This is a genomic window from Comamonas testosteroni (genome assembly GCF_014076415.1).
Classification (GTDB): Bacteria; Pseudomonadota; Gammaproteobacteria; order Burkholderiales; family Burkholderiaceae_C; genus Comamonas; species Comamonas testosteroni_F.
The window spans coordinates 507,360-621,584 of the sequence record NZ_CP043568.1; the positions used below are offsets into that span (position 1 = coordinate 507,360).

Below are 114,225 nucleotides of genomic sequence, written 5' to 3' on the forward strand. Positions count from 1 at the left end.
CGGCGGGAGCGCAGACTCTGAGTCCCGTGCTCTACAAGACCGGCTACGAGGCGCTGGCCAGCTTCGAGCCCATCAGTCATCTATGCGATGTGGGCTTTGTGGTGATTGCGCGCAAGGACCTGCCCGTCAACAGCATGCAGGAGCTGATCGCCATGGCCAAGCAAGGCCGGCCGCTGAGCGCCTCCTCGGGCAGCAGCATGATTTCGCTGATCACCGAGCAGTTCAAGAAAGTGCTCGAGGTGCCCGGCATCGTCAATGCCCAGTACAAGGGCACGGGCCCGCAGATGCAGGCCGTGGTGGCGGGCGAGGTGGACTTCTCGTTCGACTCCTTCACCTCGGTGGAAATGATTCGCGCGGGCAAGGTCAAGGCCCTGGCCGTGCTGCTGCCCCAGCGGGCCCCGACCTTTTCCCAGGTACCCACGCTGCGCGAGCTGGGCGTCAGTGGCATGGATTTCAGTTCCTGGTCGGGCCTGCTGGCGCCCAAGGGAACGCCTCAGGACATCGTGGGCTATCTGGCCCAGCAGATGGACAGGATCATGCAGATGCCCGATGTGCTGGCCAGGCTCGCCGGCTACAACTACCTGCCGCGGCGCAGCACGCCCCAGGAGTTCGGGCGGCTCATCGCCGCCGACCACGAGCGCTGGACGCGCGTCGTCAAGGAAACGGGCATCACCCTGGGTTAGCGTCGCGCGGTGGCTGCCCCGCATCCGCGGCCAGGGTGGCCACGGTACTGGGCGGCTGACCGCCCACCTCGGCAGGGATGGCGATGCGCTCGCAGGGGGCGGCCCGGTCTATCAGCGCATCGCCATCCACTGGGGCCTGTGCTTCGAGTTCCTCTGCCGCCCGTGCCGGCGCCTCTTTCTCTGCGGGCTGTGCCGGGGCCTGGGCTGCAGCCGGCAGCATGTGCGCCTTGCGCCAGCGGCCCCAGCGGTAATAGGCCAGCATCATCAGCATGGAGCAGACGGAGCTGATGGGAAAGCTCCACCAGATGGCATCCACGCCCATCACGGGTTGAAGCCAGCGCGCCACGGGAACGCGTATGCCCCACATGGCAATTGCCAGAATGAGCACCGGCGCCATGACCGCCCCTGTGGAACGCACCACGCCGGCCAGCACAAAGGTCACGCCGAAGAAGAGAAAGGATCCTATGGCAATGTGGTTGAGGTGGCGGGCCACCTCCAGCGAAGGACTGCCGCCGGGCAGAAACCAGCCCAGCACATGACGGTCCAGCAGCACGATGAGGACAATCAGACTGCCCGTCAGCACAAGATTGCCCAGCATGCCGGCATTGGCCGTGGCGCTGACACGCTTCCAGAGCCCTGCCCCCACGTTCTGCGCAGCCATGGACGAACAGGCCGCGCCTATGGCCATGGCCGGCATCTGCACATAGGTCCACAGTTGCAGCGCGGCGCCATAGGCGGATGCGGTCTGCACGCCATGCTCGTTGACCATGGAGATCATGGCGATCATGGCCAGCGAGATCATCACGATCTGCACGCCCATGGGCAGGCCCTTGACCACCAGAGTGCGCACAATCGTCAGATCGGGCTTGAACAGACCGAGCTGCCTGCGACCTATCCATAGCGGATGGCGGCGCAGGCGCAGCCAACCCAGCAGGGCAAAAAAGCTCACGGCATTGGCAATCAGCGTGGCGACCGCCGAGCCCCGGATGCCCATGCGCGGCACAGGCCCCCAGCCAAAGATCAGCAGAGGGTTGAGCGCCATGTCCAGTGCCACGACGACGAGCAGGAACCAGAACGGCGTTCGGGTGTCTCCCGCGCCGCGCAGGGCCGCCGTCACAAAGCTGAACATGAACAGCAGCGGAATGGCCAGAAAGATGACCTTGAGATATGCCTCGGCCAGCGGCAGCGCTGCCTCGGGTGTGCTCATCCACTGCATGAGATGGCGCGACAGTGGCCAGCCCAGCAAGGCAATCAGCAGTGAAACAATACCAAAAAACGTAGCGCTGGTGCCCAGTACACGCTTGGCTTGCGCGATGTTTTTTGCGCCAATGCTCTGGGCAATCAGGATATTGGTTGCCATGCTGATGCCGAACACCGCACCGATCAGCGCAAACATCACATTGTTGGCATTGGCGGTGGCCGTGAGCGCGGCCTCGCCCAGGTGACCGCCGACCCAGATGGCATTGACCGAGCCGTTGAGCGACTGCAGCACATTGCCGGCCAGAATCGGCAGGGCAAAGACCAGCAAGGTGCTGGCAATCGGGCCCTGGGTCAGGTCGCGGGTCTGGGGCTTGGAGGTGGCGGTGCGCGCACTCTGGCGCGGGGCGCTTGCGGAGGCTTCGGGCATCGGGCCATTGTGGGGCAAGTCGTCCGGTTGCGGATGACGGGAGGCCGGACCGAAGTCGGGAGCGAGACGTGGTTTTGTGGAGCCGGCGCAGCTACGATGATGGTCATGAGCAATACCCCGACCACTCCCGCAAGCGCGCTTCCCCGCTGGCCGTCACGCTTCTGGGCCCAGGCCTCGGCCCATGACTTTGCCCTGGCCCAGCGCAATGGTCTGGCCGCCGATACCGTGGCCGTGCTGCCCGTGGCTGCGGTGGAGCAGCATGGGCCGCACCTGCCGCTGTCTGTGGATGTCAGCCTGATAGAGGGCGTCATCGATGCCGCTCTGGCGCAGCTGCCCGCCGAGCTGCCGGTGCTGTTTCTGCCGCCGCAGAACATCGGCTTTTCGGTCGAGCATACGCACTATGCGGGCACTTTGAGCCTGCAGCCCGCGACGCTGATTGCGCTGTGGACGGAGCTGGGCGCCTGCGTGGCGCGCGCCGGCATCAGGAAGCTGCTGCTGCTCAACGGTCATGGCGGCCAGGTCAGCGTGATGGACATCGTTGCGCGCGAGCTGCGCATCCGGCATGGCCTGCTGGTCTACAGCGCCAGCTGGTTCGGGTTGGTGGACGACGCGGCCAACCAGCAGTTCTGCGCGCATGAGCACCGCTTCGGCATTCATGGCGGCGAAGTGGAGACATCGATGATGCTGCACCTGGCGCCCGAGACCGTGCATATGGAGCGTGCGCAGAACTTCGCTTCCAGCTCGGAGCAGCGGGCCGGCAAATACCACTTCATCGGCAATGGCCGCAGCGCCAAGCTGGGTTGGGCCATCGAGGACTACAACCCGGCCGGTGCCGTGGGCAACTCCGCCGCCGCGACGGCCGAGCGCGGTGCGGCCATGGTGCATTCATCGGCGCAGGGCCTGGTCAGGTTGCTGGGCGAGATTCATGATCTGCCCCTGAGCACGGTGGGAAACCAGCCGCAGCCGCTTTGAATTCAGGAGCTTCTTACACAATAACAGCCTGCATTTGAAGGCTGTTTTGTTTTGAAAATAAATGCTATCAAGCGCTAGAAGCTACTGAAAGCATAGTCCTCGCTGTCATTGCTTCGGTATTTTTGCCTGAGCAATCACATCGCCCCAGCGCCTGATTTCCGATTGCAGCAGCTTGGCGGTCTGCTCTGGCGTGCTGGCCTGGGCCTGCACATTCAGTTCGCGCAGCTTCTTGGCGACCTCGGGGTTGTTGACGGCGGCGTTGATTTCCTTGTTCAGACGCGCGATCACGGGGGCGGGCGTTTTGGAGGGCGCAGCCAGGGCATTCCACGACGAAGCCACAAAGCCCTTGACGCCGGATTCCTGGGCCGTGGGCACATTGGGCAGCAGCGGCGAGCGCTTCTCTCCCGTCACCGCGAGCAGGTTCACGGCCTTGGAATTGATCTGGCCCATGATGGGCGTGAGAATTTCCACGGCTGCATCGATCTGCTTGCCGCGCAGCGCGGTCACCACGGCGGGTGTGCCGTTGAAGGGCACGATCTGCGCATCGATGCCGGCCGTGGTCTTGAACAGCTCGGCCGCCAGATGCTGGGTGCTGCCCACGTTGATGCTGCCCAGATTCAGCTTGCCGGGATTGGCCTTGGCATAGCTCACCAGCTCGCCCAGGTTCTTGAAGGGCGACTTGGCATCGGTGATGACGCCAATGTCAAAGTAGCCCAGCGTGGAGATGGGCGTCAGGTCCTTGACCATGTCGAAGGGCAGGTTGTTGAACAGATTCACCGTGACGGCACTGCCGTTGGACATGAGAAACAAGGTATGTCCGTCGGGCGCAGCCTTGGCCACGGTCTCGGCCGCCACAATACCGCCCGCGCTGGGTTTGTTGTCTATGACCACGGGCTGGCCGAGCTGGGTGGACAACTGCTGGGCCACCACACGGGCCGTCACATCGGCCACGCCGCCGGCCCCGAAGGGCACGACGATGCGGATGGGGCGGTTGGACAGGCCCTCGGCCAGGGCGGTGGCGGCAAATCCGCTCAGCAGGGCAGCCCCCGCTGCGGCGCTGACCAGGGATTGGGTAAAACTGCGGCGTTTCATGCTTGTCCTTCTGTCTGAAACTTTTATTCAGAGAGTGTGCCGCCGAAAAATGCCCAGAGGCAGCAGCAAAGCGTTCTGTCTGCTATGCCGCACAGGTATGGCTAGTTACCGCTTGCTTGCAGGGCAGCCATTCCCCAGTGATGCATGGCCTCGCGCAATATCAGCAGGGCGGCCGCATGTTCAGCGGTCTGCGGCAGCTGCGGGTCGGCATGGCCGGGCTGTTGAGCTTGGCGTGCCAGCAACTCGAACAGATTCTCGATCGCATCGCGCGAGGCCTGTGTGGCTTGCGGGTCTGCCGTGGAACTGTGGATCAACTGCCTCAGCAGCGGGTCTGCCGTTTGCAGCATGCTGGCACCTGCAGGCAGCCAGCGCCCGGCCGGCATGATGGCATCCTCCACATCGGCAATCGCGTTTTCCAGCGTCAGCGCATCGGGCATGTGTTGGCCAAATGCATTGACCAGGGTGGCAAGGCCTATGGGGATCCGGTGCTGCTGAGGGCCGATGTCGAGCGTCAGTGCCGTATCGCCAAGGCTGAGAAAGATGGAGTCCATGCCGGCTTTGTAGCACTTTGCGTTGGCCGGCTCCGGGTCTGAGGGGTGATCAGGCGGCGGTGACCCAGTCTCTGTACTCGAGCCCATCCAGATGATTGAGCGTGTTGAAGCTTTGCAGCATCAGGCGCTTGGGACTGATGCTGAACTCGGTCACGGCAATATTGCGCAGCCGCATATTGAGGGCGATGGTCACCTCGGGGGCGGTGCCAAGCACCTGGCCCACGGCAGTGGAGATGGGGCCGCCGCTGCTGACCAGCAGCACGTTGCGGCCGCTGTGCTGGTGACGTATCTCCTCGAGCACCTGGTGTACTCCATCCGCAAAACCGTTCCAGTCAGGCATGCCGACCGGGCTGATGGTACCTCCCATCCATTGCGCCAGCGCGTCGCACAGCAGGCGGAAATGATGGCGGTACAGCTCGGGTGTATCGGGCCTGGGCAGAGGAGCCGGGTGGATGGCGCGCAGCAGGGCTTCGCTGTCGTACTCGTTGAGTCCGGGCCGGCTTTGTGCCTCGGTGCTGGAAGCGCTTCCCAGGCCCTGGACGATGCCGGCCAGCGTCTGCTGATGGCGCTTGAGCGTGCCTGCATAGACGGCATCGAACTTCATACCTCGCTCACGCCAGTACTCGCCAAGACGCACGGCCTGATCCTGGCCGCGTGGGCTGAGCTGGTCGTAATCATCCGCGCCAAACGAGGCCTGGCCATGGCGCACAAGGTAGAGGTTTCCCATGGCGCCGATGTTGGGCCTTGGCCGCTTGCTGCGCTGTCATGCCTGCGACCAGGTGGCGCTTGGGTGACAGCGGACTGGTTCGCATTTCCGCATCCCGCATCGGGATTGAGGTGCGGGCATGGCATGGCGCTCGGTTAAGATAGTTGAGAGCGATTCTCAAAAACATAAAAATACGCTCCGCTTTTGGTACTGGTTCACGGGTCTCCTGCGCTTGGCTGGAAGGAGGCTTGTCGGTTTCGAGGCGGAGCGTGTTTTTTTATGCCTGTTCACCTTCTGGAGCCCTCCATGTTTCGACGACCCCTGTTTGCACTGGCCGCCGTTGCCAGCCTGTGCGCCCCTGTGCTGTCCGCCCACGCCGAGGACATCACGCTCTACACCACCCGTGAACCTGCTCTGATCCAGCCCTTGCTGGCTGCCTTCACGGCGCAGACCAAGATCGGCGTGAAGACGGTGTTCGTCAAGGACGGCCTGCTGGAGCGCGTCAAAGCCGAAGGCCAGCGCTCGCCTGCCGATGTGCTGATGACGGTGGATATCGGCAATCTGCTGGATCTGGTGGACGGTGGCGTGACTCAGCCCGTCAAGTCCAGCGCGCTGGAGGCTGCCATCCCGGCCCAGTTGCGTGCCGCCGACAACCAGTGGTTCGCGCTGTCCATGCGGGCTCGCGTGCTGTATGCCGAAAAGGACATGAAGATCGGCGCCTTCCGCTATGAAGACCTGGCTAAGCCTCAGTTCAAGGGCAAGGTCTGCAGCCGTGCCGGCCAGCACCCCTACAACACGGCGCTGATTGCCGCCATGATTGCCCATGACGGCGAAGCCAAGACCGAGCAGTGGCTCAAGGGCGTCAAGGCCAATCTGGCGCGCAAGGCTACGGGCGGCGACCGCGATGTGGCACGCGACATTCTGGGTGGCATCTGCGATGTGGGTCTGGCCAACACCTATTACGTGGGCCATATGAAGGCCGCCAAGGAAGGCACGGATGCACGCAAGTGGGGCGATGCCATCAAGGTCGTCAAGCCCAGTTTCAACGATCCCAAGAGCGGCACGCATATCAATATCAGCGGCGCTTCGGTGGCCAAGCACGCTCCCAACCGCGATCAGGCCGTGAAACTGCTGGAGTTCCTGGTCTCCGAACCGGCCCAGAATATGTACGCCCAGGCCAACTACGAACACCCTGTGCGCAAGGGCGTGGCGCTGGACCCCGTGGTGGCCCAGAGCATTGGCGAGATCAAGATCGATCCGCTGCCGCTGACCGAGATCGCCAAGCACCGCAAGGCTGCCAGCGTGCTGGTCGACAAGGTGGGATTCGACAAGTAAACACCCCTGAGCGGCTTTGCCTAGGCGGCCCCGCCGCTTCCCCTCTCTCTAGGCGCTGCGTGCTAGGGGAGGGGACGACAGCATCGCAGCGGGGCCGCCGAGGCCCTTGCTCGCTGTCCCTTGCTTCGGAGCATGCCTGTTTTAGCATTGCGCTCCTGTATGAGCCCCTTCGCCGGGGCATATCTGTTTCTGGGGCGTTGGTCCTGCCGTGATCGTTTTGTCTTGATGTTTTCTTATCTTCGTTCAGGGCTGAGGCCCGTCGGGCCGGTGTGGCAGGGCGCAAGCTGGTTGATTGCGCTGGGGGTGTTTGCGCCCATTGCCTCGCTGGCCTGGCTGGCGCTGGGGGCGGACTGGGCGCACTGGCAGGATCTGCTGCGCTATGTGCTGCCCGATGCCGCAGCCAACACGGCCAGGCTGCTGGGTGGGGTGGGCCTGGTGGTGCTGGTGGTGGGCACGGGCTGCGCCTGGCTGGTGACGGCCTGTGATTTTCCGGGGCGGCGCTGGCTGCACTGGGCGCTGCTGCTGCCGCTGGCCATGCCGGCCTATATCGTGGCCTTTGCCTATCTGGATCTGCTTCACCCCATAGGCCCGGTGCAGGGCGCGCTGCGCTGGTTGCTGGGTTACGACAGCCCGCGCCAGTGGCGCCTGCCCGATCTTCGTTCCATGGGCGGTGCGATCTTTGTGCTGGGGTTCACGCTCTACCCCTATGTGTATATGACGGCGCGGGCCATGTTCATGACCCAGCCCGCGCATCTGATGGAGGCCGCTCGCTCGCTGGGTGAGACCCGCTGGGGGGCTTTTTGGCGCGTGGCCCTGCCCATGGCGCGACCGGCGCTTGTCGTGGGGCTGAGCCTGGCCCTGCTGGAGACACTCAACGATATCGGTGCGTCCGAGTTTCTGGGTGTGCACACGCTCACGGTGTCGATCTACACCACCTGGGTCACGCGCTCGGATCTGGCCGGTGCCGCGCAGATTGCCTGCTCCATGCTGCTGGTCGTGGTGGCCCTGGTCTGGCTGGAGCGTCAGGGCCGCAGTCGTCAGCGCTTTGGCTCTGCCCAGCGCATGCGGGCCATAGCGCCGCACCGCCTGCCCCCGGGCAGGGGCTGGCTGGCAACACTGGCCTGCAGTCTGCCGGTGCTGATCGGCTTTGCTGCGCCGGCGGCTTATCTGGCTTGGGAAAGCGGCAAGCGTTTGGTACAGGGCTCGGGCGTCTCCGAGGGACTGGTATCCAGTCTGCTCAACACGTTGGGGCTGGCGCTGGGCGTGACCGTGATCGCGGTGGCAGCGGGTCTTGTCGTGGCCTGGGCCACGCGCACCGGCATCAGCACGCGAGCGCCTTCGCGCTGGCCAGCGCAGTTGGCGGCGCTGGGCTACGCCGTGCCGGGCACGGTGCTGGCCATCGGCCTGTTGACGCCGGCGCTGGCGTTCGACGCCGGGCTGGCCCAGTTGTTCGGCATGGACGGCCTGCCGCTGATGGGGCAGGGCATTGTGCTGGTGGCTGCCTGCGTGATTCGCTTTCTGGTCATGCCCGTGGGCGGTATCGAGGCCGGGCTGGCGCGTATCCCGCCGACGCTGGAGCAGGCCTCACGACTGCTGGGCGAAAGCCGCCTGGGCACCCTGCGCCGCGTACACCTGCCTCTGCTGCGGCCTGCCATGGCCACCAGTGCCATGCTGGTATTTGTCGACGCCATGAAGGAGCTGCCTGCCACCTTGCTGCTGCGCCCGGCCGATTTCGACACCCTGGCCACCTGGCTCTATGCCGAAGCCGCGCGCGGCACCTATGAGGAGGGCGCGATCGCCGCGCTGTGCATTGTGGTCGCGGGGCTGGTTCCCGTCATGCTGTTGGCGCGCACGCAGCTGTCGGGTGGCCAGCGATGAATATGCATGAAAATCGGCTCAAGCGTTTATGGGTATTGCGCAGGCAGCTATTGAATATGAATAGAACTTACGCAAGCAAGAAGGCAACAACGGCCTGCCTCCCGGGGCAGTCGTCTTGCCTGAACCGGCTTTGCGTAGGTCGTGATGAAGTGATTGCATGACCGCCTCTCTACAAATTGCGCAGCTGCAACTGGGCTATGACACGCCCAAGGGCTTGCACACCGTGCTGCAGGGCTTTGATCTGCAGGTGCCTGCAGGTCACATCGCCAGCCTGCTGGGCCCTTCGGGCTGCGGCAAGACCTCCGTGCTGCGAGCGATTGCGGGCTTCGAGCCGGTGCGCGCGGGCAGTATTCATCTGGGCGAGGTATTGCTCTCCGGCCCCGGCACGCATTTGCCTCCCGAGCAGCGCCATGTGGGCATGATGTTTCAGGAGTACGGGCTGTTCCCGCATTTGACGGCAGTGCAGAACGTGGGCTTCGGCCTGCGCCGCATGGGCAAGCCAGAGCGCGACAAACGTGTGCAGGAGCTGCTTGCCGTGGTGGGACTGGCGAATTCAGGTAGCAAGTTCCCGCACGAGTTGTCCGGCGGTCAGCAGCAGCGTGTGGCGCTGGCGCGAGCCCTGGCGCCGTCCCCGGCCTTGCTGTTGCTCGACGAGCCATTTTCCAATCTCGATGCCGCCACGCGCGAGCGGCTGACGCTGGAGGTGCGCGACATTCTGCGGGCCACCGGGCAGACGGCGATTCTGGTCACGCACAACGCGCAGGAGGCCGAAACCATGGCCGACCAGATCTGCAGGATGACGCCGGTTCAGCTCTGAGCCGGCCCTGAGGTCTAGAGCAGGACGCGGCCTGATGTGACGGTCACGGTGTGGCCGCCCACCCAGAGCTTGCCATTGGCTGCGGTCTGGACGTGAACCTGTCCATCACGTCCCACGCAAACGCCTTGCGCGGCGATATAGGGCGTCTGCAGCAGACCCTCGCCGGTCAGCCATTGGGCCAGCGCAGCATTCAGGCTGCCGGTGACAGGGTCTTCGCTCGCGGTCTCGCCGATCAGGGCGCGCACTTCGAGGCGTGGCTGGGCTGGGATCACTTTTTCTTGAACGGCTTCTTCAGCCTGCTTCGCAAAAGCGCGGGCCTCGCGGCTGGAGCGGCCAATCAGCGGGGCATCCTCTTCCTCCTCATAAATGGCCGCCAGACCGGCTTTGGCATCGAGCTTTCTGAGCGCAGCAAAATCGGGCTCCACGCCCAGCACGGTGTCCGGATGGTCAAGCAGCAGGCCTAGCCAGGGAGATCCATTGTGGAGGCTGCGCGCCATCAGCACCTGCTCTCGCGCAAGGCCCAGCGCCTGCAGCACGGGTGCCAGCTCCTCTTCGGAAATTTCCTGGGAGTCGAGCGAAGGTGCTTCGAAAAACAGAGCGCCTTGCGCATTGCAGCCAATAGCGATCAGGCCTTTTTTGCATTCCTGCAGCACCTGCTCGGGATTGCGCGGCTGCCCGCCCTGGGCCAGCCAGGCATGGCAGCTGCCCAGTGTGGGGTGGCCGGCAAAGGCCAGCTCGCCCGCAGGCGTGAAGATACGCAGCTGGTAGTCGGCTCCAGCGGCCAGCGCTTGTGCGCTGGGCTGAAGCACAAAGGTGGTTTCCGACAGATTGGTCCAGCGCGCGAAGGCCTGCATCTGGGCCTCGCTCAAGCCATCGGCCCCCAGCACCACGGCCACGGGGTTGCCGAGCAGCGCGGTGTGCGTGAACACGTCCACGGTCATATAGGGACGGGATAGAGCGGCATGGGGGGCTGGAGCAGACATGGGCAGCGATTGTCGGCAAAAAGAAAAACCGGCGCTGCACGGAGGTTCGTGTCAGGCCGGTTGATGAGGCGCAACATATGTCAAGCGGTGTCAGGGACACCGAGGAAGCGCCGCCGCGCACCGAGGGTGTCGTCCCCCTCCCGCGAAGCGAGAGAGGGGGAAGGCGGGTAGCGCCTCAGGGGGAGCTTTCAGGTCAGAGGCTGGCCTTGATGGCCTCGGCCAGGGACTTGATGCCGACGTTGATCTGCTCGGCAGACACCGTCACATACGACAGGCGCAGCGTGTTGTTCTGTGCATCGCCGGCGTAGAAGGGCGCGCCGGGCACAAAAGCCATATTGCGCTCCACGGCCTTGGCCAGCAGGGCCTGGGCATCCATGCCTGCGGGCAGCCTGACCCAGAGGAACATGCCGCCCACGGGACGTGTCCACTTCACGTCGAGGCCGGCCATCTCGCGCTCCAGAGCCATCAGCATCACATCGCGCTGGGCCTTGTACATGGCGCGGATGGTGGGCACATGGCGGTCCAGGAAGCCGTCCTTGATGACTTCGGCCACCACGCGCTGGTTGAAGCTGGGGGTGTGCAGGTCGGCAGCCTGCTTGGCCTGGGTCAGCTTGCCGTACACGGACTTGGGCGCGACGATGAAGCCGATGCGCAGACCGGGGGCCAGCACCTTGGAGAACGAGCCCATGTAGATCACGCCCTCGGGGTTGCGTGCAGCCAGGGGCAGGGGAGGCTCCTGCTCGTACCAGAGGTCACCGTAGGGGTTGTCCTCGATCAGGGGAATGTCCAGTTCCCTGGCCTTGTCGACCAGAGCCTGGCGGCGCGCATCGCTCATGGTGCGGCCGGTGGGGTTCTGGAAGTTGGGCAGCACATAGGCCAGTCGGGCCTTGTCGGCGCCGCTGCCGATCTGCTTGGCAAAGTCCTCGATCAGCATGCCTTCGTCGTCACTGTCCACGCCCACGGCCACGGGCTCCATGGGGGTGAAGGCCTGCAGGGCGCCCAGGTAGGTGGGCTTTTCGACCAGCAGACGGCTTCCCTTGTCCAGGAATACCTTGCCGATCAGGTCCAGCGCCTGCTGGCTGCCGGTGGTGATCAGGATCTGCTCGGGATCGACGTTCCAGGGCAGGAAGTCGGCAATCGCCTGGCGCAGCGGAGCAAAGCCCTCGGTGGTCGAGTACTGCAGGGCTGCGGCACCGTCACGCTGCATCACGGTCTGGCAGGCTTCGGTGAACGCGTCCAGGGGGAAGGCCTTGGGTGAAGGCAGGCCGCCAGCCATGCTGATGATGCCGGGGCGGTCGGTCAGCTTGAGGATCTCGCGGATGGCGGAGGAATTCATCTTGGCAGCACGTTCTGCCAGCGTCCAGGTTGTCATAAAACAGTACTCGATCTCTACGTTTCCAGCCCGGGCAGGGCTGGCCGGTGTGCATTCTCACGCCGTTGTCGGGCATGTGCCGGCCTGAGCTTGGGGCTCGGGATGCAATCGCTGCGGCGCGCAAAGCGCTACAGCCATGCACCAGCAGGTGGGGCTTATTGTGTCGCGACCGGTTTGCCTGTGTGGGCTCGCGGGCAATTGCGACGGTGTGGCCTGCAGCCGGTGAGGCCGCTGACCGTGGCCATAGCCCTGTGTGGAGGGCGGCCAAGAGAGGTTGATGGACTCAATATACGCTTGAGACCATTACAGTACCTATACAGACAGTCTCACAATCATGGCTTCTGTATCGGTATCTGCTTCAATACAGTTCGCAGTCCATCACCATGTCCATCTCCCTGTCCCGCCAGGCGGCCCTGACCCTGACCCAGCAACTGGCCGAGCGTCTGGCCGAGCGCATACGCACGCGGCTGCTGCCCGCTGGCGCGCGCCTGCCCTCGGTGCGTGAATGCGCGCGCCAGCAAGGCGTGAGCCCCTACACGGTGGTGGCCGCCTACGACCTGCTGCAGGCCCAGGGGCTGGTCGAGGCCAGGCCTCAGCGCGGCTTTTATGTGCGCGACATTGTGCAAAATCCGCTGAAAAATCAGGATGGTCAAGCGCAGGCAGCTATCAATGAGGGAGCGGTCAATACCCCGGTCGGCATTCCGCCTGGCACGCGCATCAACGCCACCATGCTAATTCGCGGCATGTTTGTGGAGAGCGTGGCCGGCAAGCCCCAGCCCGGTGCCGGCGTGCTGCCTGCCGAATGGCTGGATGCCGGCTTTCTGGTGGCCGCCATGCGCAAGGTCACCAGCGGGCAGGCGCTGCGCGAATCGCTGGTGCGCTATGGCGAGCCCATGGGCGACAGCCGGTTGCGCGAGGCGCTGGCGCGGCGCCTGCAGCGCATAGGCATTGCGACGGGGACTGGCCAGATCATCACCACCCTGGGCGCGACCCAGGCGCTGGACATCGTGAGCCGGGCCCTGCTGCAGCCCGGCGATCCGGTGATGGTGGAAGAGCCGGGCTGGGCCGTGGAATATGCACGCCTGGCCGCCATGGGCATGCGCGTGCTGCCCGTGCCGCGCGGGCCCGAGGGGCCGGACATGGCGGTGATGCAGCGCTATTGCGAGACCATGGCCCCCAAGCTCTATGTGAGTGTCAGCGTGCTGCACAACCCCACGGGCTACAGCCTGAGCGCGGCCAGCGCCCATGAGGTGCTGCAGATGGCGCAGCGATACGGCTTCTATGTGGTGGAGGACGATAGCTACTGCCATATTGCGCCCGATCACGCACCACGCGTGTCGGTGCTGGACCGGCTGCAGCGCAGCATCTACATCAGCGGCTTTGCCAAGGTGCTGGTGCCCAACTGGCGCCTGGGCTATCTGGCAGCGCCGCCCGAGCTGGTCGAGAGACTGCTGGACACCAAGCTGCTGTCCACCCTGTCCACGCCGACTCCCATGGAGCAGGCCCTGGCCCTGTGCATGGAGCAAGGCCAGCTGCGCCGCCATGCCGAGCGGCTGCGCCAGCATCTGGCCCAGGCGCGCACGCGCAGCGTGGCTCTGGCCCAGGCGGCCGGCTGTCGGTTTGTGGCCGAGCCTGCGGGCATGTTCGGCTGGGTGGATACCGGCGTGGATACCGAGGTGCTGACCCAGTTGCTGCTGGATCAGGGCTACATGATTGCCCCTGGCGCCATGTTCCATGCCAGCCGGGGCTCCAGCACCTGCATGCGCATCAACTTCGCGACCACACAGGATGCCGCCTTCTGGCGGGTCTTCGAGCGCGCCGTGGCCCAGATGCAGGCCCAGGCACAGAAGTTTTAGAACGTGTTGACGATCTCCTCGCGCCGCGACAGAGGATTTGCGCAGCCGGCAAGGCAACGCCGCAGACCGCCCCTGACCGGGCGTCCCTGACCGGGTGTCCCTGACCGGGCGTCCGCAAAGACACTGTCCCGGAGGGTTGGAGCGAAATCGGGCGATTTCTGCGTGCTGTCTCTTGCTTGCACCCCGGTGCAAGCGGCGAGCCATCACTTCGAACTCATCCCGATTGCGCTCCAGCGCGGCTGCGTAGAGATCGTCAATACGTTCTCAGCACAGCTGGGTGGGGCCCTGATGGATATGGCAGCCGCTGCGCTGCAGCAGTTCGCCAAAGTCCTCGGACATCAGGTATTCGAACTCCACGGGGCGCTGCCTGCCTATGGCGTCGCCCTGCACCACGCCGCTGGCCGGGTGGCACATCAGCAGGCCGCCATCCGCCATATGCGGCAGCCAGCTGGCCATCTGCCTGCCGTAGCTGGCGGTGTCGGGGGCATCAAAGCCATAGACGCCGCCAAAGCCGTGGTTCATGGGAATGTCGGCGCGGCGCAGCCGCCGGGTGGTGGTCCAGCCGCCGAGCAAGCCAATGATGGCGGCCTTGGGGCTGCGCCACAGGCCTGCAGCCGGGGCCGTGGAGCGCACCCAGGGCATTTCCCGCGTGGCGTAGCGGGCCTGAAGCTCCTGCTGCATGGCAGCGCGCAGGCCGGGCAGCTGATGCACATGCTGGTGGCCGTCGATGAAGTCCGGGGCCGTGCCCATGGCCCGTTCGAAGGCATCGAGCTGTTCGCGCCAGGCCTTGCGCATCAGATCCTGCGGCATCTGCCTTGCATAGGCCTGGCGCAGCACCGTGCCCAGCGCCTGGGCGCGATGCTGTCCGCCATGGTCTTCGGTCAGGTTGAAGTGCAGACCCACCGAGAGCCGGGGACGCAACTGCCGTAATGCCGGCGCGGCTTGAGGCCACAGAGGCGAAGTGCTCATGCAACTGGTGGCCGACAGACGACCGGCAAGCGTCAGCTGCTGCACGGCATCGTCCACCAGCGGGTGCAGGGCGTAATCATCGGCGCACAGCAGGATGGCGCGGGAGGTTTTCATGTGATTCATGCGGCGCCGCCTGCCTTGAAGGCCCAGAACTTGCTCATGACAAAAGTGCCTATGGCCACCAGCACCAGCACGGCGGCCAGGCTCCAGAAGTAATGCCAGTGCAGCCAGTTCAAGGCGATGTAGTACAGCGCCTCGTTGGCGACAAAGGAAAGGCAGGCCACGGCAAAGAATTTCGCCACCACCGGCCAGCCCCGGGCCTGCGCTGCCGAAAAGGTGAGCAGGGCGTGGCCGTTGTAGCTGACCACAAAGGCCACGAGAAACGCCAGCACATTGGCCCAGAGCGGCGGCATGCCGGAGAGTGAGACCAGCAGGCCGACCACCGCCAGATGCGTGGCTGCTGCCGAGCCGCCCACCAGCACGAACTGCAGCAGCTGGGGCAGGCGGCGCAGTCTTTGCAGCGCGTCCTCGATCACGATGGCTCGCGCAGCGGGCTGCGGTCTTCGTCATGGGCCACCAGGTAGATGGGGCGGCGCTTGACCTCTTCGTAGATGCGACCGATATATTCGCCCAGAATGCCGATGGACAGCAGCTGCACGCCCGAGAACAGCATGATGCTGGCGGCCAGCGTGGGCCAGCCGCGCAAAGGGTTGCCGAAGAACAGGGCTTCGGCCGCAATCCACAGGCCGTAGGCCAGAGCCAGCAGGGAAATGCCCGCACCCACCATGCTCCAGACGCGCAGGGGCAGGGTGGTGAAGGAGGTCAGCCCCAGCAGCGCCAGCGATCCCAGGCGGCGCAGATTGAAGCTGGAGCTGCCTGCCGCGCGGTCCCTGGGGACGAAGGGCAGGGCTGCGGTCTTGAAGCCGACCCAGGCGTACAGTCCTTTCATGAAGCGATTGTTCTCCGGCAAGGCCTTGAGGGCCTCGACGACCTTGCGGTCCATCCAGCGGAAGTCGCCCGCGTTCGGCGGCATCTTGACCGTACTGCCCGAGTTCATCACGCGGTAAAACAGATCGGTGCCCATGCGTTTGGCGCTGCTTTCTGCGCCGCGGTCGGCAATCACGCCATAGACCATCTCGTAGCCCGATTGCCACAAACCGTGCATTTCGGCCAGCATCTCCAGCGGATGCTGGAAATCGGCGTCGATCAGCAGCACGGCGTTGCCCCGGGCGTGGTCTATGCCGGCAGACAGGGCGGCTTCCTTGCCGAAGTTGCGCGACAAGGCCAGGTAGCGCAGCGGCAGCTCCTGTGCCAGACGCAGGCACAGCGCGTGCGTGGTGTCGCGGCTGCCGTCGTTGACCACCACGATCTCGAAATCGGGTGTCAAGGCCCGGACCGTCCCGGCCAGGCCACGCAGAAAGCCCTCGATATTGGCTTGTTCGTTGTAGGCCGGCACCACGCAGCTCAGCCGCAGCGGCTGACGCGGCAACTGGGCTGGCGGGGCTGCGGGGGCATATTCGGCGTGAAGATCGGTCATGGAGCAGGATTTTCGCGCAAGTCTGTCACTGCTTGCCGGGCCGGTCACGGCTTGCGTTGCTGCAAAAAGGCCGTCGTTATACTCACGCCCCTACTGCCCCTGCTTCTTTCCTGATCGTCTGATGACCGCTGCTCAACGCGAATCTCTTGTTCTTGGCGGCCGTGCCGTTGCTGCCCTGCTCGCCGTATACGGCGTGATCTGGCTGGCCATCCACTGGGTGACGGCCCTGGCCGCGCCCGGGGACAACGTGGAGCAACTGATCTGGATGCGCTCGCTGGAGCTGGGCTATTTCAAGCATCCGCCCATGCCGACCTGGATCATGGCTGCCTCTGCGGCTGTCTTTGGTCCTTCGATAGGGCTGACCTATGTGCTGGGCGGTGTGCTCACACTGGGCTCATTGGCGATTTTCTGGAGGCTGCTGTGCGATATGCGAGGCCGGGCCTATGCGACCCTGGGCCTGCTGGCGGCGCTGAGCATCACCTTCTATTGCGGGCGGCTCTATTACTACAACCACAACGTCGTGATGATGCTGTGGACCTCGCTGGCCGTGGCACTGAGCTGGCATGTCACGCAAAAGCCGTCGCTGGCGGGCTGGGCCTTGCTGGGCCTGGTCTCGGGCCTGGGCATGCTCAGCAAGTATCAGTATGTGCTGGCGCTGGGGGTAATAGGCCTGTGGTGGCTGCGCATTGGTGCCTGGCGGAATCCGGTGCATGTCAAAGGGGCTGCGCTGGCGAGCGTGATCGGCCTGCTGGTGCTGTCGCCTCATCTGTACTGGCTGAGCACCCACGACTGGATGCCCATGCATTACGCCGAGCGCACGTCCCTGGGCCTGCATCTGGATGCGGCTGCCCGCATCAATATGTCCTGGAAGTTCGCGGTGGACTGGATCTTCAACCGCTGCATGCCCGCCTGGATGGTGTTGGGCGCAGCTTTGTGGTGGGCGCGCCGCTGTGCGGGCAAGGCCGGTGTACAGGCCGCGCCCGCGCCGCAAGCGCCTGTTGCCGTGGACAGGATGCTGCGCGAGTTCTGGCTGCTCTGGGGCCTGGTGCCGCTGCTGGCCATGCTGGTGCTGTGCCTGTTCACGGGCTCCTATCTGCACCTGCAGTGGGGGACGGCCTTCATGTTCCTGTGCGTGCCTGCCGTCATGGAGCTGGCACGCTCGCCCCGCAACTGGGGCGGCACGGCACATCTGCGCGCCGCCTGGCTGACGTTTGCGGTGCTGCAGGCGCTGCTGCTGCTGCAGTTCTGGCTGGCCTCGCCCATGGGGCTGTCGGGCTACAAGAGCAGCCATCAGAACCACATCCCCGTGGACCGGATCGTTGAAGGCCTTGCCCCCGCCGCGCATCGGGCTCTGGGCGGTCCGGTGGACATCATCATCGGCCCGCAGGCCCTGGCCGGGCGCATTGCCATGGAGCTGCCCGAGCGCCCGCGCGTCTATGTGGAGCGCAATCTGCAGTACAGTCCGTGGATTCGCGAGGACGAGCTGCCGAATGCCCGCATCATCGAGGTGATGGTGGCACCGGACCCCTTGCCCGAAGGCTGGACGCGTGCTTATGGTGTCTGGGCCTGGCGGCCCGTGAAGATTGCCAAGGGCGAGCACTGAGACCTGCCAAAACAAGCAAAGGCGGGCCTCTGGCCCGCCTTTTTTGCTGGAGTTGCCGATTCGAGCCTAGCTGGCAGCGCGATAGATGCGTGCGCGGCCGGTCTGCGATGCGCCGCGCAGGCTGCTTTCATAGGTGCTGTCTTCGGCCGCAGGCACCAGAGCCTTGGTGCGGCGCTGGTTGAGCACGGAAAGCCTTGCCAGCTGGTCACGGACCAGGGAGATTTCGCGGTCCAGATTCTGTGCCCGTTCGCGCAGCGCAGGCGTCCAGTCGTCGCCCGAGAAGCGCTTGACGAGTTGGGAGAACGCCACCATGGCGTCACGCAGGCGGGTGCTGGATTGTTCCAGCGCGGAGGCGTCCGGTGACTGCAGCGATGCCGAAACGGTCTGAATCACCGCATCCAGCGAGTCGAGCATTTCCTGCAAGGTCATCGGGTCAGCCTTTGTTCAGGAGTTCAGCCGCGGGCGCTTCAGCCGCGAGCGTGAACCAGGAATTCTTCGGTATTGGCCAGCAGCTTGTCTGCCACGGCCTCGGCGTTGACGCGGAAGCTGCCATTGGCAATGGCTTCGCGCATGGCCTTGACGCGATCGGCATCAAAGTCGGTATTGGTGCGGCTTTGGCTGTCCAGGGCGCGGGCCGAGGACGAAAAGGACACGGGCACGCCGGCGGCGCGCTCGGACAAGCCTTTGGTCGATTCTTCGGTGGCAACCGTGGTGGCGGATTTCGGGGCCTGCTTGGCAGCTGCAGCGGTTTGCTGCAGGTCCGGCTTATTGCCTATCTTCATGCTGGTTCTCCAATCGCCCTGTATCGGCGTAGGGCGCTGTAGCCTTGCTTTCGACAAGGGCGCGTAAAACTTGAGGAATATTTGGCATGGTTGATAAAGTGAGTGCGCACTCTCTCTTTATTGAACCAGAACCACGCCACTGGCATTGACCGTTCCTGTGACAAGGCGGCCATTATCCATGCGAACCCGTACCTGTTGCCCTTCTCCGGCTGCGGTCATTGCCTTGCCTGAGCCGGCAACACTGAAGCCACCGCCGTTGATCATCACCTGCACGGGCGATCCCGCCGTGAACAAGGCTGGCGGACGCACCATGTTCTGGCGCAGAGCCTGGCCCGATGCCAGCGGACGCGCCGCTACCATGCCGATGAAGTCCTGTGCATTGGCGAAGACAGGAGCGCTGTCCTCTGCCCAGTCCACTTCCGCGGGAACGGCGTCCTCGGCGCTCAGGGTCTTGCCGGCCGGAATATTGCCCTGGGTCACCCAGGCCGGGCCATAGGCCCGCACGGTGATGGGCAGGAACACGTTCCAGGGAACGCTGCCCTGCACGCAGCGCAGGCCCAGCCGGGTGCGACCCCAGAGGCGACTGCCTGCGGGCAGATAGGGCTCGACCTTGGCGCAGGCTGCCAGGCGCAGGCGCGAGTCCAGCTGGCCCATCTGGACCTCCATGCGCAAAGCCATGCCATTGCCGGCCTGCGCAGTCTCGGTTGATGGCTGGTGCAAAGCCGCATCGACAAAGCGCTGTCCGATCTGGCTGAGCTGCGCCGCGCCATCCTGGGCCTGTGCGCCAGCGGTCAGCAGCAGCGCAGCGAGACCCCATGCCGCAGCCAGGCCTTGAGAGGGGCGAAGGCGCAGAAACAGGGAAAAGCGGCCAGACATGCATCAATCCTTTGAAGCATCCACAGACACAGGGCTGCAGACGATGCTTGCAAATATAGGCGCGACCCGGCTTGCGCAATGGCTTGAAGTGCCAGCGCAATACCGCTTTCTTCGCGCTTTAGTTTGCGCTGCCGATTTTCATAATCCTCGCATGCCGCAGTCCGTGGGCTCCGGCATCCCCGAATTCTGAAAGCGAGGCCGCAATGCTGAACAAAATGACCGAACGACTGGACTTCCAAAGCGAGGCGCTGCTGCTGCGCGCCGAGCGCCAGCGTGCGATTGCCAGCAATATCGCCAATGCCGACACCCCTGGTTATGTGGCGCGCGACTTCAACTTCCGCGAAGCCTTGATGGCTGCGACCAGCGGGCCCAAGCCTCTGACCCAGGTCAGCGCCGCGACGGCAGGCCATATCCCGCTGCAGGCACAGATGTCGGATGAGGCGCTCAAGGCCAAGCTCGGGTATTCGGTCAATTCCCAGCCCAGTCTGGACAACAACACCGTGGACCTGGATCGCGAGCGCGCCAATTTCGTCGACAACTCCGTGCGCTACGAAGCCACGCTGCGCTTCATCAACGGCCAGGCCAAGACCATGCTCAGCGCCATTCAAGGCCAGTAAGCCCAGGAGCTAAACCATGTCCATGTTTTCCATCTTCAATATCTCGGGCAGCGCGGTCAGTGCCCAGTCCCAGCGCCTGAACGTGGTGGCCTCCAATCTGGCCAACGTCGATGCCGTGGCCGGCCCCGATGGCAGCGTCTACAAGGCGCGCCAGGTCGTGTTTCAGACCGTGCCCATGGGCAACGACGGCAGCGCGGGCGTCAAGGTCAATGCCATCAGCGAGGACAACACGCCCGGTCGCCGCATCCACGACCCCAGCAATCCGCTGGCCGATGGCGAGGGCTATGTCACCCATTCCAACGTGAGCGCCGTGGACGAGATGGTGAACATGATCTCGGCCTCGCGCTCGTATCAGAACAACGTGGAAGTCATGAACACGGCCAAGACGCTGCTGCTCAAGACTCTGCAAATGGGCCAGTAAGCCCGGGAACACACACATGATCTACGGCGCAAGCAGCGTGGACGGCACCACGACCAACACCACCAGCAACACCAAGAACGCGGTGACCGACCCCAACGAGGCGCAGGACCGTTTCCTCAAGTTGCTGGTGGCCCAGCTCAACAACCAGGACCCCATGAATCCCATGGACAACGCGCAAATGACCTCGCAGATGGCGCAGATCAACACCGTGACCGGGATTCAGCAGCTGAACCAGACCATGGCCTCCATGTCCAGCCAGTTCACGGCCATGCAGGTGCTGCAAGGCACTTCCATGATCGGCCGCACGGTGCTGACCGAGGGCAATACCTTGGGCGTGGCGGCCGATGGCACGCATACCGCTGCCTTCGATCTGGAAAACCAGGCGGCCAGCGTCAAGATCCAGATCACAACGGCCAGCGGCGAGCTGGTGGACACCATCGACCTGGGTGCCGGCGCAGCCGGGCGCAACTACTTCACCTGGGAAGGCAAGGACAAATACAGCGGCGATGCCTCGCAGTTGCGCTACAGCGTGGTCGCCACCAATGGCACGACCGCCGTGGCATCCACCCCGTTGGCGCCGCATGCAGTGATTGCCACCAGCTCGGCCAATGGCTCTTTGTCACTGGAGCTCGATAACGGCAGCAGCGTGGCTTATTCCGGCGTCAAGGCCGTTTACTGATTGAGGAACACATCATGGGTTTTCAACAAGGTCTCTCCGGCTTGAACGCCGCCAGCAAGAACCTGGACGTCATCGGCCACAACATCGCCAACTCCAACACCACGGGCTTCAAGGCCTCGCGCGCTGACTTTGCCGAGATGATCGCCAGCGCCATCGGCTCGGCCAGCGGCCAGAGCAGCGGCATTGGCGTCAACGTGGCCTCGGTGTCCCAGCAGTTCAGGCAGGGCTCCATCACTTCGACGGGCAACAACCTGGACATCGCCATCAATGGCAACGGCTTTTTCGTCGTCAAGCAAAGCGATGGCAGCATCGCCTATACGCGCGCCGGCAACTTCGGTCTGGACAAGGAGGGCAACCTCAAGACCGTGGACAACGACAATGTCATGGGCTATGTGGTGGATCCTTCGACCGGCAAGATCCAGTCGGGTGCCACGCCTGTGCCGATGAGCTTTCCCACAGGACAGCCGATTCCCGCCAAGCAGACATCCAAGGTGAATGTGGAGCTGAATCTGGATGCGCGCGCCACGGTGGCCGCCGGCGACGCGACAGCCACGCCTCCAGTCGCTGCCACGCCGCGTGCCACCTATGGCACCTCGCTGAATGTGTATGACACACAGGGCACGGCGATCCCGGTCAATCTGTATTTCGAGAAAGATGCCACAGGCAACACCTGGAATGTCTTCAACTCGCTCGATGCCACGGCCACGCCGATCGGCAAGGCCCTGTTCGATGCCAGCGGCAAGCTCACCAGCGTCACCCCCAATGCACCGACCACAGGTTCGGGCACCACGCTGAATCTGAGCGTCAGCGGCGGCACGGCCAATCCCAACGGCCTGCAGCCTTTCAATGTCGCGTTCGATTTCGGCGGTCTGACCCAGTTCGGCACCAAGTTTGCCGTCAGCAGCCTCAAGCAGGACGGCTATACCTCGGGTGCGCTGACCGGCATCAATGTGGGCCGCGACGGCTCCATCGTGGCCTCCTACTCCAACGGCGTCACACGCACCGAAGGCCAGATCGCTCTGGCGGCCTTCACCAATACCCAGGGTCTGGGCTCCATCGGCAACAACAAATGGGTGGCCACCTCCGACTCCGGCCCTGCGCTCAATGGTTCGGCCCAGACCGGCACCTTCGGCTCGCTGCAGTCGGGCGCGCTGGAAGAATCCAACGTGGACCTGACGGCCGAGCTGGTCAACATGATGACGGCGCAGCGCTCCTACCAAGCCAACGCCCAGACCATCAAGACGCAGGATCAGGTGTTCTCCACACTTGTGAACTTGCGATAACAGATAAGCCCCTGAGGCGCTTTGCGCCGGGGCTGCAAAGGCGATTGATTTGACGGGAGGAAGGTCAGCATGGACAAAATCATTTATACGTCGATGACTGGGGCCAATGCGGCAGCCCAGCGTCAGGCCGTGCTGGCCCACAACCTGGCCAATGCCGGCACCAACGGCTTCAGGGCCGAGATGTCCACCTTCCGCTCGGTACCGCTGCAGGGCTCGGGTGCCGGCACGCGGGTGTTTGCACTGGAAGCTACCTCCGGCTATCAGGACACTCCCGGCCCTGCCCAGCGCACCGGCCGGGCGCTGGACGCCATGGCCATGGGCCGCGCCTGGTTCGCCGTGCAGGGCCTGGATGGTCAGGAGGCCTACACGCGCAACGGCGTGTTCGAGATTTCGCCCGAAGGGCAGCTGGTCAACAGCAACGGCCAGGCCGTGCTCTCCGACGGCGGCGCTCCCATCGACATCCCGCCCGAGTCCACGATTTCCCTGGGTTCGGACGGCACGCTGACCGCCAAGACGGGCAACCAGCTACCCGTGGCCGTGGGGCGCGTCAAGCTGGTCACGCCGCCCGTCGATGAGCCTCTGGTGCGCGGCGATGACGGCTTTTTCCGCGCGGCGCAGGGCGATGCGCTGCCCAACGATGAAACAGCGCGCCTGCTGTCGGGCTCGATCGAGGGATCGAACGTGAACTCCGTCGAAACCATGGTCGGCATGATCGCGGCCTCGCGCCAGTTCGAGCAGCAGATGAAGCTGCTGCAGACCGCTGAAACCAACGATAAATCCGCCAGCCAGCTGCTGAGCTTGAACGGCTGATAGCCAAAGGAATACGTCATGATCAATTCGCTGTTCATTGCCAAGACCGGCATGGAAGCCCAGCAGACGCAGCTGGACGTGATTTCGCACAATCTGGCCAACGTCTCCACCACCGGCTACAAGCGCGCGAATGCGGTTTTCGAGGATCTGATCTATCAGAATCTGCGCCAGTCCGGTTCGCAGACGACCGAGCAGAATCAGCTGCCGACCGGCCTGCACCTGGGCCTGGGCGTGCGCACCGTGGCCACCAGCCGCAACTTTCTGCAGGGCAGCCTGCAGCAGTCGAGCAATGCGCTGGATGTGGCCATCAACGGCAACGGCTTCTTCGAAGTCAATATGCCCGACGGCACGATTGCCTATACCCGCGACGGCTCGTTCGAGGTCAATGCCCAGGGGCAGCTGGTGACCTCCAGCGGCCTGCCCGTGGCCAACGGCATCACCATCCCCAACGGGGCGACCAAGGTGTCGATCAGCCATGACGGCGTTGTGAGCGTCACCATGCCCGGCCAGGCTGCGCCGCAGCAGGTGGGCAATATCGCCATGAGCCAGTTCATCAATCCCGCCGGTCTGGAGCCGCGTGGCCAGAACCTCTACATCGAGACTGCCTCCTCGGGCCAGCCCCAGCAGGGCACGCCCGGCACCAACGGTCTGGGCACGATTCAGCAGGGCTATCTGGAGGCCTCGAATGTGAACGTGGTCCAGGAGCTGGTGACCATGATCCAGACGCAGCGCGCCTACGAAATGAATTCCAAGGCGATCCAGACTTCCGACCAGATGCTGGCCAAGCTGGCGCAGCTCTGATTGATCACCATGTATTGAGGAGCAGCTTGCGCTTGATACATCTGATTTTCAGATGAAATCAATATCAGATTCAATATTGAGCAAGCGCTATCAGCTCCTATTTAAGTAGCGTGCATTGCGCACGCAAGGGCACAAGGGGCCAAGCGCCTGACTGCCAAGGACTTGCCGCCATGTTCAAAACCATTGTTTCCCATTGCCCGCCGCTCTGTGCCCTCACTGCGGCCCTGCTGGTTTCGGGCTGCGTCACGCTCAATCCGCCGCCGCCCGTGGACATGCCCTCGACCGCACCCCCCGTGCTGCAGCCACGCGAGCAGACGGCCCAGGCGCCCACCGGCAGCCTTTTCAACGCCAGCCGCTACCGGCCCATGTTCGAGGATCAGCGCGCCCGCATGGTGGGCGACTCGGTGACGGTGCAGATTGTCGAGCGCGTTTCGGCCAGCCAGAGCACGGACTCCAAGGTCGGGCGTGCCAACGAGTTGAGCACGGGCATCACCTCGCTGCCGCTGCTCAGGGGGGGCGCCGAGAAGACGGTGGCCGATGCGCTCACCATGGGGGCCGAGAGCAAGAACGACTTCAAGGGCTCGGGTGCCACCAGCAGCAACAACACCTTCACGGGCTCGATTGCCACCACCGTGGTCGATGTGCTGCCCAACGGTCATCTGGTGATTGCCGGCGAGAAGCAGATTGGCGTGAACCATAACGTCGATGTGCTGCGTTTCACGGGGACGGTGGACCCGCGCTCGCTGCGTCCGGGCAGCACCGTGGCATCGACCCAGGTGGCCAATCTGCGCGTCGAGTCGCGCAGCCGTGGCCAGGCCGGTGAAGCCCAGTCAATTGGCTGGTTGTCCCGGTTCTTTTTGAACGTTATGCCGTTCTGATTCTTCCGAGAATGGGCAGTATGAAAGTACTGTCCACGCTCCTGTCACTGCGCCCAGCGCACACCGCCTTGTTGGTGGTCGCAGCCCTTGGCGCCAGCGGGCTCACCCTGCCTGCGCATGCCACACGCATCAAGGAGGTTGCCGCCATCCAGGGCGTGCGCAGCAACCAGTTGACAGGCTACGGTCTGGTGGTCGGCCTCGATGGCACGGGCGACCAGACCACGCAGATGCCCTACACCAAGCAGGCGCTGGCCAATTACCTGGAGCAGATGGGCATCGCCCTGCCGGCAACGGGCAATGCGGCCCAGCTGCAGCTCAAGAATGTGGCGGCGGTGATCATCACGGCCGAGCTGCCGGCCTTTGCGCAGCCCGGCCAGGCCATCGACATCAATGTCTCCTCCATGGGCAACGCCAAGTCGCTCAAGGGCGGCACGCTGGTGGCGACACCGCTGCGCGGCGCGGACGGAGAGATCTATGCCCTGGCCCAGGGCAATGTGGTGGTCGGCGGCGCCGGGGCTGCTGCAGGCGGCTCCAAGGTGCAGGTCAATCACCTGAACGCGGGCCGCGTGCCGCAGGGCGCACAGGTCGAGCGTGCCGTGCCCACCCCCGTCAATCAGGGCAACACGATCACGCTGGGTCTGAATCAGACCGACTTCCAGACCGCCGACAAGATGGTGCGCGCCATCAACCAGCGCATGGGAGCCGGCACCGCCATGGCATTGGATGGCCGTACGGTGCAGGTCAACGCTCCCATCGATCCGGGCTCGCGCGTGCGCATGATCGCCGAGATTCAGGAGATGCCCATCGAGACCTCCAAGCCGGCGGCCAAGGTGGTCATCAATGCCCGCACCGGCTCCATCGTGCTCAATCAGGCGGTGACCCTGGGCCCCTGCGCCATTGCGCACGGCAATCTGTCCATCACCATCAGCACCACGCCGGTCATCAGCCAGCCCGCGCCGTTCTCGCAGGGGCAGACCGTGGTGGCGCAGAAGTCCGATATCCAGGTCAAGCAGGAGCCCGGCAAGGTCATCAACATGCCCAATTCGCCCCAGCTCACCGATGTGGTGCGGGCACTGAATTCACTGGGCGCCACGCCGCAGGACCTGCTGGCCATCCTGCAGGCCATCAAGGCCGCGGGCGCCATGGACGCCGAGCTGGAGGTAATATGAGCACGTCATTGCCCCATTCTTCATCCCTGGCGGCCAGCAATGCTCTGGCTGTCGATGCACGTTCGCTCAATGCGCTCAAGACGGCAGCCGGCGAGAACAGCCCGCAGGCCGCGCGCGAGACGGCCAAGCAGCTGGAATCGCTGTTCATGCGCGAGATGATCAAGAGCATGCGCGAGGCGACCATGAAGTCCGGCCTGCTCGACAGCGCGCAGGGCAATCTCAGCACCGATCTGCTGGATCAGCAGCTGTCGGTCGCCATGGCCGGCCAGCCTGGCGGCCTCACCGATGCCATCAGCAAGCAGCTGGCGCGCAGCATGGGGGTCGATGCGGCCGAGGACGCCGAAATTGCCGTGCCTTCCACACTGAGCCTGAGCCGCAATGCCTGGCGCAATGTGGGCAGCAACGGCGCCTGGAGCGGCAGCCGCAGCCAGGCTGCGCAATCGATCAATGCCTATGCACCGGCTCCCAAGGGGCGCGACAACTTCGTGACGGCGCACACCGGCGCGGCGCAGCGTGTGGCCAGCGAGAGCGGCATCCCGGCCCACTACATGATCGGCCAGGCCGGACATGAGACGGGCTGGGGCAGGAGCGAGATCCGCAACAAGGACGGCAGCAACTCGTTCAACCTGTTCGGCATCAAGGCCGGTGGCAGCTGGACGGGCAAGGTCGCCGAAGTCACGACCACCGAATACATCAATGGCGCGCCCAAGAAGGTGACGGCCAAATTCCGCGCCTATGACTCCTATGAGGAGTCCTTCCGCGACTACGCACGTCTGATCGGCAGCAATCCGCGCTACGAAAAAGCCATGGCCCAGACCGGCTCTGCCCAGGCCTATGCCAGCGAGCTGCAGAAGGCCGGCTACGCCACCGATCCGGCCTATGCGCAAAAGCTCAGTCGCGCCATTCAGAGCGTGGCCCAGGTCACAGTCGCCAACGCCGGCAACAGCAGCGCCAATGTCGCAAGCCGTCTGGGCGTCAGCGCCCGTGCCGCACAGATCAACAAGATCACCGAGAACCAGTCATGAGTCTTCTGAACGTGGGCGCACGCGCCCTGATGGCCAACCAGATCGCCCTGCAAACCACGGGGCACAACATTGCCAACGTCAACACCGCCGGCTATTCGCGCCAGAGCGTGGCCTTCCAGACCTCGGCGGGCCAGAACATCGGCAATGGCTATATCGGCAATGGCGCCGATGTGGCGACCATCCTGCGCAACTTCAGCGAGCTGCTCAACCGTCAGGCGGCAGCGGCCAGCGCGGTCAGCGCATCGGACGCGGCGCGCTCGCAGTCGCTCAATCAGATGCAGGAAGTGTTTTCGGGCGGCAGCAATGGCCTGGGCGCTGCAGTCAACGACATGCTGAATTCTTTTGCCGATGTGAGCAGTGCTCCCACGGATCTGACTTCGCGCAACGTGGTGCTCACACGCATGAACGAGCTGGCTGCGCGCTTTCGCTTGGCTTCCGGTCAGCTCGATGAGCTGGACTACAACACCAAGCAGCAGATGACCAACGATGTGAACGTGGTCAACAGCCTGGCCAGCCAGGTCGCGTCGCTGAACTCGCAGATCAGCCGGGCTGTGGCGACTGGCGGTGTGCCCAACGATCTGCTGGATCAGCGCGATCAGCTGGTGCGTGACATCAACAAATATGTGCAGACTTCGCAGGTCGACGCCGGCGATGGCTCCATCACGCTGTTCGTGGGCGGCAGCCAGCCGCTGGTGATGGGGCAGACTGCCGCGCAACTCAGTCTCAAGGAGTCTGTGCAATACCCTGGCAGCGGCCAGATGAGCCTGTACTTCCAGCAAGGCAGCGGACAGACGGTGGAACTGACGGCCAATATGGTTGGTGGCGGTGAGCTGGCGGGTCTGCTGCAATTTCAGAACTCCGACTTGACCGAGGGTCGCAATTTGCTGGGCCGCATGGCGGCCACGCTGGGTGCGGCCATGAATCAGCAGCAGCAAAGTGGCCTGACTCTGGATGGCAAGCCGGGCTCTGCCCTGTTCACGGTGCCCAGCACGGTTGTGGGGCATACCTCGATTGCAGGTATCACGGCGCAGGCGCAGTTTGTGGATACGGCTTCCACCAGCATTCCAAAGACGCCGCTGGACTACACGGGCTATCAAGCCTCCGATTACAAGGTGCTGTTCAAGGACAACGGCGCGTTGTCACTGATTCGTCTGTCGGACAACAAGGTCACGGATTTTGCCGATATCAATGAGCTGGCAACGACCACGGTTGATGGTCTGCGCTTCAATGTATCGGGTGCCGGAGCAAAAGGCGAGTCCGTTCTGTTTCAGCCCTATGCCAATGTGGCGCATGACTTCAAGGCCCTGGTGTCCTCGCCGCGCGATCTGGCTGCAGCCAATCCGATTACAGCGGGCATGTCGCAGAGCAACAAAGGCAATCTGCAGTTGGCGGCGCTGAAAGTCAATTCGGGTGACTTCACGGTGCCGCCTACGACTACCGGTGTGCAACTGAGCTTTCAAACCGATGCGCAAGGCAATATCAGCTATACCGTTTCGGGCTCCAGCAATGCTGGCAGCAACGTCAGTGGCAAGCCCTATGTGTCTGGCCAACCGATTGAAGTCGATGGCTGGTCCATCACGCTGACGGGGACGCCTCACGACGGCGATTCGGTACTGGTGGGCGATGCGCTGGATCCTCAGTATGGTGACGCCTATACGCGCAATGCCGGCAATGCGGGGGCCTTTATGGATCTGCGCGACGCCAAGGTGTTTGATGGTGGTACCAGTCTCAGCGACGGTTACTCGGCACTGATCGCTCAGGTCGGCACACGCACGCAGAGTGCCAATTACGCCGCCAAGCTCTCCCGCACGATTGCCGACAATCTGGAGGCTGACCGCACGGCTGTGTCGGGAGTCAACCTCGACGAGGAAGCCGCCAAGCTGCTGCAGTTCCAGCAGGCCTACCAGGCCTCGGCCAAGATGCTGCAGGTGGCACAGGGAATTTTTGACAGCGTGGTTCAGGCCGTGGGCCGCTGATCCGCAACAAGGAGCCAATCATGACCAATATTGCCCGCGTTGGCACGGCCAGCATGTATGACAGCTCGGTTCGCAACATCAATTCGCGCCAGAGCAATCTGGTCGATCTGATGGACAAGATTACCGCTGGCAAGCGCGTGCTGCGCGCCAGCGACGACCCGGTGGCGGCCGCCCAGGCCGAGCGCGCACGTACCAGGCTGACACGCACCGAGTCCGATCAGCGCTCTCTGGACGCGCAGCGCAATATCATCTCCTATGGTGAATCGACTCTGGGCGAGGCCAACAAGGCTTTGCAGGATTTTCGCGATCTGCTGGTGAATGCGGGCAATGGCACGTTCAACCAGACCTCGCGCGATGCATTGGTGGCGCAGATGACGAGCCTGCGCGACCAGCTCATGAGCTATGCCAACCGCAAGGACAGCAATGGCTTGCCGCTGTTTCGCGGCCTCGACAGCTCCGAGCAGCCCGTGCAGGGCTACACGTTTGCGGGCCAGCCCGGTCAGTCCGGCAGCGGCGACAACAGCATTCCCAACTCGCTCGATGGTGCGGCGGCATGGATGAATGTGCCGACCGGAAACGGCGTGCTGGAAGTCAATGCAAACCAGAGCAACAAGGGCAAGGCCTGGGCCGATGTGGGCGTGATCTCGGACCCGTCCACCGCAACCGCGCTGACCACGCCTGTCAGCGTCGAGTTCTCCATGGATGCAGACGGCAAGCCTCAGTACAGCCTGGATGGCGGAGCGACCTTCAAGCCTTACAAATCGGGCGAGGCGATCGAGGTGGCCGGCATGAAGCTGACCATCACGGGCGAACCTGCAGCCGGCGACAGCTTTACCGTGTCACCAAGCCAGCGCTCGAATATTTTCAGTGTGCTGGACAAGGCGATTGATGCCGTGCGCAACGGCAGTAATACCGACGGCTCCACGGCGACGGGGGCATTGACCCATGCCATCACCAAGGGCCTGGCGGAAATCGATACCGGCATGAGCCGTATGCAGACCGTGCAGAGCTTTGCGGGTGACTTGCTCAATCGTGCCGATCGCATTGAAACCGGACTGTCCGCACAGTCGTTGCAGCAAGAGGCTGACCGCTCAAGAGCCGAAGATCTGGATATGATTCCCGCGCTTTCTGAAAAAGAAACCCAGACCGTGGGTCTGCAGGCGGCTCTGCAGTCTTATGCTCAGATCCAGAAGCTGTCACTGTTCAACTACATCGGCTGATTCCTGCGGGCTCTGCCCGTCTTGATGTCTCGTCGTACACCTGTCCAAATCCTCCATGACCCAGTCTGCCCTCAGCTCCTTGACTCTTGGTTATCGGCCGCTCTGGGGACGTACGCGACGCCTGGCAGGAATTCAGCTTTATGTACACGAGGACTCTGGCAGCTCTGCCGACATGGCGCATTTTCTGCGCACCGTGGATGAGATCTGGAGCCGTCAGGCGCCGCCGCTGCTGATATCGCCACAGTCCCGCCAGGTCCTGTGCAATCTTCTCGAACATGCACCTCATGGCAGTCCCTGGATCGAGGTGCGCGGCGACTGGCTGCAGCAGGATGAAGGTATCTACGAGCTGGTACAGAAGGCCAAGGCACGCGGGCTGATGCTGGTCTGGGGAGGATCGCTGGCCGATGTGCCCGATGCCGATGCGGCGCGCTGCTTTGCCAGCAGCCTGCTGAGCCTGCCACCAGAAGGTGCTGCGGGACTGCCCAATGTGGTGCGCCCAAGCCAACCGGCAAAGGATGCGGACAAGGAGACTGCCTCGGGCTTTTTTGCCACCCAGCCCCTGAATCTGCTGGACGGTCAGATGTACCAGAGCCTGCAGAGCCTGGAGCTGGCGCGCTCCTGTCTCGACGAACACGAAGCGGCAGCCGTCGCAGGTTGGCCCGTGGCCGACACCATGCAGGCTTTTCGGCTGCAGCAGCCCCAGCCATCGCGCGATGCGCTCTTCAGGCTCATGAAGGCCATCGACAAGGAACAGTCCCTGGATGTGATGGAAGAGATCCTGGGCTCGGATCCGGTGCTGGCCTACCGCTTTTTGCTCTATACCAACTCGGCCGCACTGGGACTGCGCCGCGGCGTGGACTCGCTGCGCCGCGGGCTGGTGATGCTGGGGCTTGGCACGCTGGAGCGCTGGCTGGCCGACCAGCTGCCCCATGCCTGTACCGAACAGAATCTGGTGCCTCTGCGCACCCAGGTCGTGCTGCGCGCCAGGCTGGCCGAGCAACTGATCGAGGCCGGGGTGGGCCTGGATCTGCAGCGCGAGATGTATCTATGCAGCCTGTTCTCGCAGCTGGATTTGCTGCTGCATGAGCCGGTGGCCATCATCTTGCGACGCACACCGCTGAACGAGCGCATCTTCGATGCCATCGTCACGCGCACCGGTCCCTATGCGGCCGTGCTGCAGATGAGCCAGGCCTTGGAGAGCCGCGACCCGGCGCCCATCCGGCAGTTGCGCGAGCAGGAGGAGTGGGAGGCAGAAGACCTCAACCGGATGCTGCTGCGCATGCTCAGCGAACTCAAGCTGGGCATGCCGCAAGCTCAGACCTGAGTGTCTGGGTGGAAATTCACTGAAAACAGGCTCTATCTCCTGATAGGTCAGCCTATGCAGCTATCAAATTGATGGATGCGTTGTGAGGCAGAGTCGTGCATAAGCAGGGCTTGGCTGCCGCTTATCCGCGCATTGCCTGGGCGTCGGATTCGGACAATTGGCGCATCCAATCCGTCCGTGCGTCATGTCCGAATCCCAAGACAAAAACCTGCCCGCCACCGAACGCAAGCTGCAGAAAACGCGTGAAGAAGGGCAAGGTGCGCGCTCGCGCGATCTGTCGCACCTGGCAATTCTGGGCACGGGCGCTTTGTTGGTGCTGATGGGCACGCAGCCCATGATCAATCATCTGCGCGAGGCCATGGCCCGGCAACTGGTGTTCAATGCCGCGACAGCCAAGACTCCGGCGCTGATGCTGGAGCGCTTTCAGTCCATGCTGATGCTGGGTCTTGGAATTTCCGTGATCTTTGCGCTGGTGACCACCACGGCCTCGGTGCTGTCCGGCGTGGCTGCAGGTGGCTGGATCTTCAGCTTCAAGCCCATTCAGCCGCGCTTTGGCAAGCTCAACCCCTTGTCTGGCCTCAAGAATCTGTTTTCCAAGCAGCAGCTGACAACGGTGGTCAAGATGGTGTTCCTGACCATCGTGCTGGGCTTCGTGGCCTGGAAGTACATGAGTGCCAATATTGCCGAGATCGCATCGGTTTCGGCCCAGCCATCGCCCATGGCGCTCGCCATGGTGGGTTCCTGGCTGACCACGGGCGTTACCCTGCTGTTGATCGTGGTGCTGCTGTTGGCCCTGATCGACGTGCCACTGCAGGCTTTTCTCTTCAAGTCGCGCCTCAAGATGAGTCATGAGGAAGTCAAGCAGGAGCACAAGGAGTCCGAAGGCAACCCGCAGCTCAAGGGCAAGATTCGCCAGAAGCAGCGCGAGATTGCCGACCGGGCCAGCGTCTCGGCCGTGCCGAAAGCCGACTTTGTGGTCACCAACCCTACCCACTATGCCGTGGCGCTGCGCTATGACGACGCCACGATGGCCGCGCCCCAGGTGATCGCCAAGGGCACGGATCTGGTGGCGCTCAAGATTCGCGAAATTGCGGGCGCGCATCAGATTCCGGTGCTGGAGTCTCCCATGCTGGCGCGCGCTCTCTATGCCCATGCCGATCTGGATCAGGCCATCCCCGCTGCGCTCTACACGGCCGTGGCCCAGGTGCTGGCCTATGTCTATCGTCTCAAGGCTGCACTGAGCGGCCAGGGTCCCATGCCCGATGCCCTGGGCGAGCCCCCCGTGCCCGTGGAGCTGGATCCGCACCGCGGCCGCACCCCGCCTGCGGCGGTCGATGCTGCTGCGCAGCAAGAAGGTAATCTGTGATGTCGTCGAATCGTCTGCAACTGTTCCAGAAGTGGTCTGGCTCCAATGCCGGTGCCCTGCAAGGGATGACTGCTCCCATTCTGGTGGTGGCCATTCTGGGCCTGATGGTGTTGCCCGTTCCGCCCTGGCTGCTGGACACCTTCTTCACCCTCAATATTGCCGTGGCGCTGATGGTGATGATGGTGGCGGCCTATATGATCAAGCCGCTGGATTTTGCGGCCTTTCCCTCGGTGCTGCTGCTGACCACGCTGATGCGTCTGTCGCTCAACGTGGCGTCGACGCGCGTGGTGCTGATGGAGGGCCACACCGGCCCCGGCGCTGCGGGCGCGGTGATCGAGGCTTTCGGTCACTTCCTGATCGGTGGCAACTTTGCCGTGGGTCTGATCGTGTTCAGCATTCTGGTGGTCATCAACTTCGTGGTGATTACCAAGGGTGCTGAACGCATTGCCGAAGTCTCGGCCCGCTTCACGCTGGACGCGATGCCCGGCAAGCAGATGGCCGTGGACGCGGATCTGAATGCCGGTCTGATCGACGAGAAGGAAGCCAAGCGCCGTCGTGCCGAAGTGGGCGAAGAGGCCAATTTCTTCGGTTCCATGGACGGTGCCAGCAAGTTTGTGCGCGGCGACGCGATTGCCGGCATCCTGATTCTGGTGATCAACGTCATCGGCGGCCTGATCATCGGCATGGCCCAGCACGGCTTGTCCGCGGGTCAGGCGGCTGACAGCTATATCCTGCTGGCCGTGGGCGATGCGCTGGTGGCGCAGATTCCGGGTCTGTTGATCTCGGTGGCATCGGCCATGGTGATCTCGCGCGTGGGCAAGGAATCCGACATGGGCCGCCAGATCGTGCAGCAGCTGTTCATGTCGCCCAAGGTGCTGGGCATCACTGCCGGCGTGATGATCCTGCTGGGCCTGATTCCCGGCATGCCGCATCTGGTGTTCATCAGCATGGGGGCCTTGCTGGGCTGGGGAGCCTGGATGCTGGACAAACGGGAGAAAGCCCGCGTCGCAGAAGAAAACAGCGCCGCGGCGCCCCAGCAGCAGGCTGTGCAGGGTGACGGCGAAGCGAGCTGGGACGATCTGCAACCCGTGGATCTGCTGGGCCTGGAGCTGGGCTACCGCCTGATTGCCTTGGTGGACAAGAGCCGCCAGGGCGACCTGCTGACGCGTATCAAGGGCGTGCGCCGCAAGTTTGCGCAGGAGGTGGGCTTTCTGCCGCCGGCCGTGCATGTGCGCGACAACCTGGAACTCAAGCCCAGCGCCTATCGCATGACGCTGCGCGGCGTCATGGTGGGCGAGGGCGAAGCCTTCCCCGGCATGTTCCTGGCCATCAACCCCGGCGGCATCACTACGCCGCTGATCGGCACGGCCACGACCGATCCGGCCTTCGGCCTGCCCGCGCACTGGATCGACGAGCGGCAAAAGGAAGCGGCACAAATGGCCGGTTTTACCGTCGTTGATTCGGAAACCGTGATGGCGACGCATTTGTCACACTTGATGCAAGTGCACGCGGCCAAGCTGTTGTCTCGTACCGAGACGCAGCAGCTCGTTGACCATGTGGCCAAGCTGGCCCCCAAACTCATCGAAGAAGTCATCCCGAAAATGGTGCCCATCACAACGTTCCAGAAAGTGCTCCAGCTGCTGCTGGAGGACTCTGTGCACATTCGTGATATCCGCACCATCATCGAGACGCTGGCTGAAAACGCCACGCAGACGACCGACCCGGTGGAGCTGGCGCGTCGCGTGCGCATTGCACTGTCGCCTGCCATCGTGCAGCAGATCTACGGTCCGACCCGCGAGCTCAATGTGATTGCCATCGAGCCCGGCCTGGAGCGTCTGCTGGTGCAGGCACTGTCGAACCCCAATGCGCCATCGCTGGACCCCGGCGTGGCTGAAATCCTCACACAAAAAGCGGTCGATGTGGCCAACCAACAGGAAGAGCTGGGCCTGCCCGCCTGTCTGCTGGTGCCGGACGCGATCCGCAACTCTCTTGCCAAGCTGCTGCGCCGTGTGGCGCCGCGTCTGCAGGTGCTCGCGCACAGCGAGATTCCCGAGACGCACACCATCCGCATCGGCCCGATTCTTAAAGGTGCAACCGCATGAATATCAAACGCTTTTACGCCCCGACCGCCCGCGAGGCCCTGGCCAAGGCGCGCATGGTTTTTGGCGACGGCACCCTGATTCTGTCCAATCGTCAGACTCCGGACGGAGTCGAGGTCATGGCCACTGCCGAAGAGACCCTGCAGGACATGGATGCCGGCATGCAGACCAGCTCGCCCCTGCAGAAGGCACTGGAGCGCCGCGCGAGCGACGAAGGCATGAGTCTGCGCAAGGAGCACTCGCCTCTGGCCACCGCTGCTGCCAGGCGCAGCCCGGGCGGTGAAGCCATGAGTACGCTGGAGCATGTGCAGGCACGCCAGACAGCCAGGCAGGAGCAGGCCCGCGAGATGCAGGTTCAGGCCAAGCCGGTCAAGGCCATCAATGAACTGGCCCAGCATTCCGTGCAGGACGATGTGGAGCAACTGTCCATGAGCACGCTGACTTTCCAGGACTATGTGCGCGAACGCATGCTGCGCCGTCGCCATGAGTCGTCGCTGGACAGCAACGAAGCCCTGCCCACTTTTGCCCAGCGAGTGCAGGAGCGCAACAACGAGCGCCCCGCCATGGCTGCCAAGTCTCAGGCGGCCAGTGCTGCGGTGGTCCGTCACAATCCTCTGCGCCCCGAGAAGATTCAGCTCAAGGAAAGCGCCAGGCCCGCCAGCGTGGCTGCGCCCCAGAACTTCATGCAGGAGATGCAGTCCATGAAGGATCTGATCGAGGAGCGCTTCAACACGCTGACCTGGCTGGGCCAGACGCGTCAGAACCCGATCCAGTCCAGCCTGATGCACAAGCTCATCCGTGCCGGATACTCGCCCGCACTTGCGCGTGCGCTGATCGAGAAGCTCCCCGAGACGCTCTCCGCCGGCGACGCCGTGCGCTGGCTGATGCAGGTGCTGGAGCGCAATCTGCGCACCGATGCCGCCCAGCCCGCCATCTACGAGCAGGGCGGGGTGTTTGCACTGGTCGGTGCGACCGGCGTGGGCAAGACCACGACCACGGCCAAGCTGGCGGCGTTGTGTGCGGCCAAGCATGGCCCCGCGTCGGTGGGCCTGATCACGCTGGATACCTACCGTATCGGCGGTCATGATCAGCTGCGCACCTATGCCCGCATGCTGGGCATGGTGGCCCATCAGGCCCATGACAAGGCCGCGCTGCAGGACCTGCTGGGCCTGCTGCAAAGCAAGAAGATGGTGCTGATCGACACGACCGGCGTGGCCCCGCGCGATCCGCGCAAGGACGAGATCATGGATGTGCTGGCCATTGAGGGCGTTCAGCAGTTGCTGGCCGTCAATGCGGCCGCACAGGGCGATGCGCAGGACGATGTCATGCAGGCCTTCAAGGCACGCGGATCGCAACACGCCATCCTCACCAAGGTCGATGAAGCCGTGAAGGTCGGTCCCTCGGTGGATACGCTGATTCGCCATCAGATCCAGCTGCGCGGCGTGACCAATGGCCAGCGCGTGCCCGAAGACTTCGAGCGCGCCAACGCGCAGTTGCTGGTCTCGGCCTCCATGCGCTCGGCTGCCAAGTCGGCCTTTGATCCTCAGTCTCTGGATCTGGACTTCTTCTTCACCCCTTCGTCCGTGAGCGGCGCAGAGGCTGCCCATGCTTGAGCGTCGCTCGCCCCTGCATCAGGGCATGGCCCTGCATGTGAGTGATGCCAGCACCGCCGGCTTGCGTGTGCTGGCAGTGCTGCACAGCGCATCGGGTGCGGCTGCCGAACAGGCTGTGCTCTGGCCGCTGTGCGCCCAGCTGCAGCGCCTGGGTCAGAAGGTACTGGTGCTTGATGGCAGCCAGGCCGAATCCTTTCACACGCCAGGTCTTGCTCAGCTACTGGCTCAGCATGCCTGGCAGGCCCAGGCGGGACTGCGCGCAAGCGTCGGCGATGCCCAGTCGGTGGCCAGCCTGCCAGCGCGGCTGGGCCTCAAGCAGCTCAAGGCCTCGGCCGACGAGATGGGGCTGGACATGCTGACGGCCCTGCAAGCCTATGTGCGCGGCTATACCACCGTGCTCATCTATGCGAGCAGTGAAACCTTGACGCCGCTGCTGCAAGGGCAGGGCCTGCAGCCGCTGCTGGTCGTGCCACCCGATTCCGAACACCTCATCGAAAGCTACCGTCAGCTCAAGCATCTGGCCGTGTTTGCAGGCGTGGAGTGCACGATTGCCGCCCTGGAAGCGCCGCTCGCGGCTGACGGTCCGCAGAAATACGACTGGAGCCGCAAGCAGAGCAGCTCGCAGACAGCCAAGCAAAATGCTCAGACACGCTTGCAGCGACTGAATGCACTGCTACAGTGTTCGCAGCGTCACCTGGGCGATGCCCCGGTGCTCATGCGCCTGCGCTGGCGCCAGGCCAGTGATCTGCATCAGCTCACGCTGCACATGCTCAAGACGGCCTGCATCCTGCCCATGCATGCCCAGCCCACGGCGGCTGTCGCGCCTGAATCTCTTGTCTGGAGCCATTGACTGCCATGTACACCGCCAAAGGCCAACTCGACCGCGACGCGCTGATTCGTCAGCATGTGCCGCTTGTGCGTCGGATTGCCTTGCACATGATCGCCAAACTGCCACCGAACGTCGAGCTGGATGATTTGATCCAGGTCGGCATGATCGGTCTGGCTGAAGCGCTGTCGCGCTTCGAGAGCGAGCAAGGCGTGCAATTCGACACTTTCGCCAGCCAGCGCATCCGTGGCGCCATGCTGGACGAACTGCGCGAAGGCGACTGGATGAGCCGCAGTTCGCGCAAAAGCCAGAAGGAAATCGAGCAGGCGCTCAACCGTCTGGAACAGCGCCTGGGCCGGCCCCCGCTGGAGTCGGAAATCGCGGCCGAGCTGGGCATGGCCCTGGACGACTACCAGTCCCTGCTGGGCAAGGTGCGCGGCACGCAGCTGGTCTATCTCGAGGACATAGGCGGCGGTGACGGCGACGATGGCGACGACTACCTGGAGCGGCATGTGGCCGACTCGGGCGCCGACCCCTTTGCCCTGCTGCGCGACCAGCGCATGCGCTCCGCACTGGTAGAGGCCATCAAGGCCCTGCCGGAGCGTGAGCAATATGTGATGGGCATGTACTACGAGCACGACATGAACCTCAAGGAAATTGCCGCCGTGCTTGGCGTGACCGAATCGCGGGTCTGCCAGCTGCACAGCCAGGCCATCGCCCGCCTGCGCACCAAGATGCGCTCGCATTGATCCCCTGAAACGGCTTGCCAGGCGCGGGCCGTTCACCACAACAGAAGCCGCCGCGCAGGCAGAGTCCATCTGCCCACGCGGCGGCTTTGCTTCTGTGACGCAGCCTGGCTGCGCTCTGGTGCTTCGCTATCGATGGCTTGTAGCGTTCTATGGCATTGGGTTCATGGATGTTTTGATCGATCATCCGTCGTCGCTGCAAGCAAAAAGCCCTGTTGCATCGCTGCAGCAGGGCTTTGGCTTGAGTGGCTTTGCAATCAGTGCATCACATGCGGCTGACCGTCGAACATATGCTCGAAACTCGCCAGCCAGGGCTCGGCCAGCACGCGAATCTGGGCATCGTTGCGCAAGATACGCTGCATGATGCGCGCCTTTTCCTTGCGCAGTTCGGGCGCCAGCTTTTCATCGCGAGAGCGAAAGCGCAGCTGCTCGATCAGCACGGCACAAGTGCCCTCATAGCGCGCAACACCATCCCAGTCCTTGGCCTGGGCGGCCTGCAGCATCTTGGCACTGCTTTCCTCTATGGCCCGGTAGAAGTCGATCAATGTGTGCTCCATATATGCATTGTTTTATTGCCCAGCTGCAGCAGCAGGAACGGAACCGATTTCTTGCCAGCCTTGGGCGACAGGTTCCACCAGCGAGACCACCTCTTCCACGGCCTGCACGTCATTGCGCAAATTGGCGTGAGTCAGGCGCTGAATGCAATAGTCGTACAAGGCGCCCAGGTTGGCGGCAAGCTCTCCGCCCTGTTCGCGATTGAGGCTGCCCTTGAGGCCTTCTTCCAGAATGCGCACCGCACGGCCCAGCTGAGTGCCCTTGACCTCTACTTCGCCGCGTTCAATTGCGCCGCGTGCGGCATTCAGGTTCTGCAACAGCCCCTCAAACAGCATCTGAATCAGGCGATGTGGCGATGCGCTTTCCACGCCAGACTGAGCACCTACCTGGCGATAGGCGCTCGCAGCGCGGGAAAAAGAGGGGGTATACATGGCAGGCTTCCTTGTCAACGACTTGCCTTGGATATCGGCAGTCGCTTTCCAAAATCAAGTTTTTTTTGGCCCCGTGCAGAACTGAGCCGTTTTACGCAAAACGCGAATCCTCAGCTGCTCTTGTTCCAGGCAGCAATCTGGTTCTGCATATAGGTACTGAGCGCCGAAATGGAGGACATCTGCGAGTCCAAAGCCGAGTATTGACGCGTCAGCTTGGCCTCCAGCGTCGTTGCCCCTTCGGTTACCTTATCCTGGTCCTTCTGGTTGTTTTTCTTGCGCAGCTCCAGCGCATCCGTCTTACTGTTCAGCGTCCCATCATAGGCGAGCAACTCGTCTGTGAATTTCTTCATGCCCACGGCAATGCCGCCACCCGAGCCATCGCTGGAGGACTTGGCGGCGAAAAGCGATTTGAGGGCATCGGGCGAGTCCAGGGCCTTGTCCAGCTTTTCAGACTTGGTGATCTTCAGCGAGCCATCCTTGTATTCGATGCCTATATCCGCAAGACGCTTAAGATCGCCCGAAGCATTGCTGGCCGAGCCGCTAAGCAGGGAGCGCAGTCTGCTTTGCAGACTGATCGTGGCCGAATCGCCCTGGAACAGTCCAGACGGGTCGTTCTCGTCGGCCAAGGATGTCTGTTTGCCGCTCTCGTCCCGCATGCCCTTGGTGGTCTTGGTCAGCAAGTCATTCAAGGCATTGAAAGCGTCTACAAAGTCCTGAATGTTCTTCTTGGTGGCGGTCTTGTCGGCCGTTACGGAGACGCGCGCAGGCTTGTCCACATTGGTCGCCTGATCGACCGTCACCTGGTTGACCGTGATCTTCAAGCCCGGCAACACATTGTCGAAATTGTCCGTGCTGGAGGCTTGCGTCACGCCGTTGATCGTGATCAGAGCATCCTGTGCCCCTTGGTTGGTAGGGATAGAGAAGTTGCCCACTGCCGAGCCGCTATCCGCTACGCTGAATGCAGCATCTCCTCCTGTTGCCTTGGAGCGCAGCATCAATTGCTCGTTGCCCGCGCCATCGCGCATCACCAGGGCTTGCATGCCCGAGGCGTTCTCATTGATTTTCGCGGCCAGCGTGGTTAACGTGTCGCTGCTGGTGTACTTGACGTCCACCGCTACACCAGTCTTGGTGTTCTGGATGCTCAGTGTGCCTTCCGCCCCCATCTTCTGATCCACAGTACGTGGAGCGCTCACCGATGTCTGCGATCGCGCGAGCTGGGTCACCGACACGTCATACGTCGCTGCGCTGGTAATGCCCGATACCGTCATCGACACTGCGGAGTTGCTGGAGTTGATGGTCATCGAATTCCAGCCGCTATCGCGCGTGAGCTTGGCATTCGCATCGGCCAGCGTGCTCGACAGCGACTTGATCTGAGCATAGGTCGAAATCTGGGTCTGGATGGTCTGCTGCTTGACCTGCAGTCCTGCCAAAGGCTGCTTCTGCAACGACACCATCTTGCTGATGATGTCCGAAACATTCAGACCGCTGCCAATACCCACAGAGGAAATTGCCATTTTCTACTCCTTGTGGCCGTGGACTCCCGCAGTCCATGCCTATCACTGCCGCCCATTCTGGGGCAAGAAGAAAAAATCAAAAGCATGAAAAGCAGCATGAGGCCTTGTCTATCGCGGCTTTGGACCCTGGACTCACAGCTTTTCCTGCCTCTTTCTCGGCTTTTTCGAGGAGAACTTGAGTGCTTTTCGCAGGCCAATGCAAAAAAGGCGGTCCTGCATGCGCAAGACCGCCATCAAAAAGCAAACTTTCACTAAAGCTTGCCTGCGATGCCTTTCATCAAGACGACGCAGGCAACTACCGTCATCAGCGCAGCAGGCTCAGAACCTGCTGGGGCAGTTGGTTGGCCTGGGCCACCATCGCCGTGCCGGCCTGCTGCAGGATCTGCGTGCGGCTCAGGTTGGCGGTTTCCTTGGCGAAGTCGGCATCAGTGATGCGGCCGCGGGCTGCAGTGATGTTCTCGCTCTGGATGTCGATGTTCTCGGTGGCCTTATCGAAGCGGGTCTGAACCGCTCCCAAATCTGCACGAGCAGAATTCACACTCGTGATTGCACCGTCAATCTTCTGCAACGCATCCCAGGCGCCTTTTTGGGTCGAGATATCCAGATCCGAAATACCGGTAGTCGGATTCTTTTCGGTGGAACCTGTTGTAAAAGATGTTGGAAAGCTGGTTCCGCCTGAGGCGGTAATGGTCATGGCGGAGTAAGTGCCGCCCTCCTTAATTGTGCCGCGCAGGTCAAAGCCCTTACCATCATCTGTGATGTAGGCAGTGACGCCGGTATCAGCTGTCTTGGAGTTGATGGCAGCAATGACAGCACCCAGAGCTTCCTGATCCGAGGGGGCGTTAGCCATCTTACCAATCGTGGCCGTGGACGAGGCTCCATCCGCGCCAGTAATGGTGATGCTGACATCTGCGCCAGTCATCATGGCTCCAGTAACGGCCGCGTTGGCAACAGCACCTTCTGCGTAATGCGAATTACCCAGCGAGGCCACTTTAGCATTGCCCAGAGCGCCCACGGTGATGTTGTCGCCCGAATTGGCGCCAACCTGGAACGTTGCACCGTTGAAGCTACCGTCCAACAGCTTCTTGCCGTTGAAGCTGGTGGTCTTGGCCACGCGGTCCACTTCGTCGCTCAGTTGCTTGAGTTCCGATTGCAGTGCCTCGCGGTCGCTCTTGCTGTTGGTGGCATTGCCGGACTGCACGGACAGTTCGCGCATGCGTTGCAGCATGTCACCCACCTTACCCAAGGCACCTTCTGCCGTCTGGGCCAGAGAGATACCGTCATTCGCATTGCGAGAGGCAACAGACAGGCCGCGCACCTGGGTGCTCATGCGCTCGGCAATGGCCAGGCCGGCTGCATCGTCCTTGGCGCTGTTGACACGCAGACCCGAAGACAGGCGCTGCATGGAGGTCGCCAGCGAGTTGCCAGACAGCCCCAGATTGCGTTGTGCATTGATGGACACAACATTGGTGTTAATGGTCATTGCCATTTGAGTTCCCCTTTTTCCTAACGCTCACTCTGTGATACAGAATCCGGCGGCGACAAGCACGCGAAGAACATGCCTACACCCACCAACTCCTTTTTCAGGCAGTCTGGCTACCCGTCCTTGTCAAAGCCCTGCGACAAACCAGGGAGTACACCCCAGAGCTTTGTATTCGTATCAAGCCTTGACGAAGCAGCGCTTCCTCAAGGTTTGCTCCATGCTTACTTCAGCAGGCTCAGCACTTGCTGGGGCAACTGATTGGCCTGGGCCACCATGGCTGTGCCGGCTTGCTGCAGAATCTGCGTGCGACTCAGGTTGGCGGTTTCCTTGGCAAAGTCCGCATCTACGATGCGTCCACGCGCGGCCGTGATGTTCTCGTTCTGGATATCAATGTTTTCGATTGACTTCTCGAAACGAGTCTGGACTGCACCCAGTTCGGCACGTGCAGAGTTCACGGAGGTGATGGCTCCATCAATCTTTTGCAGAGCATCCCAGGCACCCTTTTGAGATGAAATATCAAGATCCTCGATACCCGTCTCGGTCTTCTCTGCTGCACCTGACAAGGTGCCTAAATTGACACTCGTTCCGCCTGCCGCCGTCAGTGTGAGGGCTGTATATGTGCCGCCTTCTGTAATGGTTCCGCGCAGGTCGAAGCCATCACCCGTGTCATTCATGTATGCGGTCACACCCGTGTCGGCCGTCTTGGAGTTGATGGCCGCGATGACACGACCCAGCGCCTCAGCATCTGTAGGGGCATTCGCCATCTTGTCAATCTTCACGTCCGTCGTACCACCGTTGGCCCCACCGATGGTGATCGTTACGTCCGTGCCGGTCATCATGGCTCCGGTCACCGAAGAGCTAACTGTAGCTTCCGCATAGTGCGAGCTACCCAGCGCGTTCACCTTTGCGTTGCCCAGAGCGCCCACCGTAATGTTGTCGCCGGAGTTGGCGCCCACCTGAAACACGCCGCCAGCAAAGCTGCCGTCCAGCAGCTTTGCACCATTGAACGTAGTGGTCTTGGCCACGCGATCCACTTCGTCGCTCAGCTGCTTGAGTTCGGCCTGCAATGCCTCACGATCACTCTTGCTGTTGGTGGCATTACCGGATTGCACGGTCAGTTCTCGCATGCGCTGCAGCATGTCTCCTACCTTGCCCAAGGCCCCTTCGGCTGTTTGGGCCAGCGAGATTCCATCATTGGCATTGCGCGATGCGACGGACAGACCGCGGACCTGGGTGCTCATGCGTTCGGCAATGGCCAGGCCAGCCGCATCGTCCTTGGCGCTGTTGACACGCAGGCCCGAGGACAGGCGTTGCATCGATGTGGCCAGTGAGTTGCCTGACAGACCCAGGTTGCGCTGTGCGTTGATCGAGACAACGTTGGTGTTGATGGTCATGGCCATGATGGAATCCCTTTATGCAGACGGTACGGATGAATGGTTTGCTTGGTTGCCGGAGCCTTGCATTTGCTGCCTCTTTGGGCTTTGCTTGCCGCTTTTTTGCGGCTTGCCTGCTCCGTACAATCCAGTTATCGGGCTGTATTTTTTTTTCTTTAGCGTTTTTTCATTTCACCCGTAGCAAGCTACCAAGGGCTTGACGCGCTAGGCTGACGCATCACAAGAGCTTCCGTTTCGAGAGCGGCATCAGACTGGCAGCGAAACGCATTTGGGCTGAGCTCACCTAGCGGCTATAAGCGGGCCAGTGGCGGATGGCTCGTCGCAAGGTCAGGGAAAGCAGCAAGAAGGCTGGGAATTGACGCTTTATTCGGTCGTATGCATGTCAGCGGTTCATAGAAAAATCCTCACATCGCTAGGTTTGCCAATCGCTTAACCAGTGTCTTTGGTCACTGCTGCGATGCTCCAAGCCCTAATTCCGGAGGTTTCTAGACATGGCTGCGACCATCAACACCAACATCATCTCGATCAACGCCCAGCGCAATCTAGCCCTCTCGGGTGGTTCGCTGGCGACCTCCATGCAGCGCCTGTCTTCGGGCCTGCGTGTCAACAGCGCCAAGGACGATGCGGCCGGCCTGGCCATTGCCGAGCGCATGAATACTCAGGTGCGTGGCCTGCAGGTCGCATCGCGCAATGCCAACGATGGCATCTCGCTGGCCCAGACGGCCGAGGGTGCATTGGGCAAGGTGGGCGACATGCTGCAGCGCATGCGCGAGCTGGCCGTGCAAGCCGGCAATGCGACCAATAGCAAGAGCGACCGCGAAGCGCTGCAGGCCGAAGTCAAGCAGTTGTCCTCCGAAATCGATCGTGTTGCCAAGCAGACCAATTTCAACGGCCAGAAGCTGCTGGAGGGCAGCTTTGCGGGTGCAGTGTTCCAGGTGGGGGCCAACTCGGGTGACAACATCACGCTGGGCGCCTTGGCCGATACGCGGTCCTCGCAGCTGTCTTCTGTTTCCTATGGACAGTCAACAGTCTCCTCGGTCGCGACTGCACAGCCCATTGCTGCAGGCCAGCCCCTTGCCGATTTCAGCGCGGCGGCAGCCGATTTGACCATCACCATTGGCGGTGGTGCTGCGATCAACCTGGGGCCACTGGCCGAAGCAGGCAGCCCCCAGGAGCGCCTGGGCCAGATCGTGGAAGCCATCAACAACAAGACCGGCGATACCGGCGTGACCGCCTATCTGACCAAGATTGATGGTTCCGAGAACTACCAGGTGGACATTCTGTCCAACAAGCTTGACGGCAGCGGCAACCCCGTATCCGTGACCTTTGGCGGAGCGGACTTCAGTGCGGCAAGTGTGGGCCTCAACCCAGCGGCCAATCCTGCAGGCATCAGCTTGACCGGCGGTGCCGCTCCTGCAGCAGGTTCGATCAGCAAGGCGCAGGGCATCGAAAACATTGATGTATCCACCCAAGCCGGAGCCTGGGTTGCCTTGCAGAAGATCGACAGCGCCGTGGACCAGATCAACAGCGCACGAGCCACGCTGGGCGCCATGCAGAGCCGTTTCGAGAACGCGGTCAACAATATCGACATCCAGTCCGAAAACCTCTCGGCCGCACGAGGACGCATCGTCGATGCAGACTTTGCCAAGGAAACCGCCAACCTGAGCCGCACGCAGATCCTGCAGCAGGCCGGCACGGCCATGGTGGCCCAGGCCAACCAGATTCCCCAGCAAGTGCTGCAATTGCTGCAAAAATAAGAGGCTTTGCGACGATGCTCCCGCCATCGTTCGGAAAACTCCTCGGGCCGCTTGTTCGCCATGGCTGACAAGCGGCTTTTTTACATAATCGGATCATCATGTCTTCTATCAATATCGATCAATTCATCGAAAATTTTCTGAGCGCCGTTGACTTCCAGGAGTCCGTGGAGGTCACACCCGAGACCGAACTCAAAAGCCTGCCCGAATGGGATTCGCTGGCCGCACTGGGCGTAATCGTGATGTTCGACGTGGAATTCGGCAAGACCATCACCGGTAACGATCTCAAGACCTGCGTCACCCTCACCGACCTTTACAAGTTGCTCGGCTAAGCCCGGAAAGGCATCCTATGGCGCTGTCTACACTGCATAACGTCCGCGTTGCGGGCATGGCAAGCTGTGTGCCCAAACGCGTGGTTTCCAATCTGGAGGATTGCCCTCCCTCGCAGCGCTCCGAGCGCGAGCGGCTAGTGCGCAATATCGGCATCCAGACCCGGCGGCTATGTCCTGATTGGCAATGCTTTTCAGACTTGGCGTTCGCCGCTACCGAAAAGCTCTTGGAAGATTTGCAGTGGCAGCGCGAAGAAATCGGTGCGCTGATCGTCATCACCCAGTCGCCTGACTACCTGATCCCATCCACCGCCATCATTTTGCAAGACCGTCTGGGCCTGCCCCAGACCACCATTGCGTTTGACGTGAACCTGGGCTGCTCGGGCTACCCTTTTGGTCTGCATCTGGTCGGCAGCATGATCTCTGCAGGCGGTGTGAAAAAGGCACTGCTGCTGGTGGGAGATAAATCCGGCAGCTATCGCGACCCGCTTTTCTCCGATGCAGGTACGGTGACGGCACTGGAATTCGACAGCAGCGCGAGCCCTATGTTCTTTAACCTGAACAGCGATGGCAGTGGCTACAAAGCCATTTTCAAACCTGTGGGCGGGCATAGGGAACCATTTGCGCCGCACCACAGCAGCCCCATCCGCGCCGAGGATGGCAGCATTGCCTCCTGGCCCAGTGACCTGGTGCTGGACGGCCCAGCCGTCTTGAGCTTCTCTACCCAGCGTGTACCGCCTGCCGTGCTGCAGACACTGGAGTATGCAGGTGTGGAAAAAGAGGCTGTCGATTACTTTGTGTTCCACCAGGCCAACCGGATGATCAACGAAACCATCCGCAAAAAGCTGGCCTTGCCCGTGGAAAAAGTCCCCAGCACACTGGCCGACTATGGCAATACCAGCGGCGCCACTCTGCCTGTCACCATGACGGCCCGCCTGCACGAAGCGCTGTCCGCCGGCAGACACAAGCTGCTGCTGTCAGGCTTTGGCATCGGACTGTCGTGGGGCAGCTGTATTCTGGATGTGGAAAACGCAGTCTTCCCCGCCATGCTGGAGGCTTGAAACCATGGACACCACTTTCAATCCGTTCTCTCTCGCGGACAGGCGCATTCTGGTCACGGGCTCCACCTCGGGCTTGGGCAAAACCATTGCCCTGACCTGCGCACGCATGGGCGCAGAAATCATCTGTACCGGTCGCGATGCCGAGCGCCTAGCGCAGACGCTGGCCGAGTTGCAGGCTCTTTCGGCCCGGCCACACCAAGGCGTGCAGGCCGATCTGACGCAGCCCGAAGGCCGCGATGCGCTAATGGCCGCTGTCGGCCAAACCGCGCTCCACGGCGTGGTACACAGCGCAGGCATTTCACGCCTGAGCCCCGTGCGCATGCTGACCGAGCAGCATTTGCGTGAAGTGCAGTCCATCAACGTGGATGCCCCCATGCTGCTGACGCAAGCCCTGCTCAAGCGCAATCTGGTGGCAGCCGACGGCTCCATGGTGTTCATTGCCAGCATTGCCGCGCATATCGGCGTGCCCGGCGTGGCCGCCTATTCCGGCACCAAGGCCGCGCTGCTGGCCATGGTGCGCTGCCTGGCAATGGAAGTCATCAAACGTCGCATCCGCGCCAATTGCCTCTCACCCGCGCTGGTCGAAACCCCGCTGCTGGAGGCCACCGCCACCATGATCGGCTCCATGGAACAAGAACGCGGCAATTACCCGCTGGGTTTTGGCAAGCCTGAGGACATCGCCAATGCTGCCGTATTCCTGCTCTCCGGAGCCAGCCGCTGGATAACCGGTACAACACTGGTCATGGACGGTGGTTTGACCATCAGCTGAGGAACTTACCGACATGCAATCGACAGACACCCGGCGCTCCTTGCTGATCGTGGGAGCTGGCGGCTTCGGACGCGAGGTTCTGTGCTACATCGAGGATGACAACCCCCTGTTTCGGATCAAAGGTTTTCTGGACAGCCGTTCCAACGCACTCGATACCACGCCCAGAGATGTACCCATCGTTGGCGATCCGCTGACTTATGCACCAGAGCCAGGCGAAGCGTTCATGGCAGCGCTGGGAGATCCTCAGCAGCGTTTCAAATACACCGCCGCGCTGCGCGATATCCACCATGTCGATTTCGCCACCGTGGTGCATCCGCGCGCGCGCATCAACCGCCATGCACGCATGCGCCACGGCTGCATCGTCGCGCCGCATGTCGGCGTTTCGGTGGATGTACAGATCGGTGAATTCACCCATATTCAAGAATACACGGTGATCGGCCACGACGCACAGATCGGAAATTGGTGCCAAATCAACAGCCATTGCACGATTGCCGGTGGTGCAAGAATTGGGAATTTCGTGACCATTCACCCCAATTGCGTCATCACCAGCCGCGCTGTGATTGGTGATGGCGTGACCGTCGGACCAGGCAGCGTGGTCATGGGCAAGATTCCAAGCGGTATTACCGTACTCGGGAACCCGGCACGCCGATTCAGCTTCAAATAGAACCAGCCATCTCTTATCAAGAGAAATCAAACATCTAGTATTTAATTAAAATAATCCATGGGACTACTTGATCATAATTTTCAGCTTGCCAGTGGAGAGCGAGTCACTGCTATCGCAATTGACAATATTCCTCCCGATCACTTGGCACGCTATGAATTTGCCGCTGAATGTCTGAAAGATATGCAGCCAGAACTCGAAAACTCCCCCTTGATCGGAGCCGACATATTTTGTGGTTCAGGCTATGGCTCTCATATACTGGCTCAGCGACTGCCTTGCTTTCTTCTTGGAATCGATGGGTCGTCTGAAGCCATTCAGCAGGCATCTCAGCATTACACAGATTTCAATCTTTTATTTAGTCACAAGTTTTTCCCCTTCACCCTGCCACCACGGCATTTTGACTTCATTGTCTCCATGGAGTCTCTTGAACATGTAGAAAATGGAGATTTATTCTTTAAAGTTTTATCGCAATCTATAAAACCAGGGGGGCGATTGATAATTTCAGCACCCAATTCTGAAGTTGTTGATCTCGCAAAAAACCCTTATCCGTGGCATTACCATCATTTCACAAAACAAGAAATCATGGATATGGGGAAGAAATATGGACTGGTTCATCAAGTCTGCATGGGTGCCGAATGTACGGTTGTCGATAAAAGCACAGGCAAGGTTGTTGCAGGAAATTATTACAGCCCGATAAGTGGGAAATTACGCCAAGACTATCCTGGAGATACTTTGACGCACTTCTTCAAAAAACCCGCATAAGACCCCATGGAATATCAAAAAAGCATTTATTTTATTGGTTGGGACTATGCGAGCCCTGATTCGATTGCGTTGAAAAATCTGCTTGCGCATCCTCTTTCTCCCTGGCGGGCTGAAGCGATTGTCCACGACGAGGTTTATGTACCTGAGGTGGATGGCATCCGATTGATGACTACGCAGGAATTTCTGGAAATTTGTGAAAGTTCTCCCGACATTCACATGATACTGAGTGTCAAGCATCCTATTCACCAAAAATTATGGCAGCGACGGGCCAAGGATTACAAAATAACCATAGTCGATGAAGGTGAAATTTTTCAATCAACCTGCCAACATCTTCAAGCTACATCCGGCAGCATGGATTTGGGAATCATGCAAATTCCTACGTCCATGTCAACTGATTGCATCGAAGCCCTGAATGAGTCCGTTAAAAAACTCACGGATGGAAAATCACAAGAAATACTTCGGGCTTATATTCTTTTCTTGAAATCTGGTTTTCTGGAGGCATTCCGCCCCCACACCAAAGCACAAGCAGAAAATCCATTAACGCGTCCCGCAAACGATAATTGGCTGTTATCCACTGCTTGGGGAAATATTGAAGGCCCTGCTCTGGCATGGGAATTTTCTGCACAGCGCACGAGCTTTCTTGAGCAAGCCATGCTCTTGGGCAGTGGCTCATTAGATCAATGGTCGTATGCCTTCACGGCACCAGACGAAAAAGCAGCCACGCATGAAGACCGTCATTTGCGCACACTTTTCCAGCCGTTTGGAATAACGCCCTATGTAACACACCTGACTTCAGCGCTAGTCAATAGACTGGAAAATCAGGTCAGTGTTTCCCAAACAGCTTGCCCCGAATGGAAAAATTCCCAGATATTGGCCCACATCAACGTCCCCCACCCATTCTCTATTGTCAGTAATCTCGCCGAGCAAAATAATCCTAAAAACTTGCTCATCCGATTAGGGAGCTCACCAAACGATCTTTTGTTGTTGCTTCAGAATTTTGCGCCCAATTTCGTTTCCTTGCGCTGCGACAGGCCGGGTCCACTAGGCCTTCATGCGCATCTTAAATTTCATCTGCCATGAGCCAGCCCCAAATCCTTCCTGCTTGGTATCGCTCTTCTGAGCACTACGTCGACATTGAATATGAAGCCATTTTCAAGCATTCTTGGCTATTTGCCTGTTTGACTCTGGAGCTGGAAGGAAAGGCACATTACGGCGTGCGCTTGGGCAACACTGAGTTGCTTTTGCAACTGGACGAAGAAGGTCATCCACGCGCCTTTTTGAACGTCTGCACCCACCGCCACGCTAAGCTGTGCGAGCCTGGGCAACACAAAGGCCCGGTGCGCTGCCCCTATCACAGTTGGGTCTTCAATAAACAAGGCATTCCTACAGGGATTCCATCCAAGCAGTGCTTTCCCCAAGTGGTGGCTGCTCCTGAGAAGTACCGTCTGGCTGAGTTTGCATGCGAAGTCGTTGGGCAGTTCATTTTTGTACGGCTTTCCTCCGAAGGCCCGGGGTTGCGTGAATATCTTGGCAATCAGTATGCTTTTCTGGAACGTGCCAGCCAAGGTATGAATGGCGTGCTCGATGAATTTCAGGAAGATGTGGCAGCCAACTGGAAAGTTGTCATTGAAAACTCACTGGAGGGCTATCACGTCCCTGCCGTGCATACCCGCACTTTTGGCGAAATTGACGGCATGAGCCGAGAAGCGCAAGCACCCATCTTCTTCCTGGATGACCCACTACATAGCCACCTAGAGCACGCCGCCGAACCGGATTGGGTGGCAAGATTTGCCCGCACTGAGCGCAAGATTGGCCAATGGCCGTGGCGCTTTGAGCATTACACGCACCATCTGATTTTCCCGAATCTGACCATCACGTCGTTCATGGGCTACAGCTTTCATGTGCAGCGCTTCGACCCATTCACCGTAGACAAGACCCGGGTGCATTCGCGCGCCGTCGGTGTGTGCTTGCGCAATAGCACAGAAGTTGGCGCGAAGATGATGGAGCGGATTTACGCTGACGGCCACGCCTTCACACGCAAGGTGTTTGCAGAGGATGGGGACATCTGTCGCAAAGTACAAGCAGGGTTGGAGCAGGCTACACGCCCTGCCGTGCTGGGACTTGGCATTGAAGACCGGGTCGCGCACTTCCATCAAGCCTATTTCCGATGCTTACCTAAGGCATCGCAAAATAATGAGCACTTGGCCCCTGCAAAACATGAATTGCAGAACGTTTGATTTCAGAATGCCTTGCCCATCAGCCGCGATCTGCTTCTATTTAAATAGCAAGCCAGTTCACGGAACCGATTGCGATGGCAGGACATGGATATGACCACACCACATGGCATTGTTTGCCTGCCAGATCTACTGCGCGGCGTAAACAGCTTCTCGACAGCATTTTTCGATCTGGTGCGCGAGCCGATCCATCAAGGCGCAGGGTTAACGGTAGGCTGCCCTCCCGGGGGCAAAAAACCGCATAGTTTGGCCCCAGGCTTTGACGTCGCGGAGTTCCGTACCCGAGCCGGAGCACCCCCACATATCTTCAAAGACAACGATGCCCGACAGGCTCAATGGTTCTTGAGCTACCACGATCTATCGGACAGCGCGATCGACTACCTTTTCGACCATCTGCCCGCAGCACACATGCTGCTGTCCTTTGAACTGCCGCCTTGGCTGGCACAGGCCTGTATCGCACGAGGTGTGGATTTCCTGGACATACGGCCGTCTCCTTTGCGCTTTGGCCGTGACCTGTACGTGGCGCTGCGCAGCAATCGCCCAGAGATACTGCAGCGCATCAGTGCCCATACAGTGCTCGAAGAAGAGCTGCGCCTGGAAGCCGCAGTGCTGGGGGCCAATGTGCGCATGCACAAAGAACGTTTGCAAAGCGAACGGGGCTTTGCGTTCGAAGACCTGGAAGACAGCCTGCTGTTCATCGCCCAGGCTCCTTACGACGCCTCATTGCTTGCACCGAATGGCAAGTCGTTGCGCGCCAGTGACTTTGCCGACCAACTGCGGGAGATGAGCCGGGGGCGACGCCTGCTGCACAAAGGCCACCCCTTCGCGCCCGACTTTGCCCAGCAGGAACGCGCCGCACTGCGTAAGATCACCGGCCAACAACCACGGCCATGCCTGCAAAATGCCTACCAAATTCTCAGCAGCGACGAAGACCTGGCGCTGGTCGGAATCTCGTCAAGCCTGCTTCAAGAGGCTCGCTGGTTCGGCAAAGCCGCCACCGCACTCTACCGGCCCCTTGTCCCACTAGCGGCTCCTGAGACACCAACCACCGATACATATCAGCAGGTACATTTCCACACCCTCCTGTCCCCAGCCTTCTGGCACCAAGTGCTCAGCCCCCAAGGTCCTGCACCACGCCTGGCAGCGTTGCCCCAACTGGCCCATAACCATGCGCGAGAAACAATTGATCACTGGTGGGACTACTCGAAGGCAATGACCTGGGAGCGCAGCCTCCCTATCGAGTCCTTTGAACGCTCTGGCGGAGGTCTGCTGCGCCAGCGCATTGAGACTCTGGAACGTTCATTCGCCCAGCTATCCACGGCGCAAGACGGGAACCACGTAGAGACACTCAAAGCCGTAGGCATTGCGCCCGATACGCAACGCTGGCAGAACATGGATGCTCGGCATCTGAAAGAGTTGACAGATCCACAAGAAGCTGCGGCACTGTTCAAGCACAGCGTGCGCATGGTGGAGATTGAGGTTTCCTCTTATTGCAACCGCAAGTGCTGGTTCTGCCCGAATGCCACTTATGACCGGATGTCCGATAACAAGCTGATGTCGGCGGAGATGTATTCATCAATCCTGCGGCAGTTGGCATCCATTGGCTACGACGAAACCATTACATACAGTCGCTACAACGAGCCGCTGGCGGACAAAATGATTCTGGAGCGCATCGCCGAAGCACGGCGCATGCTGCCCGATGCACAGCTGCACACCAATACCAATGGCGACTATCTGGATCTTGAATACGTCGAGCAGCTTTATGCAGTGGGCCTGCGCAGCCTCAACATCCAGATTTACCTGGGCAACAAAGAGCGTTACGACCATGCAAAGATCAAGGCTGCCGGCGACAAGACTCTGAAGCGCGTACAACTGCCTCACACCTTGGTGCGAGATACACCGGGCGAATGGTACGAGCAACGGCTGCATTACCGCGACATGTCTATCCGCCTCTATGGCCGTAATTTCGAGACAGGTGGTACCAGTCGTGGTGGAGAAGTGCCCATCCACATGGATTACCAGCGCACATCTCCCTGCCTGATCCCTTTCTGGGCGGTCTATATCGATCACGATGGCTCCACCGTGCCATGCTGCAATTTCCGCTCCGACATACCCGCTCATGCGGACTATGTGATCGGCAAACTGACGCAGCAACCAGACCTTTTTCTGCAATACGCCAGCCGCTTTGCTGCCAACTTTCGTGCCAGCCTCATCAAGGATGGTGTGAAAGAGGGTCTGTGCAGCAACTGCCACTACGCGGAAGAAAAGCCAAGCCAGGAGCAAACCGCACAACTGGCATGCATGCTTGCGGGCAAGGGGCACTGATGGGTACCGCGCCTCTCACCCTTGCCCTGCGGGACTCACTGCGCCAACGCGGCTTTGCCATGGACGGGAGCTTTACGGGAGCAGCCACACCGTCCGCTGATTTGTATATCGAAACGCCAGCCAGCAGCAGCGCCTTGTTGGGGTTGGGCTACCCTCTGCGCATCGGTGCCTTCAGCCACCTGAATGGCGGTTTCATCCAGAACGCAACCATAGGCCGTTATTGCTCTTTCGCACGGGACGTGCAGATCGGGCACGGCAGCCATCCTGCTGATTGGCTATCCGTTTCACCGCTGCAATACAACCCTGATTACCGAGGCTGGCTGGAAATCTCCGGGCTGGCGCCCATGCCGGGCACCACACCATTCCAATGGGCTATCCACACAACCATCGGCTCCGATGTTTGGCTGGGAAACGGCGTGTTTGTACAGGACGGTGTGACTATCGGCCACGGCGCCATCGTGGGTGCTCGCAGTGTGGTGACGCACGATGTGCCACCTTACGCCATCGTTGCAGGCAACCCGGCGCGGCTGATACGAATGCGTTTTTCGGATGCCATCATCGAACGGTTACTAAGAGCCGAATGGTGGCGCTACGCCATCTCGGATTTTGGGTCACTGGATTTTTCCAATATTGAGGAAGCACTGGATAGGATCGAAGCGCGTATCGCCAGCGGTACTTTGCGAGAATTTACTCCTGCCATCATAGACGTGAATACTTTCTACAAGGAATCGTGACTATCCTACCGGGACTGGTCAGATAGTTGCTTGAAGCGTGTTCAAAGTTTTTGGCGATATGAGAAGCCTACAGGATGACTTTGAACACGCTCTTACGCGCTTGTCTGAAATTTCACAGCAAGTCCGACGAAATAATTGCGGCACACGTCTGTCCCTTGAATGCGGTGCTAGTCACTGACAATACCCGGCAATTCCAGCACATTTCTCATCTCCCCTTGGAGAATTGGTTACGCGAAGGGCAAAGTCATTGACCTAAGCTGCCCATGGTCTTGGCAACGACAGCACACAAACGCAAACGCTGCTGCTGCGCCATCCCCAGAAAGAACGGCAGCCCCAACAATGTCTGCTCCAAATCCATTACATTCGGCATATCCAGTGACAAGCACCGCTTCTGCAGCACATCCATGTGCTGCAGAAGCGGCTGGTACCAGCGCCGCGTCATGATGTTTGCCTGCTGGCAGGCCTGCTCCAGCATGACTCGTACCTCCGCATCCGGCTGCCGCGCGCACAACAGCGTGGGAGCCATGAGAGGGCCTCCAGGACCTTGGGCCTGCCAGGTGAGGTTATAGCCACTGGCTTGATCCAGCTCATGCATCAAATCAGTCTGCAGCTCACGCCGTTTCTGCGCATGCAGCTCCCATTTTTGCAATGAAATCAGGCAAATGGCGGCGTGGTATTCGCTCATCTTGGCGTTGCTGCCAAGGCTGGCCAACGCACCCACGGGCATGTTGGCTGCAGGGTCCAGATTGATGCCGAAGTTGGAGAGCTGGCGTACCCTGGCGGCAAGGCCTGGGCGCGTGGAAACGACTAGGCCGCCCTCGCCAGCCGGTAGGCTTTTGGTCGTGTGTAGACTGAAGACCAGCGTGCCTTCAGCGCCCTGCAGCCATTGGCTGCCATAAGCCGCCGCCGCGTCGATGATGACGGGCAAACCCGTGTCCCGCTCAAACTGTTGCCAGGCCTGCATGTCGTGCGGCATGCCGAAGGTGGCAACGGGGAGCACTGCATCAATACGCATGCATTCGCGCGCGGTACGGGCGATTTCAGGACTCAGCATCCAGGTCTGCGCGTCTACGTCGGCTAGTACGGGCCGGTGGCCTGCGCGCACTACCGCCGTAGCCGTCGCGACAAAGGTCAAAGCAGGAATCAGTACATGGGAACTGGCGGGCAAATCCAGCGCCTGCAGCGCCAGCTCCAGCCCCTGGGTGGCATTGGCCACGGTGGTGAGTTGTTCACTTGCCATGCCGAACCGATGCGCGAATGCGGCTTCCAGCTCTCGCACCAATGGGCCGAAGTTGGCATATTGCCGCGCCGCGTGCATGCGCTCCAGCCAGGGCAATAATTCCTGCGGCGATGGCATATCAGGAATCAGCAGAGGGAGATGTTCCCGTTCCTGAGCAATCTTCATACCTTGGTGCCCATTTCGGCCAGAACATGATCCACATCGGCCGCAATAGCTAAGGTTCTTCGGTCCCCGCGCAGGTAATTGAGCCACATGAGGCGAAACGCTGTTTCCAGTTCGCCCGTACGAGACGCGTAGTCCATCAAAACACTACATCTCATTCGATCGCGAGTTTCAGTACGAAGCTTTTGCAACCCTTCAGGATTATTCATGAATGCCAATGCACGCTCGACATACTCCTGATCGCTCTGTGTCACCCAATGCCGCCATCCAAGACCGGCCAAAGTACGCGCAGTAGAAGAATCCACACCGCGTACAGCATCCATAGTCACAATAGGCATCCCCATCCATAAACTATGCAGCGTGGTCGTCCCGCCCGAGATGGGCGAGGTATCGAGCACGATATCCGCGATATGCCCCATCTCCATGAACTGGTTGAGCGGCTGCAGGTGTAGCACAGAGACGCGATCCAGCGGCATGCCAGCAGCCTCTGCGCGGGGCTGCATATGGGCCTGGGCGGCATCGGCATTCTCTTCCTTCACTAGGATGATGAGCCTGGCATCCTCGCGCGCCTCCAAAATGCGCGCCCAGATACGCAACATCTGGTCGGTGATCTTGGCCGAGTTGTTGAGAGACACCAGCGTGGGATACCCGTTGCGCAGCATGGGGGGCTCTTTGCAAAGCGGCGCATAGGTGGGCGGTGTATAGCTGGCCATGCAATTCAGGTGGAACAGCGTTTCCGAGTAGTAAGGGGCATGGCTGGGTGGCGCAATGCCCATATCGACCAATCGGTAGTCCATCGCCTTCATGCCGAGCGTCTGCATATAGCCCAGCCAAGTCGCCTGCACTGGTGCTGCGCGGCGTGCAAAAACTCCGAGGCGGTGGCCATGTGTGAATCCGGACAAATCCACGAGCACGTCGATGCCGTCCTGGCGGATTCTTTCGCACAGCGCTTCGTCGTCCAAATTCATCACATCCAGCCAATACGGCACCAGCGAGCGCATGTATTCGGTCGTGCTGTCCGAGGGGCCATTCGAGTAGACATGCACCTCGACGTTGTCGGAATTGTGATGAGCCAGCACGGGCTGCATGAAAAAGGCCACCGAATGCTGGCGGAAGTCCGCCGTCATATAGCCGATTTTGAGCTTTTTGCGCGGGTTGCGGTCTGTCACCTTTAAGGGTTTGGCATCGCGCGTCAGTGGATCCGCAAATCGCTTGCCCCAGTCGCGTGCGACCTGAAGCGCCCTCATGGGGTCGCGGCTGGTGTGCGAGTGGAGGTAGGCGCGCATCATCCATTGCGGACCGAGATTGCCTTTTTTGACGACTTTGTCGATCAGATCGCATGCCTGCTGCTGTTGGCCCGTGCTGAACAATGCCAAGGACAACAGATGTTGAGCCTGCATTTCTTCAGGATCAATCTCCACCGCGGTCTGCAAGGCATCTATGGCCGACTTCCAATCGGCCATGCGCGTATAAGCCAGGCCGATCAGCAGCCACAGCTTCGGATTGCGAACGTCCTGCGTCACCAGTTGCATCAGGGCAGTGAGCGCGGGCACAAACTGATTGCTCTTGATCAGTTGATGAATCTCTTCAAGCTCCGCTGGCGTGGCTTGCTGCGGTGTTGAGTTCGCGGTGGTGGAGGGGGAAGACATTGGTACTCAGAGAAATGCAAAAAGTGCACTGGCATGCTGTGCTTAGAGAGCCCGATATGGTGCCACCTCAATATACCTGTCGAACTCTTGGTCATCGGCGAGTTAAGACCCACAATGGCAGCCCATGAACAGGTACGTCTTTACCTTTCAATTCGGCTGCCGCCCTACAAAAGAGCCTGAAGCTGCCGATCTAGAGAGCAATCACCCAGCTTTTTCCGTTAACAATCACGGCCCGCCCCCTCACAATCACTCCCCATGCTTGTTCTCATCGGTTATATCGTCGCCTTTGGCTGCATCTTCGGCATGTATGTGCTGCACGGCGGCAGCGTGGGCGTTCTTGTCAAGGCGCTGCCGTTCGAGATGGTGACCATTGGCGGTGGCGCCCTGGGCGCTTTCATCGTCAGCAACCAGCCCAAGGTGCTCAAGGCCACGGCCAAGGCGATCCCTTCGGCGCTCAAGCCTTCGCGCTATAACAAGGCGCGCTATATGGAAGTGATGGCACTTCTGTACGAGCTGCTGCAGAAGGCGCGCAAGGAAGGCCTGATGTCGATCGAGTCCGATGTGGAAGATCCGCAGTCATCGACGGTGTTTCAGAACTATCCGCAACTGATGGCCGACCACCATGTCGTCGAGTTCCTGACCGACTATCTGCGCATGATGGTCTCGGGCAATCTCAATTCGCACGAGATCGAGGCGCTGATGGACAGCGAAATCGAAGCCCACCATGCCGAGGCTCATGCGCCGGTGATGGCACTGAATCGTCTGGCGGGCGCCTTGCCTGCCTTCGGCATTATTGCGGCCGTGCTGGGTGTGGTGAATACCATGGCTTTCGTGGGGCAGCCCCCGGCAGTGCTGGGCGGCATGATTGCCTCGGCCCTGGTGGGAACCTTCCTCGGTATCTTGCTGGCCTATGCGCTGGTGGAGCCCATGGCTGCGCTGCTGGAGCAGCGTGCCCAGGATGCGGCCAAGGAGTTCGAGTGCATCAAGGCGACGCTGCTGGCCAGCATGCAGGGCTACAACCCAGGCACAGCCATCGAGTTCGGCCGCAAGGTGCTGTTTTCCACCGAGCGTCCGGGCTTTCTGGAGCTGGAGTCGCACGTCAAGGGTAAGAAGTGATGAGTGCCCGCTCTCGCCAGGATCTATTGATGGAGCGCTTCCATGGCTGACAAGAAGCTGCAGCCCATCATCATCAAGCGCGTCAAGAAGACCGCCCATGCACACCATGGTGGTGCATGGAAGATTGCCTATGCCGACTTTGTGACGGCGATGATGGCCTTCTTCCTGCTGATGTGGCTGCTGGGCTCGACTGCTCAGGGCGAGCTGCAGGGGATTGCCGCGTATTTCAATTCGCCGCTGAAGGTGGCCATGTCGGGCGGCAGCGGCGCGGGCAACAGCTCCAGCATCGTGCCGGGCGGCGGCAACGACCTGTCCAAGGTGCACGGCCAGGTGCGCCGCTCCGAGTCCGAAGACAATGCCAACCGCCGCTCCAGCCAGGCCATGGGCCGGGCCGATGAGTCTGCACGCGATGCACAGCGTCTGCATGCGCTCAAGGCCAAAGTGGACAGCATGATTGCCAACAATGCGCGCCTGAACGAGTTCCGTTCGCAGATTCGCACGGAGATCACGCATGACGGCCTGATGATTCAGATCGTCGATGACCAGAACCGCCCCATGTTCGATAGCGGCAGTGCCGTGGTCAAGCCCTATATGCGCGACATCCTGCGCGAGATCGGTGCGGCCATGGGCAATGCGGAAAATCGCATCAGTCTCTCAGGTCACACCGATGCCGCGCCCTACGGCAATGCCGATCGTGGCTATAGCAACTGGGAGCTGTCGGCAGACCGCGCCAATGCTTCGCGCCGCGAGCTGGTGGCTGCCGGCATGCCGCTGGACAAGCTGGCACGCGTGGTGGGCATGGCCAGCAGCGACCTGCTGCTGCCCGAGGAGCCGCGCGCGGCGCAGAACCGCCGCATCACGATTACCGTGCTGACCAAGGAGGCCGAGCGCCGTGTGCTGGGCAACGACAAGGAGCGCAGCATGGAGCAGGTGACCAGTGCCGAGGAAGCTGCCAGCACGATCAACCAACCCAAGGCCCGGCGCGCAGTACCCAGCGCTGCCGACAAGCAGTCTCTGGATGCCAAGGAAGAGTTTGTTGTAACAAACCCTGAAGTTGCCACGGAGACTGTCGAAAAGCCTGACAATGCACGTCCAATGCCGGGAGGTTGACAAATTGTTACCATCACGGCTGAAAACTTGTTCCCACGCACCTATTCCGACCGAAAGGGCCTCTCGTGGCTAATGCCCTGCGATTTTTGATTGTTGACGACTTCTCCACCATGCGCCGTATCGTGCGCAATCTGCTCAAGGAGAGTGGCTTCGCCGATGCCGATGAAGCCGAAGATGGTGTGGTTGCCATCACCAAGCTGCGTGCTAGCAAGTTTGACTTCGTGGTGACCGACATCAACATGCCGAACATGAACGGCTTTCAGCTGCTGAGCGAAATCAAGCAGGATGAAAAGCTCAAGCATCTGCCGGTACTGATGGTGACCGCCGAAGCCCGCAAGGAAGATATCGTGGCTGCCGCCCAGGGCGGAGCGGCCGGCTATATCGTCAAGCCCTTCACCAAGGCCACGCTGGAAGAGAAGGTCAATCTCATCATCAAGAAACTCGATCTCTGAGCCATGAGCAGCGACCAGGCCTCCGCCAACGTCCACTACAAGATTGGCGTGCTCACGCGCCAGTTGCATAACTCGCTCAATGAGCTTGGCTATGCGGACCGTTTGCGCGGCAGCGCAGGGGAGCTTCCCGATGCGCAAAGCCGCCTGTCCTATATCGCCCGTCTGACGGGGGAAGCTGCCAACAAGGTACTGGGTCAGGTCGAGGTGACGCAGAACCGCCAGGATGCGCTGGCCGAGCGCACTCGTGCCATGCGTGCAGAACTCATCAAGGATCCTGTGGCCGCCGTGGCCAAGGGCCGCGTGATGAACTATCTGCAGGAGGTGGAAGAGGGCACGGAGCAGACCAATAGCCATCTGACCGAGATCATGATGGCGCAGGACTTTCACGATCTCACGGGCCAGGTAATTGCTCGCGTGGTGGCGCTGGCGGCCGATCTGGAGTCGCAGCTGCTGGAGCTGCTGATCCAGACTTCGCCGGATGCTGCGCAGGCACCGGCCCTGACGCCTATGGAAGCCGCGCAGCCCAAGCTGGCCGGTCCGGTGGTGGATCCCGAAAACACGGCAGACGTGGTGACCTCGCAGTCCCAGGTGGATGATCTGCTGGCCAGTCTTGGTTTCTGAACTTCTGAAAACATAGCTGCCTGCGCTTTGCCGATAAGCGCTTGAGCTTGAAAAGCCTGATCTCTCAAGAGGTCGGGCTTTTTTATTGGGCGCTGCCATGAGGGCGGAGCGCAAAAAGCCCGCATGTCATCACAACATGCGGGCAAGCCTTGGAGGGCAATCTGCCTTCTGAGTGGTGTGCGGCGTTGCGCCGCTCACACCTGCATATTCATCACATCGGAGTAGGCCTGCACCAGGCGGTTGCGCACATGCAGCGTGGCCTGAAAGCCGATCTGCGATTTTTGCATGGCCACCATGGTCTGCTCCAGGCTGACGGCGGGGTTTTCCAGCTGCACTTCGCGCTGCAGCTGGCTGGAATGGTTTTGAGCGGCGCTCACCGATTGCAGTGCATTTTGCAGAGCCTGACCGAAGCCGCCGGCCACGGGAGCAGTGCCGGCGCTGCCGACCTTGGTGAGCTGGTTGCCCAGTTGGGCGGGGTTGATTGCTGGGATCTTCAGGTCCATATCTTTATCCAACTGGCTTGGTGAGTTGGAGGTGATCGTAGGTTTTTCGTCTGATTGCAGACGGGCAATAAGTGGGTGAATCGGCTTGCTTATCGGGGGAACGCCGCCGGCCCGAGTCCGAATAATCCACTGGACGCTAGACCTCGTGTGGGGTCTGACACCATGGAATCAAGATGTCTGCTGTAGCTGAAGTACCTGTCCCCAATGCCGTGCCCGGTGCCACGTATGCGCCCCGCCCTGCGCTTGCGCAGCGCTGGAATGCGCTCGACCGAGGCCAACGTCTTCGCTGGGGCGCACTGGCAGCCTTGGTCGCTGTAGGTCTGGTGGCGGCGGCGGTGTTCTATCGCCAGCCTGATTACAAGCTGCTGTTCTCCAACGTCAGTGACAAGGATGGCGGCGCCATCGTGGCGCAGCTGACGCAGATGAACGTGCCCTACAAGTACAGCGAGGGCGGCGGCGCCATCCTCATCCCCGCAGACCGTGTGCACGATGTGCGCCTGAAGCTGGCCACGCAAGGCCTGCCCAAGGGCTCGGTGACGGGCTTCGAGCTGATGGAGAACAGCAAGTTCGGCATCACCCAGTTTCAGGAGCGCCTCAACTTCCAGCGCGGCCTGGAAGGCGAGCTGACGCGCTCCATCCTGGCGCTCAATGCCGTGCAAAGTGCTCGCGTGCATCTGGCCCTGCCCAATCAGAACGGATTTTTCCGTGAGCAGCAAAAGCCTTCGGCTTCCGTGCTGCTGAGCCTGCATCCTGGTCGAATGCTGGACCGTGCGCAGATTGCGGGCATCGTGCATCTGGTGGCATCCAGCGTGCCCGAGATGGAGCCTGCCGCCGTCAGCGTGGTGGACGACACCGGCAAGCTGCTTTCGCAGTCGCCTGACGGCAATGCCGGCGGCGTGGACATGCAGCAGTTCCTCTACACCCAGCAGGTGGAGCAGCAATATGTGCGCCGCATTCTGGACATTCTGGAGCCCGTGGTCGGCAAGAACAATGTGAAGGCCCAGGTTTCGGCCGAGCTGGACTTCAGCCAGACCGAATCGACTTCAGAACAGCATCGTCCCAACCAGTCCGCCGACGGCGGGGCCGTGCGCAGCCAGCAGGTGATGGAGACCAATGGCGAGAAGACGGCCACTCCACCTACCGGCGTGCCTGGCGCGACCAGCAACCAGCCTCCTCAGAACTCCACCGCACCCATCAACGGAGCCAATCCTGCGCCGCAGGCTGCGGGTGCAGGCCAGGGCAACGCCCAGGGCAACAAGCGCGAGTCCATCACCAATTACGAAGTGGACAAGACCGTCAGGGTCACGCGCGGCAGCACCGGCACCGTCAAGCGCCTGACGGCTGCGGTGGTGGTCAATGCCTCGTTGGCTGCTGCGGCTGGCACCGATGCGGCGACAGCGGCAACGGCAGCAGCTGTCAGCTCCGGCCTGCGCCCTCTGACGGCGCAGCAGCAGGAGCAGTTGCTCACGCTGGTGCGCGAGACCGTGGGCTATAGCGCCGACCGAGGCGACTCGGTGAATCTGGTCAGTGCACCCTTCATGGACAGCGGTGCCGCTCCGGCCGAGCTGCCGATGTGGAAGGATCCCGAAATTCAGGCCATGGCCAAGAGCCTGGGCGTGCCGATTGCGCTGGCGCTGTTTGGTGCCCTGGTGTTGCTGGGCCTGGTGCGCCCCTTGCTCAAGGGGCGCAATACCGGCCCCGGCGCTCAGCTCAATGCCATTGAAGCCGAGGCGCTGGACAGGCCGGCTCTACCCGCCCCTGTGAAGGAGCTGTCGCCGACCAAGGAGCAGGAGCGACTGGACCAGGCCCGTCATCTGGCCAAGCAGAACCCGATTGCGGTGGCGAACATCGTGAAGACATGGATTAACGGTGAGGGGTGACGAAGTCACCCCCTGAGGCGCGTTGCGCCTTCCCCCTTCTCTCTTTGGGAGGGGGACGATGCCCTCGCTGCGGGGCGGCGGGGCCGCCTAGGCCCTTGCTCGGCATTCCTGGCATGGGACGGTTGAATAACTAGTAGAGAGTTTTGAATATGGACGATAGAGGTCTGAACGACGCTGCCATCTTGCTGGTCTCCCTCGGCGAGGAAGAAGCGGCCGAGGTGTTCAAGCACCTCACGCCCAAGGAAGTGCAGAAGCTGGGCGAGACGATTGCCCGCATGCGTGGCGTGACGCGGGAAAAGGTTGATTTCGTGATCGACCGCTTCACCAGCGATGCGGCGTCGCAGAGTCTGCTGGTCGACGATGCCAGCGACTATGTGCGCTCGGTGCTCAAGCGTGCCCTGGGCGATGACAAGGCGGCGCTGCTGATCGACCGCATCATGCAGGGCGGCGACATCTCGGGCATCGAAAGCCTGAAGTGGATGGACCCGCTGTCGGTGGCCGAGCTGCTGCGCGGCGAGCATCCGCAGATCGTGGCGGCGATTCTGGTGCACCTGGAATATGAGCAGGCTGCGGCCGTGCTGATGCAGTTCCCCGACCGCGCACGCAGCGAGGTCATGCTGCGCGTGGCCACGCTGGAAGGCATTCAGCCCACGGCGCTCAAGGACCTGAACGAAGTGCTGTTCAAGGTGCTGGCAGGCGGCGACAAGGTGCGCAAGACCTCGCTGGGCGGCGTCAAGACTGCAGCCGAAATGCTCAACCAGATGGGTGGCAATGCCGATGTGGCGGTGCTCGATACCATCCGCAACTACGACCCCGAGCTGGCGCAGAAGATCATGGACAAGATGTTCGTCTTCGACGACCTGGTCAAGCTCGACGACCGCTCGGTGCAACTGGTGCTGCGCGAGGTGGTGTCCGAGACGCTGATCGTGGCGCTCAAGGGCGGCTCCATGGAAGTGCGCGACAAGATTCTGGCCAATATGTCCATGCGTGCGGCAGAGTCGCTGCGCGAGGACCTGGAAGGCCGCGGCCCCATGCGTCTGTCCGAAGTGGAAGCCCAGCAGAAGGAAATCCTCAAGGTCGTGCGTCGTCTGGTCGAGGAAGGCCAGGTAACCATCGGCTCTGGCCCGGAGGACAGCTATGTCTAAGGGCCAGCCTCCCCGCTCGCACTCGCGCTTTATTCCGCAGGAAGAGATCGACGACAGCACCGTGGTGCAATGGCGCTTCGGTGCAGTGGGCGCGCAGAGCGGTGGTGTCTTCGCGCCTGCACAGCCGGCGGCCTTCATCCCGGCTGGGGTAGAGCACTTCAACGGTTTTTTCCCCTCTATTGCCCATCAACCGCAGGCGCAACCAGAGGTGCAGGCCGTGGAGCCGGTGGAGCCGGCTGCCCCGGCTTTCGACGAGGAGCAGCTGCAGCAGATGCTGGAGCAGGCACGTGCCGAGGGCCATGCACAGGGCCTGGCCGAAGGCCGCACACAGACGCAGCAGCAATGGCAGCAGCATCTGGACGACCATATCAACGGCGCGGGCCGCGAGAGTGCGCAGCGTGTCGATGGCGTGTTGCAGGGCCTGGAAGACAACTTCAAGCAGCTGCAGTCGGGCATGGCCCAGGAGTTGCTGAATCTGGCCTGCGATATTGCCCGCCAGGTGGTGCGCCAGGAGCTGCGCAGCCAACCCCAGGCCTTGCTGCCCGTGATTCGCGAGGCGCTGGACATGCTGGTCGACGAGAGCCGCCCGGTGACCGTTCGTCTGAACCCCGCAGACTTTGAACTGCTCGATGAAGCCCTGCGTGCCGAGCATGGTGCGCACAGCCGCATCCAGTGGCTGGGCGATGCCTCGATTGCCCAGGGCGATGTCAAGGTGGAGTCGGGTGGTGCCGAGATCGACGGTGGCCTGGACAAGCGCTGGCGTCGCGCCGTGGCGGCTCTGGGTCTGGTCTCCACCTGGTATGACGGAGACAAGGCATGAACCCCTGGCAGCAGTTCATGAGCCAGGCGCGCGCACGCTATGCCGAGCCTGTGCCGCTGGAATGCCAGGGCCGTCTGACCCGGTTGACCGGCATGGTGCTGGAGGCTTCGGGGCTGCGCGTTCCCGTCGGGGCGCAATGCCATATTCATCAGCATGGGCAGGAGCCTGTGCTGGCCGAGGTGGTCGGCTTTGCCGGCGAGCGCGCCTTTCTGATGCCTGCGGGCGATATTCAGGGTCTATCCAGCGGCGCCATGGTGACGCCGGCAGCCCCCTTTGTTCCCGTGCCCCAGCTGGGCGTGCTGGAGACCGAGAAAGTCAGCCAGACCGTGGGCGTGCTGCGCCTGCCCATGGGGGATGGCTTGCTGGGGCGGGTGGTGGATTCGCAAGGCATTCCGCTGGACCATGCGGGCGAGCTGGGCAGCGTGGTGCCCGAGGTGCTGGACCGCAACCCCATCAACGCCATGGACCGGGATCCCGTGCGCGAGTCGCTGGATACCGGTGTCAAGGCGCTGAACGCGCTGCTGACCGTGGGTCGTGGCCAGCGTCTGGGCCTGTTTGCCGGCTCGGGTGTGGGCAAGTCCGTGCTGCTGGGCATGATGGCGCGCTACACCCAGGCCGATGTGATCGTGGTGGGCCTGATCGGCGAGCGTGGCCGGGAGGTCAAGGAGTTCGTCGAGGACATCCTGGGCGCCCAGGACCGCAGTCGCGCCGTGGTGGTGGCTGCCCCCGCCGATGCGCCGCCGCTGCTGCGCATGCAGGGCGCCAGCTACGCCACGGCGATTGCCGAGCACTTCCGCGACAAGGGAAAGCATGTGCTGCTGCTCATGGATTCCTTGACCCGCTATGCCATGGCCCAGCGCGAAATCGCCCTGGCCATCGGCGAGCCGCCGGCTACCAAGGGCTATCCGCCATCCTGCTTTGCCAAGCTGCCCGCGCTGGTGGAGCGCAGTGGCAACGGTCTGCACGGCGTAGGCTCGATCACGGCCTTCTACACCGTGCTGTCCGAGGGTGACGATCAGCAGGACCCGATTGCCGATGCGGCTCGCGCCATTCTCGACGGTCACGTCGTGCTCTCGCGGGCCCTGGCCGAGACCGGGCATTACCCGGCCATCGATATCGAGCAGTCGGCGTCTCGCGTCATGCACAACGTGGTCTCGCGCGAGCATTTCGAGCTGGCGCGTCGCTTTCGCGCCGTCTATTCGCGCTACCAGAAGGGGCGCGATCTCGTGCAGGTCGGTGCCTATGTGCCGGGCTCCGACCCGCAGCTGGACGAGGCGATTGCGCTGCAGCCCGCCATGACCGGGTTTCTGCAGCAAAGCATGTTTGAAAGCTCCAGCATGGAGCAAAGCCTGGCCGGCATGGCGCAAGCCATGCAGCGGGGCTGAGCATCAACGGGTTAGCCAGAGGGAGAGTCGCAGATGTCGTCCTTGAATGCCTTGAACGTCGCCATTGAAGCCGCAGAGCGCAAGCGTGACGAGGCCCGCACCGCCATGCAGGAGCGCCAGCGTGCTCAGCAGGCGGCGCAGGCCCAGATGGATCAGCTGCAGGGCTATGTCCTGGAGATGCAGGCGCGCTGGGGGGCCCAGGAAGGGATGGCCGTGCAGCCCGAGGTCATGCATCACCAGTATCAGTTCATGGAGCGCCTGCAGCATGCCATCGGCTTGCAGACCCGGGTTGTGGCCGACCAGAACATTCGCCTGGAGACCGCACGTCAGGCCCTGCTGGCGGCCGAGCTGCGCGTGACCAGTCTGCAGAAAGTGGTGCAGGCCCGCCGCCGTGATGTGGCACTGGCCCAGATGCGCCGCGAGCAAAAAGATACCGACGAGCGCGCCACCATGGCCTTTTTTCGACGCAGCTTCGGCCTGCAACTTCAGGAGGCCTGAGCATGGCGGAAACCAGAATTGATGGCCCGCGCAGCGGTGAATCTCGCACCGGCAAGGCCATGGCGCAGTCCATGAGCTCGGCCAAAAGCGCTACGGCGGAGGCAGGCGAGCCCGGCCAGGGCTTTTCATCGCTGCTGGCATCGCTGGATGGATTCGTGGCTGCAGGCCTGCCGCAGGCGGCGCTGCAGCCTGCCGAGGTGCAGGACGTGAAGCAGGCACCAGGCGAGCAGGATGCGCTGCTGATCGCTCAAGGCCATGCGCCGTGGATGAGCCTGGTCGGACAGACCGCCCAGCTGGATGGGCAGGGTGATGCCGATCTGCGCCAGGGCGTGGCCACCGACTTTCTTTCGGGCAGAGGCCATGCCGCGCAACTGGCCCATCGCCAGGCTTTGCAGCTCGGGTCCGGGCAGGCCCATGCCGCATTCATGGGCAAGGATTTGCAGTCAAATCAGGCTCAACTATATACAGTGCAAGCGCAAGCAGCTATTAATTCTGATGAGGCTGCCTTGCAGCCGCAGCGGGATGCAGTCGCGCAGGGGCAGGACAGCGTGCACAGCGCGCTGGCTTCGGCGACTGAAGAGGTGCCTGCTGCGCGCCTTGAGCCTGCTGCGCACAAGGCGCAGGCATTGCCGCAGCAGGGCATCGGCCTGCAGGGCATGACGGCCGTGCAGCCCCAGGCCCTGGAAGGTCTCAAGGATTTGCTGCGTGCGGCCCGCTCGTCCCAGCAGGATGACGCTGCGCCACAGGGCAAGACGGCGGCAGTGCAGGGCGGGGCCGACCTGCAGGCCGCAGCGGCAGCCGTAGGGGCAGCCGTAGGGGCAGCCATGGGAGCGTCGAGCGCGGGCATGCAGGGCGGTGGCCAGAACAGTTCAGACTTCGGCCAGAACCTGGCGGGGCAGGATGCCGCACCTGCAGAGCGCGAGCAGGAGGTTTCCGAGCAGGTGGCGTTCTGGGTGCATCAGAAAACGCAGAATGCCGCGCTGTCGATCCAGCATGAAGGCAAGGCTATCCAGGTCCAGGTGCAGTTGAACGGCCAGGAGGCTCATGTGCGCTTTGCCGCAGGCGATGAGCAGGCTCGCCAGTTGCTGGCCGACGGTCAGGCTCAGCTGCGCGAGCTTTTGCAGGCCCAGGGGCTGAATCTGAGCGGCGTCAGCGTGGATGCGGGCGGTGCCGATGCCCGGTCCGGGGGCGACAGCCAGGGCGAGGGCGTCCAGCACGGCCAGGCCAGGGTGGCCCGGGTCTCGGTCAATGCTGCCGAGCTGCCCATGGGCGCAGCCGGTGCGCGCAATGGCGCGCTGCCGGTGCAGTCTGGCGTGGACCTTTTTGTGTAAATGATCAGAGCCGGCTCACGGAAACGGTGAACCGGACATGGCGCGAAACCCGGAATGAAGCCGGGTTTCGCGCTTTTATTCGGGCAATGGTCAGCAGGGCGGGCGGCGAATAATTCAGGCGTGGATCTTCCGTGTCGCGGCAATGGCTGCGAGGTGGATGCAGTCCCCCACTCTTGAGGAATACCCGCCGTGTCAGCCAATCCCAATGCCGCCCCTGTCGCACCTGCTCCTGCCAAAAGCAAGAAGCTGATCGTCATCGTGGCCATCGTTGCCGTGCTGGCCATTGTGGCTGCCGCGGCCTATGTGCTGATGATGCAGCGCCAGCACAGCAGCGCCGATGGCGAAGAAGAAGTCAGCGCCAAAGCCACAGTGCCCACGTTTCTGCCGCTGGACAATATGGTGGCCAATCTGGCCGACCCCGGCGGCGACCGTTTTGTGCAGCTGGGCATCACGCTTGAGCTGTCCGACGAAAAGACGGCTTCCACCGTCAAGCAATACCTGCCCAGCATCCGCAACGGCATCCTGATGCTGGTGTCCCAGCGCACGGCCGACGAGCTGCTGGCGCGCGAGGGCAAGGAAAAGCTGGCTGCCGACATTCTGACCGAGGTCTCGGCACCGCTGGGCTTCGGCCCGGGCGCCAAGAAGCGCTCGCGCGACGATGAAGAGGCCGACGAAGACAGCCCGCGTGCCAATCGCAAGGGGCCTGTGCGTCGCGTGCTGTTCTCCAGCTTCATCATTCAGTAAGCAGGGAGGGAGTGCATGAGCGATTCTTTTCTCTCCCAGGAAGAGGTTGATGCTCTTCTTGAAGGCGTTACCGGCGAAAGCCAGCGCTCCGAGGTGGTGGAGGTCGATCTCGGCCAGGTCCGCAGCTACGACATCTCCAGCCAGGAACGCATCGTGCGTGGGCGCATGCCCACCATGGAAATTGTCAACGAGCGCTTTGCCCGCAACTTCCGCATCGGCCTGTTCAACTTCATCCGCCGCAGCCCCGAGGTTTCCGTCGGCACGGTGACGGTGCAGCGCTACAGCGCCTTCCTGCGCGAGCTGGCCGTTCCGACCAATTTCAACATCATGGCCATTCGCCCGCTGCGCGGCAATGGTCTGATTGTCTGCGATCCCTCGCTGGTGTTCGGCGTGATCGACACGCTGTACGGCGGCACGGGTCGCCTGCAGACCCGCATCGAGGGGCGCGACTTCTCGACCACCGAGCAGCGCGTGATCAACCGCATGGTCAATGTGATCTGCGAGGAATACAAAAAAGCCTGGCATGGCATCTATCCGCTGGAGCTGGCCTATCAGCGCTCGGAAATGCAGCCGCAGTTCGCCAACATCGCCACGCCCAGCGAAATCGTGGTCTCCACGGCGTTTCAGCTGGAGATCGGCGATATCTCGGGCTCCATCCACATCTGCATGCCCTATGCGACGCTGGAGCCGATTCGCGACGTGCTGTATTCGTCCACTCAGGGCGACGCCATCGAAGTGGACCGCCGCTGGGTCAAGGTGCTGACGCGGGAGATTCAGGCCGCCGAGGTTACGCTGGTGGCCGAGCTGGCCCGCGCCGATGCCACGGTGGAGCAGCTGCTGGCCATGCGCCCGGGTGACTTTATCGAGCTCGACCGCGAGCCGCTGATTCGTGCCTCCATCGGTGGGGTGCCGGTTTTCGAGTGCCAGTACGGCACGCACAACGACAAATATGCAATCCGCGTGGAACGCAGCCTGCGCGGCGGCGAGACCAGCTGGATGGGAGAGAAGCATGGCAATTGATGACAACAACAAGCCCGCAGGTGACGATCCGTTCTCCGGCTGGGCCGAGGCGCTGGAAGAGCAGCGCCAGCATGACCAGGCCGTCGAAGGCCCCGAACTGTCCGACCAGGGCGGGCCGCTGGCGGGTGACGCCGCTCGCAGCTATGGCGATGTGCCGGTGCACGATATCAATATGGTGCTGGACATTCCGGTTCAGCTGTCCGTGGAGCTGGGCCGCACCAAGGTGCCCATCAAGTACATTCTGCAACTGGCTCAGGGCTCGGTGGTGGAACTTGATGCCCTGGCCGGCGAACCCATGGACGTGCTGGTCAACGGCTACCTGATCGCCCAGGGCGAGGTGGTGGTGGTCAACGACAAGTTCGGTATCCGCCTGACGGACGTGGTGACACCGTCCGAGCGTCTGCGCCGGGTCAGCCGTGGTTGATAACGCGGCCAACTCTGCGGCAGCGGCTCCTTCCATGTGGCCCACGCTGCTGCTGGTCATCCTGTTTGTGGCTGTCATGGCGGCGCTGCCCTGGCTGGTGCGTCGTCTGCAGCAAAAAAACCTCCTGCCCCGTGGCATGGGGATGGCCCGTGGTGCCGCCTCGGTTCCGGCGCAGGTGCTTGGCACGCTGGCCATTGGCCCGCAGCAGCGGGTGGTGACCGTGCAGCTGGGTGAAGGGGAGCAGGCCGTGCGCCTGGTGCTTGGTGTGACGGCGCAGCAGATCCAATGCCTGCATGTGCTGCAAGACCCATCCGCATCCTTGCAATCTGCCCGTGCGGCCCATTCACCTGGCGTCTCATCGTTCACCGATTCGCTGATGCGCGCGCAGGCCGACGAAGCGGCCCGGAATTCTGGAAATGTCTAAATTCGTCTCTCGTGCTGCTGCCGCTGTCCTGCTGGCCATGCCCCTGATGGCCGCAGCCCAGGGCGCACCCGCCAGTCTGCCGCTGCTGGTAGGCCAGGGCGCGGGCGGCACCAGCTATTCGGTGCCCATCCAGACACTGCTGTTTTTCACGGCACTGTCGTTCCTGCCCGCCATCTTGTTGTTGATGACGGGCTTTACCCGCATCGTCATCGTGCTGAGCCTGCTGCGCCAGGCGCTGGGCACGCAGTCCGCGCCGCCCAATCAGGTGGTGATCGGTCTGTCGCTGTTTCTCACCATGTTTGTGATGGGGCCCACGCTGGACAAGGTCTATCAGGACGCCTATCTGCCCTACACGCAAAACAGCATCAGCTTCGAGCAAGCCATGGACAAGGCCGAAGCACCCATGCGCGGCTTCATGCTCAAGCAGACACGCCAGTCGGACTTTGCGCTGTTCAAGCGCCTGGCCAAGCTGGATGCGAATGTCACGGCGGAAACAGCACCTCTGCGGGTGCTGGTGCCGGCCTTTGTGACCAGCGAGCTGAAAACGGCTTTTCAGATCGGTTTCATGATCTTCATTCCGTTTCTGATCATCGATATGGTGGTGTCCTCCATCCTCATGTCGCTGGGCATGATGATGCTCTCGCCCGTGCTGGTGGCCCTGCCTTTCAAGCTCATGCTGTTTGTGCTGGCCGATGGCTGGAATCTGATCATCGGCTCTCTGGCGGCAAGCTTTGCTACATGAGATACCCCTGAGGCGCTTGCCTAGGCGGCCCCGTGCCTTCCCAAGGGGGACGGTATCTGCTGCGAGGCGGCTCTTGCTCGATGCCTCTTACGTGGGCTGTGCTAGTTTCAAGTGCGTTTAATCCTGTCGCTGATCGGGGGAGAAAAACAATGACTTCTCAATTTGTTCTGACCTTTGGCCGCGAGGCGCTGACCCTGCTGCTCATGATCTCCATGCCTGTGCTGGGCGTGGTCATGGGCGTGGGTCTGCTGGTGAGCGTCTTTCAGGCTGTGACCCAGGTGCATGAGGCCACGCTGGCCTTTGTGCCCAAGCTCATCGCCGCCGTGCTGGTGTTTGCCGTGGCGGGACCGTGGATGCTGTCCACGCTGGTGGATTTCATTCGTCGCACCATAGAAAGCATTCCAGGTTCGGTGGGATGATTTCCTTTAGCGAAGCCCAGATTGCAGCCTGGCTCTCGCCACTGATCTGGCCGTTTGTGCGCGTGCTGGCGCTGTTCACCACGGCGCCCGTGTTTTCTCAGAAAGCCATTCCCATGCGGCTCAAGGTCGGGCTGGCTTTCCTGGTTGCGCTTTGCGCGCAGCCCGTGCTGGGCGAGCAGACGGTGGTCAGCATTGCCTCGGCCCAGGCACTGGGCACTCTGGTGCAGCAGGTGGTGATCGGCTTGTCCGTGGGCTTTGCCGTGCGTCTGGTGATGGCGGCCATCGAAGTCGCCGGTGAAGTGGTAGGCCTGCAGATGGGCTTGAACTTCGCGTCTTTCTTCGACCCGACCAGCAATGCCCAGCTCAGTGCCGTGGCGCGCTTCATGGTGCAGATCGCCACCTTGCTATTCATCGTCATCAACGGTCATCTGCTGGTGCTGATGGCGGTTCTCAAGAGCTTTGAAGCCTTCCCCGTCGATGGCAACTTTCTGCAGGCCATCTCCCAGATGCGGATCCACGAGATGGGCAGTGCCGTCTTTGCCAGCGCTTTCTGGATTGCCCTGCCCATGATTGCCATGCTGCTCTTCGTCAACCTGGTGCTGGGCATCATCTCCCGGGTCGCGCCACAGATGAATATCTATGCCGTGGGCTTTCCTGTCACCTTGACTGTGGGTCTGCTGGGCTTGACGGCGACCCTGCCCTTGCTGGAGCAGCCCCTGGTGGCTCTGCTGCTAAAGGGGATGGCAGTCTTCGGGGTTTAGCGCGAAGCACTATCTGTTTGATAGCTTGGTGCGCTTTATGGCAAGGGGATAAGACCGCTTTGGCCTCAAGCGAAAAAGCTGACTCGATGCGGGCGCACAAGCCAGTGATGAGCAGCCAGCGCATGGCCTGCAGCGCGGTTCAGGGTGTATCGATCAGTCCGTTCTTGATGGCATAGGCGGTCAGCTCCGCGTTGCTGCCCATGCCCAGCTTCTCCAGCACCCGTGCCCGGTACACGCTCACCGTCTTGGGGCTGAGCATCAACTCCTGCGCAATATCGGTCTGGCGCTGACCGCTGGCAATCTTCAGCAGCGTCTGCATCTCGCGCTCGGACAAGGTTTCATGCGGCACGGGGGCGGCTGGTTGGGCCAGGCTGTCGGCCAGCATCTGGGCCACTTCGGCAGTCAGGTATTTGCGTCCGCTGTGGACGGTGCGCACGGCGTCGATCAGCAGCACCGGATCCCCTGCCTTGTTGGCATAGCCGGCCGCGCCAGCCTTGATGCTGCGCAAGGCGTACTGGTCTTCGGGATACATGGAGACCATGATGACGCGGATCTGCGGATGCGTTTCGCGCACGCTGGCCAGCACTTCCAGGCCGCTGCGGCCCGGCATATTGATGTCCAGCAGCAGCACATCGCAAGCAGCGTCGCGCAGTTGCTCACGCAGTTCGGCATAGCTGCCGGCTTCTGCGGTGACACTGATGTCCGTCGCCTCTGCCAGGGTGTCGCGTATGCCCCGGCGCAAAATGGCATGGTCGTCGCACAGCACCACGTGAATCAAGGTCGCTCTCCCAGGAAGTCAGATGGCAGACCGGACAAGCGCGCGGTTGGGTGGCTCATGCCTGGTTCTCTGCCAGAGGAATGGTGAGAATGATAGAGGTTCCTCGGCCGGGGTGGCTGCTCACATCCAGCCAGCCTTGAATTGTTCGTGCGCGCTCACTTAATCCCCGAAGTCCGAAAGATTGAGGCTTGTTGCGATCATCCTGGCTCAGGCCTATGCCGTTGTCTGTTACTTCCAGTGTCAAAAAACCTTCGTGGTCGGACAAATCCAGCGTCACCTGGCTGGCTTGTGCGTATTTGCTGATATTGGTCAAGGATTCCTGTGCCGTACGGTAGACCACCACCTGCTGCGCGGCGGCTATTTCCATATGCTCACGGCTGGTGTGCAGCTGGGCGGGTATGCCGGTGCGGCGCTCGAAGTCCTGGGCCAGCCATTGCACGGCCGCCACCAGCCCCTGGTCCAGCACGGGTGGGCGCAGGTTCTGCATGATGCGCTGGCTGGCTCCCAGTGCGTGTTCCAGCATCTCCAGTGCCGACCTGGCATGCTCGCGCGGCTTGCCTTCGGGGCTGTTGCGGATCAGCCAGGCCAGGTCAAACTTGACGGCCGTGAGCGAGCCGCCGATGTCGTCGTGAATCTCGCGCGAGATACTGGCGCGCTCCTGCTCGATGCTGGTGTGCAGATGTTCGGTCAGCTCGGCCAGGCGCTTTTCGGACTCGGCCAGCTGTAGTGCGGCGCGGCGGCGGGCTCGCCTCGCCTCATGGACCTCCATGGCGCGCTTTACGACATGGGGCAGACCGTTGATCTGGTCCTTGAGCAGATAGTCGCTGATGCCCAGCCGCATGATGTCCACGGCGGCGGATTCGCCGATAGCGCCCGACAACAGCACAAAAGGAGGGGCATCGGCACGGGTTCGCACCAGGTCCCAGACGTCGAGAGCCGTGAAGCCGGGCAGATGATAGTCCGCCAGAATCAGGTCGAAATCCTGTGTCTCCAGGGCGCCCTGTACCTCCTGCAGACTGTCCACTGCCGTGAGCGAGCAGGGCAGCTGCCCGCGCTTGAGGCTCAGGCGTGCCAGAGCCTGATCTGCGACAGAGTCTTCAATATGAAGGATTTTCAGGGTCTGATTCCGGAATTGCATATCGCCAAGGACGCTATCATTGGATACATTTTGGAACATCGAGGGTAGTCGTCAAGTGTGGCCGTGTGGTCGCAGGGCGGGCTGCCGGGCGGTTCATTTCGTGGAGCATGACGGCGTGGCTGTCATGATGGTTTTACGCAGTTGGAGTAACAATGCAGACGATGCAAAACCCTTCGGGTGTGCCTGCAGTTGCCGTGCCGGTGATGGTGGCTGCGGAGCTGCAGGATGCCTTGCTGGTCACGCTGCGTGATCTGCAGCGTCTTGAAGGGCTGCTGGACCATGCCACGCACAATCTGCTGGAGCGCTTTGAGCAAGTCAACGGGCAATTGTCGCAGCCTGCCTTGCCCGATTCTGCAGCACTGGCTACAGCACGTGAGTCGCTGCGGCTGGCGGTGACCGAGCTCCAGTTTCACGATATGTCGTCTCAGCTGATTGCCCATATGGCACATACCTTGCAAGCCTGCGCTTTCAGGCTCGGGGCTGCCGCCATGGGCAGGGACGAGGATGAGGCGGAGTCCGCCATCAGTCTGCCAAACCTGCCCGAAAAGCCCAATCCCGTCACGCAAAGCGAGATGGATGCCGGCTCTGTGGAGCTGTTTTGAACTTCTACCCTGTTTTCCGTTGCCCGTCTGTTGGAGCTGTACATGCGATCGATTCTGGCTGTTGATGATTCCCCCTCGATGCGAAAGATGGTGTCTTTCACATTGAGCAGTGCTGGTTTTAAGGTGGTGGAAGCCGTCGACGGTGTGGATGCGCTGGAAAAAGCGCAGGCGCAAAACATTGATCTGGTGCTGGCCGACCAGAACATGCCGCGCCTGGACGGCATCGGTCTCACGCGCAAGCTACGTGAAAACCCGAAGTTCAAGGGCACGCCGATCTTGATACTGACCACGGAATCCAGCGATCTGATGAAGCAGGCGGGCCGGGCCGCAGGTGCCACAGGCTGGTTGGTCAAGCCCTTCGATCCCAATCGATTGATCGAAGTTATTCAAAAAGTGCTGCGTTAAGCCGATAACAACGAATCACAGCAGGAAACACCATGGCGGATACACACCAGGATGGCGCAGGTTCGGGCGCAGACTTCGACCTTAGCCAGTTCTATCAAATCTTTTTCGAGGAAGCCAGCGAGAACCTCGACCAGATGGAGCAGATGTTGCTCAGCCTGGACCTTTCGGCCGCCAACGATGAAGAGCTCAACGGTATTTTCCGCTGCGCCCACTCCATCAAGGGCGGTGCGGCGACCTTCGGCTTCTCGGATGTGACCGAGCTCACGCACCGCATGGAGTCCCTGCTGGACCGCCTGCGCCGCCACGAAATCACGCCTATCCCCGAGATGGTCGATGTGCTGCTGGAGTCGGCGGACGCCAGCCGCAGCTTGCTGGCACGTCACCAGTCCGGCGACGAAGGCGAGCCGGTTTCGACTGCGGAACTGGTGGTGCGTATCGAGGCCCTGGCCCAGGGCCTGACCGAAATCCCCCAGGTCAATCGCAGCGCGGGAGCAGCCGGGCCTGTGCAGTCGGCTGCCGCTGTTGCCTCGGTGGCGACGGATACGCCTGCTCCAGCACCGGCCCCCGCAGCCGCCCAGGTTGCAGAGCCAGGTCCTGTGATCGGTACCGAGCCTCCCGAGGGCGCGCGCGAGCTGACTATCGAGATCGGCCCGCTGTCCCGGCTGGAGCTGGGCGACGCCATCAAGGAGCTGTTCCGCGATATTCCGGGCCTGGGCACGATTCAGGACCAGGTCGGCACCAAGGCCGATCACCGCCTGTTCAAGGTCAGGACGGTGTCCACCGATGACGAACTGCGCGATCTGTTTGTCTTCCATGTCTCCAAGGAGCAGGTGCAGATCAGCGATGCCGCCCAGCCGCAGTCAGCAGCCGAGCCGGTAGTCGAGCCGGAAGCCCTGGCGGATGAAGAGGCGGCCATGCCGCCCCACAATCTGCCGGCCGAAGAAGCCTACGGCTTTTTTGCGGGCGCTCCGGGCAGCCCCGAGGCCCAGCAAAATCAGGAGCATGCCGCACTTGGCGGCGCTGGTGGCGTGGCGCAAAAGGCGGCACCCAAGGCCGCTGCTGCGCATATGGAGTCCACCAGCATCCGTGTCGATGTGAAGAAAGTGGATCAGCTCATCAATCTGGTGGGCGAGCTGGTCATCACCCAGGCCATGCTGGCGCAGAACAGTCAGGGGCTGGACCCGACGACCTATCAGCAGCTGCTGGCCGGCCTGGCCGATCTGGATCGCAACACGCGCGACCTGCAAGAGTCCGTGATGTCGATCCGCATGATTCCCATGTCCACCGTGTTCAGCCGCTTCCCGCGCATGCTGCGCGATCTGGCGGGCAAGCTGGGCAAGAAGATCGATCTGGTCACGCTGGGTGAGGCCACCGAGCTGGACAAGGGACTGGTCGAAAAGATCACCGATCCGCTGACCCATCTGGTGCGCAACAGTGTGGACCACGGCATCGAGATGCCCGAGGACCGCATCGCTGCGGGCAAGTCAGAGCATGGCACGCTGACGCTGGCAGCATCCCACCAGGGAGGCTCCATCGTCATCGAGGTGCGCGACGACGGCAAGGGCATGAATCGCGAGAGGATTCTGAACAAGGCCCGCGAGCGCGGCATGGATGTCTCCGACAGCATGCCCGACAGCGATGTCTGGCAGCTGATCTTTGCGCCGGGCTTTTCGACGGCCGATGTGGTCACCGATGTCTCGGGCCGCGGCGTGGGCATGGACGTGGTCAAGCGAAACATCACCTCGCTGGGCGGCACGGTCGAGATCGAGTCCGTCGCCGGCGTGGGCATGAAGGTGGCGGTGCGCCTGCCGCTGACGCTGGCCATCATGGACGGCATGTCCGTCGGTGTGGGCGAAGAGGTCTATATCCTGCCGCTGTCCTCGGTGGTCGAGTCCTTCCAGGTCAAGGCCGACGATGTCAACACCGTGGCCAACGGCACGCAGTTGGTCAAGGTGCGCGACGAATACATGCCGGTGATCGCGCTGGAGCGTACTTTCCAGGTGCCGCGCGCCGATGAAAGCCAGACCAGCAACATCATGGTGGTGGTCGAGGCCGAAGGCAGCCGCGTGGCGCTGCTGGTCGACGAGCTGCTGGGCCAGCATCAGGTGGTGGTGAAGAACCTGGAAAGCAATTACCGCAAGGTGCCCAATGTATCGGGTGCCACCATTTTGGGCGACGGATCCGTGGCGCTGATTCTGGATACGGGCGCTCTGGTGCGCCGTACCCGCCACTGAGGCAGCCGACCCGAACAACGCAGAGAGAGCCGACATGAACATCATCAACAAGACTGCCGAAGGCGTGGCCACCGGGGCGCGCGAATATCTGACCTTCCGCCTGGGCGAGGAGGAATACGGCATCGACATCCTCAAGGTGCAGGAAATCCGTGGCTACGAGCAGCCCACGCGCATTGCCAACGCGCCCGAGTTCATCAAGGGTGTGGTCAATCTGCGCGGCACCATCGTTCCCATCGTGGACATGCGCCTGCGCTTCAACTGCTCCGAGGTGGAGTACAACGCCTTCACCGTGGTCATCATCCTGAACCTGCGCAATCGCGTGGTCGGCATTGTGGTGGACTCGGTCAGCGATGTGATGGAGCTGCCCGCCGATGCCGTGCGTCCTGCACCCGATATCGAAAGCGCCATCGACAGCGGCTGCATCCTGGGCCTGGGTTCGGTGGGCGAGCGCATGCTGATCCTGCTGGACATCGAGAAGCTCATGGGCAATGTCGACATGGGCCTGGTGGCCTCCGAAGCCTGAGCGCGCCAGAGGCCCGTGTGCTGAACCTGGGACGTAATGCTTCATTCGCTGCATCCCCTGCCAGGCCTGAGCAGGATGATGAGGCGCTGCCGGGCGGCATGTCCGGCCCGCTGGCGCAGGGGCGCGAGTTCGTCTGGTCCAACCGCGACTTTGCCCGTGTCCAGGCCCTGATCTACAAGCGTGCCGGCATCAGCCTGCATGATGGCAAGCACGCCATGGTCTACAGCCGTCTGTCGCGCCGCCTGCGCGAGACTGGGCATGAGAGCTTTGTCAGCTATCTGGACTGGCTGGAGAGCATCAACGATGGCCCTGAATGGCAGGAATTCGTCAATGCGCTGACCACGAATCTGACCTCGTTCTTCCGCGAGCAGCATCACTTCGACATCCTGGCCCAGCATCTGCGCAGCCACAAGCCCGGCGGCAATGGCTGGAAGGTATGGTGCAGCGCGGCCTCCACGGGAGAGGAGCCTTATTCCATCCTGATGACGGCGGTCGAGAGTCTCGGCGCCTCGGCCAGCTTTCAGCTCATGGCCAGCGATATCGACTCGCGCGTGCTGGAGACCGCCTCGCGCGGCATCTACCGGGCAGAGAACCTCAAGGGCGTGAGCACCGAGCGGCTGCACCGCTTTTTCCTGCGCGGGCGCTCTGCCAACTCGGGCATGGTGCGGGTCAAACCCGAGCTGCGCCGCATGGTGGACTTTCTCAACGTCAACCTGATCGCCGGCGATTGGCCGTTCCGGGAGACGTTCGACATCGTCTTCTGCCGCAATGTGATGATTTATTTCGACGCACCGACCCAGCGTCGCGTGCTGGAGCGCATTCATCAGGTGATGCGTCCGGGTGGGCTGCTGTTTGTCGGTCATGCCGAGAACTTCAGCGATTCGCGCGATCTGTTCGCGCTCAAGGGCAAGACCGTCTATGAGCGCCAATGAAGCTGAAGGGCAGGGCTGCAAGTCATGAGGAATCTGAGCTCTCCGCTGGATCTGCCAGGTGCTGGCGCTGCCAGACCCCTGCGCGGCAACAGCTTCGTGCCCCAGGGTTATCCTGATCCGGCCATGCCGGCGCCGGTCTCATCGCTGGAGCAGCTCAAGCGCCAACCGCGCCAGCCGGGCGAGGCCTCGTTCTTCTACTACGACCCGCACTTCCAGCTCAATTCGGCCAAGGTGCTGCCGGGCGAATATTTTGTCTCGCGCGACGAGATGGCCATCGTCACCGTGCTGGGCTCCTGCATCGCGGCCTGCCTGTGGGATCGCTTTATGCGCATCGGCGGCATGAACCACTTCATGCTGCCCGACGGCGACAGCAACGATGTGTCGGGGCGCTATGGTTCGTACGCGATGGAGCTGCTGATCAATGAGATGCTCAAGCTGGGTGCGCGTCGAGAATCCATGCAGGCCAAGATTTTTGGCGGCGCCCAGGTCATGGCCAATTTCACGACCATGAATGTGGGTGAGCGCAACACCAGTTTTGTGACAGAGTATCTGCAAACCGAGCGCATTCCCATCGTCTCCGAAGACGTGCTGGATATCTATCCGCGCAAGGTGGTGTTTTTCCCGTCCACGGGCAAGGCCATGGTCAAGCGCCTGGCCCATGCCCATCCCGAGGCCTTGGTGCAGCAGGAAATCAGCCGCGGCAGCGCGGCTGCGGTGGCGCGCAATACGGCGGGCGGTTCGGTGGATCTGTTTTGAGGAAGGTTGAGCGTTGTTAAAGCCAAAAATCCGGGTGATCGTGGTGGATGACTCTGCGCTGGTGCGCAGTCTTCTGGCCGAGATCATCAACCGCCAGCATGATATGGAGTGCATCGGCTCGGCCAATGATCCGTTGATCGCACGCGAAATGATCCGCGATCTGAACCCCGACGTCATCACGCTGGATGTGGAAATGCCCCGCATGGACGGCATCGATTTCCTCGGGCGGCTCATGCGCCTGCGTCCGATGCCGGTGGTGATGATCTCCACGCTGACCGAGCGTGGCGCCGAAGTCACCATGCGCGCCCTGGAGCTGGGCGCCATTGATTTTGTGGCCAAGCCCCGCGTCGGCGTGGCCAACGGCCTGCAGGAGCTGGCCAGCCAGATCGTGGACAAGATTCGCGTGGCCGCCGTGGCCCAGGTGCACCGCCTGCCGGTGGTTCCGCATGGCGTTGCTGCGGCCGCGGGTGCGGGCGCCAAGCCTGCTGCGCCGCGTGCGCCGGTGGCACCCAGCCTGCTGGGACGTATCTCGACCGAAAAAATCATCGCCATCGGTGCCTCCACGGGGGGGACGGAAGCGATTCGTGAGGTGCTCACGCACCTGCCGGCCGACTGCCCGGCCATCGTCATCACCCAGCACATGCCGCCGGGCTTCACCACCAGTTTTGCGGCGCGCCTCAACAGCCTGTGCCAGATGACGGTCAAGGAAGCCACGCATGGCGAGCGTTTGCTGCCCGGTCACGCCTATATCGCCCCTGGTGGCAAGCATTTCTCCATCACGCGCAGCGGTGCCAACTATGTGGCCGTGGTTGATGACGCGCCGCCCGTCAACCGTCACAAGCCCTCGGTGGAAGTGCTGTTCAAGTCAGTGGCCGCCAGCGCCGGGCGTAATGCCTACGGCATCATGCTCACTGGCATGGGGGCCGATGGTGCCACCGCCATGCGCGAGATGCGCGATGCCGGCAGCTACAACCTGGTGCAGGACGAGAGCACCTGCATCGTCTTCGGCATGCCCCGCGAAGCCATTGCCCACGGTGCGGCCGATGAGGTGCTGCCACTGCCGCAAATTGCCCATGCCCTGCTGACCAAGCTGCGTGGCGGCTCGGACCAGGTACATCACCGCATCTAAGATTGCATAAAAAGAGAGCGCCTTGCGCTTGTCAGGTAATGACTTCAGGCTTCTAGAGCTTTGAAATCAAGACTTGAAAGGTGCAAGGCGCTCTCTTATTTGATGGTCTGATTATTCGGACAGCAAGGTCCAGCGCTCCAGCGCCTCCATCAGTGCTTCATCGATCTCCGCGTCGCGCTGGTGCATGGCGACGGCCTTGGCATTGTCGCTGGCAAACAGGCTGCCGTCGGCCAGCGCCTGCTGGATCTGCTTTTGCTCGGCCTCCAGTGCGGCAATCGTGGCCGGCAGGGCTTCCAGCTCGCGCTGATCCTTGTAGCTGAGCTTCTTCTTGGGGCTGGCCGCGGCGTCGGAGCGGCTTGCGACGGGCTTGGGCTCCTCCTTGGGGGTGGACTTGGCCTGTGCGGCTTCGGCCATGGCCTTGCTGCGGCGCGATTGCTCCATCCAGTCCGTTACGCCACCTTCGTATTCACGCCAGTGGCCGGGGCCCTCCCAGGCAATCGTGCTGGTGACCACGTTGTCGAGGAAAGTGCGGTCGTGGCTGACCAGAAAGACCGTGCCGTCATAGCTTTGCAGCAGGTCTTCCAGCATGTCCAGCGTCTCGATGTCCAGGTCGTTGGTTGGCTCGTCCAGCACCAGGACATTGGCCGGGCGCGCAAACAAACGGGCCAGCAGCAAGCGGTTGCGCTCGCCGCCTGACAGCGATCGGACCGGGGAATGCGCACGCGCCGGAGAGAACAGAAAGTCCGCCAGATAGCTCTTGACGTGCTTTTTCTGGCTGCCGATCTCGATCCACTCGCTGCCGGGGCTGATGAAGTCCTCCAGCGTGGCATCCAGATTCACCTGATGGCGCATCTGGTCAAAGTAGGCCACTTGCAGATTGCCGCCCAGGCGCACCTGGCCGCTGTCCGGAGCCAGCTCGCCCAGAATCATCTTCAGCAGCGTTGTCTTGCCTGCGCCGTTGGGGCCCAGCAAGCCGACCTTGTCACCGCGCAAAATGGTGCCGCTGAACTTCTCGACGATCTTCTTTTCGCCAAAGGACTTGCTGACATCGGTCAGCTCGGCCACGATCTTTCCCTGATAGCCGTCGCCCTTGCCGGATGCGATATCCATATTCACGCTGCCCAGCACATCACGGCGCTGGGCACGGCTGGCACGCAATTCCTGCAGACGGCTGATGCGGCTCTGGCTGCGGGTGCGGCGGGCTTCCACGCCCTTGCGAATCCAGACTTCTTCCTGGGCCAGCAGCTTGTCCGCCTTGGCGTTGATGACGGCTTCCTGGCTGAGCTGCTCTTCCTTTTGTAGCACGTACTGAGAGAAGTTGCCCGGGTAGGTGCGCAGAACGCCCCGATCCAGCTCCACGATGCGAGTGGCAATACGGTCCAGAAAGCTGCGGTCGTGGGTGATCGTGATCACACTGCCCTTGAAGGCAATCAACAACTCTTCCAGCCACTCGATGGAGTCCAGATCCAGGTGGTTGGTCGGCTCGTCGAGCAGCAATACATCGGGGCGGGCCACCAGGGCCTGGGCCAGTGCCACACGCTTGCGGGTGCCGCCAGACAGGCTGCCCACCAGGGCGTTCGGGTCCAGATGCAGACGCTGCAATGTTTCCTCTACGCGCTGCTCCCAGTTCCAGGCGTCATAGGCCTCGATTTGCGTCTGCAGCTCGTCCAGATCCTCGCCCTCGCCACCGGCCAGATAGCGCTCGCGAATCGCAATCACGGCCGCAATGCCGTCGGATGCCGACTCGAAGATGGTGTGCGCAGGGTTCAGATCGGGCTCCTGTGCCACATAGGTAATGCGGATCCCGTTCTGCACCTGGAGCTGGCCATCATCGGCCTTTGCCAGGCCGCCCAGAATCTTGAGCAGCGAAGACTTGCCGGCGCCGTTGCGGCCGATCAGACCGACGCGCTCGCCGGTCTCCAGGGAAAAATTAGCGTGGTCCAGTAGAGCCACGTGCCCGAACGCCAATTGAGCGTCTAACAAAGTAATCAGTGCCATCGTGCCTGCATTATCGTTGGCCTCCATAGAGACAGCGGCCGTGAGGCCGCTGTCTCTATCTCTGGCAGTGGATGCAACGGTCGCAAAGACCACTCTGGCAGATGAATCTTTTGTGTCAGAAGCGGCGTGGCTAGGGTTTTACCTATGCTATAGTTCAGTCCATCGCAGCAAACGACTGCCTCGCAAAACTCCAAAGTTCTTGCGCAGGAATGAAAAAGTTGTGATACACTACAAGGCTTCGCTGATCGCAGCAAGCAACGAGATTCAAGATCGGTTCTTCTGATTTTGCACTCGGTTCCTTAAAAAAATACAGCCGATAAGCGTGGGCGTTTGAGGGCAAGCAGCCAGTTCTTCGGAGCAAACTCTTCGGAGTTATCAAACGCTCACAAAAACAGTAATGAGGAAGAATTTATTCTTCTTGATTCCGTCAAGTGAGTGAGCAGTCGAAAGACTTTAAATTCAAGATCGAACTATAGAGTTTGATCCTGGCTCAGATTGAACGCTGGCGGCATGCTTTACACATGCAAGTCGAACGGTAACAGGTCTTCGGATGCTGACGAGTGGCGAACGGGTGAGTAATACATCGGAACGTGCCTGGTAGTGGGGGATAACTACTCGAAAGAGTAGCTAATACCGCATGAGATCTACGGATGAAAGCAGGGGACCTTCGGGCCTTGTGCTACTAGAGCGGCTGATGGCAGATTAGGTAGTTGGTGGGGTAAAGGCTTACCAAGCCTGCGATCTGTAGCTGGTCTGAGAGGACGACCAGCCACACTGGGACTGAGACACGGCCCAGACTCCTACGGGAGGCAGCAGTGGGGAATTTTGGACAATGGGCGAAAGCCTGATCCAGCAATGCCGCGTGCAGGATGAAGGCCCTCGGGTTGTAAACTGCTTTTGTACGGAACGAAAAGCCTGGGGCTAATATCCCCGGGTCATGACGGTACCGTAAGAATAAGCACCGGCTAACTACGTGCCAGCAGCCGCGGTAATACGTAGGGTGCAAGCGTTAATCGGAATTACTGGGCGTAAAGCGTGCGCAGGCGGTTTTGTAAGACAGTGGTGAAATCCCCGGGCTCAACCTGGGAACTGCCATTGTGACTGCAAGGCTAGAGTGCGGCAGAGGGGGATGGAATTCCGCGTGTAGCAGTGAAATGCGTAGATATGCGGAGGAACACCGATGGCGAAGGCAATCCCCTGGGCCTGCACTGACGCTCATGCACGAAAGCGTGGGGAGCAAACAGGATTAGATACCCTGGTAGTCCACGCCCTAAACGATGTCAACTGGTTGTTGGGTCTTAACTGACTCAGTAACGAAGCTAACGCGTGAAGTTGACCGCCTGGGGAGTACGGCCGCAAGGTTGAAACTCAAAGGAATTGACGGGGACCCGCACAAGCGGTGGATGATGTGGTTTAATTCGATGCAACGCGAAAAACCTTACCCACCTTTGACATGGCAGGAACTTACCAGAGATGGTTTGGTGCTCGAAAGAGAACCTGCACACAGGTGCTGCATGGCTGTCGTCAGCTCGTGTCGTGAGATGTTGGGTTAAGTCCCGCAACGAGCGCAACCCTTGCCATTAGTTGCTACATTCAGTTGAGCACTCTAATGGGACTGCCGGTGACAAACCGGAGGAAGGTGGGGATGACGTCAAGTCCTCATGGCCCTTATAGGTGGGGCTACACACGTCATACAATGGCTGGTACAAAGGGTTGCCAACCCGCGAGGGGGAGCTAATCCCATAAAGCCAGTCGTAGTCCGGATCGCAGTCTGCAACTCGACTGCGTGAAGTCGGAATCGCTAGTAATCGTGGATCAGAATGTCACGGTGAATACGTTCCCGGGTCTTGTACACACCGCCCGTCACACCATGGGAGCGGGTCTCGCCAGAAGTAGGTAGCCTAACCGCAAGGAGGGCGCTTACCACGGCGGGGTTCGTGACTGGGGTGAAGTCGTAACAAGGTAGCCGTATCGGAAGGTGCGGCTGGATCACCTCCTTTCTGGAAAAATGCTGCTTCAAATTGAACGTCCACACTTATCGGTTGTTGGAACAAGCCAGGTGGCCTGCTGAGTGACGGCGGGCTGCATGGAATGGGTCTGTAGCTCAGCTGGTTAGAGCACTGTGTTGATAACGCAGGGGTCGTTGGTTCGAGCCCAACTAGACCCACCAAGATTCCAATATCTGGTCAGAGGATCCCGGGGGATTAGCTCAGCTGGGAGAGCACCTGCTTTGCAAGCAGGGGGTCGTCGGTTCGATCCCGTCATCCTCCACCAAAAATGATAGCGCTAATGGTGCTATAATCGAAGGCTTCCCAATACAAAAGCAGTCTTGCAAAGACTGCTTTTGTATTGATCGAAACGTCGATCAATTGGCTGTTCTTTAAAAATTCATAGAGTCGAAATCAGCGTTGCTGGTGGAAAGCACAAACCAAGGTTTGTGCACCGTGCCGCCAGCAACATTTTGATTGCGTCAAAACAGATATTTTGCGAATGCAAAAGTATCTAGTAATGACGAATATTCTCTAAGCTGCATCGAAAGATGCAGCCAAAGATATTCACATTACGGCATAACGCGTGAGGTGCAAGACCTCACCAGTCTTTGAACACCAGGCTTTGATTCTCGACGAGAGAGTCCAAAGTTATAGGGTCAAGTGACTAAGAGCATATGGTGGATGCCTTGGCGATGATAGGCGACGAAAGACGTGATAGCCTGCGATAAGCTTCGGGGAGCTGGCAAATAAGCTTTGATCCGGAGATTTCTGAATGGGGGAACCCACCTCGCAAGAGGTATCGTGCACTGAATACATAGGTGCACGAAGCGAACCTGGAGAACTGAAACATCTAAGTACCCAGAGGAAAAGACATCAACCGAGATTCCGATAGTAGTGGCGAGCGAATTCGGAAGAGCCTTGCAGTGATAGTCGATCAGTTAACAAAACGGCATGGAAAGGCCGACCATAGTGGGTGATAGTCCCGTATGTGAAAACCGATCGGTGGTACTAGGCTGCAGACAAGTAGGGCGGGGCACGAGAAACCCTGTCTGAATATGGGGGGACCATCCTCCAAGGCTAAATACTCATCATCGACCGATAGTGAACCAGTACCGTGAGGGAAAGGCGAAAAGAACCCCGGGAGGGGAGTGAAATAGATCCTGAAACCGTATGCTTACAAAAAGTCGGAGCCCTTAGGGGTGACGGCGTACCTTTTGTATAATGGGTCAGCGACTTACATTCAGTGGCAAGCTTAACCGAATAGGGGAGGCGAAGAGAAATCGAGTCCGAATAGGGCGACTAGTCGCTGGGTGTAGACCCGAAACCAAGTGATCTATCCATGGCCAGGATGAAGGTGCCGTAACAGGTACTGGAGGTCCGAACCCACTAATGTTGCAAAATTAGGGGATGAGCTGTGGATAGGGGTGAAAGGCTAAACAAACTTGGAAATAGCTGGTTCTCTCCGAAAACTATTTAGGTAGTGCCTCAAGTATTACCGTCGGGGGTAGAGCACTGTTTAGGCTAGGGGGTCATGGCGACTTACCAAACCTATGCAAACTCCGAATACCGACGAGTACAGCTTGGGAGACAGAGCACCGGGTGCTAACGTCCGGACTCAAGAGGGAAACAACCCAGACCGCCAGCTAAGGTCCCTAAAATTGGCTAAGTGGGAAACGAAGTGGGAAGGCTAAAACAGTCAGGATGTTGGCTTAGAAGCAGCCATCATTTAAAGAAAGCGTAATAGCTCACTGATCGAGTCGTCCTGCGCGGAAGATGTAACGGGGCTAAGCCAGTTACCGAAGCTGCGGATTTGCAATTTATTGCAAGTGGTAGGAGAGCGTTCTGTAAGCCTGTGAAGGTGTCTGGTAACGGATGCTGGAGGTATCAGAAGTGCGAATGCTGACATGAGTAGCGTTAAAGGGGGTGAAAAGCCCCCTCGCCGTAAGCGCAAGGTTTCCTACGCAACGTTCATCGGCGTAGGGTGAGTCGGCCCCTAAGGCGAGGCAGAGATGCGTAGCTGATGGGAAACAGGTCAATATTCCTGTACCGATCAATAGTGCGATGTGGGGACGGAGAAGGTTAGCTCAGCCAACTGTTGGATATGTTGGTTCAAGCCTGTAGTCGTGCCTGGTAGGCAAATCCGCCAGGCTTAGATGAGGGGTGATAACGAGTCTGCTTGCAGACGAAGTGAGTGATACCCTGCTTCCAGGAAAAGCCACTAAGCTTCAGCTATTGACGACCGTACCGCAAACCGACACTGGTGCGCGAGATGAGTATTCTAAGGCGCTTGAGAGAACTCAGGAGAAGGAACTCGGCAAATTGACACCGTAACTTCGGGAGAAGGTGTACCCCAAGTAAGTGAAGTTGTACAAACGGAGCTCAAAGGGGTTGCAAAAAATTGGTGGCTGCGACTGTTTAATAAAAACACAGCACTCTGCAAACACGAAAGTGGACGTATAGGGTGTGACGCCTGCCCGGTGCTGGAAGATTAAATGATGGGGTGCAAGCTCTTGATTGAAGTCCCAGTAAACGGCGGCCGTAACTATAACGGTCCTAAGGTAGCGAAATTCCTTGTCGGGTAAGTTCCGACCTGCACGAATGGCGTAACGATGGCCACACTGTCTCCTCCTGAGACTCAGCGAAGTTGAAATGTTTGTGATGATGCAATCTCCCCGCGGAAAGACGGAAAGACCCCATGAACCTTTACTGTAGCTTTGTATTGGACTTTGAACGGATCTGTGTAGGATAGGTGGGAGGCTTTGAAGTGCGGTCGCTAGATCGCATGGAGCCAACGTTGAAATACCACCCTGGTGCGTTTGAGGTTCTAACCTGGATCCATTATCTGGATCGGGGACAGTGCATGGTAGGCAGTTTGACTGGGGCGGTCTCCTCCCAAAGCGTAACGGAGGAGTTCGAAGGTACGCTAGTTACGGTCGGACATCGTGACGATAGTGCAATGGCATAAGCGTGCTTAACTGCGAGACTGACAAGTCGAGCAGATGCGAAAGCAGGACATAGTGATCCGGTGGTTCTGTATGGAAGGGCCATCGCTCAACGGATAAAAGGTACTCTGGGGATAACAGGCTGATACCGCCCAAGAGTTCATATCGACGGCGGTGTTTGGCACCTCGATGTCGGCTCATCTCATCCTGGGGCTGTAGTCGGTCCCAAGGGTATGGCTGTTCGCCATTTAAAGAGGTACGTGAGCTGGGTTTAAAACGTCGTGAGACAGTTTGGTCCCTATCTTCCGTGGGCGCTGCAGATTTGAGGAAGCCTGCTCCTAGTACGAGAGGACCGGAGTGGACACACCTCTGGTGTACCTGTTGTCACGCCAGTGGCATCGCAGGGTAGCTAAGTGTGGAAGAGATAACCGCTGAAAGCATCTAAGCGGGAAACTCGTTTCAAGATGAGATCTGCCGGGGCCTTGAGCCCCCTGAAGGGTCGTTGTAGACCACGACGTTGATAGGCTGGGTGTGGAAGCGCAGCAATGCGTTAAGCTAACCAGTACTAATTGCCCGTGCGGCTTGACCCTATAACTTTGGGTAAGCCTGGAAAAATAAAGACAGAACGCAAGTTCTAGTTATGCCGAAAAGGCGCAATCGAAAAGCTGATTGAAGACTCTATGAATTCGTTGGACTGAGGGTGAGCAAGATTAAGAAGTTAATCGAGGCGCCGTCAATCTGACAAAAAGTTTATGCCTGATGACCATAGCAAGTTGGTACCACTCCTTCCCATCCCGAACAGGACAGTGAAACGACTTAGCGCCGATGATAGTGCGGGTTCCCGTGTGAAAGTAGGTCATCGTCAGGCTCTTACAGTGAAAACCCCGTAGTCGAAAGATTACGGGGTTTTTTATTGGGCGCCTCAAAATGAGGAGCGCTTGTCGTAGGCTGGCAAAGCATTACAGCTGCAAAAATACCGGAAGCCTATAAAAAGAGAGCGCTAGGCGCTCTCTTTTTATTTCTGCATGTTGGGGGCATAGAAGCGCAGGATGCCGTTTTCATCCAGCCGCCGCGTCAGTTGCCGGCTGAACCAGAGGTAGTGCAGGTGAGCCAGAGCCTCGCCCATGGCGAAAGTCATCTGGTGAGTGTCCAGTTGGCGTTTGAAGAGGATGGGAAGGATGTCGGCAGCGCTCAGCTCCTGTTGCCGGGAGGCCTGCATGATGTCGACCAGACGTTCCTGATGATGGTCCAGCAGTTGCTGGACACGGGTATGCAATCCTGTGAATGGCTTGCCGTGCGAGGGCAGAACATAGGTGTCCTGAGGGAGAGCGAAGTAGCGCTTCAGCGATGTGAGAAACAGCTGCAGCGGGTTGGCTTCGGGCTCGGAAGAGTGCACGCTGACATTGGCGGAAATACGGGGCAGCACCATGTCACCGCTGATCAGTGTCTTGAGCTCGGCGCAATAAAGCGCCATGTGCTCCGGCGCGTGACCATAGCCGGCAATGCACTGCCATGTGCGGCCGTTGATGTCTATCTGGTCGCCATCCATGATGCGGTGATAGATGTCGGGGATAGGCGCTACCAGGGAAGAGTAGTAGCTGCCACGGCCACGCACATGGAGCAGAAATTCTTCATCTCTCTGTCCGTGCAGGCTGTAGAAGTCCGCACCAGATTCGCCGCCGAAGCCGTCTCTGTCTTTCATGGCGACGCGGGCGACGTTGTAATCGGTGGCACTGACCCACAAGGGCGCATTCCATTGATGGCAGAGCCAGCCGGCCAGACCGATATGGTCGGGGTGCATATGGGTGACGATGACACGCAGAATAGGCAGGCCTTCAAGCGCAGAGGCAAAAATCTGCTCCCATTGCTCGCGAGCTTCAGTGCGATTGACGCAGCAGTCGACGACCGTCCAGCCCTCGTGTACCTGGCCATGTGGATCCGTTTGGCGATCACGCAGCAGCCAGAGGTTGATGTGATCAAGGGCAAATGGCAAGGTCATGCGGATCCACTTGACGCCGGGTGCCACTTCCAGAGTCTGGGCTGGACCGGGCAAGGTATCACCCAGTGGGTAGTGAAGAGCGGATTCTTGGCTTGAGGTCATGGGGCGGTAATTCGTTTAGCATTGACGTTAACGTAAACGTCAGTTTTGTCAAAGCATTTTAGAGATCAAGCCGCTTCTGGCAGTCGCCTGTGCGATGCAAGACCTACAACCCTAAAGAATCATGTCGACCATTTACACCATCAGCGATCTTGCCAAAGAGTTCGATCTCACGACTCGGGCCATCCGTTTTTATGAGGACATGGGCTTGCTGCAGCCGGAGCGCTCCGGCGCAGGCGGCCGCAACCGCGTGTATTCATCGAGAGACCGCGCACGTCTGCGCCTGACGCTGCGGGCCAAGCGCCTGGGGTTGTCGCTGTCGGAGGCCAAGGAAATCATCGATATGTATGACAGCCCGCGTGATACGGGCGTGCAGCTGCGCAAGTTTCTCGATGTGCTGGCGATCCACCGCAAGCAGCTCGAAGCGCAGATGGCCGATCTGCAAGTGACACTGGATGAGGTGCGAGAGCAGGAAAAAGAGGCGCGCACGCTATTGAAGAGGAGCGAGAGCAAAAATGGCGCATAATTGACGTTTACGTAAACGTCAATTTCAAAGCTTTGCTGGAGCGTTGTCATGTCTGTTGCAGGTGTCACCGAGTCTCTGGATTTTGTTCATCGGGTGAGGCAGAGCTTTGCCAGGCAAGGCGCCATGGCCACGATTGGCGCGGAGCTGGCCCTGGTGGAGCCAGGCGTTGTCGATATCTGTCTGGACTGGGCTCCGGGCCTGACACAGCAGCATGGTTTTTTGCACGCCGGCATGGTGTCCACCGCTCTCGACTCGGCCTGCGGCTATGCGGGCCTGACGCTGATGCCAACGGATGCCGCCGTGCTCACCATCGAATTCAAGATCAATCTGCTCGCCCCGGCCAAGGGCCAGCGCTTTCGCATGGAGGGCCGGGTCATCAAGCCCGGACGCACCATCACCGTATCCGAAGGCAAGGCATTCGCCATTGACCAGGGAAAAGAGAAACTGATCGCCACAATGGGCTGCACTCTGATGTGTGTGCAGAACCGTGAAGGCATACAACACTGACAAGACGATTCGTCAGACCCATATCTACAGGAGACAACCATGAGCCTTGCCAATCTGCCCGGACTGAACTTCCAGCTCGGTGAAGACATCGATGCGCTGCGTGATGCGGTGCGTGAGTTCGCACAGAGCGAGATTGCTCCGCGTGCGGCCGAGATCGACCGCAGCGACCAGTTCCCCATGGACGTGTGGCGCAAGTTCGGCGAGCTGGGCGTGCTCGGCATCACCGTACCCGAGCAGTACGGCGGCGCCGATATGGGCTATCTGGCGCATATGGTGGCGATGGAGGAAATCTCGCGCGCCAGTGCCTCGGTGGGCCTGTCCTATGGCGCGCACAGCAATCTGTGCGTGAACCAGATCAATCGCAACGGCAGCGAGGCGCAGAAGGCCAAATACCTGCCCAAGCTCATCACTGGGGAACATGTGGGCGCGCTGGCCATGAGCGAGCCCGGTGCCGGCTCTGACGTCATCAGCATGAAGCTCAAGGCCGAGGACAAGGGTGGCTACTACCTGCTCAATGGCAGCAAGATGTGGATTACCAACGGGCCCGATGCCGACACCCTGGTGGTCTATGCCAAGACCGAGCCGGAGATGGGCGCTCGTGGCGTGACGGCCTTTCTGATCGAGAAGGGCATGAAGGGCTTCTCGATCGCGCAAAAGCTGGACAAGCTGGGCATGCGAGGCAGCCATACGGGCGAGCTGGTGTTCCAGGATGTGGAAGTGCCGGCTGAAAACATTCTTGGCGGCCTGAACATGGGCGCCAAGGTATTGATGAGCGGCCTGGACTATGAGCGCGCCGTCCTGACCGGCGGCCCGCTGGGCATCATGCAGTCCGTCATGGACAATGTCGTGCCCTATATCCACGACCGCAAGCAGTTCGGCCAGAGCATCGGCGAGTTCCAGCTGATCCAGGGCAAGGTGGCGGACATGTACACCGTGCTGCAAGCAGGCCGCTCTTTTGCCTATACGGTCGCTAAAAACCTGGATCTTCTGGGAACCGATCATGTGCGCCAGGTTCGCAAGGATTGCGCCAGCGTGATCTTGTGGTGCGCCGAGAAGGCCACCTGGATGGCCGGCGAGGGCGTGCAAATCTATGGCGGCAATGGGTATATCAACGAGTATCCGCTCGGTCGTCTGTGGCGAGATGCGAAACTCTATGAGATTGGCGCAGGCACCAGCGAAATTCGCCGCATGCTCATAGGCCGCGAGCTGTTTGCTGAAACCTGCTGAAAAAGCAGGAGCTGCGCCGTTCTTTCAACCACAAAAAGAAGGATAGCTTCATGACAACGACCTCCATCGAAGAACTGTTTGTCCACAACCGCGAATGGGCAGACCAGATGGAGCGTGATCGTCCTGGTTTCTTTACCGGACTGATGGCGCAGCAAAAACCCAAGTACATGTGGATCGGCTGCTCGGACAGCCGCGTGCCAGCCAACCAGATCACGGGTCTGGAGCCTGGCGAGGTGTTCGTGCACCGCAACGTGGCCAACGTGGTGGTGCCCAGCGATCTGAACTGCCTGTCCACCATTCAGTACTCGGTCGATCATCTGAAGATCGAGCACCTGATGGTGGTGGGCCACTATGGCTGCGGCGGCGTGTATGCGGCGCTGAACAATCTGCGCCTGGGTCTGGTGGACAACTGGACCCGCCACGTGCGCGACGTGCGCGACAAGCACATCAAGCTGCTCGAAGGCATCTCCACCCAGTTCCGCCACGATGTGCTGTGCGAGCTCAACGCCATCGAGCAGGTGGTTAACGTGGCCCAGTCCACCGTGATGCAGGATGCCTGGGCCCGCGGCCAGAAGGTGACTCTGCACGGCTGGTGCTACAGCCTCAACAACGGCCACATCACCAACCTCGAAATGACCGTGCCTGGTGTGGGCGGCCTGGAGGATGTCTACAACAAGGCTGTCGAGAAGGTCGCTGCGCGCAAGCGCGACTGATCGCTGCCGCAGCGCAGTTGCAGTGCCCTCAAGCGGACTCAAGGCCTGTGTCGCTTGTTCTGTTTGAGAGTGCTGCTCACTTATCTGGAGCGACTGGCCCGCCATGTTTCCGCAACGACTGGACGCCCCTGAGGCCTATGCCATTGCGCAGGCCCTGATGCACGGCTACAACCAGCATTACCGCATGTTCAGTGCGGAAGCTGCCCGAGCCAAGCAACGCTTCGAGACCATGGACTGGCAGGGCCAGCAGCAGGCTCAGCGCGAACGCATAGAGTTCTACGACCGGCAGGTGCGTGCCTGCATCCAGAGGCTGGAAGAGGGGTTTGCCGCCAGCCTGCAGAGCATGGCTGTCTGGCAGCAGGTCAAGCTGCATTACATCGGCCTGATGGTCGATCATCTGCAGCCGGAGCTGGCCGAGACCTTCTTCAACTCGGTCACCACCAAGATTCTGCACCGCACCCATTTCCAGAACGACTTCATCTTCGTGCGTGCGGCCGTCAGCACCGAGTATCTGGAAAACACTGCGCCGGGTGCCGTACCCATCTACCGCGCCTACTACCCCGGCAACCTCGCCCGCATCGAAGGCACGCTGCAGATCCTGTTCGAGCAACTGCAACTGCAATGCGGCTTCGAAGACCTGCCGCGCGACGTGCATCTGCTGGCCGAGCGCATACGCGAGAGGCTGGCGGGTCTGACGCTCAGGGCCAACTTCCAGCTTCAGGTGCTGTCCAGCCTGTTCTATCGCAACAAGGGGGCGTACCTGGTCGGCAAGATCATCACCGGCTATACCGAGCTGCCGCTGGCGATTCCCATACTGCATGGAGAGCAGGGGCAACTGATACTGCACGCGGCCCTGTTCGGCGAGGACGACCTGCATGCGCTGTTCAGCTTTGCGCGCGCCTATTTCATGGTGGACATGGAAGTGCCCAGCGCCTATGTGAGCTTTCTGCGCAGCCTCATGCCGCGCAAGCCCAAGGCGGAAATCTATAACGCCCTGGGTCTGGCCAAGCAGGGCAAGACGCTGTTCTACCGCGACTTTCTGCATCATCTGCGCCATTCCAGCGATCAGCTGCGCATTGCGCCCGGCATCAAGGGCCTGGTCATGCTGGTGTTCGACCTGCCCAGCTTCCCCTATGTGTTCAAGCTCATCAAGGACCGTATCGCCAGCAGCAAGGATGTGTCGCGTCCCCAGGTCAAGGCCAAGTACCAGCTGGTCAAGAAGCATGACCGTGGCGGCCGCATGGCCGACACCATGGAGTACAGCCTGGTGGCTTTTCCCAGGGAGCGCTTCAGCGATGAGCTGCTGGCCGAGCTGCATGCCCAGGCTCCCGAGCAGATCGAGATCAGTGACCGTGATGGCGACGGGCAGATGGAGGTCATCATCAGCCACCTCTACATAGAGCGCCGCCTGGTGCCGCTGAACCTGTTCCTGATGGAGTGTCTGGCCGAGGCAGATACCAAGCCGGAGCGCCGCGCTGCCATGGAGAGGGCGATTCTCGAGTACGGCAATGCCATCAAGGATCTGGTCGCCACCAATATCTTTCCCGGCGACATGCTGTGGAAGAATTTCGGCGTCACGCGTGGCGGCAAGGTGGTGTTCTACGACTATGACGAGATCGAATACCTGACCGATTGCAATTTCCGCGAGGTGCCGCAGCCGCGAACCGAGGAAGAGGAGATGTCGGGCGACATCTGGTACTCGGTCGGCCCCAGGGATGTCTTCCCCGAGACCTTCGGACCTTTTCTGCTGGGCCATCCGGCCGTGCGCGACATCTTCATGCGCCATCACGCCGATCTGCTGGAGGCCGAGTTCTGGCGCGGCCACCAGAGCCGTATCCGTGACGGTCATTTTCTGGACGTGTTTCCCTACGAGCGCAGCCGCTTTCTGCATGCTGGCGACGCAGGCCTGGACACGCAGCGTTTCGAGATTCCCGCCAATAGCCTCGCCTGAAGAGGCAGATCACATCCATCCATTTTTCAAGGAGACAAACCATGCATCAGGATCCCGTTGTCATCGTCAGCGCTGCCCGCACTCCCATGGGCGCGTTCCAGGGCGATTTTTCCGATCTGGCCGCCCATGACCTGGGCGGCGCAGCCATCAAGGCGGCAGTCGAACGTGCCGGAATCCGGCCTGAGCAGGTGGAAGAAGTGCTATTTGGCAACTGCCTGATGGCCGGCCAGGGCCAGGCTCCGGCTCGTCAGGCCGGCTTCAAGGGCGGCCTGCCGCAAAGCACAGGTGCCGTGACCCTGTCCAAGATGTGCGGCGCCGGTATGGAGGCCACCATCCTGGCGCACGACCAGCTCATCGCCGGCAGCCGCGAGGTGATGATTGCCGGCGGCATGGAGAGCATGACCAATGCCCCTTATCTGCTCAAGAAGGGGCGTGGCGGCTATCGCATGGGACACGACAAGATCTTCGATCACATGATGCTCGACGGTCTCGAAGACGCCTATGAAGCGGGCCGCTCCATGGGCACCTTCGGTGAGGACTGCGCCGCCAAATACCAGTTCACACGTGAAGCGCAGGACGCGTTTGCCATTGCCAGCGTGCAGCGCGCCCAGGCCGCGGCGCAAAGCGGCGCCTTCGATGCCGAAATCACTCCTGTCACCGTCAAGACCCGCAAGGGCGACGTGACCGTCAGCGTTGACGAAGGCCCGGCCAAGGCCAAGCTGGACAAGATCTCCAGTCTCAAGCCTGCGTTCAAGAAGGACGGCACCATCACGGCGGCGTCGAGCTCCAGCATCAACGACGGCGCTGCCGCCATGGTGCTGATGCGCGAGTCCACCGCAAGGCAGCTGGGCTGCAAGCCGCTGGCGCGCATCGTCTCGCACGCGACCTTTGCACAGGCCCCCGAGTGGTTTACCACTGCACCCGTGGGCGCCACCGAAAAGGCGCTGAAGAAGGCCGGATGGGCCGTGGAGGATGTGGACCTGTGGGAAATCAACGAAGCCTTCGCCGTGGTGCCCATGGCGCTGATGGCCGATCTCAAGGTCTCGCATGACAAGGTCAACGTGAATGGCGGCGCCTGCGCTCTCGGACACCCGATTGGCGCCAGCGGTGCGCGCATTCTGGTCACCCTGCTGCATGCGCTCAAGACACGCGGCAAGAAGAAGGGCCTGGCCACGCTGTGCATCGGCGGCGGCGAGGCCACGGCCATGGCAATTGAGCTGATCTGACGCCATTTGCTCAGAACCGTCACCGGTTTGCTCTACAGTGAACGCATGTTCAACGGATTGCACGCATTCGCGCTGAATGTGTGCAGCTCACATTGCGGAAATCATTCATGAGCGCAGACATTCACCACGACGAGAGCGAGACCATCAAGCCGCTGGAGCCGCAGCAGATTGATGCTTTCTGGGGCGATTTTTCCAACCAGCTGAGCCAGCTGGAGGGGCTTGATCGCCATGAGTTTGTGGAAAGCTCCAATGAGTTGCTGCACCAATATGCGCCGGGCCTGAGTCTGGAGCTGGAAGGCAAGCTCGGGGAAGCCGGCTCCCGTCTGGTGATCTCGGCCCATGGCAACACGGCGCAGTTCGAGAATGCCCAGGCACTGGTGCGCCAGGCGCCGCGTTTCGAGCATTACAGCGTGCAGGCGTTTCGCAGCCGCGCGCTGGGCAGCAACTTCGGCATGCGTATGGACGGCTTCGAGCTGGCCTGCTCCGATATCCGGGTGGGCTATTACGATGCGGGCGGCATCATAGGCCTCAAGCTCTCGTTCGAGAAGCCCATTGCCAGGGACATGGCCGAGCACGCGCAGCACATGGCTTTCATCATGCTGGACCATGTGCTGGGCGAGTGGGATTTTTCCGTACGCGTGGGCCCGGTCGAGTTTGCCTCCGAGGCTGCGGCCGATGTCTACGGCTCCGCTCTGCTGTCGGAGTTCCCGCCGCTGTTCGATGGCTTCATCCGCCAGCAGCTGGGCCGCAGCTATGAATTCCCCCAGGAAGACAGCGACCGCTGGCTCTCGCTCGAAGTGCGTGCACAGGATGCCGACGAGGATGCGCCGCCCGATATCCTGACCTTCCACGACGGGGCCAATGCCGTGGCCACGCGTGCCGATCTGTCGCATTTCATGGAGTGGCGCTTCACTTTCTCCAGCCAGCAAGAGCTGGACGGCGTGCGTGACGCCCAGGATGCGCTGGATGAACAACTCAGCCGCGAGCAGCGCGGCATTCTTGCCTTCTCGCGCGTGGAAAACATGAGTGCCCGCGTGGCCACCTACTATGTGGAAGATCCGGTCCATGCGGTGCAACTGGCCGGACAACTGGGCAGACAGCATGTGCCCGAGCTGGAGGGTGAGCTCAGCGTGAGCTTCGATCCTTCCTGGAACGAGTTCCTGTCTCTGTACGCCGCCATTCACCGCAACGACCGTCCCGAGGAGGTCCTGGCTTCATGATCACTTCGCGTGAGCAACTGCTGCAGTTGTATGACCCGCCGGCCGAGAGGGCGCTGCTCAAGCAGCAGTGGGAGCTGGATCGGCACTGCCTGCGCTTTATCGCGCTGTCGCCGTTTCTGGTCATGGCCACGGGCGGTCCAGGCGAAGCCTTGCTCGATGCCTCGCCACGAGGCGGCAAGCCTGGCTTCGTCAAGGCACCGGACGCCAATACCTTGCTCATTCCCGATGCCGGCGGCAACAACCGGCTGGACAGCCTGAGCAACCTGCTCGACGACCCGCGCCTGGGCCTGCTGTTCTTTGTGCCGGGCTTCGACGAAACCCTGCGTGTCAACGGCACGGCCCAGCTGCGTGACGAGGCGCATTACACGGCCTTGTTTGCCAGCGATCATTTCCGCCCCAAGCTGGTGATCGAAGTCCATGTGCAGGAAGCCTATCTGCACTGTGCCAAGGCGCTGATGCGCTCGCGCCTGTGGAGCGAGGAAGCCAGGGTGGCGCGCAACGTCATGCCTACGCTCAATCAGATCATCCATGCCCAAATGGGGCTGACCGCACAACCTGAATCGCAGGAAAGCATGGTGGCCCGCTATGGCGCCATGATTGCCGCCGAGCAGATCAAGAAAAGTTGATAGCTGACAGCGCCTGTCATGAAAGGATTCTCGATGAAAAACGTTTTGAAACCCAATATTCATAGGCGCAAACAGCTATGGCTTTGATACTGATTCTTGGCGCATCACGCGGTCTGGGGCGGGCCCTGGCCGAGGCCTACCTGGCGCAGGGCCACCAGGTGATTGCCACCGTGCGCAAGGCTGAAGACATGGTCGACCTGCAGGCACGGGGCGCCCGGGTGCTGCAGGTCGATCTGGCCGATCCGGCCAGCGTCAGCGGCCTGGCCTGGCAGCTCGACGGGGCCAGCATCGATATCGCGCTGTACGTGGCCGGCGTCTGGGACGGTCATGACGCAGGCGTGCCGCCTACCCAGCAGCAGTTCGACCTGGTGATGCACAGCAATGTGCTGGGCTTCATGCAGGCCCTGCCGCAGATTGCGCCCATGGTGCAGGAGGCTGGCGGCGTGATCGGCGCCTTCTCCAGCGGCATGTCCCTGCTGGGCGATGCGGACGAGAGCGCTTGGCTGTACCGCGTCAGCAAGGCTGCGCTCAATATGGCCGTGGTCTCGGCCTGCCGCCAATGGCCGGGCCTGACGCTGCTGGCGCTGGACCCGGGCTGGGTGCAGACCGAGATGGGCGGCGCTGCGGCCCCGCTGTCGGTGGCTCAAAGCGTGCAGGGACTGATGCAGGCCCTGGCGCAGGTCAAGCCCGAAGACCGTGGCCAGCTGCTGCGCCACGACGGCAGATACATCAAGCTTCTAGACGCCTAGCCCAGGCTGAACAACGGGCATATAGCTATAAATATCGGAGACAACATGCTGCTGAATCAGGACCAGGAAATGATCCGTGACGCTTTGCGCGATTTTGTGCGCGAGCAGATCACCCCCCATGCCGCGCGCTGGGACAAGGAACACCAGTTCCCCAAGGATGTGCACCAGGGGCTGGCCGCGCTCGGTGCCTATGGCATCTGCGTGCCCGAGGAGCTCGGTGGTGCGGGCCTGGACTATGTGAGCCTGGCGCTGGTGCTCGAGGAAATTGCCGCCGGCGATGGTGGCACCAGCACCGTCATCAGCGTGACCAATTGCCCGGTCAATGCCATCCTCATGAAGTACGGCAATGCCAGCCAGCAGGAGCAATGGCTGCGTCCGCTGGCCCAGGGGCAGATGCTGGGAGCCTTCTGCCTGACCGAGCCCCATGTGGGCAGCGATGCCTCGGCGCTGCGTACCACGGCTGTGCGCGATGGCGAGGACTACGTCATCAACGGCGTCAAGCAGTTCATCACCAGCGGCAAGAATGGCGATGTAGCCATCGTCATCGCCGTCACCGACAAGGCTGCGGGCAAGAAAGGCATGAGTGCCTTCATCGTGCCCACCGTCAATCCCGGCTACCAGGTGGCACGCCTGGAGGACAAGCTGGGCCAGCACAGCAGCGATACGGCACAGATCAATTTCGAGAACTGCCGCATTCCCGGGTCTAACCTGATCGGGGCCGAGGGCGAGGGCTACAGGATTGCGCTGTCCGCACTCGAGGGCGGGCGTATCGGCATTGCCGCGCAAAGCGTGGGCATGGCGCGTGCGGCCTTTGAATGCGCCCTGCAATACAGCAAGGAACGCGAGAGCTTTGGCCAGCCCATCTTCAACCATCAGGCCGTGGGCTTCAGGCTCGCCGAATGTGCCACGCAAATTGAAGCAGCCCGGCAGCTGATCTGGCATGCTGCCAGCCTGCGTGATGCGGGTCTTCCCTGCCTGAAGGAAGCCGCCATGGCCAAGCTCTTTGCCAGCGAGATGGCTGAGCGCGTATGCAGCGCCGCCATCCAGACCCTGGGCGGCTATGGCGTGGTGAGCGACTTCCCCGTGGAGCGGATCTATCGCGATGTGCGTGTGTGCCAGATCTACGAAGGCACCAGCGATGTGCAGAAGATATTGATCCAGCGGGCGCTGGCCTGATCTGCGCCTGGCGGCAAAAGCCCGCCGTTGTCAACTGCTGTGCACGAGGCTGTGGCACATCAGGGGACGGGCCGGTTGCCGATGTCACAAGGCCTGCTTAGGATGTGCTCAGTGGGGGAGTTCCCCCAGGGGTTTCAACCATTTGCAGCAGGAGTCCGCAGCATGCCTTTTGCCCAGGTCAATGGTCAGAATATCTACTACGAGGACACGGGAGGGCGTGGCCCGGCCATTGTGTTCTCGCACGGCCTGCTCATGGATCACACCATGTTCGAGCCACAGATACAGGCTTTGCAGGGGCTGTATCGCTGCATCAGCTGGGACGAGCGTGGTCATGGGCAGACGGCGGACCCCGAGCATTGCGAAGCGTTCAGCTACTATGACTCGGCCGACGATCTGGCGGCCTTGCTCAAATATCTGGGTGTGGAAAAAGCCGTGCTGGTGGGCATGTCGCAAGGCGGCTATCTCTCGCTGCGCTGCGCGCTGATTCATCCGGATGTCGTGGGCGCGCTGGTGTTGATCGACACCCAGGCCATGCTGGAGGATCCCGAACAGATGCCGCACCATGAGGCGCTGCTCAAGGCCTGGATGGAGCATGGGCTGTCGGATGACATGGCCACCATCGTGGAGCACACGATTCTGGGCCAGGGTTGGCCGGGAGCTGAGCAGTGGCGCGCCAAATGGAAACAGGCCTCTCCGATCAACCTGGGGCAGAGCTTTGCGACGCTGGCGCTGCGCGACGACATCAGCCCGCGCCTGGCCGAAATCAAGGTGCCTGCGCTGGTGATTCATGGCGACAAGGATGCGGCCATCGGTGTGGAGCGTGCGCGGGCCATGTTCAAGGGCCTGCCCCAGGCCCAGTGGGTGGATGTGGCCGGCGCAGGCCATGCAGCCAATCTCACGCACCCGGAACCCGTGAATGCGGCCATCAGGCAGTTTCTGGACGGCCTGCACTGAGAACCAACACGTACTGAGGTTCAGGCCTCTCCCAGCTCTGCCATGCTGCGCTTGCGCAGTACCACGGTGATCTGTCCGTTGGTCTCGATCGTGGCGCGCTCCACCTCATGCGCGTTGAGGCAGCCATTGGAGCGCAGGGCTGCCGCGAGGTCTTCGGCAGTGATCTGCTCCTGCGTCATCAGACTGGGTTGCACAATGCCCTGGTGAATCAGGACCTTGGGCTTGCCATTCACCAGCCTGCGAAGCCTCGCAAAGCGGTAACTCAGGTGGGAGAGCAGCGCATGGCAGGCCAGCAGCGTGCCGGCACTGATCAGGCCGCCGATCAGCGAGTTGTCGCCCGCATTCATGGAGTTCTGTACTGCGTTGGAAAGAATCAGCAGCAGCACCAGATCGAAAGGTGCGTACTGGCCGGTCTGGCGCCTGCCGGTCAGACGCAGAAACACCAGCAGAAACAGGTAGACGCTAACACCGCGAATCACGAACTCCCACCAGGGAACCGCCATGGAGAACATAGACAAACCTTTGAGCAGCGAGCTTTGAACTGCCGCTACTGTGCTATGAGGCGACCGACTGCGCAAGCCGGCTTGTTCGTTGTTCGACTTGGTCGACAATGCAGCATTGCCAATCAAGACTGCCAAAGTTGTGAAAGAAGCTGAGAAAAAGCGGGACTGTCCCTGTGGACGCAAGAATGCCAAAGGCCGGCTGCTGGCCTATGCCGATTGCTGCGGCCGTTACATCGATCACTGGGATACCCGGCCCGCTCCCGATGCCGAGGCTCTGATGCGCTCGCGCTATACGGCCTTCGTGTCTGAGAACCAGGAATACTTGCAAGCCACCTGGCATGCCAGCCAGCGCCCGTCCCAGCTTGATTTTGATGCCGCCACCAAATGGCTGGGGCTGGATGTTAAGCAGTTTCAGTCGACCGGGGATGCTTCAGCAGAGGTCGAATTCGTCGCCCGCTATCGTTTGGCGGGGCGTGCCGTACGCCTGCATGAGCGCAGCCGCTTCGTGCTCGAGGGTGGGCGCTGGTTCTACGTTGATGGCGATCAATTCTGAAGTCGATTCGGCGCAGTTGACCCGGCTGCAGGCCGGTCTGCGCCTGTTGCAGTCACTGGCTTCGCGTGGCTCCTCCGAAATCGCGGCCTTGCTGATTCCAGCCCTGCTGCTGTGGGTCAGTACCCGCAACAGCCCAGCCGTCAGCGCCGGGCTGGCCTGGTGGTGGGGGCTGATGATCGTCATGGCGCTGGGCTTTTTGCTGTTCCGCCGCAGACTGCATCGCCAGTGGCGGTCGGCGTGCGATTGGGAGCCATTGCGACTGCAGGCGGCATTGACGGCATGGCAGCGACAGCTGGCGCTGGCCGCGTTGATCAACGGCCTGCTCTGGGTGAGCGTGCTGGCCTTTACCTGGAGTGACAGCCACAGTGAGCTGCGCCTGCTGATCTATCTGGTACTGCTGGGCGTGATGGCATCGGCCGCCACCTTTCTGGCCCCCGTGCCGCAGGTGTTCGCAGCCTTCATGGCGGGCATCTACTTGCCGATGTTGCTGTGCACGCTGCATTACTTTCCGAAAAAAGGCCCTTATCTGCTGCCGCTGCTGCTGCTGTACGGCGCCATACTTGTCCGCCACGCCTGGGGTGCGCGGCGTTTCGTGCAGCAGCAGATGGCGCACGAACTGGAGCGTCAGGCACTGGCGGAGCGCTACCGCGAAGCCAAGGAACAGGCCGAGAATGCGCTGGCCGAAAAAAACTGGTTCATTTCCGCCGCCAGTCATGATCTGCGGCAACCCCTGCATGCCATGGGCCTGATGCTGCAAGCCGCTCATCAGCGCAATCAGGATGACGATCTGGCGCAGCTGCTGCAGGAAATGCAGGCCTGCACGCGCGACCTGGGCTCCATGTTCAACGACCTGATGGACCTGTCGCGGCTTGAGGGCGACAGCTTCGCACCGCAATGGCAGGCGGTATCCATGAGTGCGGTGCTGGACGAAGCCCGGCGCCTGTTCGCGCGCGAGGCAGCGCAGCGTGGTCTGCGTCTGCGCGTGAGGCAACCAGCTCATATGCCGGCACTGTGCACGGATGCGGTGCTGTTGCGGCAGATGGTTTTCAATCTGCTGCAAAACGCGCTGCGCTACACCGACCAGGGCGGGGTGCTGCTGGCGCTGCGGCACAGGCAGGGACGCTGGCTTTTGCAGGTGTGGGACAGCGGTTGTGGCATGAGCGAGCAGGAATGCGCACAGGTCTTCATGCGTCACTATCGCAGCCCTGCGCGTCAGCAGCGCGATGCCAGAGAGGGCGTGCCGGCGCCATTGCGCGGGCGTGGCCTGGGCTTGTCCGTGGTGGCACTGGCAGCGCAGCGGCTGGGCGTGGAGTGCGGCGTGCAGTCGTTGCCGGGCAAGGGCTCGTGTTTCTGGTTGCGCTGGCCGCAGGATGCCGAGCAGTGGCAGACCTCGTCCGTGCTGCCTGTACCGCCGATATCGACTGGATCGCAGTGGTTTTCCCCTTTGCAGGGGCACTGTCTGGTCGTGGAAAACGATGCGCAGCTGGCCCCGGTGCTGGTACAGATTTTGCAAAGCTGGGGTGTGCAGGTGCAAAGAGTGCGCAGCTTGGTTGAGGCGCAGCAACTGCTGGCCGATGGATTGTTGCCAGACTTTGTGTTGTGCGACCAGCGATTGAAGGATGGCGCAAGCGGGCTTGAGTGTTTGATGCAGCTTCTGGACCAGCATCCGCAAGCCAGCGGTGCTTTGATGAGCGGCGATGAGGAGATGCTGGAGCAGGTCCAGGATCAGGGTTATCTGGCCCTGGCGACCCCGCTGCAGCCCGACCAGCTGCATGCGGTGCTGGCGCGCTGTATGGCGATCTCCCAGCCTTAGTCCAAGTCGACCTCTATGCCTCGCATGCGCGTGATCAGGGCCACGCGGTTGCTGGCACCCAGGCGCTGCAGCAGGGCGGTGACATGCTCCTTGACCGTGTATTCGGACAGGTTCAGTGCCTGTGCAATGGCGCGATTGGGCTTGCCCTGCAGCAACAGGCTCAGTACCTGCGCCTGGCGGGCAGTGATGCCGAGCTCTCTGGCGCTCATATGCAAGATGCTGCCCGCGGTTGGAATCGGAGGTGCGGTAGGGATGGGAGGCAGGGCCTCAAACCAGATGCGGCCATTCAGCAGGGCTTGCACCGCTGCCTGAAATTCGTGAGACGGACTGCTTTTGTGCACAAAGCCATGCACACCTGCGGCTGCGGCCTTGCTGATGATGGCCGGGTGCTTGTCGCCGCTGGTCACCAGAATGCGTGTGCCAGGAGCCAGAGCCAGAATGCTGTGCACAAATTCCAGAGATGCACCGTCCTCCAGCCAGAAGTCCATCACGGTGATAACGGGCTCACCCAGTGCAGCAATCACGGCCAGCGCCTCATTGCCGTGAGCCGCGCAGCGCACCTGGCGCACGCCGGCACTGCTCATCAGCACTTGTGACAGGCCCTCGGCGACCAGCGGGTGATCATCCACCACCAGCGCATAGGGCTGTGCGCACAGTTGAGTGGTGCTCAGGATTTGCAGTAGATCGGGCATGAGCCTTCCTTTGGGCTTGGTAACAAAGACCCCTCCTCGGTAGGGAGTGGTTTGCTCGCAAGCCTTCTGACAATGTCTGTAAGACGACGCTGATGGCTATCTCAGTGTCGGGATCTGGACATTTTCAACCAACATCAAGACCGAGGAGCAAGCCTGTGTCATCTCGTATGCAAATCACCCGTAGAACCGCAGCCCTGTTGCTGATTTCCACCCTGGCCGCCTGTGGCGGCGGTGGAGATGGTGGCAGCAGCGGAAGCATAGGCGGAGGCGGCGGCTCAGAAGGCGGTGGAGGCAATACGGGAGGCGGCGGCAACGGCAATCAGGCCGTCACGGGAACTTACAAGATGGGCGGCCAGACTGCCACCAGCCATGCGCAGATGCTGGATTTTGCCAACAGCATGGGGGCCGACGGCTATGCGCTGTTCAGCTCCCTGGCGGGATCGATCAGCTCGACCGGTTCGGAGATCGGCGACTTCTATCTCACGGATACCGCACATGCAGGGCGCAAGTTCAGCTATGTCAATCCTGCGGCACAGCCATCACGCACCGCCTTTCTGGCCCAACTGAACCAGCAGGGCAGCAGCGGCTATATGTACAAGTCCGATGCGGTGTTCGGCGATGTCGGCGACATCCGCAGCGTCTACGTCAAGGACAACAGCCGCAGCGACCAGTTCAGCTACAGAACGGTGACGCCCGTGGCCACCACCGCCGAAGCCTTTGCCACGGAACTGAACGGCCAGGGCGCCGAAGGCTATCGCTATCTGGGTCCCCAGATCGTCAACAACGAGCTGTTCAGTCTGTATGCCAAGCGCAATGACGGCGTCACCTATACCTATCAGGTCGACAAGCTCGGCAGCTCATTCTCGGCCGCCGATGCTGCAGCGATGAGAACGCGTCTGGCCCAAAAGGGGGCGGATGGCTGGTTCATCCGCGGCACGCAGAGGCTGGGCGGTGACCCGCTGAACATGAGCTATGTGGATGTCTTCGAGAAAAGCTCGGCACAGAATGGCGCCATCGAATACCTGGTCGAGGCCTCGGCAAGCAGTGATTCGCTCACGACCCAGCTGAGCAATATGAATGCCAATGCGGCCAAGGGCTTCTTCTATTTCAGCGGGATCATGACTGCCGACAACAAGACAAGCACCATCTACGCCAAGAACAGCGCGTGGATGATCAATCCGCTGGCCGGAGTGACCTTCCCCTGAACTCGAAAAGGGCGTGAGCGCATAATTGCGCCCTCTGTTTCTTGATACTAGGCGCCGTTGAGCGCCTTTTTTGCATCCGACGATGCACTGGTAATGCTTTCATGACTGCTTTTGACGCTGTGCTTTTCGACTGTGATGGTGTGCTGGTGGACAGCGAGTCCATCACCAATCGCGTGCTGTGCACCATGCTCAACGAATCTGGCTGGGCCATCAGCCAGGAACAGTGCACGCGCGACTTCATCGGCAAGACGGTGCGCAGCCAGGCGGCCGTGATCGAAGCCCATACCGGCAAGCCGCTGACCGATGCCTGGATGGCCGAGTTCTACGAGCGCCGCAATGCCGCCCTGCGTGCCGAACTGGTGGCCATCGATGGCGCGCTGGAAGCGGTCGGGCAGATTCACGCGCTGTGCAACGGTCGCATTGCCTGCGCCTCCGGTGCGGACCGTGCCAAGGTGGAGATGCAGCTCGCCAAGGTGGGCATGGCTCCCTATTTCGAAGGTCATGTCTACAGCGGCCATGAAATGCCGCGCAGCAAGCCTTTCCCCGATGTGTATCTGGCTGCGGCCGAGGCGCTGAAGGCCGATCCCGCCAACTGCCTGGTGATCGAGGACACCATGACCGGGGTTCAGGCCGGTGTGGCAGCAGGTGCCACCGTCTGGGGCTATTTCCCGGCGGATCAGGGTCATGCCTCGGCAGAGCAACTGCTCGAGGCTGGCGCAGCCTGCGTGTTCGGAGACATGGGCGATTTGCCCGCCATGTTCGAGGCCGTGCGCAGGAGTGCCGCCAGCGCCTCGGCTGGCGATGACGACGAGCACGACCTGCGGTAAAGCGCGCTCAGTCCCAGATCGACAGCGCCTCGCGCAGGTGCTTCATGGGCTGATCGTCGATAACGCTGTTGTGCAGCAGTATCACGCGCTGTACGGGCCAGCTTTGGACACGCTCCACCCAACTGCGCACGGCGGCCTTGTCCCTGACCAGCAGGCGCACGGTGCGCGGTACGGTCAGGCGCTCATGTCCGCCCGTCAGACCCAGATACATGCGTACCGGCAGGCTTAGCGGTCCCTGCCAGCATTGCAGCACGTCGGTAGCGACGAGGCTGCCGCTGGCCGGGTGGAACCACAGCGTCTCGTCGAGCATGGGAAGGCCGTCCAGCGGCAGGCATTGCAGCTCGCCTGCCCAGGGCGCTTCAGCATCTGGCGGCAAAGGCTCCAGCAGCGGCAGATCCGGCCGCTTGCGCAGCACGCCCTGTGTGCCATAGATCCGGGCCTGTGGATAGAGCCTGGCCAGTTTGCCCAAGAACAAGTGGTGCATGGCGCTGGGTGCGACTATGTGCTGCACCGGTCCCAGGGCGTCGAGCGCAGCTTTCTGTCCGTCCGTCAGCGGCACTGCAGAGTGAGAGAACAGGCTGCCGTCGGCCAGCCGGATCACCGTCATGCGTGTGCTGACCTTCAGCCCTGCATTGCTGAAGTGATAGCTGAGTGCCCAGACCCCATCAGCGATTGCCTGCCAGTTTTCTGAGGATTCCTGCATGGAGAGCTCCTTGCGTCAGACGGCGCGCTGGCCGGCGGTCTTGCGAAATTCCGAAGGGGACAGCCCTGTCCAGAGGCGAAAGGCGCGGATAAAGCTCTTGTCGTTGAGAAAGCCGCAGGCCTGGGCCACGCGCTTGATGGGGCGGCTGGTGCGCAGCAGCAGCGCAATCGCGCGTTCACGCCGGATATCGTCCTTGAGGGCCTGCAGCGAAATACCTTCTTCCTTGAGCTGGCGGTGCAGGCTGCGCTGCGACAGATGCAGCTGGCGGGACAGCGTTTCAGCCGTCTGCTGCTCCTCCCCGCTGGCGGCCAGCAGATGGCGCACACGCTGCACCAGAGTCTTCTCGCGTTGGTAGGGGCGCACCTGGATCGGCAAGGCGCGCTGCAGCATCCGGTTGAGGGCCGCCTCGTCGCGCGCCAGCGGAGCCTGCAGCCAGCGTGCTTCAAACTGCAGACTGGCGACGGGTGCATCAAAAGCGATGCTGCCCGGTGCGAACAGCACCTTGTAGACGCTGGCATGTGCGGGCTCGGAAAACGGAAAGCTGGCATGCAGCAGGCTGATCGGTTCGTTGATCAACCAGCTTGCAAAGCCGTGGATATTGCGCAGCACCGATACCATGCAGAACTCGCGCATGCTTCCCAGCGGGCGGCTTTCATGCAGGGTGAGGGTGGCAATGCCAGCTTGCTCGCTGAGCTGAAGCTGTATGTCCTGTGCAATCAGTCCGTGATGGCGGCACCAGCGTGCCAGCGCCAGGCCCAGTTGCGGAGCGCTGATGCTGGCGCGGGCCAGCATGCCGTAGCTGCCCCAGGGCAGGCGGCGCTCGAACCAGCCCAAGGCTTCATCGTCCAGCTCGCGCATGGCTGCGTCGGATAGGGCCTCCATCTGCAAAGCCGTGATGCGCTCGTTGGCATCGTCAATCAGGTTTGGCGGGATTTGTGCCTTTTCCAGGGCACCTAGCGCTGACATCTGCCTTGCTTCATAAGCGCGGACAATGGCTTTCACAAACGCCATGGGGGTAATTGCCGGGTGCGATTTGAGCACGGAGCTGGCATGGTGTGGCAGAGGAGTCTTGACCAGGGAAGGGGTGAGCATTTGGCAATTATTGCAACCTTTGTGACTTCTTCTGGACAGGGCTTGCCCTTATTCTGAGGCGCAGAAAACGGTGCTGAATGGACGCCGTGCAGCCAGTTCGCAGGTGGCTGCCGGCACGCAAGGAGACACAAGACCATGCCATTGCAAGTGAACGCTCTGACCGCCAGCTATGCCAAGGGGCGCACGGATGTGCCGCTGATCGAGCAGACGATTGGCGATTTTTTTGCCGCAATGGCAGGGCGCCAGGGCGCGCGTGACGCGCTGGTCAGCCGTCATCAGGGTCTGCGCTACAGCTATGCCCAGCTGCATGTGGCTGCGCGCCAGCTGGCCAGCGCGCTGCTGTCGCAAGGGCTGGTCAAGGGTGACCGGGTAGGGATCTGGAGCCATAACAATGCCGAGTGGGTGCTGCTGCAGCTGGCCACGGCTCAGGTGGGACTGGTGCTGGTCAACATCAACCCGGCCTATCGCACCTCTGAAGTCGAATATGCGCTCAACAAGGTGGGCTGCAAAGCGCTGGTGTCCATGCCGCGGTTCAAGACCAGCGACTATCTTGGCATGCTGCGTGAGCTGGCGCCCGAGCTGGCGAGCTGCGCACCGGGACAGCTGCAATCCAAGCGCCTGCCTGCCTTGCGCACGGTGGTGTGGATTGATGCCGCAGGCCCAGGTGCGACCGGTCCAGGGGCCGCGGAGCTGGACGCCGATCAGCCTGGCATGCTGCGCTTTTCGCAGCTGATGGCGCAGGGAACCAGTGCGGACGAGCGCATCGATGCCATCGCGGCCACGCTCAGCCAGCACGATCCCATCAATATCCAGTTCACCAGCGGCACCACGGGCTTTCCCAAGGGGGCGACGCTGACGCACCGCAACATCCTCAACAACGGCTTTTTCATTGGCGAATGCATGCGCCTCACGCCCGAGGACCGGCTTTGCATTCCCGTGCCGCTGTATCACTGCTTCGGCATGGTGCTGGGCAATCTGGCCTGCTTCACCCATGGCTCGACCATCGTCTATCCGAATGATGGCTTCGACCCCATCACCGTGCTGGAGGCGGTGCAGGCAGAGAAATGCACGGGTCTGCATGGCGTGCCCACCATGTTCATTGCCGAGCTCGATCATCCGCGCTTTGCCGAGTTCGATCTGTCCACGCTGCGAACCGGCATCATGGCGGGCTCGCCCTGTCCCATCGAGGTGATGAAGCGTGTGGTGAAGGATATGCATCTGAGCGAAATCACCATCGCTTACGGCATGACCGAAACCAGTCCCGTGAGCTGTCAGAGCGATGCCGACACGCCGCTGGAAAAACGCGTTGCCACCGTGGGCAAGGTGCAGCCGCATCTGGAGGTGAAGATTGTGGATCCATCCACCGGCGAGATCATGCCGCCGGGCCAGTCCGGCGAGCTGTGCACGCGCGGCTATTCCGTCATGCACGGCTACTGGGAAGACGAGGCCAGAACCCGCGAGGCCATCGATGCCGAGCAATGGATGCACACCGGCGATCTGGCGACCATGGACGCCGAAGGCTATGTGAATATCGTGGGCCGCATCAAGGACATGGTGATCCGTGGCGGCGAGAACATCTACCCGCGTGAGATCGAGGAATTCCTCTATCGCCACCCCAAGGTGCAGGACGTGCAGGTGGTGGGCGTGCCCGATGTGCGCTATGGCGAGGAGCTGTGTGCCTGGATCATTGTCAAGCCCGGTCAGGAACTCGGCGAGGATGAGATCCGTGAGTTCTGCAAGGGGCAGATTGCGCACTACAAGGTGCCGCGCTATATCCGCTTTGTCCAGGCCTTCCCGATGACGGTGACGGGCAAGATCCAGAAGTTCAGGATTCGCGACGAGATGATCGAGTTGCTGGATCTGCGCGTCATCAAGACGGCCTGAATATGTGCTCCCCCCTGAGCGGCTTCGCACCTTTCCTGCGCCGGGTGCCCCCCAAGGGGGACGACACCCTCGGTGCGGTGCGGTGCGGCCAGCTTCGGCCCTTCCTCGGTGTCTCTGGCTTAGTGATTGGACGGCGTGCTGGTCATGGTCAGACCCGCTGCGCGGCGCGCCACGATCAGGCGCTTGCGCATGGCGATTTCCTGCATGTCCAGCTCGCTGACCAGGCTGCGCAGCGATTCGTCGTTGATGCGGTGGGCCTGTCTTTCGGCGTAGTAAAAGTCCCGCTCGGCATGAATGCACTCGATGCGGGTTTCGATCTCCATCACATAGCGCAGCTTGCGCTGGCGCACGACTTCGGGCGCTTCGCGCAGCAGCTCTATGCTTTGCGCGGCGCCGCTGCCGTCGTCGAGCAACTGGATGCGGTTGCGGTATTCCTGGGTCAGGTGGCCGTTGACCTCCTGGCGCATCGCCACCCATTCGGGGTCGCGGCGCTGCATTTCTTCCTCGCTCAGCGTGAGCTTGGCCATGGCCGCCATGCAGGCCTGTTCGCGGGCCAGGCGCTCCTCGCGCACGGTGGGCGACTCTTCGTGCGGGGGCAGGTGGCGCAGCACGACGGGAAGGCCCACGGCGCCGATCACCAGCGTGAACAAAATGGTGCCGGTGGCGAGAAAGACCAGCATGTCGCGGCCCGGGAAGGGCTGGCCGTTGTTCAGCAGCATGGGCACGGACAGCGCACCGGCCAGCGTGACCGCGCCGCGAATGCCGGCCAGCGTGGTGGCCAGATTCAGCAGTGGCGAGGGACGCTCGGACATCTTGCCCTGCCGGTGGGCGCGCAGCAGAGATCCATGCACACCCAGGACCAGCCAGATCCAGCGCATCAACAGCAGCGCAAACGAAATCGCGGCCACATAGCCGACCAGAATCCACCAGTCATGGCCGGCCTGATGCAGCGGCACGCCGATGATGGACGGCAGCTGCAGGCCCAGCAGCAGGAAGATGGCGCCGTTGAAGGCCGATTCCACCATGCTCCAGGTGCCTTCGGTCTGCAGGCGTTCGCTGATATAGCTGCTGCGCTCCAGGTCGGCGAAATTGGTGGCGATGCCGGCGGTCACGGCAGCCAGAATGCCCGAGACTCCGATTTTCTCACCCACGATATAGGCGGCAAAAGGCAGCAGCACCAGCAGCAACACCATCTGCGTGGCAGCGACATCGCCCAGGCGGCGCGTGATGGTGCCGCGCGCATGGCTGAAGCCCCAGCCTATCAGCGTACCCACACCCAGGCCGCCGACGGCCATCCAGGTGAATTCCTTGGCGACTTCGCCCCAGGAGAACATGCCGGTCAGCGTGGCTGCAATCGCAAATTTCAGCGCCACCAGACCCGATGCGTCATTGAGCAGCGACTCGCCCTCCAGCACGTGCATGGTCTTCTCGGGCATGCCCAGATTGCGCGTGATGGCCGAAACGGCCACGGCATCGGTGGGCGAGATCACGGCGGCCAGGGCAAAGGCCACGGTCAGCGGAATCTCGGGAATCATCCAGTGGATGAGATAGCCCAGGCCCAGCACGGTGAACAGCACCAGGCCCAGGGCCAGCAGCAAAATGGGTTTGGCCAGCGCAAAGAATTCACGCTTGGGGATGCGCCAGCCGTCGGCGAACAGCAGCGGCGGAATGAACAGCAGCAGGAACAGCTCGGGGTCGAACGCGATGTGCAGGCCGGCTTGCGGCCAGGCAATCAGCGCACCCAGTGCGATTTGAATCAGAGGCAGGGGGATGGCCCGGATATAGCGGGCCACAATGCCTGTCAGCGCTCCCAGCAGCAAGACAAGCAAAACGGTTTCAACAGCGTGCATAAGGCATTTTCTTCAACTGCCGTGGCAGTGCTGTGTCTGAGCAAGAAAAAAACCAAGTTCCCGTATCGGGCAAAGTAATCAAGACAAGAGGCAAGCGATGAGCATTCTGGGTACACAACTGAATCCGCGTTCGGCAGATTTCCTGGCCAACGCTGCCGCCATGCAGGCGCTGGTCAATGAGCTGCACGCACGCTGCGATCAGAACGCACTGGGCGGCAACGAAGCGGCACGCGCCAAGCATGTGGCGCGCGGCAAGCTGTTGCCGCGCGAGCGCGTGCAGCGGCTGCTGGACCCCGGCACGCCGTTTCTGGAGCTGTCGCCGCTGGCCGCGCTCAATATGTACAACAATGATGCACCGGGCGCCGGAGTGATTGTCGGCGTGGGCCGCGTCAGCGGCGTGGACTGCATGATCGTCTGCAACGACGCCACCGTGAAGGGCGGAACCTACTACCCGATGACGGTGAAAAAGCATCTGCGCGCGCAGGAGGTGGCCGCGCAGAACCGTCTGCCCTGCATCTATCTGGTGGACTCGGGTGGTGCCAACCTGCCCAATCAGGACGAGGTCTTCCCCGATCGCGAACATTTCGGCCGCATCTTCTACAACCAGGCCAATATGAGCGCCCAGGGCATCGCCCAGATCGCCGTGGTCATGGGGTCGTGCACGGCAGGCGGCGCCTATGTGCCGGCCATGAGCGACGAGTCCATCATCGTCAAGAACCAGGGCACCATCTTTCTGGGCGGCCCTCCCCTGGTCAAGGCCGCCACCGGCGAGGTGGTCAGTGCCGAGGACCTGGGCGGCGGCGATGTGCACACGCGCCTGTCGGGCGTGGCCGACCATCTGGCCGAGAACGATCTGCATGCACTGGCGCTGGCACGCCAGGCAGTGGCAAACCTGAACAAGGGCAAGCCCCAGTCGCAGACCGACCATGCGCCGGCCGCCCCCCTCTTCGAGAGCGAAGAGCTGTATGGCGTGATTCCCGTCGATACGCGCAAGCCCTTCGATGTGCGCGAGATCATCGCCCGCATCGTGGACGGCAGCCAGTTCGACGAGTTCAAGGCCCGCTTCGGCAACACCCTGGTCTGCGGCTTTGCGCGCATCGAGGGCATGCAGGTCGGCATCATCGCCAACAACGGCATCCTGTTTTCCGAGTCGGCGGTCAAGGGCGCACACTTCATCGAGCTGTGCTGCCAGCGCAAGATTCCGCTGGTGTTCCTGCAGAACATCACGGGCTTCATGGTCGGGCGCAAATACGAAAACGAAGGCATTGCCCGCCACGGCGCCAAGCTGGTCACGGCCGTGGCCACGGCGGCGGTGCCCAAGTTCACCATCATCATCGGCGGCAGCTTCGGCGCGGGCAACTACGGCATGTGCGGCCGCGCCTATTCGCCCCGTTTCCTCTGGATGTGGCCCAACGCGCGCATCAGCGTCATGGGCGGCGAGCAGGCGGCCAGCGTACTGGCCACCGTCAAGCGCGACGGCATCGAAGCCAAGGGCGGCCACTGGAGTGCAGAAGAAGAGGAGCGCTTCAAGGCGCCCATCCGCCAGCAGTATGAAGACCAGGGCCATCCCTATTACGCCACGGCGCGACTCTGGGACGACGGCGTGATCGATCCCGCCGACACGCGCCGCGTGCTGGCGCTGGGCCTGGCGGCGGCGCGCAATGCTCCGATTGAAGACACGCGCTTCGGCGTATTCCGCATGTAAGCGGCTAGAGGCTGCCAGTCATGTCGCGTCGTCATTTCCTCACCTGCCTGCCG

Annotated in this window: 106 protein-coding genes, 2 tRNA genes and 3 rRNA genes (2 of these 111 running past the window's edge); 82 read left to right on the forward strand and 29 right to left on the reverse strand. The window is 61.2% G+C overall.

Going from position 1 to position 114,225, the window contains the following annotated elements:
• Positions 1-683, forward strand: partial view of a Bug family tripartite tricarboxylate transporter substrate binding protein gene (locus F0P97_RS02290; protein WP_182285458.1) — the 3' portion only. The gene continues 292 nt to the left of window position 1, outside the view; the window shows 683 of its 975 coding nt (coding positions 293-975); its start codon lies beyond the left edge, outside the window; its stop codon occupies positions 681-683.
• Here F0P97_RS02290 and F0P97_RS02295 read toward each other — a convergent pair.
• The gene (locus tag F0P97_RS02295; RefSeq protein WP_182285459.1) at positions 670-2,310 is read right to left on the reverse strand and encodes an MATE family efflux transporter; all 1,641 of its coding nucleotides are present in this window, start codon (positions 2,308-2,310) and stop codon (positions 670-672) included. The genes F0P97_RS02290 and F0P97_RS02295 overlap by 14 nt on opposite strands.
• Positions 2,311-2,406: 96 nt before the next feature.
• Here F0P97_RS02295 and F0P97_RS02300 point away from each other — a divergent pair, with 96 nt between their 5' ends.
• Positions 2,407-3,282 (forward strand): creatininase family protein, encoded by an 876-nt coding sequence (locus tag F0P97_RS02300; protein ID WP_182285460.1) that lies wholly within the window; start codon positions 2,407-2,409, stop codon positions 3,280-3,282.
• Positions 3,283-3,387: 105 nt separating this feature from the next.
• Here F0P97_RS02300 and F0P97_RS02305 read toward each other — a convergent pair whose 3' ends face one another.
• The 3 genes from F0P97_RS02305 to F0P97_RS02315 form a co-directional block, all read right to left on the reverse strand.
• Positions 3,388-4,374, reverse strand: coding sequence for a Bug family tripartite tricarboxylate transporter substrate binding protein (locus tag F0P97_RS02305; protein ID WP_182285461.1), 987 nt, complete (start codon positions 4,372-4,374; stop codon positions 3,388-3,390).
• Positions 4,375-4,475: 101 nt separating this feature from the next.
• A complete protein-coding gene (locus F0P97_RS02310; RefSeq protein WP_182285462.1) occupies positions 4,476-4,925 on the reverse strand; it encodes a hypothetical protein in 450 nt (149 codons plus the stop codon).
• A 49-nt stretch (positions 4,926-4,974) separates the two neighbouring features.
• A complete protein-coding gene (locus F0P97_RS02315; protein WP_182285463.1) occupies positions 4,975-5,652 on the reverse strand; it encodes a histidine phosphatase family protein in 678 nt (225 codons plus the stop codon).
• Positions 5,653-5,937: 285 nt separating this feature from the next.
• Between F0P97_RS02315 and F0P97_RS02320 the strand changes: the two genes are divergently transcribed.
• From F0P97_RS02320 to F0P97_RS02330, 3 genes are all read left to right on the forward strand, one after another.
• Complete coding sequence (locus F0P97_RS02320) at positions 5,938-6,966, forward strand: extracellular solute-binding protein (protein ID WP_182285464.1); 1,029 nt, start codon at positions 5,938-5,940, stop codon at positions 6,964-6,966.
• Between the two features lie 225 nt (positions 6,967-7,191).
• Entirely contained in the window at positions 7,192-8,844 is a 1,653-nt protein-coding gene (locus F0P97_RS02325; RefSeq protein ID WP_182285465.1) for an ABC transporter permease, read from the forward strand.
• 157 nt (positions 8,845-9,001) lie between these two features.
• The gene (locus F0P97_RS02330; RefSeq protein WP_034353083.1) at positions 9,002-9,661 is read left to right on the forward strand and encodes an ABC transporter ATP-binding protein; all 660 of its coding nucleotides are present in this window, start codon (positions 9,002-9,004) and stop codon (positions 9,659-9,661) included.
• Between the two features lie 14 nt (positions 9,662-9,675).
• Here F0P97_RS02330 and F0P97_RS02335 read toward each other — a convergent pair whose 3' ends face one another.
• Complete coding sequence (locus tag F0P97_RS02335; protein WP_182287080.1) at positions 9,676-10,602, reverse strand: PhzF family phenazine biosynthesis protein; 927 nt, start codon at positions 10,600-10,602, stop codon at positions 9,676-9,678.
• A 235-nt stretch (positions 10,603-10,837) separates the two neighbouring features.
• Positions 10,838-12,016, reverse strand: a complete 1,179-nt coding sequence (locus tag F0P97_RS02340; RefSeq protein WP_182285466.1) for a PLP-dependent aminotransferase family protein — start codon at positions 12,014-12,016, stop codon at positions 10,838-10,840.
• Between the two features lie 383 nt (positions 12,017-12,399).
• Between F0P97_RS02340 and F0P97_RS02345 the strand changes: the two genes are divergently transcribed.
• On the forward strand, positions 12,400-13,872 hold the full coding sequence (locus tag F0P97_RS02345; protein ID WP_182285467.1) for a PLP-dependent aminotransferase family protein: 1,473 nt from the start codon (positions 12,400-12,402) through the stop codon (positions 13,870-13,872).
• Positions 13,873-14,136: 264 nt separating this feature from the next.
• On the opposite strand, the gene F0P97_RS02350 is transcribed toward F0P97_RS02345, so the two are convergent.
• The 3 genes from F0P97_RS02350 to F0P97_RS02360 are packed head-to-tail and all read right to left on the reverse strand — an operon-like array spanning position 14,137 to position 16,378.
• Positions 14,137-14,964: a ChbG/HpnK family deacetylase gene (locus F0P97_RS02350; protein WP_182285468.1), complete on the reverse strand. Its 828-nt coding sequence runs from the start codon at positions 14,962-14,964 to the stop codon at positions 14,137-14,139.
• Positions 14,961-15,377, reverse strand: a complete 417-nt coding sequence (locus tag F0P97_RS02355) for a GtrA family protein (protein WP_371878513.1) — start codon at positions 15,375-15,377, stop codon at positions 14,961-14,963. The genes F0P97_RS02350 and F0P97_RS02355 overlap by 4 nt, the downstream gene beginning before the upstream one ends.
• Positions 15,374-16,378 carry a glycosyltransferase family 2 protein gene (locus tag F0P97_RS02360; protein WP_182285469.1) on the reverse strand — a complete coding sequence of 335 codons (1,005 nt, stop codon included), beginning with the start codon at positions 16,376-16,378 and terminating at the stop codon, positions 15,374-15,376. The genes F0P97_RS02355 and F0P97_RS02360 overlap by 4 nt, the downstream gene beginning before the upstream one ends.
• A gap of 121 nt (positions 16,379-16,499) precedes the next feature.
• On the opposite strand from F0P97_RS02360, the gene F0P97_RS02365 reads away from it, so the two are divergent.
• A complete protein-coding gene (locus F0P97_RS02365) occupies positions 16,500-17,981 on the forward strand; it encodes a glycosyltransferase family 39 protein (RefSeq protein WP_182285470.1) in 1,482 nt (493 codons plus the stop codon).
• Between the two features lie 66 nt (positions 17,982-18,047).
• On the opposite strand, the gene F0P97_RS02370 is transcribed toward F0P97_RS02365, so the two are convergent.
• From F0P97_RS02370 to flgA, 3 genes are all read right to left on the reverse strand, one after another.
• The gene (locus F0P97_RS02370; RefSeq protein ID WP_182285471.1) at positions 18,048-18,410 is read right to left on the reverse strand and encodes a hypothetical protein; all 363 of its coding nucleotides are present in this window, start codon (positions 18,408-18,410) and stop codon (positions 18,048-18,050) included.
• 38 nt (positions 18,411-18,448) lie between these two features.
• Positions 18,449-18,763 (reverse strand): flagellar biosynthesis anti-sigma factor FlgM, encoded by a 315-nt coding sequence (flgM, locus tag F0P97_RS02375; RefSeq protein ID WP_003065535.1) that lies wholly within the window; start codon positions 18,761-18,763, stop codon positions 18,449-18,451.
• A 117-nt stretch (positions 18,764-18,880) separates the two neighbouring features.
• Complete coding sequence (gene flgA, locus F0P97_RS02380; protein ID WP_182285472.1) at positions 18,881-19,639, reverse strand: flagellar basal body P-ring formation chaperone FlgA; 759 nt, start codon at positions 19,637-19,639, stop codon at positions 18,881-18,883.
• Here flgA and F0P97_RS02385 point away from each other — a divergent pair.
• From F0P97_RS02385 to F0P97_RS02470, 18 genes are all read left to right on the forward strand, one after another.
• Positions 19,638-19,829 (forward strand): hypothetical protein, encoded by a 192-nt coding sequence (locus F0P97_RS02385; protein WP_182285473.1) that lies wholly within the window; start codon positions 19,638-19,640, stop codon positions 19,827-19,829. The genes flgA and F0P97_RS02385 overlap by 2 nt on opposite strands.
• Before the next feature lie 13 nt (positions 19,830-19,842).
• Entirely contained in the window at positions 19,843-20,256 is a 414-nt protein-coding gene (gene flgB, locus F0P97_RS02390) for a flagellar basal body rod protein FlgB (protein WP_182285474.1), read from the forward strand.
• 16 nt (positions 20,257-20,272) lie between these two features.
• The gene (gene flgC / locus F0P97_RS02395) at positions 20,273-20,677 is read left to right on the forward strand and encodes a flagellar basal body rod protein FlgC (protein WP_003059205.1); all 405 of its coding nucleotides are present in this window, start codon (positions 20,273-20,275) and stop codon (positions 20,675-20,677) included.
• Between the two features lie 16 nt (positions 20,678-20,693).
• Positions 20,694-21,356: a flagellar hook assembly protein FlgD gene (locus tag F0P97_RS02400; RefSeq protein WP_182285475.1), complete on the forward strand. Its 663-nt coding sequence runs from the start codon at positions 20,694-20,696 to the stop codon at positions 21,354-21,356.
• Positions 21,357-21,370: 14 nt separating this feature from the next.
• Positions 21,371-22,639, forward strand: coding sequence for a flagellar hook protein FlgE (gene flgE, locus F0P97_RS02405; protein WP_182285476.1), 1,269 nt, complete (start codon positions 21,371-21,373; stop codon positions 22,637-22,639).
• Positions 22,640-22,708: 69 nt separating this feature from the next.
• On the forward strand, positions 22,709-23,449 hold the full coding sequence (locus F0P97_RS02410) for a flagellar basal body rod protein FlgF (RefSeq protein ID WP_182285477.1): 741 nt from the start codon (positions 22,709-22,711) through the stop codon (positions 23,447-23,449).
• A gap of 18 nt (positions 23,450-23,467) precedes the next feature.
• Positions 23,468-24,250 (forward strand): flagellar basal-body rod protein FlgG, encoded by a 783-nt coding sequence (gene flgG, locus F0P97_RS02415; protein ID WP_182285478.1) that lies wholly within the window; start codon positions 23,468-23,470, stop codon positions 24,248-24,250.
• 170 nt (positions 24,251-24,420) lie between these two features.
• On the forward strand, positions 24,421-25,128 hold the full coding sequence (locus F0P97_RS02420; protein ID WP_182285479.1) for a flagellar basal body L-ring protein FlgH: 708 nt from the start codon (positions 24,421-24,423) through the stop codon (positions 25,126-25,128).
• A 20-nt stretch (positions 25,129-25,148) separates the two neighbouring features.
• On the forward strand, positions 25,149-26,297 hold the full coding sequence (locus F0P97_RS02425) for a flagellar basal body P-ring protein FlgI (protein WP_003065520.1): 1,149 nt from the start codon (positions 25,149-25,151) through the stop codon (positions 26,295-26,297).
• A complete protein-coding gene (gene flgJ, locus F0P97_RS02430; protein ID WP_182285480.1) occupies positions 26,294-27,322 on the forward strand; it encodes a flagellar assembly peptidoglycan hydrolase FlgJ in 1,029 nt (342 codons plus the stop codon). The genes F0P97_RS02425 and flgJ overlap by 4 nt, the downstream gene beginning before the upstream one ends.
• Complete coding sequence (flgK, locus tag F0P97_RS02435) at positions 27,319-29,298, forward strand: flagellar hook-associated protein FlgK (RefSeq protein ID WP_182285481.1); 1,980 nt, start codon at positions 27,319-27,321, stop codon at positions 29,296-29,298. The genes flgJ and flgK overlap by 4 nt, the downstream gene beginning before the upstream one ends.
• A gap of 20 nt (positions 29,299-29,318) precedes the next feature.
• Positions 29,319-30,518: a flagellar hook-associated protein FlgL gene (flgL, locus tag F0P97_RS02440; protein ID WP_182285482.1), complete on the forward strand. Its 1,200-nt coding sequence runs from the start codon at positions 29,319-29,321 to the stop codon at positions 30,516-30,518.
• Between the two features lie 172 nt (positions 30,519-30,690).
• Entirely contained in the window at positions 30,691-31,842 is a 1,152-nt protein-coding gene (locus F0P97_RS02445; protein ID WP_182287082.1) for an HDOD domain-containing protein, read from the forward strand.
• Between the two features lie 184 nt (positions 31,843-32,026).
• Positions 32,027-33,208, forward strand: coding sequence for a flagellar biosynthesis protein FlhB (gene flhB, locus F0P97_RS02450; RefSeq protein WP_182285483.1), 1,182 nt, complete (start codon positions 32,027-32,029; stop codon positions 33,206-33,208).
• Positions 33,208-35,310: a flagellar biosynthesis protein FlhA gene (flhA, locus tag F0P97_RS02455; protein WP_182285484.1), complete on the forward strand. Its 2,103-nt coding sequence runs from the start codon at positions 33,208-33,210 to the stop codon at positions 35,308-35,310. The genes flhB and flhA overlap by 1 nt, the downstream gene beginning before the upstream one ends.
• Complete coding sequence (flhF, locus tag F0P97_RS02460; protein ID WP_182285485.1) at positions 35,307-36,920, forward strand: flagellar biosynthesis protein FlhF; 1,614 nt, start codon at positions 35,307-35,309, stop codon at positions 36,918-36,920. Before flhA ends, flhF begins: the two co-directional genes overlap by 4 nt.
• A complete protein-coding gene (locus F0P97_RS02465; RefSeq protein WP_182285486.1) occupies positions 36,913-37,770 on the forward strand; it encodes a hypothetical protein in 858 nt (285 codons plus the stop codon). The genes flhF and F0P97_RS02465 overlap by 8 nt, the downstream gene beginning before the upstream one ends.
• A 5-nt stretch (positions 37,771-37,775) precedes the next feature.
• A complete protein-coding gene (locus F0P97_RS02470) occupies positions 37,776-38,495 on the forward strand; it encodes an RNA polymerase sigma factor FliA (RefSeq protein ID WP_003059180.1) in 720 nt (239 codons plus the stop codon).
• A gap of 254 nt (positions 38,496-38,749) precedes the next feature.
• Here the strand turns inward: F0P97_RS02470 and F0P97_RS02475 are convergent, their stop codons facing one another.
• From F0P97_RS02475 to F0P97_RS02495, 5 genes are all read right to left on the reverse strand, one after another.
• Complete coding sequence (locus F0P97_RS02475) at positions 38,750-39,049, reverse strand: flagellar protein FliT (protein WP_003059178.1); 300 nt, start codon at positions 39,047-39,049, stop codon at positions 38,750-38,752.
• Positions 39,050-39,061: 12 nt separating this feature from the next.
• Complete coding sequence (gene fliS, locus F0P97_RS02480; RefSeq protein WP_043006475.1) at positions 39,062-39,478, reverse strand: flagellar export chaperone FliS; 417 nt, start codon at positions 39,476-39,478, stop codon at positions 39,062-39,064.
• Between the two features lie 110 nt (positions 39,479-39,588).
• Positions 39,589-40,992, reverse strand: a complete 1,404-nt coding sequence (gene fliD, locus F0P97_RS02485) for a flagellar filament capping protein FliD (RefSeq protein ID WP_182285487.1) — start codon at positions 40,990-40,992, stop codon at positions 39,589-39,591.
• A gap of 304 nt (positions 40,993-41,296) precedes the next feature.
• On the reverse strand, positions 41,297-42,481 hold the full coding sequence (locus F0P97_RS02490; RefSeq protein WP_182285488.1) for a flagellin: 1,185 nt from the start codon (positions 42,479-42,481) through the stop codon (positions 41,297-41,299).
• A gap of 215 nt (positions 42,482-42,696) precedes the next feature.
• Complete coding sequence (locus tag F0P97_RS02495) at positions 42,697-43,875, reverse strand: flagellin (protein ID WP_182285489.1); 1,179 nt, start codon at positions 43,873-43,875, stop codon at positions 42,697-42,699.
• A 485-nt stretch (positions 43,876-44,360) separates the two neighbouring features.
• Between F0P97_RS02495 and F0P97_RS02500 the strand changes: the two genes are divergently transcribed.
• The 10 genes from F0P97_RS02500 to F0P97_RS27795 all read left to right on the forward strand — a co-directional run bounded on the left by F0P97_RS02500 (position 44,361) and on the right by F0P97_RS27795 (position 54,498).
• Positions 44,361-45,626: a flagellin gene (locus tag F0P97_RS02500; RefSeq protein ID WP_182285490.1), complete on the forward strand. Its 1,266-nt coding sequence runs from the start codon at positions 44,361-44,363 to the stop codon at positions 45,624-45,626.
• A gap of 98 nt (positions 45,627-45,724) precedes the next feature.
• A complete protein-coding gene (locus F0P97_RS02505; protein ID WP_182285491.1) occupies positions 45,725-45,955 on the forward strand; it encodes an acyl carrier protein in 231 nt (76 codons plus the stop codon).
• A 17-nt stretch (positions 45,956-45,972) separates the two neighbouring features.
• Positions 45,973-47,013 (forward strand): ketoacyl-ACP synthase III, encoded by a 1,041-nt coding sequence (locus F0P97_RS02510; RefSeq protein ID WP_182285492.1) that lies wholly within the window; start codon positions 45,973-45,975, stop codon positions 47,011-47,013.
• Positions 47,014-47,017: 4 nt separating this feature from the next.
• Positions 47,018-47,782 (forward strand): SDR family NAD(P)-dependent oxidoreductase, encoded by a 765-nt coding sequence (locus F0P97_RS02515; RefSeq protein WP_182285493.1) that lies wholly within the window; start codon positions 47,018-47,020, stop codon positions 47,780-47,782.
• A gap of 13 nt (positions 47,783-47,795) precedes the next feature.
• On the forward strand, positions 47,796-48,446 hold the full coding sequence (locus tag F0P97_RS02520) for an acetyltransferase (RefSeq protein WP_182285494.1): 651 nt from the start codon (positions 47,796-47,798) through the stop codon (positions 48,444-48,446).
• 57 nt (positions 48,447-48,503) lie between these two features.
• Positions 48,504-49,205 carry a class I SAM-dependent methyltransferase gene (locus tag F0P97_RS02525; protein WP_182285495.1) on the forward strand — a complete coding sequence of 234 codons (702 nt, stop codon included), beginning with the start codon at positions 48,504-48,506 and terminating at the stop codon, positions 49,203-49,205.
• Positions 49,206-49,211: 6 nt separating this feature from the next.
• A complete protein-coding gene (locus F0P97_RS02530; protein ID WP_182285496.1) occupies positions 49,212-50,285 on the forward strand; it encodes a hypothetical protein in 1,074 nt (357 codons plus the stop codon).
• The gene (locus F0P97_RS02535) at positions 50,282-51,442 is read left to right on the forward strand and encodes an aromatic ring-hydroxylating oxygenase subunit alpha (protein WP_182285497.1); all 1,161 of its coding nucleotides are present in this window, start codon (positions 50,282-50,284) and stop codon (positions 51,440-51,442) included. Before F0P97_RS02530 ends, F0P97_RS02535 begins: the two co-directional genes overlap by 4 nt.
• 90 nt (positions 51,443-51,532) lie before the next feature.
• The gene (locus tag F0P97_RS02540; protein ID WP_182285498.1) at positions 51,533-53,764 is read left to right on the forward strand and encodes a radical SAM/SPASM domain-containing protein; all 2,232 of its coding nucleotides are present in this window, start codon (positions 51,533-51,535) and stop codon (positions 53,762-53,764) included.
• Complete coding sequence (locus F0P97_RS27795; RefSeq protein ID WP_182285499.1) at positions 53,764-54,498, forward strand: antibiotic acetyltransferase; 735 nt, start codon at positions 53,764-53,766, stop codon at positions 54,496-54,498. Before F0P97_RS02540 ends, F0P97_RS27795 begins: the two co-directional genes overlap by 1 nt.
• 244 nt (positions 54,499-54,742) lie before the next feature.
• Here the strand turns inward: F0P97_RS27795 and F0P97_RS02550 are convergent, their stop codons facing one another.
• The gene (locus F0P97_RS02550) at positions 54,743-55,855 is read right to left on the reverse strand and encodes a DegT/DnrJ/EryC1/StrS family aminotransferase (RefSeq protein ID WP_232538101.1); all 1,113 of its coding nucleotides are present in this window, start codon (positions 55,853-55,855) and stop codon (positions 54,743-54,745) included.
• A gap of 44 nt (positions 55,856-55,899) precedes the next feature.
• Positions 55,900-57,549: a glycosyltransferase gene (locus F0P97_RS02555; RefSeq protein WP_182285501.1), complete on the reverse strand. Its 1,650-nt coding sequence runs from the start codon at positions 57,547-57,549 to the stop codon at positions 55,900-55,902.
• 255 nt (positions 57,550-57,804) lie between these two features.
• Here F0P97_RS02555 and motA point away from each other — a divergent pair, with 255 nt between their 5' ends.
• From motA to F0P97_RS02575, 4 genes are all read left to right on the forward strand, one after another.
• Positions 57,805-58,665 (forward strand): flagellar motor stator protein MotA, encoded by an 861-nt coding sequence (motA, locus tag F0P97_RS02560; protein WP_003059167.1) that lies wholly within the window; start codon positions 57,805-57,807, stop codon positions 58,663-58,665.
• Positions 58,666-58,707: 42 nt separating this feature from the next.
• Positions 58,708-59,775: a flagellar motor protein MotB gene (gene motB / locus F0P97_RS02565; protein ID WP_182285502.1), complete on the forward strand. Its 1,068-nt coding sequence runs from the start codon at positions 58,708-58,710 to the stop codon at positions 59,773-59,775.
• A 65-nt stretch (positions 59,776-59,840) separates the two neighbouring features.
• A complete protein-coding gene (gene cheY / locus F0P97_RS02570) occupies positions 59,841-60,227 on the forward strand; it encodes a chemotaxis response regulator CheY (RefSeq protein WP_003065483.1) in 387 nt (128 codons plus the stop codon).
• Between the two features lie 3 nt (positions 60,228-60,230).
• Positions 60,231-60,848, forward strand: coding sequence for a protein phosphatase CheZ (locus F0P97_RS02575; protein ID WP_182285503.1), 618 nt, complete (start codon positions 60,231-60,233; stop codon positions 60,846-60,848).
• 194 nt (positions 60,849-61,042) lie between these two features.
• Here F0P97_RS02575 and fliE read toward each other — a convergent pair whose 3' ends face one another.
• Complete coding sequence (fliE, locus tag F0P97_RS02580; RefSeq protein WP_182285504.1) at positions 61,043-61,351, reverse strand: flagellar hook-basal body complex protein FliE; 309 nt, start codon at positions 61,349-61,351, stop codon at positions 61,043-61,045.
• A 173-nt stretch (positions 61,352-61,524) separates the two neighbouring features.
• Between fliE and fliF the strand changes: the two genes are divergently transcribed.
• The 13 genes from fliF (at position 61,525) to fliR (ending at position 72,944) form a co-directional block, all read left to right on the forward strand.
• Positions 61,525-63,231, forward strand: a complete 1,707-nt coding sequence (gene fliF, locus F0P97_RS02585; RefSeq protein WP_182285505.1) for a flagellar basal-body MS-ring/collar protein FliF — start codon at positions 61,525-61,527, stop codon at positions 63,229-63,231.
• 149 nt (positions 63,232-63,380) lie between these two features.
• Positions 63,381-64,376, forward strand: a complete 996-nt coding sequence (fliG, locus tag F0P97_RS02590; RefSeq protein WP_003059149.1) for a flagellar motor switch protein FliG — start codon at positions 63,381-63,383, stop codon at positions 64,374-64,376.
• Positions 64,369-65,196 (forward strand): FliH/SctL family protein, encoded by an 828-nt coding sequence (locus F0P97_RS02595; protein WP_182285506.1) that lies wholly within the window; start codon positions 64,369-64,371, stop codon positions 65,194-65,196. The genes fliG and F0P97_RS02595 overlap by 8 nt, the downstream gene beginning before the upstream one ends.
• Positions 65,193-66,581 carry a flagellar protein export ATPase FliI gene (fliI, locus tag F0P97_RS02600; RefSeq protein WP_182285507.1) on the forward strand — a complete coding sequence of 463 codons (1,389 nt, stop codon included), beginning with the start codon at positions 65,193-65,195 and terminating at the stop codon, positions 66,579-66,581. The genes F0P97_RS02595 and fliI overlap by 4 nt, the downstream gene beginning before the upstream one ends.
• A 33-nt stretch (positions 66,582-66,614) precedes the next feature.
• Positions 66,615-67,079 carry a flagellar export protein FliJ gene (gene fliJ, locus F0P97_RS02605; protein ID WP_182285508.1) on the forward strand — a complete coding sequence of 155 codons (465 nt, stop codon included), beginning with the start codon at positions 66,615-66,617 and terminating at the stop codon, positions 67,077-67,079.
• 2 nt (positions 67,080-67,081) lie between these two features.
• Positions 67,082-68,410, forward strand: a complete 1,329-nt coding sequence (locus tag F0P97_RS02610; RefSeq protein WP_182285509.1) for a flagellar hook-length control protein FliK — start codon at positions 67,082-67,084, stop codon at positions 68,408-68,410.
• 189 nt (positions 68,411-68,599) lie between these two features.
• The gene (locus F0P97_RS02615; protein ID WP_182285510.1) at positions 68,600-69,154 is read left to right on the forward strand and encodes a flagellar basal body-associated FliL family protein; all 555 of its coding nucleotides are present in this window, start codon (positions 68,600-68,602) and stop codon (positions 69,152-69,154) included.
• Between the two features lie 15 nt (positions 69,155-69,169).
• Positions 69,170-70,174, forward strand: a complete 1,005-nt coding sequence (gene fliM, locus F0P97_RS02620; protein WP_003065459.1) for a flagellar motor switch protein FliM — start codon at positions 69,170-69,172, stop codon at positions 70,172-70,174.
• Positions 70,164-70,598 (forward strand): flagellar motor switch protein FliN, encoded by a 435-nt coding sequence (gene fliN / locus F0P97_RS02625; RefSeq protein WP_003077935.1) that lies wholly within the window; start codon positions 70,164-70,166, stop codon positions 70,596-70,598. The genes fliM and fliN overlap by 11 nt, the downstream gene beginning before the upstream one ends.
• 34 nt (positions 70,599-70,632) lie before the next feature.
• Positions 70,633-71,022: a FliO/MopB family protein gene (locus tag F0P97_RS02630; protein WP_182287083.1), complete on the forward strand. Its 390-nt coding sequence runs from the start codon at positions 70,633-70,635 to the stop codon at positions 71,020-71,022.
• The gene (fliP, locus tag F0P97_RS02635; protein ID WP_182285511.1) at positions 71,015-71,764 is read left to right on the forward strand and encodes a flagellar type III secretion system pore protein FliP; all 750 of its coding nucleotides are present in this window, start codon (positions 71,015-71,017) and stop codon (positions 71,762-71,764) included. The genes F0P97_RS02630 and fliP overlap by 8 nt, the downstream gene beginning before the upstream one ends.
• 149 nt (positions 71,765-71,913) lie before the next feature.
• On the forward strand, positions 71,914-72,183 hold the full coding sequence (gene fliQ / locus F0P97_RS02640) for a flagellar biosynthesis protein FliQ (RefSeq protein WP_003059126.1): 270 nt from the start codon (positions 71,914-71,916) through the stop codon (positions 72,181-72,183).
• A complete protein-coding gene (gene fliR / locus F0P97_RS02645; RefSeq protein ID WP_182285512.1) occupies positions 72,180-72,944 on the forward strand; it encodes a flagellar biosynthetic protein FliR in 765 nt (254 codons plus the stop codon). Before fliQ ends, fliR begins: the two co-directional genes overlap by 4 nt.
• Positions 72,945-73,083: 139 nt before the next feature.
• Here the strand turns inward: fliR and F0P97_RS02650 are convergent, their stop codons facing one another.
• Positions 73,084-73,722 carry a response regulator transcription factor gene (locus tag F0P97_RS02650; protein ID WP_003065450.1) on the reverse strand — a complete coding sequence of 213 codons (639 nt, stop codon included), beginning with the start codon at positions 73,720-73,722 and terminating at the stop codon, positions 73,084-73,086.
• A 55-nt stretch (positions 73,723-73,777) separates the two neighbouring features.
• Positions 73,778-74,899, reverse strand: a complete 1,122-nt coding sequence (locus F0P97_RS02655) for an ATP-binding protein (RefSeq protein ID WP_182285513.1) — start codon at positions 74,897-74,899, stop codon at positions 73,778-73,780.
• Between the two features lie 113 nt (positions 74,900-75,012).
• Between F0P97_RS02655 and F0P97_RS02660 the strand changes: the two genes are divergently transcribed.
• The 7 genes from F0P97_RS02660 to F0P97_RS02690 are packed head-to-tail and all read left to right on the forward strand — an operon-like array spanning position 75,013 to position 81,441.
• The gene (locus F0P97_RS02660) at positions 75,013-75,462 is read left to right on the forward strand and encodes a hypothetical protein (protein ID WP_003065446.1); all 450 of its coding nucleotides are present in this window, start codon (positions 75,013-75,015) and stop codon (positions 75,460-75,462) included.
• 42 nt (positions 75,463-75,504) lie between these two features.
• A complete protein-coding gene (locus tag F0P97_RS02665) occupies positions 75,505-75,867 on the forward strand; it encodes a response regulator (RefSeq protein ID WP_003059121.1) in 363 nt (120 codons plus the stop codon).
• Positions 75,868-75,899: 32 nt separating this feature from the next.
• A complete protein-coding gene (locus tag F0P97_RS02670) occupies positions 75,900-78,101 on the forward strand; it encodes a chemotaxis protein CheW (RefSeq protein WP_182285514.1) in 2,202 nt (733 codons plus the stop codon).
• A 34-nt stretch (positions 78,102-78,135) separates the two neighbouring features.
• A complete protein-coding gene (locus F0P97_RS02675) occupies positions 78,136-78,624 on the forward strand; it encodes a chemotaxis protein CheW (RefSeq protein ID WP_003077929.1) in 489 nt (162 codons plus the stop codon).
• Positions 78,625-78,641: 17 nt separating this feature from the next.
• A complete protein-coding gene (locus F0P97_RS02680; RefSeq protein ID WP_182285515.1) occupies positions 78,642-79,556 on the forward strand; it encodes a CheR family methyltransferase in 915 nt (304 codons plus the stop codon).
• Positions 79,557-79,580: 24 nt separating this feature from the next.
• A complete protein-coding gene (gene cheD / locus F0P97_RS02685) occupies positions 79,581-80,312 on the forward strand; it encodes a chemoreceptor glutamine deamidase CheD (protein ID WP_087085274.1) in 732 nt (243 codons plus the stop codon).
• Between the two features lie 13 nt (positions 80,313-80,325).
• On the forward strand, positions 80,326-81,441 hold the full coding sequence (locus tag F0P97_RS02690; protein ID WP_198424708.1) for a protein-glutamate methylesterase/protein-glutamine glutaminase: 1,116 nt from the start codon (positions 80,326-80,328) through the stop codon (positions 81,439-81,441).
• A 111-nt stretch (positions 81,442-81,552) separates the two neighbouring features.
• On the opposite strand, the gene F0P97_RS02695 is transcribed toward F0P97_RS02690, so the two are convergent.
• Positions 81,553-83,439 (reverse strand): ATP-binding cassette domain-containing protein, encoded by a 1,887-nt coding sequence (locus F0P97_RS02695; RefSeq protein WP_182285516.1) that lies wholly within the window; start codon positions 83,437-83,439, stop codon positions 81,553-81,555.
• 467 nt (positions 83,440-83,906) lie between these two features.
• Here F0P97_RS02695 and F0P97_RS02700 point away from each other — a divergent pair.
• From F0P97_RS02700 to rrf, 5 genes are all read left to right on the forward strand, one after another.
• Positions 83,907-85,439: ribosomal RNA gene (locus tag F0P97_RS02700) — 16S ribosomal RNA — on the forward strand.
• Positions 85,440-85,532: 93 nt separating this feature from the next.
• Positions 85,533-85,609, forward strand: a tRNA-Ile gene (locus F0P97_RS02705).
• Positions 85,610-85,637: 28 nt separating this feature from the next.
• Positions 85,638-85,713: transfer RNA gene (locus F0P97_RS02710), tRNA-Ala, on the forward strand.
• A gap of 371 nt (positions 85,714-86,084) precedes the next feature.
• Positions 86,085-88,962, forward strand: a 23S ribosomal RNA gene (locus F0P97_RS02715).
• A gap of 165 nt (positions 88,963-89,127) precedes the next feature.
• A 5S ribosomal RNA gene (gene rrf / locus F0P97_RS02720) occupies positions 89,128-89,240 on the forward strand.
• The 16S, 23S and 5S rRNA genes sit together here with 2 tRNA genes alongside, the layout of an rRNA operon.
• A gap of 147 nt (positions 89,241-89,387) precedes the next feature.
• Here the strand turns inward: rrf and F0P97_RS02725 are convergent.
• A complete protein-coding gene (locus tag F0P97_RS02725) occupies positions 89,388-90,473 on the reverse strand; it encodes an MBL fold metallo-hydrolase (RefSeq protein ID WP_182285517.1) in 1,086 nt (361 codons plus the stop codon).
• A 121-nt stretch (positions 90,474-90,594) separates the two neighbouring features.
• Here F0P97_RS02725 and F0P97_RS02730 point away from each other — a divergent pair, with 121 nt between their 5' ends.
• The 11 genes from F0P97_RS02730 (at position 90,595) to F0P97_RS02780 (ending at position 101,345) form a co-directional block, all read left to right on the forward strand.
• Positions 90,595-90,996, forward strand: a complete 402-nt coding sequence (locus F0P97_RS02730) for a MerR family transcriptional regulator (protein ID WP_003061601.1) — start codon at positions 90,595-90,597, stop codon at positions 90,994-90,996.
• A 48-nt stretch (positions 90,997-91,044) separates the two neighbouring features.
• A complete protein-coding gene (locus tag F0P97_RS02735; RefSeq protein WP_182285518.1) occupies positions 91,045-91,503 on the forward strand; it encodes a PaaI family thioesterase in 459 nt (152 codons plus the stop codon).
• Positions 91,504-91,542: 39 nt separating this feature from the next.
• Entirely contained in the window at positions 91,543-92,730 is a 1,188-nt protein-coding gene (locus F0P97_RS02740) for an isovaleryl-CoA dehydrogenase (RefSeq protein WP_182285519.1), read from the forward strand.
• A gap of 50 nt (positions 92,731-92,780) precedes the next feature.
• On the forward strand, positions 92,781-93,443 hold the full coding sequence (gene can / locus F0P97_RS02745; protein ID WP_003059108.1) for a carbonate dehydratase: 663 nt from the start codon (positions 92,781-92,783) through the stop codon (positions 93,441-93,443).
• 103 nt (positions 93,444-93,546) lie between these two features.
• Positions 93,547-95,394, forward strand: a complete 1,848-nt coding sequence (gene aceK, locus F0P97_RS02750) for a bifunctional isocitrate dehydrogenase kinase/phosphatase (RefSeq protein WP_182285520.1) — start codon at positions 93,547-93,549, stop codon at positions 95,392-95,394.
• 41 nt (positions 95,395-95,435) lie between these two features.
• The gene (locus F0P97_RS02755; RefSeq protein WP_182285521.1) at positions 95,436-96,620 is read left to right on the forward strand and encodes an acetyl-CoA C-acyltransferase; all 1,185 of its coding nucleotides are present in this window, start codon (positions 95,436-95,438) and stop codon (positions 96,618-96,620) included.
• Between the two features lie 107 nt (positions 96,621-96,727).
• Positions 96,728-97,840 (forward strand): hypothetical protein, encoded by a 1,113-nt coding sequence (locus tag F0P97_RS02760; RefSeq protein WP_182285522.1) that lies wholly within the window; start codon positions 96,728-96,730, stop codon positions 97,838-97,840.
• On the forward strand, positions 97,837-98,466 hold the full coding sequence (locus F0P97_RS02765) for an MSMEG_1061 family FMN-dependent PPOX-type flavoprotein (RefSeq protein ID WP_182285523.1): 630 nt from the start codon (positions 97,837-97,839) through the stop codon (positions 98,464-98,466). Before F0P97_RS02760 ends, F0P97_RS02765 begins: the two co-directional genes overlap by 4 nt.
• 77 nt (positions 98,467-98,543) lie before the next feature.
• Complete coding sequence (locus F0P97_RS02770; protein ID WP_182285524.1) at positions 98,544-99,215, forward strand: SDR family oxidoreductase; 672 nt, start codon at positions 98,544-98,546, stop codon at positions 99,213-99,215.
• A 45-nt stretch (positions 99,216-99,260) separates the two neighbouring features.
• Positions 99,261-100,391, forward strand: a complete 1,131-nt coding sequence (locus F0P97_RS02775; RefSeq protein ID WP_182285525.1) for an acyl-CoA dehydrogenase family protein — start codon at positions 99,261-99,263, stop codon at positions 100,389-100,391.
• Positions 100,392-100,553: 162 nt separating this feature from the next.
• Positions 100,554-101,345 (forward strand): alpha/beta fold hydrolase, encoded by a 792-nt coding sequence (locus F0P97_RS02780; protein WP_182285526.1) that lies wholly within the window; start codon positions 100,554-100,556, stop codon positions 101,343-101,345.
• A 20-nt stretch (positions 101,346-101,365) separates the two neighbouring features.
• On the opposite strand, the gene F0P97_RS02785 is transcribed toward F0P97_RS02780, so the two are convergent.
• Positions 101,366-101,857: a DUF421 domain-containing protein gene (locus tag F0P97_RS02785; protein WP_182285527.1), complete on the reverse strand. Its 492-nt coding sequence runs from the start codon at positions 101,855-101,857 to the stop codon at positions 101,366-101,368.
• Between the two features lie 130 nt (positions 101,858-101,987).
• On the opposite strand from F0P97_RS02785, the gene F0P97_RS02790 reads away from it, so the two are divergent.
• Positions 101,988-102,401, forward strand: coding sequence for a YchJ family protein (locus F0P97_RS02790; RefSeq protein WP_182287085.1), 414 nt, complete (start codon positions 101,988-101,990; stop codon positions 102,399-102,401).
• Positions 102,385-104,214 (forward strand): hybrid sensor histidine kinase/response regulator, encoded by a 1,830-nt coding sequence (locus tag F0P97_RS02795; protein WP_182285528.1) that lies wholly within the window; start codon positions 102,385-102,387, stop codon positions 104,212-104,214. Before F0P97_RS02790 ends, F0P97_RS02795 begins: the two co-directional genes overlap by 17 nt.
• On the opposite strand, the gene F0P97_RS02800 is transcribed toward F0P97_RS02795, so the two are convergent.
• Positions 104,211-104,906 (reverse strand): response regulator transcription factor, encoded by a 696-nt coding sequence (locus F0P97_RS02800; protein WP_182285529.1) that lies wholly within the window; start codon positions 104,904-104,906, stop codon positions 104,211-104,213. The genes F0P97_RS02795 and F0P97_RS02800 overlap by 4 nt on opposite strands.
• 167 nt (positions 104,907-105,073) lie before the next feature.
• Here F0P97_RS02800 and F0P97_RS02805 point away from each other — a divergent pair, with 167 nt between their 5' ends.
• The gene (locus F0P97_RS02805; RefSeq protein ID WP_232538102.1) at positions 105,074-106,111 is read left to right on the forward strand and encodes a hypothetical protein; all 1,038 of its coding nucleotides are present in this window, start codon (positions 105,074-105,076) and stop codon (positions 106,109-106,111) included.
• Positions 106,112-106,212: 101 nt separating this feature from the next.
• Complete coding sequence (locus F0P97_RS02810; protein WP_182285531.1) at positions 106,213-106,938, forward strand: HAD family hydrolase; 726 nt, start codon at positions 106,213-106,215, stop codon at positions 106,936-106,938.
• 7 nt (positions 106,939-106,945) lie between these two features.
• Here the strand turns inward: F0P97_RS02810 and F0P97_RS02815 are convergent, their stop codons facing one another.
• Together F0P97_RS02815 and F0P97_RS02820 are read right to left on the reverse strand one after the other, a co-directional pair.
• Positions 106,946-107,641 carry a DUF4336 domain-containing protein gene (locus F0P97_RS02815; RefSeq protein ID WP_182285532.1) on the reverse strand — a complete coding sequence of 232 codons (696 nt, stop codon included), beginning with the start codon at positions 107,639-107,641 and terminating at the stop codon, positions 106,946-106,948.
• A gap of 15 nt (positions 107,642-107,656) precedes the next feature.
• Positions 107,657-108,733 (reverse strand): AraC family transcriptional regulator, encoded by a 1,077-nt coding sequence (locus F0P97_RS02820; RefSeq protein WP_182285533.1) that lies wholly within the window; start codon positions 108,731-108,733, stop codon positions 107,657-107,659.
• 135 nt (positions 108,734-108,868) lie between these two features.
• Between F0P97_RS02820 and F0P97_RS02825 the strand changes: the two genes are divergently transcribed.
• Entirely contained in the window at positions 108,869-110,617 is a 1,749-nt protein-coding gene (locus F0P97_RS02825) for an AMP-binding protein (RefSeq protein WP_182285534.1), read from the forward strand.
• A gap of 119 nt (positions 110,618-110,736) precedes the next feature.
• Here F0P97_RS02825 and F0P97_RS02830 read toward each other — a convergent pair whose 3' ends face one another.
• The gene (locus tag F0P97_RS02830) at positions 110,737-112,467 is read right to left on the reverse strand and encodes a Na+/H+ antiporter (RefSeq protein WP_182285535.1); all 1,731 of its coding nucleotides are present in this window, start codon (positions 112,465-112,467) and stop codon (positions 110,737-110,739) included.
• 97 nt (positions 112,468-112,564) lie between these two features.
• Here F0P97_RS02830 and F0P97_RS02835 point away from each other — a divergent pair, with 97 nt between their 5' ends.
• Positions 112,565-114,172, forward strand: a complete 1,608-nt coding sequence (locus F0P97_RS02835; RefSeq protein WP_182285536.1) for a carboxyl transferase domain-containing protein — start codon at positions 112,565-112,567, stop codon at positions 114,170-114,172.
• Positions 114,173-114,192: 20 nt separating this feature from the next.
• Positions 114,193-114,225 carry the beginning of an alpha/beta hydrolase family protein gene (locus tag F0P97_RS02840; RefSeq protein WP_182285537.1) on the forward strand. 942 nt of this gene lie beyond the right edge of the window, so 33 of the gene's 975 nt are visible here — the first part of the coding sequence; it begins with the start codon at positions 114,193-114,195; the stop codon falls past the right edge of the window.

Coding starts and splice junctions, on each gene's coding strand:
- F0P97_RS02295 (WP_182285459.1), bottom strand. CDS start 2,310: ATGCCCGAAGCCTCCGCAAGCGCCCCGCGCCAGAGTGCGCGCACCGCC.
- F0P97_RS02300 (WP_182285460.1), top strand. CDS start 2,407: ATGATGGTCATGAGCAATACCCCGACCACTCCCGCAAGCGCGCTTCCC.
- F0P97_RS02305 (WP_182285461.1), bottom strand. CDS start 4,374: ATGAAACGCCGCAGTTTTACCCAATCCCTGGTCAGCGCCGCAGCGGGG.
- F0P97_RS02310 (WP_182285462.1), bottom strand. CDS start 4,925: ATGGACTCCATCTTTCTCAGCCTTGGCGATACGGCACTGACGCTCGAC.
- F0P97_RS02315 (WP_182285463.1), bottom strand. CDS start 5,652: ATGGGAAACCTCTACCTTGTGCGCCATGGCCAGGCCTCGTTTGGCGCG.
- F0P97_RS02320 (WP_182285464.1), top strand. CDS start 5,938: ATGTTTCGACGACCCCTGTTTGCACTGGCCGCCGTTGCCAGCCTGTGC.
- F0P97_RS02325 (WP_182285465.1), top strand. CDS start 7,192: ATGTTTTCTTATCTTCGTTCAGGGCTGAGGCCCGTCGGGCCGGTGTGG.
- F0P97_RS02330 (WP_034353083.1), top strand. CDS start 9,002: ATGACCGCCTCTCTACAAATTGCGCAGCTGCAACTGGGCTATGACACG.
- F0P97_RS02335 (WP_182287080.1), bottom strand. CDS start 10,602: ATGACCGTGGACGTGTTCACGCACACCGCGCTGCTCGGCAACCCCGTG.
- F0P97_RS02340 (WP_182285466.1), bottom strand. CDS start 12,016: ATGACAACCTGGACGCTGGCAGAACGTGCTGCCAAGATGAATTCCTCC.
- F0P97_RS02345 (WP_182285467.1), top strand. CDS start 12,400: ATGTCCATCTCCCTGTCCCGCCAGGCGGCCCTGACCCTGACCCAGCAA.
- F0P97_RS02350 (WP_182285468.1), bottom strand. CDS start 14,964: ATGAATCACATGAAAACCTCCCGCGCCATCCTGCTGTGCGCCGATGAT.
- F0P97_RS02360 (WP_182285469.1), bottom strand. CDS start 16,378: ATGACCGATCTTCACGCCGAATATGCCCCCGCAGCCCCGCCAGCCCAG.
- F0P97_RS02365 (WP_182285470.1), top strand. CDS start 16,500: ATGACCGCTGCTCAACGCGAATCTCTTGTTCTTGGCGGCCGTGCCGTT.
- F0P97_RS02370 (WP_182285471.1), bottom strand. CDS start 18,410: ATGACCTTGCAGGAAATGCTCGACTCGCTGGATGCGGTGATTCAGACC.
- flgM (WP_003065535.1), bottom strand. CDS start 18,763: ATGAAGATAGGCAATAAGCCGGACCTGCAGCAAACCGCTGCAGCTGCC.
- F0P97_RS02385 (WP_182285473.1), top strand. CDS start 19,638: ATGCATCAATCCTTTGAAGCATCCACAGACACAGGGCTGCAGACGATG.
- flgA (WP_182285472.1), bottom strand. CDS start 19,639: ATGTCTGGCCGCTTTTCCCTGTTTCTGCGCCTTCGCCCCTCTCAAGGC.
- flgB (WP_182285474.1), top strand. CDS start 19,843: ATGCTGAACAAAATGACCGAACGACTGGACTTCCAAAGCGAGGCGCTG.
- flgC (WP_003059205.1), top strand. CDS start 20,273: ATGTCCATGTTTTCCATCTTCAATATCTCGGGCAGCGCGGTCAGTGCC.
- F0P97_RS02400 (WP_182285475.1), top strand. CDS start 20,694: ATGATCTACGGCGCAAGCAGCGTGGACGGCACCACGACCAACACCACC.
- flgE (WP_182285476.1), top strand. CDS start 21,371: ATGGGTTTTCAACAAGGTCTCTCCGGCTTGAACGCCGCCAGCAAGAAC.
- F0P97_RS02410 (WP_182285477.1), top strand. CDS start 22,709: ATGGACAAAATCATTTATACGTCGATGACTGGGGCCAATGCGGCAGCC.
- flgG (WP_182285478.1), top strand. CDS start 23,468: ATGATCAATTCGCTGTTCATTGCCAAGACCGGCATGGAAGCCCAGCAG.
- F0P97_RS02420 (WP_182285479.1), top strand. CDS start 24,421: ATGTTCAAAACCATTGTTTCCCATTGCCCGCCGCTCTGTGCCCTCACT.
- F0P97_RS02425 (WP_003065520.1), top strand. CDS start 25,149: ATGAAAGTACTGTCCACGCTCCTGTCACTGCGCCCAGCGCACACCGCC.
- flgJ (WP_182285480.1), top strand. CDS start 26,294: ATGAGCACGTCATTGCCCCATTCTTCATCCCTGGCGGCCAGCAATGCT.
- flgK (WP_182285481.1), top strand. CDS start 27,319: ATGAGTCTTCTGAACGTGGGCGCACGCGCCCTGATGGCCAACCAGATC.
- flgL (WP_182285482.1), top strand. CDS start 29,319: ATGACCAATATTGCCCGCGTTGGCACGGCCAGCATGTATGACAGCTCG.
- F0P97_RS02445 (WP_182287082.1), top strand. CDS start 30,691: ATGGCGCATTTTCTGCGCACCGTGGATGAGATCTGGAGCCGTCAGGCG.
- flhB (WP_182285483.1), top strand. CDS start 32,027: ATGTCCGAATCCCAAGACAAAAACCTGCCCGCCACCGAACGCAAGCTG.
- flhA (WP_182285484.1), top strand. CDS start 33,208: ATGTCGTCGAATCGTCTGCAACTGTTCCAGAAGTGGTCTGGCTCCAAT.
- flhF (WP_182285485.1), top strand. CDS start 35,307: ATGAATATCAAACGCTTTTACGCCCCGACCGCCCGCGAGGCCCTGGCC.
- F0P97_RS02465 (WP_182285486.1), top strand. CDS start 36,913: ATGCTTGAGCGTCGCTCGCCCCTGCATCAGGGCATGGCCCTGCATGTG.
- F0P97_RS02470 (WP_003059180.1), top strand. CDS start 37,776: ATGTACACCGCCAAAGGCCAACTCGACCGCGACGCGCTGATTCGTCAG.
- F0P97_RS02475 (WP_003059178.1), bottom strand. CDS start 39,049: ATGGAGCACACATTGATCGACTTCTACCGGGCCATAGAGGAAAGCAGT.
- fliS (WP_043006475.1), bottom strand. CDS start 39,478: ATGTATACCCCCTCTTTTTCCCGCGCTGCGAGCGCCTATCGCCAGGTA.
- fliD (WP_182285487.1), bottom strand. CDS start 40,992: ATGGCAATTTCCTCTGTGGGTATTGGCAGCGGTCTGAATGTTTCGGAC.
- F0P97_RS02490 (WP_182285488.1), bottom strand. CDS start 42,481: ATGGCAATGACCATTAACACCAATGTTGTGTCCATCAATGCACAACGC.
- F0P97_RS02495 (WP_182285489.1), bottom strand. CDS start 43,875: ATGGCCATGACCATCAACACCAACGTTGTCTCGATCAACGCACAGCGC.
- F0P97_RS02500 (WP_182285490.1), top strand. CDS start 44,361: ATGGCTGCGACCATCAACACCAACATCATCTCGATCAACGCCCAGCGC.
- F0P97_RS02505 (WP_182285491.1), top strand. CDS start 45,725: ATGTCTTCTATCAATATCGATCAATTCATCGAAAATTTTCTGAGCGCC.
- F0P97_RS02510 (WP_182285492.1), top strand. CDS start 45,973: ATGGCGCTGTCTACACTGCATAACGTCCGCGTTGCGGGCATGGCAAGC.
- F0P97_RS02515 (WP_182285493.1), top strand. CDS start 47,018: ATGGACACCACTTTCAATCCGTTCTCTCTCGCGGACAGGCGCATTCTG.
- F0P97_RS02520 (WP_182285494.1), top strand. CDS start 47,796: ATGCAATCGACAGACACCCGGCGCTCCTTGCTGATCGTGGGAGCTGGC.
- F0P97_RS02525 (WP_182285495.1), top strand. CDS start 48,504: ATGGGACTACTTGATCATAATTTTCAGCTTGCCAGTGGAGAGCGAGTC.
- F0P97_RS02530 (WP_182285496.1), top strand. CDS start 49,212: ATGGAATATCAAAAAAGCATTTATTTTATTGGTTGGGACTATGCGAGC.
- F0P97_RS02535 (WP_182285497.1), top strand. CDS start 50,282: ATGAGCCAGCCCCAAATCCTTCCTGCTTGGTATCGCTCTTCTGAGCAC.
- F0P97_RS02540 (WP_182285498.1), top strand. CDS start 51,533: ATGACCACACCACATGGCATTGTTTGCCTGCCAGATCTACTGCGCGGC.
- F0P97_RS27795 (WP_182285499.1), top strand. CDS start 53,764: ATGGGTACCGCGCCTCTCACCCTTGCCCTGCGGGACTCACTGCGCCAA.
- F0P97_RS02550 (WP_232538101.1), bottom strand. CDS start 55,855: ATGCCATCGCCGCAGGAATTATTGCCCTGGCTGGAGCGCATGCACGCG.
- F0P97_RS02555 (WP_182285501.1), bottom strand. CDS start 57,549: ATGTCTTCCCCCTCCACCACCGCGAACTCAACACCGCAGCAAGCCACG.
- motA (WP_003059167.1), top strand. CDS start 57,805: ATGCTTGTTCTCATCGGTTATATCGTCGCCTTTGGCTGCATCTTCGGC.
- motB (WP_182285502.1), top strand. CDS start 58,708: ATGGCTGACAAGAAGCTGCAGCCCATCATCATCAAGCGCGTCAAGAAG.
- F0P97_RS02575 (WP_182285503.1), top strand. CDS start 60,231: ATGAGCAGCGACCAGGCCTCCGCCAACGTCCACTACAAGATTGGCGTG.
- fliE (WP_182285504.1), bottom strand. CDS start 61,351: ATGGACCTGAAGATCCCAGCAATCAACCCCGCCCAACTGGGCAACCAG.
- fliF (WP_182285505.1), top strand. CDS start 61,525: ATGTCTGCTGTAGCTGAAGTACCTGTCCCCAATGCCGTGCCCGGTGCC.
- fliG (WP_003059149.1), top strand. CDS start 63,381: ATGGACGATAGAGGTCTGAACGACGCTGCCATCTTGCTGGTCTCCCTC.
- F0P97_RS02595 (WP_182285506.1), top strand. CDS start 64,369: ATGTCTAAGGGCCAGCCTCCCCGCTCGCACTCGCGCTTTATTCCGCAG.
- fliI (WP_182285507.1), top strand. CDS start 65,193: ATGAACCCCTGGCAGCAGTTCATGAGCCAGGCGCGCGCACGCTATGCC.
- fliJ (WP_182285508.1), top strand. CDS start 66,615: ATGTCGTCCTTGAATGCCTTGAACGTCGCCATTGAAGCCGCAGAGCGC.
- F0P97_RS02610 (WP_182285509.1), top strand. CDS start 67,082: ATGGCGGAAACCAGAATTGATGGCCCGCGCAGCGGTGAATCTCGCACC.
- fliM (WP_003065459.1), top strand. CDS start 69,170: ATGAGCGATTCTTTTCTCTCCCAGGAAGAGGTTGATGCTCTTCTTGAA.
- fliN (WP_003077935.1), top strand. CDS start 70,164: ATGGCAATTGATGACAACAACAAGCCCGCAGGTGACGATCCGTTCTCC.
- F0P97_RS02630 (WP_182287083.1), top strand. CDS start 70,633: ATGTGGCCCACGCTGCTGCTGGTCATCCTGTTTGTGGCTGTCATGGCG.
- fliP (WP_182285511.1), top strand. CDS start 71,015: ATGTCTAAATTCGTCTCTCGTGCTGCTGCCGCTGTCCTGCTGGCCATG.
- fliQ (WP_003059126.1), top strand. CDS start 71,914: ATGACTTCTCAATTTGTTCTGACCTTTGGCCGCGAGGCGCTGACCCTG.
- fliR (WP_182285512.1), top strand. CDS start 72,180: ATGATTTCCTTTAGCGAAGCCCAGATTGCAGCCTGGCTCTCGCCACTG.
- F0P97_RS02655 (WP_182285513.1), bottom strand. CDS start 74,899: ATGTTCCAAAATGTATCCAATGATAGCGTCCTTGGCGATATGCAATTC.
- F0P97_RS02660 (WP_003065446.1), top strand. CDS start 75,013: ATGCAGACGATGCAAAACCCTTCGGGTGTGCCTGCAGTTGCCGTGCCG.
- F0P97_RS02665 (WP_003059121.1), top strand. CDS start 75,505: ATGCGATCGATTCTGGCTGTTGATGATTCCCCCTCGATGCGAAAGATG.
- F0P97_RS02670 (WP_182285514.1), top strand. CDS start 75,900: ATGGCGGATACACACCAGGATGGCGCAGGTTCGGGCGCAGACTTCGAC.
- F0P97_RS02675 (WP_003077929.1), top strand. CDS start 78,136: ATGAACATCATCAACAAGACTGCCGAAGGCGTGGCCACCGGGGCGCGC.
- cheD (WP_087085274.1), top strand. CDS start 79,581: ATGAGGAATCTGAGCTCTCCGCTGGATCTGCCAGGTGCTGGCGCTGCC.
- F0P97_RS02695 (WP_182285516.1), bottom strand. CDS start 83,439: ATGGCACTGATTACTTTGTTAGACGCTCAATTGGCGTTCGGGCACGTG.
- F0P97_RS02725 (WP_182285517.1), bottom strand. CDS start 90,473: ATGACCTCAAGCCAAGAATCCGCTCTTCACTACCCACTGGGTGATACC.
- F0P97_RS02730 (WP_003061601.1), top strand. CDS start 90,595: ATGTCGACCATTTACACCATCAGCGATCTTGCCAAAGAGTTCGATCTC.
- F0P97_RS02735 (WP_182285518.1), top strand. CDS start 91,045: ATGTCTGTTGCAGGTGTCACCGAGTCTCTGGATTTTGTTCATCGGGTG.
- F0P97_RS02740 (WP_182285519.1), top strand. CDS start 91,543: ATGAGCCTTGCCAATCTGCCCGGACTGAACTTCCAGCTCGGTGAAGAC.
- can (WP_003059108.1), top strand. CDS start 92,781: ATGACAACGACCTCCATCGAAGAACTGTTTGTCCACAACCGCGAATGG.
- aceK (WP_182285520.1), top strand. CDS start 93,547: ATGTTTCCGCAACGACTGGACGCCCCTGAGGCCTATGCCATTGCGCAG.
- F0P97_RS02755 (WP_182285521.1), top strand. CDS start 95,436: ATGCATCAGGATCCCGTTGTCATCGTCAGCGCTGCCCGCACTCCCATG.
- F0P97_RS02760 (WP_182285522.1), top strand. CDS start 96,728: ATGAGCGCAGACATTCACCACGACGAGAGCGAGACCATCAAGCCGCTG.
- F0P97_RS02765 (WP_182285523.1), top strand. CDS start 97,837: ATGATCACTTCGCGTGAGCAACTGCTGCAGTTGTATGACCCGCCGGCC.
- F0P97_RS02770 (WP_182285524.1), top strand. CDS start 98,544: ATGGCTTTGATACTGATTCTTGGCGCATCACGCGGTCTGGGGCGGGCC.
- F0P97_RS02775 (WP_182285525.1), top strand. CDS start 99,261: ATGCTGCTGAATCAGGACCAGGAAATGATCCGTGACGCTTTGCGCGAT.
- F0P97_RS02780 (WP_182285526.1), top strand. CDS start 100,554: ATGCCTTTTGCCCAGGTCAATGGTCAGAATATCTACTACGAGGACACG.
- F0P97_RS02785 (WP_182285527.1), bottom strand. CDS start 101,857: ATGTTCTCCATGGCGGTTCCCTGGTGGGAGTTCGTGATTCGCGGTGTT.
- F0P97_RS02795 (WP_182285528.1), top strand. CDS start 102,385: ATGGCGATCAATTCTGAAGTCGATTCGGCGCAGTTGACCCGGCTGCAG.
- F0P97_RS02800 (WP_182285529.1), bottom strand. CDS start 104,906: ATGCCCGATCTACTGCAAATCCTGAGCACCACTCAACTGTGCGCACAG.
- F0P97_RS02805 (WP_232538102.1), top strand. CDS start 105,074: ATGCAAATCACCCGTAGAACCGCAGCCCTGTTGCTGATTTCCACCCTG.
- F0P97_RS02810 (WP_182285531.1), top strand. CDS start 106,213: ATGACTGCTTTTGACGCTGTGCTTTTCGACTGTGATGGTGTGCTGGTG.
- F0P97_RS02815 (WP_182285532.1), bottom strand. CDS start 107,641: ATGCAGGAATCCTCAGAAAACTGGCAGGCAATCGCTGATGGGGTCTGG.
- F0P97_RS02820 (WP_182285533.1), bottom strand. CDS start 108,733: ATGCTCACCCCTTCCCTGGTCAAGACTCCTCTGCCACACCATGCCAGC.
- F0P97_RS02825 (WP_182285534.1), top strand. CDS start 108,869: ATGCCATTGCAAGTGAACGCTCTGACCGCCAGCTATGCCAAGGGGCGC.
- F0P97_RS02830 (WP_182285535.1), bottom strand. CDS start 112,467: ATGCACGCTGTTGAAACCGTTTTGCTTGTCTTGCTGCTGGGAGCGCTG.
- F0P97_RS02835 (WP_182285536.1), top strand. CDS start 112,565: ATGAGCATTCTGGGTACACAACTGAATCCGCGTTCGGCAGATTTCCTG.